The following is a 103,437-nucleotide window of genomic DNA, read 5'->3' on the forward strand; positions in this document are numbered from 1 at the left end:
CGATCAGAACTGGAATGATGTACTTACAGAAATGATTCCCAAATTTCTATTGGTTGATAATGATGAAAATTTTCACTTAACATTAGCAGAACTCGTAGCTAAAACGGATGATTCACACGCTTACCTTTCTTCAAAGGAGATTCAGTTTCATCTGTATGGCCAACGAAAAGTTCCTGTAGAATATATTTATGCTGAAGGAAAACTAGTGATTACAAAAGTTAATGACACACGGCCCGGACATCAAAGCCCGCTGCTTACCGGAGATGTCATTTATGATATTGAAGGAAAAACCATTCCGCAGATGATCAACAGTTTGGGAAAGTATGTACCTGCCTCCAACTCATGGGGTAAGGTCAGTAAAATAAAAGACAAGCTGCTTTTCACTAACAATGATTCTGTTTCTTTAAAGATTGAAAGAGAAGGACAAAATATAGAAATAAAAACCAGAACATATCTTAGTAAGAATATTATTCGTGAAAAGAAACCTGTTGTAAAAAAGTGGAAATTGATGGATGATGAAAAGACAACCGGATATGTTAATATGGGAATGATAGAAAAAGATGATCTTGATGAGATGTACAGCAGTTTAAAATCCACAAAATCCATTATCTTTGATCTCAGGAATTATCCAAAACAAACGATTGTACCCTTAAGCTTTCTTCTTCTTCCCAACCCGGTAATCTATTATCAGTTTACTTTTCCTGATACCAGCTATCCCGGCAAATTCTACAGCAGAAAAAATGTCACCGGCAGGAAAAATCCTGAATACTATAAAGGAAATGTCATCGTTTTAGTAGATGAGAATACACAAAGCCAGGCAGAAACCACGACAATGATGTTCAAACAGCATCCGAAAGCTAAAATTATCGGGAGTAATACTTCAGGAGCCAACGGAGATGTCATTATGTTTAAAATTGCTGATCTCGATACACGGTTTACAGGCCTTGGTGCTTATTATCCTGATGGCAGGGAAACCCAAAGAATAGGAATTATTCCCGATATTCTGGTAAAACCAAGTATTGAAGGGATAAAAAAGGGAAAAGACGAAGTGCTGGAAAAGGCTTTGGAGTATATAAAAACTACTGATTAAATGAAGTGAAAATGTGAATTATTCTACACCATTTTCATTTAACTTATATTTAACTTTTAATCTTTCGAATTTGTGAGATTTTAAAAGGATTTGGTCAACATTTTGATACAATAACCATGTAAAAAATAAATTATGTCAGAAAAGATATTATGGATCGATGATGAAATAGATTTACTTAAACCTCATATCGTATTTTTAGAAAAGAAAGGTTATCAGGTAACGCCTGTTAACAATGTAAATGAGGCTTTGGAACTTATGGATTCAGAGAAATTTGCTTTAACGCTAATTGATGAAAATATGCCGGGTATTTCCGGTCTGGAGGCAATTCCTATGATTAAGGAAAAAGATAATGCCTTAAAAATCGTCATGGTAACCAAAAGCGAAGAAGAACACATTATGGAAGAAGCGATCGGTTCCCAGATTGCCGATTATATATTAAAGCCTGTAAATCCCAATCAGATATTACTGTCCTTAAAGAAAAACCTTCAGCAGGATAATCTTGTGGAACAAAAAACAATTTTACAATACCAGCAGGAATTCAGAAACCTTTCCATGGAACTTTCTTATTTGAGAACGTATCAGGAATGGGCTGAGTATTATAAAAAGATTCTTAGCTGGGAAATCAAATTTGATAAGGTAGCAGACAATGAATTTGCCGATCTTCTGCAGTCTCAGAAGGAAGAAGCCAATATTCAGTTTGCCAAATTCATTGAGAAAAATTATGAAAACTGGCTTACAGATTCAGACAAACCGATGATGAGCCACACGCTTTTCAAGGAAAAAGTGAAGCCTGAAGTGGAAAAAGAGAAAGTTCTTTTACTGATGGTGGATAATCTTCGGTATGATCAGTGGAAAGTAATCGAACCTTTATTTACAAAATACTACAATAAAATATCGGAAGATTATTATTATAGTATTCTTCCGACAGCAACACAATATGCAAGGAATTCTTTCTTTGCAGGATTAATGCCGTCTGAGATAGAAAAACGCTTCCCTGATAAATGGTTTAATGATAACGAAGAAGGAAATAAAAATGAGTTTGAGCGTGACTTCCTGGAAGATCAGATGAAGAGAATCGGTCTTGGTTCAAAGTCTATGAAGTATCTTAAAGTACTGAACGCTGATTTTGAAAGAAAGATCTATGACGATTTCAACCAGCATAAAAATAATGACCTGCTGGTTATTGTGTACAACTTTATTGATATCCTGTCGCATGCAAAAACAGACAATCATATTGTAGACCAGCTGATTCGTGATGATAAGACTTTCCGTTCCCTTACCTTCAACTGGTTTGAAAACTCTTCTTTATTGAAGATCATTAAGGCAGCTGCAGAAAACGGATATAAACTGGTGATCACAACAGATCACGGTACTGTATATGTTAAAAAGCCAAGTAAAGTGGTAGGAGACAGAGAAACTTCTACGAATATCAGATATAAAACAGGCAAAAGCTTAACGTATGATGACAGTGATGTATGGGCTATTACCAATCCGGAAAAGCTTTTCCTGCCCAAAGGAAATTTAAGTTCGAAATATATTTTTGCTAAAAACAATATATTCCTGGCGTATCCTAAAAATTACAATCATTTTGTTAATTACTATAAAGAAACTTACCAGCATGGTGGAATTTCACTTGAAGAGTGTATTATTCCTATCAGTATTTTAGAACCCAAGTAGTTTTTTTCATAGTTTATTTAATTTTGGGTTTAAAGGCGGAAAAAATCTTGCGATTTTTTCCGCCTCTTTTTTAAGGCACTTATTTTGCATATCAACAGACAACCTTAAATATCTATTTATGAAAAAACACATTTTTATTGCAGCAGCATTCTCAGCATTATTTTTAACCTCATGTAATAAAGAAAAGACAACAACAGATTCCACTCCCGCTTCTGTAGACAGTATTGCATCCAAGCCATCTGATTCAGCAGCTGTTTCAGGTACTCAGGATGAAATTGTAAAAAGTACTTCGAAAGACAAGAACGGGAAAACCCTGGATATGACTTTCAACAATACCAAAAATACGGCTACTATAGTATTCAACAATGAAACCATTGAGCTTCAGGGACAAAAACCTGCATCAGGAATATGGTACAAGAATGACCATTATGAACTGAGAGGAAAAGGCGAGGAAATAGAACTGACACAAGACGGTAAAACAGTTTTTAAAAATTAAAATCACTTACTCAATATATAAAAGTCGGATTTGAAATTCAGAACCGGCTTTTTTTATTTCCCTACATTTGAAAAAAATTTATTTTGTTTATGAGATTAATCACCTACAATGTCAATGGAATCAGGGCGGCTTTTACGAAAGATTTTCTGGGCTGGCTGAAGACTGCCGATCCGGATATCATCTGTATTCAGGAGAGTAAGGCCGGAAACGATCAGATAGACATCGAAAGCCTTGAAAAATTGGGATATCACAGTTATTGGCACTCAGCGGTAAGAAAAGGCTACAGCGGGGTCGGAATTGCCTCAAAAATAAAACCCAACCATGTAGAGTATGGTTGTGGTATCGAAAGCTATGATAATGAAGGAAGAATCATCCGTGCAGATTTTGACGGATTTTCCGCGATTTCGGTATATGTTCCTTCTGCATCTAATATTGAGAGGTTAGATTTTAAAATGCAGTTCTGCCATGACTTTCTTGGGTATATTAAAAATTTAAAAAAAGAAATTCCTAATCTTATTATCTCCGGAGACTTTAATATCTGCCACGAGGCTATCGATATTCACAATCCTGTCGGTTTAAAGAATGTTTCAGGGTTTCTTCCTATGGAAAGGGAATGGATGACCAATTTTATCAATGAATGCGAACTTATTGACAGTTTCAGGTTCTTTAACAATGAACCTGACAATTATACCTGGTGGAGCTACCGGCAAAACTCAAGGGAAAGAAATAAAGGCTGGAGGTTAGATTATAACTTCACTTCGTATAGCTTAAAGGATAAGCTCAGCAGAGCTGTCATTTTAAAGGAAGCAGTACATTCTGACCATTGTCCTGCTTTATTGGAATTGGATGTATAATCAATGCTATATTTATCCATACAAAAAGCCAGCTGATCAGCTGGCTTTTTTTTAATTTAAATCATAAAATTAATCGACAATTTCATATTCGACAGGAATAGTACCATGACTGATATCTCCAATCTCATCGAACGCAGCTTTAGACATATCTAAAGATCTTGATGAATGGTAAGGCCCCCTGTCATTAATTCTCACTATTACCTCTTTACCATTTCTAAGGTTGGTTACCTTAACGTTTGTTCCAAATGGAAGCGTTCTGTTTGCTGCAGTAAACTTTGAATTATCAAAAATTTCTCCGCTGGCGGTTTTTCTACCGTTAAATCTATCGTGGTAGTACGATGCATAACTTGTTTTTTTCGCATCTAAGGCATTATTTGTAAAAGAATAAATACCCAGGGTTGAAATCATCATTATGATTACGAGAATGAATCTTTTCATCATTTTGAACTTTTATTGGTTTTGACGGAGCAAAAGTATCAGGAATCTTTAGAAAACCCTATTCAACATGTTAAAAACTGTTAACAAAAGATTAATCAAATGTTAAACACCGCTGTAACCTCCTATGAACAGGGGTTTTAGAGCGGAGTGTTAAAAATTGTTAAAAAAACACGTAAAAAGTTAACATAATTAACTAATTTGTGCATAATTTAAAATTCAAGATTTAAAAATAAACTGAAAATCAACATGTTAAAAAAACAACAATGTTAAGAACTGATTAGAAAAACCAATCATAAAAAATAAATATCTTAAAATCAGATTTCAAAAAAAAGTCTGATAGAAGACCCTCAACCCTATAAAGATCTATTCCTGAACTAATTTTTAACACCTTTTTATTTTGTTAAAACTGATAGACTAACCAATTATTCAACAAATATTTAATTTCAGTCGTTCAAAAGGATGAATTAGAATGATTCATTATCCCAAAACATAAATGAACGCAAGTCTCTTAAAAGTAAAAAACCAATGATTGCTCATTGGTTTCTTATAATTGAATTAAGAATCAATTTATTTAATATACTCTACAATGTAATCATAGTTTCCTGCAGGATATACTACAGACATACTAGGAGATCCTGTAATAAGATTTCCCGTTGCAATATCATAAGAATATACATTGTTATCATAAACGCTACCTGTTCCTGCCTTATAAATAGTCACTTTATATACAGAAGCTGTAGAGCTTGCCGGAATAATTATAGGTCCTGGTGTGTAAGATGTAGGCGCAGTAGAAGATCCACTAGCAGTAAATGTCCCTTTTTTAGCAAAAACTTGCTTACTTTCCACTGATCTAGTTGTAACAGTTTCTGTTTGCAAAATATTTTCTTTACCACCAGCACCTGTGACAGGTCTCCAAGTCCCAGTCGTAGGACTTGCAGTTTTATTGTCATAATACCAAAATCCTGCAAAAAGAGGTTCTGAAAGTGTACCAGTAGCAGGTGAACCAGTAGTTGCAGTATTATATACGATCATACCATCAAACCTGTTAGGGTTATTTCCGGCATTATATAATGTACCTTGATTAGCCAAAGCTAGTTGAGTAATGTCTGCTCTTGGGAATATAAGCCCTTTACCTAAGCTTGCATTATTAACAGAAGCAGTTAAGGAAGCATCTAAGAACGCTGAAGAAGCGGGAATACTTCCATCAGCAAATGTTTGATTTCCTTTAATTTGTGCTGAAGCAGTACCTCCAATTGAAGAAATAATCAAAGCTACAGCGAAATATTTAAAATTTTTCATCAGTAAAATAATTTAATAAGTTATTGTAATTGATTATTGACCTCCTAAAGAATACCAGTTAGTACCATCTGTAATAAACTCAGAACCACTCTGCTGCATAGAAGAATAAGTAACAGTTTTATAATTAGCATTTAAGTTGGTTAAATTATGACTTAGGATATCTGTAGATATTAGGGTCAACTTTTTACCAATCATACTTGCATCAGGAGTTGGCAATAAGATACTCCCGTTAATACCACCTGCAAATAAAACCACATTACCTACATCTGATGGGAGAATAGCCATGCTAGCTGATCCTGCAACGGTTCTGTACGTTGGAGTTGCTCCACTTGAAAATGTTGTCCAAGTAGGAGCTACACCCGCACCATTAGATGTCAATACTTGCCCTGCAGTACCTGCACTACCTGCAGTAGTACCATCACCCCCTACATTTAACTCTTTAGTTACTTGTAAGTCACCGTTTACATGGAGCTTTTTTTGGGGAGTTTCCGTACCAATTCCAAAATCACCATCCTTGGTAAGGATAGCTTTTCTTGTATTATTGGTTACAAAGGCTAGATCATGTGAAGTAGTAGTACCCCACATAGCTTTTCCTGCTCCAATAAAGGATTTCAGACTAATTGTTCCGTCAGTATGATGAATCCCAAAGGCATCACTTGGGGTGAGTACTTTTAAAAGAGCTTCAATTGATGTACCTGTAAATGTCAGAATATTTGCTCCCTGAGTTACCGTTCTGTTTCCTGTAAGGCTGCCATCTGAATTATAAATATTAAGATTAGGAGCTGAAGCACCACCTACAGCAACCCAAACAGAATTTGGCGCATCATAATAATAAAAACCAGTTGCTGTTACATTTATAGTTTTACCTGCTGCAGTACCATCTAAAGTACTAACAAATGTAAGAGCTCCATTTTGAGCCGTTGTGTAAGCTGCATTTTTAGCTGCTAACTCAGTCCTTGTCAAACGGGGAATCAATAAGGCGTCAGGTCTAGAAGGATCAGTAGTATTTGCTACTACATCTAGAGTCGCGGCAGGTGTGGTTGTGTTAATCCCCACTCGCCCCTGTTGAGCCTTAGAAAAGGCCGAAAGGCCAACAAGCATAATTGCTGTTAATAAAATTTTTTTCATAAGTTTTTAAAGATTTTTAATTACATTTTTTTCATCAATATTTCCAAAAAGAGAAGGTACATCTCAACTTGTGAACATTACAATAAAACCAAAGTAATACAATAATAATTTCAATTGACTTTTAGCTTATTTAATGATAACTTGCTGAAATCACATGATTTAAAAATATTGCTTCTTGCGCAAATTTAAGCATAATTTTCGATTTTAAATACATTATAAAAGAAAATTAAAAATTCTTAATTACACAAAAAATACTAACTATTTGATTATCAGAAAAATAAAAACATATTACCGAGAAAATTCTATGTTAATTTTCATTAATAATTTGATTTCGGAAATACTATTTTCACTTGATTAGTAAGCCTTTAGCTAAACTAATTCTCCGTATAGGTCAAATTCTTCGGCAGAAGTAATTTTCACGTCTGCAAATTCACCAATTGAAATATAAATATCTTCAGCTGAAACCAAAACCGTATTATCTACATCTGGTGAATCGTACTCAGTTCTTCCGATGAAATAATTTCCTTCTTTACGGTCAAAAATACATCTGAATACTTTACCTATTTTTTCCTGATTCTTTTCCCATGAAATCTGAGACTGCAGTTCCATTATTTCCTCTACTCTTGCCTCTTTTACTTCCTGTGGAATATTATCTTCCAAAACATGGGCAGTAGTGTTTTCTTCGTGAGAATAGGTAAAGCATCCTAATCTGTCAAACTTCTGCTCTCTTACCCAGTCTTTAAGCTCCTGAAATATCTCTTCTGTTTCTCCAGGATATCCAACGATAAGCGTTGTTCTGATCGCCATATCAGGAACTTTTTCTCTGAATTTTCCTAAAAGGGCATCTGTTTTCTCATGGGTAGTTCCTCTCTTCATAGATTTCAGTAAGTCTGAATTGATATGCTGAAGAGGAATATCTATATAATTACAGATTTTTGGTTCTTCGCGGATAATATCAAGAACATCTTCAGGGAAACCGCTTGGGAAAGCATAGTGAAGACGAATCCATTCCACTCCTTCTACTTTCACCAATTCTTTTAAAAGATCACCCAGTGCTCTTTTTTTATAAAGATCCAAGCCATAGTACGTAAGGTCCTGGGCAATAAGAATCAATTCTTTCGTTCCTTTTTTAGCCAGTTTCTGAGCTTCTAACACCAGTTTTTCGATTGGCGTTGAAACGTGACCTCCTCTCATCAATGGGATCGCACAGAAAGAACATGGTCTGTCACAGCCTTCAGAAATTTTAAGGTACGCGTAATGTTTTGGAGTTGTTGTTAATCTTTCTCCTACCAGTTCATGTTTATAATCTGCTCCCAGATGCTTCAAAAGTACCGGAAGATCTCTTGTTCCGAAATATTGATCTACATCCGGGATTTCTTTGATCAGATCCGGTTTATATCTTTCAGACAGACATCCTGTAACGAATACTTTTTCCACCTCGCCTCTGTTTTTAGCGTCAACATAATCCAGGATGGTATTGATAGACTCTTCTTTCGCATTGTCAATAAATCCGCAGGTATTGATGACCACAATGTCCCCACGGTCTTCATGAACCACTTCTTTTCCATTGGCTTTCAGCTGGCTCATTAATACTTCAGAATCATATACATTCTTGGAACATCCAAGAGTGACTACATTGATTTTCTTCTTCCCTACAGATTTTGTACGCATCGTTTTGATTTTGAGTCTGCAAAGATACAAAATATTGGAGAGTTAGGATTAAAAAATAAAAACCACTTTATAAAAGTGGTTTTCAGGAATATGCTTTAAAAGTTTTTTTCTTTAAATCCAGGAGCGTTCTGATCTTTTTCGGAAAGTATGGCATCTTTTTCATCAACCTTCCAATCAATATTAAGATCAGGATCATTGAATTTTACACTGCCTTCTGACTCTTTATTGTAAAAATTATCACATTTATACGAAAATACAGCATGGGTACTTAATACAGAAAAACCATGTCCGAAACCTCTCGGCACATACAACTGTAATTTGTTTTCAGCAGTAAGTTCTATTCCGAACCATTTTCCGAATGTAGGAGAATCTTCCCTAAGATCTACAGCCACATCCCAAACGCTTCCTTCAAGACAGGAAACCAGTTTTGCCTGGGCATGTTCTCCTTTCTGAAGATGCAGGCCTCTTAATACTCCGTAGGAAGATCTGGAAATATTATCCTGCACAAAGTGCCCGTTCATTCCGGTAAGTTCTTCGAATTTTTTTTCATTAAACTTTTCAAAGAAGTAGCCTCTTTCATCTTCAAATATGGTAGGCTCTATGATGTAGCAGTCTTTAAGCGGGGTTTCTTTAATTTTCATAATAGTTAAAAACTCTATTTCAATGTGGTTATTAATGTTTTAAATAAGATCTTTATATCGTTTTTGAAAGACATCTTTTCAAAATAGTCCAGATTCATTTTTACTTTGTTCGGAAATAACACTTCATCATTGTAAGCTAAAGGATCTTCCTGGTTTTTCAGAAGGTATTCTTCGTCTCTGTATTTAATACTTGCTTCACAGGTAAGCCCGGGTTTCAGTTCCAGAACTTTCCTGTCTTCTCCGACAAGTTTATCGTAATATCCTTCAATATCAGGCCTGGGACCTACAAAACTCATATCACCTTTTACAATATTAAACAATTGCGGAAATTCATCGAGCTTAAATTTTCTGAGAGTCTGCCCTATTTTTGAGCATGTTCTCTTCTGTTCATGAATTGTTTTAATTTTAAAAATGGTAAAAGGTTTTCCATACTGCCCTATCCGGGTCTGAAAAAAGATTCCGTTGGAAGATGTATCCAGACTTGCAATCACAAATAAAATAATCAGTACAGGCATAAGAAAAAGGATCAATATTGCCGCTAAGGCAAAATCAAAAACTTTTTTCCAATATTTATACTGATTCATTAAATTCAAATAATATTAAAGTCCAAAGTAAGAATGAACAACCTTTGCTATTCTTTCTTTGTCATCCTCTGACAGATTAGAGCCTGAAGGAAGGCATAATCCGTTATCAAAAAGTTTTTCAGAAACATTCCCGCCATAATAAGGAGAAGTTTCAAAAACCGGCTGTAAATGCATAGGTTTCCAAAGCGGTCTTGATTCTATATTGTCTTCTAAAAATGCAAGTCTTAAACCTTCTCTGTTTTTTCCTGTCATTTCCGGATCAACAATCACTGCGGATAACCAGTGGTTGGAATAAAAATCATCATTCGACTCTGAGAATACAGTTACCCCTTCAATATTGCGGAAAAGGTCAACATAGAAATTGTGCATTGCTCTACGGGCAGCAACCCTGTCCTTAAGCACTTCCATCTGTCCTCTTCCTATTCCTGCTACAATATTGCTCATTCTGTAGTTGAAACCGATGTGTGAGTGCTGATAGTGGGGAGCATTATCTCTGGCCTGTGTAGAAAGGAAAACGGTTTTATCTTTATCTTCCTGAGTATGACAAACCAAAGCTCCACCTCCTGAAGTGGTAATAATTTTATTTCCGTTAAAACTTAAAATTCCAAAACGGCCGAATGTTCCGCATGCCTGTCCTTTATAAGTTGAGCCCAGGGCTTCAGCAGCATCTTCTATCAAAGGGATCTGGAATTCCTGAGCAACGGCAGTAATTTCGTCCATTTTTGCCGGCATACCATACAGATGTACGACAATGATTGCTTTAGGTTTTGTTCCTTTTTGGATTCTGTCTTCGATGGCTTCTCTCAGCGCTTTAGGGCACATATTCCATGTAACCGGTTCACTATCAACAAAAACAGGAATTGCTCCACAATACGCAATTGGATTGGCTGAAGCAGAGAAAGTCATGGATTGACAGATCACCTCATCGCCATGTACAATTCCGCATTCGATAAGAGCAAGGTGTAATGCTGCAGTACCTGCAGACAGCGCAGCCACTTTTACGCTTCCACCTAAAAACTGCTCCAGATCACCTTCAAATCCGTTAACATTAGGTCCCAACGGAGCTACCCAGTTTTCTTCAAATGCTTCGTTGATGTATTTTTGTTCATTCCCTCCCATATGCGGTGAGGACAGCCAGATTTTAGTATTCATATTTTTGATTAGTAACTTGTTTATATAATATTTTTCTTGATAATTCTCCCCGGATTTCCCACAATAACTGAGTAATCGGGAACATCGGTAATGATGACTGCACCGGCACCAATTACACACCATTTTCCTATTTTGATTCCCTGGATTACAGAAGCTCCTATTCCAATCTGAGAGCCTTCACCTACTTCCACTCCTCCGGCAAGTGCTGAGTTGGGAGAAATATGAACAAAATCTTCAATCACACAATCATGATCTACAGATGCATTGGTATTGATGATACAATGTTTTCCAATGGCCGTATCTGCATTAATTACCACGCCTCCCATGATTACTGTTCCTTCTTCTATTTTCACAGAACCTGAAATGATTGTTTTGGGATGTATTAAAGTGCCAATTTTATGATTAATCTGTTCTGCGATTTTCTTACGGATCAGATTGTTGCCAATTGAAATAATCAGTTTTTCTTTATCATCCGGTAAATTATTCAAAACCGGAGATCCATAGCATTCCTTTTTAGTGACATCCTGATCTATAAATGCCTTAATTTTTATGTCATTAGCAGCAGCAATATCTGCAATTACCTTTCCATGTCCGCTTGCTCCAAATAAATACATAGCTATTAATTAATTTCCTTGAAATGGTTCTATGGTAACGTGTCCATCGGCTGAAATACCTTCTTTTATAAAAACTTTCTTTATAGTAAGAAATATTATTTTCAGATCCAGGATAAAGGATACATGATCCACATACCAGACATCTAAATTAAACTTTTCTTCCCAGGAAATAGCATTTCTACCGTTAATCTGTGCCCAGCCGGTAATTCCCGGTCTTACTTCATGTCTTCTTGCCTGATGATCATTATAAAGCGGCAGATATTGTACCAGTAACGGTCTTGGCCCTATTAATGCCATATCTCCTTTCAAAACATTAATCAGTTGAGGAATTTCATCTATAGATGTTTTACGGACAAATGAACCCACTGCGGTTAATCTTTCTGCATCTGATAAAAGATTTCCATTGGAATCCTTTTTATCATTCATTGTTTTAAACTTTATAATTTTAAATACCTTTCCGTTCTTCCCAGGTCTTAACTGAAAGAAAAATGGTTTTCCACCATTGGATAGGAACAATCCTACCATCACAATAAGAAAAATCGGAAGCAATAAGGTAATTCCCATCAGAGAAAATACAAAGTCGAAAATCCTCTTTAAATAATTTTTATACATTCTTAAAAGTTAGATACATTCGTCATAATACATCATGAGATTCTACTCAGTTTCTTCTGTTTTTGCTGTATTACTAATCCCAATAATTATTGAACTAAAGTACAAAAATTCCGGTATATTAAAAAGATTACAAGATGTCTGTACGAGTGTAAAATATTGCAAAAATAAAGCAAAAATCAGTTTATAGTATATATTACTTTTTTTTATGTTCAAGAATATAGAAGCATTTTGGAATACCTTTAAAAATTTTAGAAAATAAATAATTAACCCCAGGATGCCGGTAGCCATTAAAAGCTCTAAAAAGATATTATGCGGATGAACTCCATCCTTAAATAATATTCTTCCTCCTAAAAAAGGGTTTGAATTAAAAATTTCAATGGCTCCTCTATATAATAGGCCTCTGCTTGATGTATCTCCCTGGGCAATCCATTTATACATTCTATTGAAGCTTGCTATTTGTTCATCTCCATATTGTTCGTGGAGAAAAATCAGTGCTATAAATGACAAGGCCAATATAACTGCATATAACACATATTTTTTGTTTTCCTTCAAAAGAATAAGGTAAAAAGAACATACAAAAACCGCAATTAACGGGCTTCTTGCCATAGATTGAATCACATTAAAGATTCCTAATAAAAGGCAGAAGAATAAAAAATAAGAATTATAGTCTTTTTTACAAAATAAAAGTAAAAATAACGATATAATAAATAATGAGGCTCCAATATGGCCATACATTATGTAATATGTACTAAAAATATGATCTAAGTTTATATAGCCATATATGTAATTGAAAACAAGAAGACCGCATAAAACTGAGATACAGAGTTTTGTAATACTTTTGAAATTTACTTTGTTGTAATTAATACATAATAATGCAATACTTGGTACAAGTATTATAAATAAAATCCTGAAAATATCTTCATTTTTTGATTGTAGTACTTCCTGATCAAAAGAATAATTATTGAACGAATAGATAAGTTTGATAATGTAAAAAATCCAAAATCCAATAAGGCTTACCAGTGAAATATTTTTAAAACTAATATTTTTTCTTTCTCTATAGATGATAAATACAGAAAAGACAATAATAAAAATACGATACGGTATAGAAAAGTCCCTGGGATTCATTTCTAATGGTTTTGCAAAAGAAATGGCAACAGTATTTCCTACCATAACAGATAACAGGAATAGTTTATCAATGAAACTATTATTAACAGTAATTTTCAAAATAAAGCCTATTTTTTATTTCAGCCAGTGCAAAGCTACTTCTTTTGCTTTACGGAATGAAATAAAATAGCATCCATGTATTTTTTCCCCAGTACCGGATACGTTCTGTTTTCAAAAATCCATTGTCTCCCTTTATTGCCTATGGTCATTCTTTCCTCGGAACTCATATTGGCATAATATAGAATCGCGCTTTTAATATCTTCCGCAGATGTACTGTTGATAAATCTACCGCAATCCGCCTCATTAATCATGGAAGGATATCCTGTATAAGAAGCTATTATAGGTTTCGCAGCCAACATATATTCAACCACTTTATTCATAGATTGTCCATAATCCCAAACTTTCGAATCTTTAGTAGACAAATAAAGAATATCACAAGCTTCGAGGAAAAATTTAACTTCAGTTTGCTGGATTCTTTGTAAAAATGTAACATTGGAACAATCTTTTAACTGTTCTTCGTAAGATTCTCTGAGATCACCGCTCCCAACAAGTACAAAATGAATATGACGATCTTCCTTCATGGCTTTTATTGTTTCAATAAAAGGCTCCAATGCATTGGTAACTCCCATACTCCCAGCATAGCCAATAATTACTTTATCTGATGGTATTACCTCCAAAAACGGGTTCTTTTCTTTTAAAAAGTCTTCAGAATAGTTATCAGGATCAAATCCTAATGGGGAGCAATGAAAAGGTCTTTTATATCCCAATAATTGTTCTACATGTAAATCCAGCCTCGGCATTGTTCCTGCAACCAAATCAGCTTTCTTATATCCAAATTTTTCTATAAATCCTATCAGTAAAACAAGAGGATGCCATTTTGAGAACCCAGCTTCCTCCGTCATTGTTAAAGGCCAGATATCACGGATTTCAAAAACCAAAAAGCTCCCAAACTTCTTTTTCAGATAATAACCATAAATAATGGTAAAAATAGAAAGTGAAGAAACAATAACCACATCAGGCCTTGCCATCCCGGAAAGTTTCATTGAGAAAAGCTTTCTTTCAAAATCAAACCAGGACAATATTCTGTCTATAGATGCGGTTTTGATATATTTTTTAGTTTTAATCCATCTTATAGCCACTCCATCCTGCTCTTCATCGTTATATATTTTATCAGTTTCAGGACAATGGGTGAAATGGTTAGAATCTGAAGTTATCATGAGGGTATTATTTCCCTGTCTTTTAAACTCTCTTGCCAAATAAAACAAACGTGAGGGAACTTTTGCGTATTGTGGCGGTGAGGCATATTTGGAAATCAGCCAGATATTTTTATTCATTTTCATCACTGAAGTGTTGGTTTTTTAATAGGATCTATCAGAAAATCAAGCATAATTGCTTCATTCAAAATATTGCTGTTATTAAGATTCCTGATTGTAAGAGCATCTTCAAGTCTACTCATATTAGAAACAAAATCTTTTACTTTATTTTTATTTTCTAAAATATTTGTTTGTATTCTTTCTCCCACACCATCATTTACCCAATTCTGGGTAACGTCAAAGCCTCTTTTTAAACGGTTTTTAAGAATATAGCCTGGTACGTCTTTTTTCATCATTTCACGTAGTATCCACTTTCCATATCCATGTTTAATCTTAAGCAAATCCGGCAATGCCAGAGCAAACTCTACCAATCTATAGTCCATAAAAGGTAGTCTGCTTTCAATAGAAAAATACATTGAGTTTCTATCTTCATATCTTAAAAGAGAAGGAATACTATATTTTTGAATATCTGATATCTGTCTGTTTGATAAAGATGTATTTTCAAAGAGATTTAAAGAAATTTCCGGTAAGCAATCCAGGAATGATGTATCTTTTCCTGTTGTTTTCAGATATCTGTTTTTCTCATTCCAATATGTTTTTATTTGTTTGGTTTCAAATATCAGCATAAGAGCTAATGAGTGAAAATATTGCAAACCCGGCAGAATTTCCTTTTTTTCTATTGCCTTTTTCAGTGCCACTACGAAGAATTTTCTGTATCCTGCGAATATTTCATCACCTCCCTGGCCACCTAATAAAACTTTAATGTTTCTTTCTTTTACCTGCTTGTATACTTCATGCTGTGCTATAATACTTAATCCAAGGAAAGGGGATTCCTGTGCCTCCATGGTCTGATCATAGATATTTCCCATCTCTTGTGCGGTATAAGAATGGTGAATATATTCAACATTAATATTTTTGTCTTTTGCAAATTTATTAATAATTGGCCCCTCTGATTTGGGATGGTCCGGAGCACCATAACTGAAAGCCATCAGATGATCTATTCCTTTCGATGTAATTGCCGCTATAGAAGACGAATCTACTCCACCACTTAAAGAGATTGCCAGAGGAACATCACTTCTCAGACGTATTTTTGTTGAATTTTCCAACAGGGCTTTCCCTTGGGAAATTAATTCATCCGAGCTTAATGACTCCAATTCCTTTCTTTTTTTGGCAACCTGTTCTTCCAGAGAATACCATGTTTTGGTTTCTATTTTCAGTTTTTCATCCAGCGTACATTTCATCAATGATCCTGGCAAAAGATATTTTACATTTTTGAAAGGAGTTCTGTCTTCATATCCTTCGAAAAAACCGAATCTTATCCCACTGGAACAATATTCCAGATCTATTTCCGGATTTATTTGTTTTGCTACAGAGGCTATGGAAGAGGAGAACAATAGCTGATCATTAAAAAAAGTATATATTAATGGTTTAACGCCAAATCTGTCTCTTACCAGATAGAACTCACCTTTAATCTTATCAAATATACCAAAAACAAACATTCCGTTCAGTTTATTCAGACAAGCTTCGCCCCAGCATTCCCAGGATCTCAAAAGCACCTCAGTATCTCCTGTGGTTCTGAATGTAAAACCATTAGTTATCAATTCTTCACGGATTTCCTGATAATTATATATTTCACCATTAAAAGTGATAGTATACCTTTCATCATCAGAAATCATAGGCTGGTTGGATGCTCCTGAAAGATCTATAATGGCAAGTCTTGAGTGGGCTAAAGTTACTGACCAATTCTCATATTCTGTTTTTTCAACTCCATAGTAATCTGGTCCTCTTCTTCGTATATAATTATGCAAATCACTTCCTTCTTCAAAATTGAGGTTTTGTGATCTTTTAAACTCTATTGCTCCTGTTATTCCGCACATGTTAGTTTGATAAAAGTTTTTGATAAAACGTTAATAATTTTTCAGACTGGCTTTCCCATGAAAAATTTTCATAAACTAGCTTTTGTCCCACTTCACCCATTTGTTTAGCCCTTTCTTTGTTAAGAATAAAATAATCGATAGCATCGGCTATTTCCTGAGGCTTTTGAGGGTTTACAAAAATACAACAATCACTCCCTTTCAATAAACTTCTCCAGTAAGGAAAATCTGAGGCAATAAACGGAATTCCTGCAACCATATATTCAAACATCTTTATCGGCAAACTCACTAGAAATGTTGGAATGGGATGCAAAGTAACTACACCTACTAACGAACGGTTATAAATATCATCTACTTCTTCAGAATTTACATATCCAAAATCATTAACCAGATGATAGTCTTTATGTTCCTTTATCTCTTTTTCCAGAGCAGGAGAAGAGTACATTCCTGCCAGATTCAGTTTGGCTTTTGATTTGGTGAGCTCTAATGAATTCATCAAATCTTTGATTCCTCTCGTATCATCAATAGATCCAACATAACAAACTTCATTCTTTTTTTCATCCCAGGAAATACTCTCCTGTTTCTTACCAGATAAGATAGGATAGTTATTGATATTTTCAGTTTGTCTGGCAAATTTTTTAAAATAACTTTCAATATGAGGTGTTGCACCAATCACTCCGTCTATTTTTTTACAGATATAACGTTCAAAATTCTCATATAATAGAGAAATTATATTCGAAAAAGGGGATTTTAAATAGGGCGAAACTAAAATAGTGTTTACAGTATCTTCATGAGAATCAAAGATTACTTTTTTATTGAGCTTTTTTAGTTTTTTTGCTATTAAAAGCAACTCAGGGTCATGAAGATGAAATACATCTGCGTTGAGTTCGTTAGCTTTATTAAAAATTTTGGTTGTAGTTTTCGTAATTCTTTTTAATCTGCCATCAGGTGCACCTACATCTATAATTTCCACATTGTCTATCACCTCATTACCTTTACCATCAGCAACTACCAATGATACCTTGATATCATCGGATGCCAGACTTTTGCACATCTTATGAAATATTCTGGAATCATTCCGTGGATGAACACTTGTCAGATGACATATGTGAAATTCGTATTTTTTATTCATTTACTGATCTTTGGACTTGAAATTATTGTTCAGTATACAACTTCGGAATTTTATTCACAATTTTAATTACTCTTTCAAAATCGAGTCCTAAAGTATCCAGATACCATCTGATATTCTGATAACGCGGAGCATTTTCTATTTCAATAAGTTCTAAGGCCTTCTCCCTTGTTATTTGTCCTTCTCTAATTTGATTACTTCTGAATGTATCATGTTCTGTAAACCCAGCAACAGTATAATATACATAATTATAAAAAGCGGCTGTACCATCACCAATTCTCCAGGTCGTAGTAGTATCGATCGCTTTTTCCCAATTATAGTCGTTTAAAAGAGTATTATCAACCTGCTCTTCATCCCATCTCCAATAATCAAAGATATGATAGTAATCCTGCTTTTCTGTGAAACTGCGATAATATTCTCCAGACAAAGTATCCCAAAGTGAACTATTGAAATACCCAGGACTCTGCATCATTGCTCTGAATCTTTTAGAATGATATCTCAGCTGTTTCATAGCACCATGACTGTATACTCTTTTTTCTTCAAAATCAGGTTCAATATCTAAAAATCCTGTTTTAAAGTGAGTTACTTCCAATGGATTTACACCCCAAAGATTAAGGTTGATCCCTGTTTGCTTTTTGATATCTTCCACATGTCTGAAGAAATGTTTATCTCCTGCAGTAAGCATTGCCATCATTCCTAAATGGGGCGATTTCAGCCATGCTTCAAGGTTCATTCTGATATTCTTTCTTTTCAATGAAATATCTGCGGCAACAATAATGTTTTCCACTCCAAGATCAGCACACATACGACTGATATTTCTTCTACCGAGATCTGTAACCATTCCCCAATCATAGGTATAGGTAACAGGTTTCATTTCAAGCTCTTTTACAATAAGGTGCAGTCCATAGCAACTATCTCTACCTCCTGAAAAAGGAACAATACAATCTAATTCTTTTCCTTTCCTTCTGTAAGGTTCAACCAGTTTAAATAATTCTTCTTTCGGTTTTGGGTTATTTCTTGGTTTATAACTTTTACAATAATTACATACCCCTGCTTCATCAAATTTTATGAAAGGCATCGTCTCCGGAAGAACACATCTGGTACATCTTTTGATGCTCAGTTTTTTATATTCAAGTAGATTTTCTTCAATAGTATTAAATTTAAACTCAGGAATTAAATCTTCCACTCGGCTCTTTTCATCCTTAACTGACAGGTTTTCTTTTGAGACTGGAATATCTAGAATCAAAGGTTCTTCTTTGATCTGTGTAATATTTTCACATCCTATGATTCTAAGCCCATAGCTTTCTGATGCAAAATAAGTTTTGTCCTCATTATATCCTATATACAAACTGCCATTATTAGAGAACAGAAGAAGTTTTCCTTTTTCCGGCAGAGCAAGAGCACAGGCAATAACTCCTTGGCATAAAGAAAGAATCTCTTTAGGTAGATCTTCTATTTTATTTTCTTTATTGGTAAGAAATTCTTCTGCAATAGCTACAATAGCTTCAGAGTCAATTTTTAATTGTCTGCTAACGGATAATTTGCTCCAGACTTCATCTTCGTTTACTATAATCCCATTATGTATTGCACATATATTTCCTCTAATTACTGGCTGATTATCCCCCAGTCCATTAGTAATCAACCTACTATGTCCTAAAACAATATTGTTATTATATGGTTTTACCTTATTCAGTAATTTTTCAATGCTATAATCAGCTCTGTTTACCTTATATTGGTTATCTTGATAATAAATCAAACCACTGGAATCTACTCCTCTTTGTTCGGAATGTTTTACCAGAGTTTGAAACTTTTGTTTATTAATGCTGGTGTTCGATACGACACCAAAAATTCCACACATTTGTTTTATTTTTTAAATCATTTTATTTTTTATTAATCAGCTTTTTCTACAAATTCTAACTAATATATTTTTTGCATATTTAAATAATATTTTTGATATCTGTAAGTCTAATTACAAAATAATATCATTTCAAAAAAATTATTTTATTCACTTGGAATATATTCCGGAGGAGCTTCACCTGTTCTTTTAAAATATTCGTTCTTATTATATTGTATTCTATACTCATACGGCAAATCTATTTTAAAGAGATGGATAAAATAGCTTGAATAAGGAATATAAACATAAGTTGAATAGATATTTTTAACATTTGCTAATATCATATATAATACGAAAAACAGCTTTATTAGAATATTTTTTGCAAACAGATCATCTAAACTTACGGCTAATGCGAGATATAAAAAGGCCGCAAAATATATAGGAACTCTAAAGAAAGTTGGAATTAATCCCACTGTAGCTACTAAAAAGAAATAGAGTATACTCATGTTAAAAACGGTTACTCCAAATGAAGATGATGAGATAATTTTTTTTCTATTAAAAAGGATAAATAAAAAAAGGAAATGGGTAAAAAACCAACCAATGCTAAAATAACTATTATTTTGTTCCTCGATAAACCTTCTATAATAAGAACCTATAAGAAAATTAAGCCATGCAGGAAATGTCTCAATTATATTGATTATGTTTTTTGGAGTCCAAGCTATTGTAAGAATGAGGTATATAAAAAATATTTTAAGATTTGATAGTTTTTGTATTCTGAAAAAATAAGCAATAATAACAATTATACTACTAATGTGAAACATAGAAGCTAATAGCACTAGAATTATAAAATAAGCAAACTTTCTTCTAATTAAAAAATCTAATGCCAAAACAACAATTCCTAAGGCTATCATATACCTTAACGGGTTGTCTACAAATATAAAAAGAGCATTAGTGCATAGAAAAACAGAAAAAGAAAGTAAAAAACGATCCTGACTATATTTCTTTAAAAACCTGACTATTATAAAAAAAACTAAAATTTTCATGATGATCAGGAAAAAGAAAAAAGAAAATCCTAAGAATTTAAATAAAAGAATTAAAAGATAGAAAGCAGGTTCTTTATCTATTTTGCTAAAAGCCTCAATATTAAAGTCGTTATAGATTATTTCATAACTTACCCAGTCACTACCTGTCATATAGCCACCACAAAAAATAATAACAGAGAAATAGATACAAAATTTCTCTATAATGTTTTTTATTTTATCATCTATTTTAAAACGTTTCCTATTGAAGCTGTAAAAAAAGCCAAACAAAATAGGAAATAGGTAATACATCATTTTTATAAAATTTATATAATTCAGGAATCATTTCTTTATGCTCATAATTATTCTTCATAATTTCAGCATTTTTTTTGAAATTAGAGTAATTACTGAAAAACATCTTTAAGTCATTAATACCTGAAAAACATACGCCATTTTTAAATTTTCTTACAAATGTACTTAACGTAAAATTATCTTCATTAACAATAATTGGCACACCGTTATTCGCTGCTGAATAAAGACGGTTAGGGGCGCAATACTTATTATTGAAATTAAAGGAATCATAAAATAAAACCGCTCCATCTACATAATTATAAAAATCACTTAATTCATTATAATCAATGTATCCAAAATTTTTGACTTTACCTTTTTGTTCCTCTTCTAGTTCTGATACAAACTTTTCATAATCATTTTGTGAAACACCAATAAAACATAATTTCCAATCAGAAGGAAGCGTTTCTATAACATCAAATAATTTTTTTGCTCCTCTTTCCTTACTAATTACACCTTGATGTAATAAAATCTTTTTATTATCGTTTTTTACTAAATTCAATTCGTTTAGCAAATCATTGTTAATTTTTCTAGAAAACTGATTTTTGAATTCATAATTATCAACTATAATATGCTTTTTTATTCCATTCTTATTCAATTTGAAAAGAGCTTTTCTTCTATACTCATTTGTAATGATCAGTAATTCACTCCATCGGATTATAGATTTTTCAATAAAATAAAAAAATGGAGAAATATTTTTATTTTTGTAATGATAAAATTCCTTGTCATCATAAACAACTTTAACCTTTCTAACAAAAAGCTTGTAAAACAATGGAGCTATCAAGGTAACTTCATGATGCAATTGAATTGATTGGGGTCTGTAATATAACAGCTTAAAAAAAGAACTGATACTATATTCTACCAATCTTAAAGCCCTAAATATTTTAAATTGATTAAATTTTTCAAAAAATGATTTAAAAAATATGATTCTTGTATTAGTTGGTAATTTGATTGTTTCACTTACATTTACGTCATAATTATATACAACAATTTCATCCTTATTATATGCAGATGACAATGTGTTTATTAATGAAAAAACCCTCCCATCAAAATTTAGATTAGTATTCAAAAAAACCAAATGTATTCTTTTTTTCTTTTTCATAATAAATTAAGATTTTTGACGAAGGTGATATCTAAAAAACAGAAGCTGAATAACAGAATGAATAGCATAAGAAAATAAATAAGCTTTTGCAAATCCCATTGCTCCTTCACTGGATAAGTTATAATAATAAGCAAAACCTAATAACGCAAATGCCCAAATAAAATTCATAAAAAACCCTGACCACATTAAGCCTTTGCCTACTATTGCCTGGCCAAAAACACTGTTTATAGAGCTTAGAATAGCTGAAATTGACAAAATAATCAACACATTACTCCCTCCTATAAAACCTTTTCCATAAAAATTCATAAGAAATTCAGAGAGAAAGAATACTAATAAAGCTACAGTCATTGTTACTACTGCAACTATTGAAACATTCATTTTCAGAATTTTATGAAATGTAGAACTTTTATTATTTTTAGAAAACATAGGTATTGCTATCTGAGAAAAAACTCCTGGCAAAAATAAAATTGCTGTTCTATACTGATTGGCTGCATCAAAAATTGCAAGTTCTTTATATCCATTTATTTGATGAACTATTAACATATTACAAACCCATAAGACAGGGGTAATCATTATACCCGATAAAAATGCAGGTAGAGTAAATTTATATAGAATTGGAAGCTGATCAAGACAGTTAAAATAATCAACCTTAATTCCAAATTCTTTTATTTTCTTTTTAACTTCGAAGTGCCCAACCAGAAAATTGAATAAATAAAATACTGCCAGTCCAATTAATGCAGCATATAAATTTGGATATACTTTAAATAATATCAGCTGTAAAGGGAAGAAGAGAATCGCAGAAATAATACTGACTTTAGCTACTGATTTATAAGCTTCAAATCCAATTAAACTCCCATTATATAGACCATTCAAAGCACAGAGAAAAATTATTAAACTACTAAGCCTTATTTCTCCAGCCAAATGTGGGGCATTTAAATATTCTGCAGCGATATATGGGGCAAAAAGACATATAAGTGCAACAACCAGTATTGCTGATAAGTAAGTAAAAACTATAGCAAGTGCTATAATTTTTCCTGCTTTTACTTTATCATTATTTTTATATTGTGATATAAATTTAGTTGTTGTAAGTCCTATCCCTAATCCTGCAAATAATGTAAATGTACTGATGGTTGATTTAAGCATAGCAAATTCTCCATATTGCTTAAGTCCTAAATATCTTGCCGTTATAAACATTGAACACAGCATTATTCCCTGACTAACCACAGACGCTAGCGTCGCCCAAAAAATACCTTGTCCAATCTGCCTAGGAATATTAGAAAGTAAAAAGGTTTTTAAATTATTAAAAAATTTTATCATGTGTAACTGGTTCTACTTAATGTCCTATAATATTAAAAATTAATTATTAACATTTTCCAAACATGGTATTTTTTTGGCAAAAGACATAATAACATTTAAATGAGGAATGAAAGCTTCTAAAATCAAATATTAACAATATCAGATAACAACGCCTAAATTATCAATATTATTTAGTTGCATATATTCTCTCAATAATATCCACCACTTTCAATCCTTCCAAAGCATTAGTAGTAATGGTATTTCTTCCTTTCAAGACATCTACAACATTTTCAATGATATAATGATGATTGGCTGCAGATCCTTTATAAGCGCCATAATCATTTCCAGGATTTGTTGGTGCTAATTCCGGCATTATATAATCTTTTATATTACAAACCTCTACTTTGTCCATATATTGTCCGCCAATCTTCACAGATCCATTCTCTGCGATAATAGTCATAGAACTTTCAAGGTTCTGATTCCATACTGAAGTAGAATAATTTAATGATCCCATTCCACCATCTACAAAATCAAAGCTAACAAATCCTGAATCTTCAAAATCCGTAAGACCTGCATGATTAAAATCTGCAAATTTTGCCTGAATATTGGTAATATCACCGAAAAGCCAGTACATAATATCGATAAAGTGAGAAAATTGAGTAAATAATGTTCCCCCATCCAGATCTTTCTTTCCGTGCCATGAGTCTGGCTTATAATATCTGTCATCCCGGTTCCAGTAGCAATTAAGCTGAACCATATAAATATTCCCAAGCTTTCCGCTTTCTACCATTTCTTTAACCCATGCGGAAGGGGGTGAATATCTGTTTTGCATTACAGCAAAAACTTGTTTATGCTTATGCAAAGCCTGAAAAATAAGTTTTTCGGCATGCTGCTTTTTCAGAGCCATAGGTTTTTCTACCACCACGTGTTTTCCTGCGTCTATCACTTTATAAGACTGCTCAAAATGGAATCCGTTTGGAGAAGCAATGTTGATGACATCCACCTCAATTCCTGAAGCCAAAAATTCATCCAGAGATGCAAAAAAAGGAACTTCATAATTTTCAATTCCCAGTACGGATTTATCTTTGATATCAATTAATCCTACCAGTTCACATTCCTCATTTCTAGTGATCATTTCAGCATGTCTTTTTCCGATATGCCCGCAGCCAACGACTGCAAATTTTATTTTTTCACTCATTTGTATGTTTCTAAATTTTTGAAACTTTATTATTTTCTAATTTGTATTTTTCTCCACTTTCTTCACAAACGGCAATATTTTCTGCATCAAATTGAAGTCTTTGCCCGAATTCACTCATCCAACCCATTTGTCTGGCAGGGTTTCCCACTACCAATGCATAATCCGGAACTTCTTTTGTAACCACAGCTCCGGCACCGATAAAAGCGTACTGCCCTATATTGTGACCGCACACTATAGTTGCATTAGCTCCGATAGAAGCCCCTTTTCCAACATGAGTCTTCAGATATTCATTTTTTCTGTTTACTGCACTTCTGGGATTTATCACATTGGTAAAAACCATTGAAGGACCTAAGAAAACGTCATCATCACATGTTACTCCTTCATAGATGGAAACATTGTTCTGAACTTTTACATTCTTTCCCAAAACGACTTTGGGTGAAATGACAACGTTCTGGCCAATATTACATTTTTCGCCCAAAATGCAACCAGTCATAAGGTGTGAAAAATGCCAAATTTTGGTTCCGTTTCCTATTTGACACCCTTCGTCGATAATGGCTGTTTCGTGTGCAAAAAAATCCGACATATCTGCTTTATATTAATTAAAATAATTCTTAATTTCTGTAATAATAATATCCAGTACTTCCTGATCAAATTCTGTATGTACAGGAAGAGAGATTACTTCTTTGCAAAGTTTCTCTGTAACCGGAAGACTAAAACCTTCTTTCACATATTGAAGAAAAGCTTCCTGTTTGTAAAGAGGCAAAGGATAATATATCATACTTGGAATATTCTTTTCTGCCAGATATTTTTGTAATCCATCTCTTTTTCCATTTTTCACTCTAAGGGTATACTGATGAAATACATGGGTAGAATTCGCAGCTCTTTTAGGAGTTTGAATTTCTGATATACCAGCAAGATTGGCATCATAATAATCCGCCATTCTGTTTCTGGAAGCTGAATACTCATCCAAATGTTTAAGCTTAACTTTCAATACTGCAGCCTGAATGGTATCCAATCTTGAATTACAGCCTAAAACTTTATGATAATATTTCTTTTCTTGACCATGATTGGCAATCATTCTGATTTTGAAAGCCAGTTCATCATCATTCGTCATCAATGCACCTCCATCGCCATAACATCCAAGATTTTTTGATGGGAAAAATGAAGTACATCCGATATGTCCGATAGTTCCCGTTTTTTTTACGGTTCCATCTGAAAACGTATAATCAGAACCTATTGCCTGAGCATTATCTTCTATAACAAAAAGGTTGTGTTTTTCTGCAAATTTAAGAATTTGTTCCATATCAGCACTTTGGCCATATAAATGAACGGGAACAATCGCTTTGGTATTAGGGGTAAGATATTTTTCAAGATCTTCCAGCTGTATATCAAAAGTATCTTCATTTACATCTACCATTACAGGTTTTAATCCTAAAAGACCAATAACTTCTGCAGTCGCTACGTAAGTGAAAGCAGGGCAGATTATTTCATCATCTGGCTTCAGATTAAGGGCCATCATGGCAATCTGAAGAGCATCTGTTCCGTTAGCACATGGAATCACATGTTTTACTCCCAGATATTTTTCAAAATCCTGTTGAAATTCTTTTACAGCAGGACCATTAATAAATGCGGTACTATCAATACATTCCTGAATACTAAAATCTACCTCTTCTTTTATTTTCAGGTATTGACCTTTAAGGTCAACCATTTGAATTTTCATATTTTTAGTTTTTTGAGTGCACGCATATGTGCATTTTTTTTAATTCATGATCAGCTCACTTATTTTATTTCCTATAGAAAGGCAGGAAGTGGCTGCCGGAGAGGGCGCATTTCGGACGTGAATAATGTTTCCGTTTTTCACAATGTCAAAATCATCAATCAATCCTCCGTTTCTGTCACAAGCCTGGGCTCTTACTCCAGAACCTCCAGCAATAAGATCATTTTCCTGTATTTCCGGTAGAAGTTTCTGAAGTGCTTTTGTAAATGCAGATTTGGAAAGTGAACGGTGCATTTCTCCTATTCCCGTTTTACCATATTTTGCTACAATTTTTCTAAATCCCGGCCATAGCATGGTTTGCATGGTTTCATTGAAATTGAAATCGAAAAAATGGTATCCTTCTTTTTTGAAGGCCAGAACAGCATTAGGGCCGGCTTCAATATTACCGTCAATCATTCTGGTAAAGTGAACACCGAGAAACGGAAAACTGGGGTCAGGTACCGGATAAATAAGATGTTTTACCAGGTATTTTTTTTCATCCTTGATCTTATAATATTCTCCTCTGAAAGGAATAATGACCACATCGTTTTTTTCGTTGGTCATTTTGGTTATCTTATCAGAATATAATCCTGCACAGGAAATAAGTTTTTTGGTCTTAAACTCGGAAATATTAGTGCTGACAATAATTTCAGATCCTTTATCAATAATGTTTTTTACTTCATTATTAAATCTTACTTCACCTCCTGCTTGTTCAAAAAGTTCTTTTATTTTTTTTGCGATTCCAGGATAGTCGATAATTCCGGTTTGTGGAACTTTAATTGCTTTTACGCCTTCACAGTGGGGTTCAATTTCGCGAAATTCTTCTCTGGAAAGATATTTTAAATCCTGAAGTCCGTTTTCAACTCCTCTTTTATATATATTATCTAAAAGGGGTAATTCTTCCTGTGAAGTAGCTACAATTATTTTTCCGCAAAGATCATATCGTATGCCGTATTTCTCAGCAAAGTTAATAACGGAATTATACCCTTCGATACAGTTTTTAGCTTTAAGGCTTCCCGGTTTATAATAAATCCCGCTATGGATTACGCCACTGTTATGTCCCGATTGGTGCAATGCCACATCATTTTCTTTCTCCAAAATGAGAATCTTAGAATCAGGATTTTTCAGCTTAGTCTGGTAAGCTGTAGCCAATCCTACCAGACCTGCCCCAATGATTATGATATCATAGCTCATGATCTTTTATAATCTTGCATCAACCAGATTTCTGTCTAAACATGCTTTGGTATCAAAAACCACAGCATTTTCTTTTTTAAGCAGATCCAGATCCATTTCCAGGAATTCATTATGAGATACTGCAATCACTAAAGAATCATACTTTTTACCTTCCTGAAGAGCATCCAGAATATCAATTCCATATTCATGTTTCACTTCTTCCTTGCTTGCCCACGGATCATAAATATCAACATTTACTCCGTAATCAGCAAGCTCTCTGTAGATATCTACGACTTTAGTATTTCTGACGTCCGGACAATTTTCTTTAAATGTAACTCCTAAGATCAAAGCATTAGAGTTTTTGATCACTCCACCTTTTGCAATAAGAAGCTTCACTACTTTAGCAGCCACAAACTTTGCAATAGAATCGTTTACTCGTCTTCCGGATAAGATCACATCCGGATGATATCCCAGCTGTTCTGCTTTGTGTGCAAGGTAATAAGGATCTACAGAGATACAGTGTCCTCCCACCAATCCTGGTTTATATTTAAGGAAATTATATTTTGTTCCTGCAGCTTCCAATACATCATTCGTATCGATACCTACTCTATCAAAGATTAATGCTAGTTCATTAACAAAAGAAATATTAACATCTCTCTGTGCATTTTCGATAGCTTTTGAGGCTTCTGCAACTTTAATGCTAGGTGCTTTGTGAGTTCCGGCTGTAATGATTTTCTTATATAGATTATCTACTTCTTCGGCAATCTTTTCTGTAGAACCTGAAGTTACTTTTTTAACACTGGTAAGCGTATTTACTTTATCTCCGGGATTAATTCTTTCCGGAGAATAACCTACAAAAAAGTCTTCGTTAAACTTAAGTCCTGAATATTTTTCAAGAACCGGCACACATTCTTCTTCTGTACACCCGGGAAAAACTGTAGATTCATAAATAACAATATCGCCTTTTTTGATAATTTCTCCTAACATCTTTGAGGCCGAAATCAGTGGATTAAGATCGGGAGCGTTGTATTTATCAATAGGGGTAGGAACTGTTACAATGAAAACATTAGCTTCAGCAATATCAGATAACTGGCTTGTTGCTTTATAACCTAAAGAACCATTAGATTCTCTATACTTTTTCAGTCCGGTATTTAATTTATCAACATCAGCTTCAAGCGTTATATCTTTTCCGTTATTAAGTTGATCAACACGCTGTGTATTGATATCAAACCCAAAAACAGGATAATGATCTGCAAATTCAAGAGATAGGGGAAGACCTACATAACCCTGGCCTATAACCGCTATTTTATATGTTGTTGCCATTAACTAAATTTATTTTTTATTTTTTGAAACCAAGATTGTTCTGTATGCTGGTTATAGCCATAACCGTATTTGTTACTGTATCCTAAATTTTCTCTGCTTACATCATTAAGAACAAATCCTACATTTCTGATTTTTTTCTGATCAATATTACTGTTGGCAAATTCCAATAATGCCTTTTCTGTATATTTAGATCTGGACACGTAAATGGTTACATCAGAAAGCTCAGCAATAAGGAAAGTATCTGTTACAAGGAGCAATGGTGCTGTATCCAGAATAATGTATTCATATTTCTCTTTCAATTCCCTTAGAAGGATCTCATAACGGCCGTTAGATAACAATTCTGTTGGGTTCGGAGGAATCATTCCTGAATAAATTACATCCAGGTAAGGATTAAAAGATGATACATGAATAATATCTTCCAGTTTAGTCTCGTCATTGTATAGATATTCCGTAAGCCCGGCAAGTCCTTTTCTGGCAGGATTATATCTCTGAAGCTGCGGGTTTCTGATATCAGATCCTATGATAATTGCTTTTTTCTTGGGATTCGCCAATGTCAAAGCTAAGTTTACAGATGTAAATGTTTTCCCTTCTCCTTTTACCGTTGAAGTAACAAATACTACTTTTCCTTTTTTCTCTTTTGAGAGCATGAAATTCATATTGGTAATAAGAATTCTGAACGCTTCCGCCATAGGAGTAATATCATTCATTTTAACAATCTCAGAATCTCCTTTTTCAAGACTTGGTAGTTCTGCAATAATAGGTGCATGTACTAACTTCTCTAAATCATGTTTAGTAACCACCTTATTATTAAACAACTGTGTAAAATAAATAAAAGCAAAAGGAATTAATAATCCAAAAAAGAAAGAAGCACCTAAAATCATCTCTCTCTTAGGCGAAACAGGTACACCAGAGGAATAAGCTGAATCTACAATTTTTGCTTTAGGAGCACTAATTGATTGGGCAATAGCAGTTTCTTCTCTTTTCTGAAGCAATAACAAATACAGATTTTCTTTAATTTGTTGTTGTCTTTCGATACTTCTGAACATTTTCTCAATGGAAGGCAACTTTGATATCTTTCCGGAAACTACATTTTGTTCTCCTAAATATTCACTTCTTGCTAGCTCAAGTCCTGTTTTGTTTTTCTGGAGGCTCTGCATAATAGAACTACGCATAGCGTTAATTTGTTTCGTAATATCTACAACCGCGGGGTTTTCTGATGTAGCGGATTCTAAGAACCTGTTTCTTTGCAGTACTAATTGATTATAAGAGGAAATTCCATTTGTAGCCTCTACATTACTCAACCCAACATTAGCCGGAAGAACCTGATATTGGCCTTGATTTGAAACATAATTAATCAATGAGTTTGTCAGCTCCAATTGGGCATCTATTTCCAATTGCTTAGCTCTTGCAGCAGCAGAGCTTTCTAGACCTATCTTAGCTTCAGTTTCTATATCAATAATATTATTCTTTGATTTAAAACTTTCTTTTTGATCTTCAACTTGTCCAAGCTCTCCAGATAATTTTTTGATTCGGTCTTCGATAAAATCTAGTGTCTTTTTTGACTCTGAATTCTTATCAGACATTGCATCATTATTATAGGCTACAACTAAATTATTTAGAATGTCTTCTGCTTTTAATATTTGTGGATAATTAATTCCTAATCTGAGTACAGTTGCTTCTTTATTAACTAAATCTACACTTAATCCTCCTTGTAAACTATTTACTTTGGCATCTACTGTAGAAATCTGCAGCTCTAAATTTTTCATATCAACTGCAAGATTACCAGGAGCAAATTCTTTATTCTTTGTAATGATTATATTAGCAAAGGGTAAACTTATAGTTTTCCCATATGTTGTAACAATTTCTTTTGAAAGGCTTTTTGAAGTAAGTGTAAGTTTATCTTTATCTATTGTAAGTTTTACCGGACTTGCAGGTTTATCACTGTGTTTTTCTTCAATAACCTTAACGTCTATAGGACTCGTTTGTTTATATAATTCTACTTTAGTAACCCTCCCTTTACCAATAACATTTACCTGCAAATTTTGGTTGATAACAACCTCACGCATCATTTTTTTAGACTTCAGAATTTCTATTTCATTGGCAATACTATTTGTTTTCAGACCTCCTAAACCCGATAAATCTGGTAATACTCCCAAATCACTTCCCATGATGGGTGAAGAATTTCGAGCATCTTTGATCAAAACTGTAGTTTGAACATTATATATCGGTACCATAAACTTAAGCGATATATAACCTATTACCAAAGCAATAAATGCACTTATAATAAACCAAGGCCATTTTCTCAAATATGGCTTTACAATTTCACTAATATTAATGCTACTTGAGTTGTTTTCTACTTCTGAAAATTCTGAAGATTGCTGGTTATCCATCAATTTTTTATTTCTTATTAAATAAACTTACTACTACGGCAACTGCTGTAACCGCAATAGAAATAGCGGTCAGATAAAGGCCAGTATTGGGGTTTTGTTTTGCTAAAACATCTTTGGTATTGTTTGAAGAAACAATAATAGCATCCCCTTGCTTCAGGTTATAATAAGGAGAATTAATGAGATTGGCATCCCGAATATTAATACGGCCATGAGAAACAACGCCATTTTCTGTTCTGATCACCAATATGTCCTCTCTTTTCCCATATTGCGTCAGGTCACCAGCCATACCTAATGCATTTAAAATAGTTGCCTGCCCGCTTGCTATAGTATAGTCTCCCTGTCTGCTGACTTCTCCAAGTACTGTAACTTTAAAATTCGAGAGCCTGATATTAATTGTTGGGTTAATAACATATCTCGTCATTTTTTCTCTAAGTTCGTCTTTAAAAGCTGTCAGACTTTTATCCGATGTATTCAGTTTACCTAATATAGGAAAATCAATATCTCCATTTGCATCTACAATATAAGTTGGTCCTGACAGTATTGTCGCTCCTTGATTAGGAGTATTTCCGCCGGCCATAGCATTTGTCTGGATAAGTTCTGAGGAAGAATAATTCTGATTAAAAGGTTTTACAACATCCATATCTTTTGCTGTGATCAGAATAACCAACTGATCCCCAACCTGGATTGTGTTTGCTGAATTTTTAGCAGATGCGTTAATTGCAACCTGTTCTATATTCTGCATATAATTTAAATCATTCTTAGCATTGGGGTTCACTTTGCAGGAAATCACCAAAGAGGACACCAATACTAATGCTAATATTTTTCCTTTCATTATCTTGTTAAATTGTGCAAATATACATTTATATTTTTTTCCTATTTATCCAAAGCCTCATAAATTGAATTATTGCTTCGGAATTCCGGCACTATTGTTTTAAGAATCCTTACAACCTCCACTTTATCCCTTCGCAGGGAAGCCTTGGTAATTTCTTTAGTAAGCTTGTCTATATCTTCAAATCCCATTGAAGGATCTTTAGAAATCATAATTTTGTCGTTATGAGTAGGAAGTGTTTTTGCATCGTCACTCAGGAGTTCTTCATAAAGCTTTTCTCCCGGTCTCAATCCTGTATAGATGATCTTAATATCTACATTAGGTTCAAATCCTGATAACTTTATCATTCTTTTCGCAAGATCAATAATTTTTACAGGCTCACCCATATCAAAGACAAAGATCTCACCTCCTTCTCCCATTGTTCCGGCCTGAAGTACCAGTTCACATGCCTCAGGAATCGTCATGAAATATCTTACAATTTCCGGATGGGTAATCGTTACAGGTCCTCCAGCTTCAATCTGCTTTTTAAAATGAGGAATTACAGAACCGTTGGATCCTAATACATTTCCAAATCTTGTTGTAATAAATTTGGTAACATTTCCTTCCACATTCTGAAGCGATTGTACAAAAAGTTCAGCAGCACGTTTTGAAGCTCCCATTACGTTGGTTGGATTTACAGCTTTATCCGTAGACACCATTACGAACCTGTTTACTTTATACTTGCTGGATAGTTTTGCAACAATCTTAGAACCTAATATATTAACAAAGATCGCTTCATGAGGGTTTTCCTCTACTAAAGGCACATGTTTATAAGCAGCCGCATGATATACCATTGAGAAATTATAGGTCTGGAAAAGAGATTCCATCCTGTGATGATTGGAAACATCTCCTAAGACAAATTTGAAAGCGATATGAGGGAACTTTTCTCTCATTTCAAGTTCAATTTCATAAAGTGGTGTTTCTGCCTGATCTAAAACGACAATCAATGAAGGATTGAAAAGAGCAACCTGTCTTACGATCTCACTTCCTATGGATCCTGCTCCACCGGTTACTAATACTGTTCTATCAAAATGTCTGCTTTTAACTTTTTCGTTCTGAATTTTAATAGGTTTTCTATTTAACAAATCTTCAATCTGAAGATTTCTAATAGATCCACCCAGATCACTGTCTCTCAGTTTTTGTACTGATGGTGCTTTAAAGACATTAAGATCTTTCTCTAAAAATAGATTCACCCATGAATTCATCTCATCTCTGGCCATCATTTCTTTAACAATAAGAACGCCGTCAATAATAAGATCTTCTTTGGTATTTTCTTCTATTTTTTCTTTTTCATAAATTGGCTTTCCTAGCAGAGATGCTCTTTTGGAGTCTGTTCTTTGTGTCAAAAAACCTACTACCTGATAAGGCAAACTCGGATTATCAAGAATAGCGCGTGCAATTGCAATAGATTGTTCGTCAATTCCCAATACCAGAATTCTTTTTTTCAGTGCGCTTCTTCTGTACTCTCTTACAATATGGAAAAACTCTTTCACATAAAGTCTGAAAAGAAATAATCCCATAAATGAAATTACAAAATAAAGCATCAGATAAGGAGTAAGGATAAACTTACTTCCTGTGATCCAGAAATAGCAGATGTTTATTGTTCCGATAGCCAGCATTGTGCAAAAACAGGATATCAGAAGCTTAAATAAGTCTATAAATGTGGAGTGACGTATAATCCCGGCATAAGTCTTGAAGACATACATAAAAGCAGCATTCACAAGGATAATAAAAGCGAAAATCAGGCTTTTATCATCATGATATATAAATTCCTGCTTGGTAATCTTTGCGATAATGTAAGTGGAAAGAAATAAAGATATTACAAGAATAATAATGTCTATTACAAGAATTATCCATCTAGGAAGATATCTTACGTCTGAGAGATTGACAACATTATCCCCTCCAAATATTGTTTTTCTAAGAGAATTGTACATTGTCTGTATTGGTGTTCATATTTAATTAAGTATAATATCTGATTATCCAAATCAAAGATAATTCTGATACAATCATGCAAAAATAAATAAATTTATTTCAATATGTTGAATCAAAAATAAATTTGATGTTATATTAATAAAATCTAACAATTTCATTTCGATACAGCTAAATCCAGAGACAAAAATCATACCATATAAACTCTTTATGAAGATGATATTTACCTGTATAAATTCCTGATATCAGCTGTTTTTCTTTAAAATAATTATTAAATGTTTATATATCAATATTTTTCAATGAACTGATTGTTTTTTTTATATAAGTCATACTTCAAGTTTTTTTTTAATTTATTAATATTTAGCCAAAAATATCGATTATTTTCTCATATTCAAAACCTTTACTCATCAAATGTTTTATAGTTTTGGTTTTTTTTTGATATTCTTTCAAGCCAGTTTGTTTGGTATAATAATTATCATAAATTTTTCTGATTATTTTTTCATAATCAGCATCATCAATTTCATCAAAACAGGAATTTATCAACTTCTCAGAAATCTGTTTTTGTTTCAGATTGATTTTAATTTTGGTTTTCCCCCAATGTTTGATGTAAAATTTCCCCCGGATATAGCTTCGGGTAAACCTTTCTTCGTTGAGATAATTTTCTTTCAGAAGAAATAAAATAATTTCTTCTTTCGCTTCATCAATAAGCAAAAACTCCCTCATCTTCTGTTCCACTTCGGCATGACAGCGATCCTGGTAAACACAGTAATTAACCAGTTTCTGCTTAATTTCATCGAAGGTATACGATTTCTTTTCCATTTGAATAAAAAAAGAATGAGCAATCCGCTCATTCTTTATATGATATTGGAATGTCTGTTAGTAATTGAACAGAGCTTTACCTTCCATTAATTCGTTCACTTTCTTTCTTACAGATCCAAGAACCTCTTCATTTTTGATATTGTCGACCACTTCAGAAATCAATCCTGCAATAGTATCCATATCGTTTTCTTTCAATCCTCTTGTTGTAATCGCTGCAGTTCCCAATCTGATACCAGATGTTGTAAATGGTGACTTATCATCAAAAGGAACCATATTTTTGTTACATGTAATATCAGCAAGTACCAATGCTTTTTCGGTTTCTTTACCGTTTACCCCTTTATTTCTAAGGTCTACCAGCATCAGGTGATTATCTGTACCACCACTTACGATATCAAAACCTCTGTCGATCATTGCTTTTGATAATGCCTGAGCATTAGCTTTAACCTGTTTTGCATAATTTTCGAACTGCACATCCAAAGCTTCCCCGAAAGCTACAGCCTTACCAGCAATCACATGCTCAAGAGGCCCTCCCTGAATACCTGGGAATACGGCTCCGTCCAGCACCTGGCTCATCATTTTGATTTCTCCTTTTGGAGTTTTGTGACCGTATGTATTTTCAAAGTCTTTTCCCATCATGATCATACCTCCTCTTGGCCCTCTCAGCGTTTTGTGAGTAGTGGTAGTTACAACATGGCAGTGTTCGAATGGTGAGTTTAATAATCCTTTTGCTACTAAACCAGCCGGGTGAGCGATGTCTGCCCAAAGGGTAGCCCCAACTTCGTCTGCTACTTCTCTGAATTTAGCATAATCTAAATCTCTGGAATACGCTGAGAAACCTGCGATAAGCATTTTTGGTTTTTCTCTCAACGCTACTTCTCTCATTTGGTCATAATCAATAAGACCTGTTTCCTGCTGAACTCCGTAAGAAACTACATTATATTGAATTCCTGAGAAGTTCACTGCAGAACCGTGAGTAAGGTGCCCTCCCATTGAAAGATCCATCCCCATGATTTTATCACCTGGTTTCAAAACGGCAAGATAAATGGCTGCATTCGCCTGAGAACCGGAATGTGGCTGAACATTCACGTAGTCAACTCCGAAAAGTTCTTTAGCTCTGTTGATCGCTAAAGTTTCAACCTCATCTACTACTTCACATCCTCCGTAATATCTTTTTCCGGGATATCCTTCAGCATATTTATTTGTCAGTACACTTCCCATTGCTTTCATTACATTTTCAGAAACAAAATTTTCTGATGCAATAAGCTCTAAACCATGGGTTTGTCTTTGTCTTTCCTTTTCAATCAGGTCGAAAATAATATCCATTTTACTTTTAGTTTTTGAAATTTTCACCCCAAATGTACGGAATTTTCATCGAGATTTCCCTATTGAAAAAATGATTTTTAAACACTAAAAAAAGAAAAGACCTATGAATAAATCCTATATTATGATTGTTCTAATTGCAGTAAAAAGCCTTTAAAATTCTTCATCTGACAGTTCCTTATTCACTATGGCTCCTGCAAAATTACCCTGTGCAACTGCATTGGCTACGGAGCGCATCATGGTTACATTATCTCCACAGGCATAAACTCCGGGAATGCTTGTTTTCTGCATCATATCTACTTTAATAAATCCCTGTTCTGTTATTTCACAGCCCAGATCATCAACATTGATATTTTGCTCAAAAGGAATTTTCGCATACAAAGCCTGTAAAGGAATTTCCTTTCCATTTTTGAAAATAATTCTTTGAATGAAGCCGTTCGTATGTTCTATACCTGCAATTTCATCTTCGTTAAGAATGATTTTATTCTGATTTAGTTTTTCAAGCTGTTCCTCGGTAAAAACTGCTTTTCCATTCGTAAACAGCGTGAGATTTTTAGTCAGATTAAAAATCAGTTTCGAAAATTCGTAGCCCATATCTCCGTTGGAAAGAATTCCCGTAACCTCGTTTTTCACTTCATAACCATGACAATATGGGCAATGTATAACAGAAATCCCCCAGCATTCTGCAAACCCGGGAATATCCGGCATTGTATCTTTTACGCCTGAAGCAAGGATCAGTTTTTTAGCCTTAAATTTTTCACCGGAGGAAATTTCAACCTCAAAACCTCCTATCGTTTTTTGTGTTTTCGCTACAGTTCCGTTATAAAAATGAACTGTATTGTATTTTTCGACATCTTTTCTGGCTAGCTGTGCAATTTCTGATGGTGTTTTCCCATCGTGAGTGACAAAGTTATGAGAATGCGGAGTTTGTCTGTTGCAAGGTTTTCCGTTATCAATAATCAGGACATTTCTTAAAGATCTTCCCAAAGCCATTGCTGCAGATAATCCTGAATAACTTCCTCCTGTTATGATGACATCAAAGTTTTTGTTTTCCATAGTTTAGTTGATAATTGATAATTGATAATTGATAATTGATAATGCAAAGGTAACCTAAAATCAGTTAACGCAATAAAGTTGCAATAATATTTATCTATTAGCTTTATCCTGTCTGCAAATCGTCATTTACAACTTTATTAAAAATTATTTCCACTCATTTTTAACTTCGATAATTTCGTCCTGAATCCTCTTGTTGATATCTACTTTCGCTCCCTGCAAACTGAAAATTGCAGTTCCTCTTTCTCTCGCGTAAGGATTGGTAATGGAATCTTTTAATGTTGCAATTTCAAAAAAGGAACCGGATTCTTTAAGTTCTTTTCCTGCTTCAGATGCCTCTTTAACCCTGATCACATTTTTATATTTTTTGCTTACATCTATCCAATTGATATAATCTGCATTAAATGACACCGCCACGACTCCCGCTTTTGAGTAATAATTAATAGCTCCGGTCTGTCCGTAATTATCACATAGTACCATGGTATTTCCGGTTTTTGACAATCTGGAATACTCTTTATCTATTTTTTGAGCCAGCTCTTTCCAACCCTGCATATCAGCAAAATCCTGTGGCAGCGGATGATCTTTTCCATCTTCCCAACGAAGAAGTCCTAATTTTTTATACTGGCTTTGGTGGGATACGATATATTCAGGACTTTTATTTGGAAAAGCCACATTATACAAAGGCAGGAATAAAAGTATTGGAATAAGGATGCTAACCGGCTTCAAAAATCTTTTCCAGCCCTTTTCAAATACATTTCCGAGAAAAACAGCACCAAAAGCAATATACACAGGATAGAGTCCGATTGCGTAGTAATCTTTTGCCTTAAAAAACAAAAACAGAGTGATCGTGATGACATAGCTCCAAAAGAAAAACCTGTATTTTTCAAAAGGTTTGTATAACAGCAATGCTCCCCAGCCAGCAATAATCACAAAAATAACTCCGGCAAAAAATAAAATCTGGGATTTCATAAAATCCATTCTGTCTACATGTACAAGCTGCCGTTCAGAAAGTTCTTTCATATGATAAACAACCGGGAACTGGTTCTGATACTGCCACAGAAGATTCGGAAAAATAATAATTAAAGCCAAAAGAGCTGCCCAATATACATGAGGCTGCATAAAAACCTTCCTTTGCTCCGTCAGTAATAAGGCAGGAATAAGCCCTAATAATGAAAAGGCAATATTGTATTTATTTAATAATCCGATTCCGACAATGACGGCTCCTGTGTAAAGCCATTTTACTTTTTGGGAATTGAAATATTTGATCAGGCTGTAATAAAGGAAAAGCCAGAGAAAGATCTCCAGAGATGTCGGCTGGAACAGCATATTGACCCGAAGAAGTACTGAAAATAATATTCCTGTAGAAGCCAGTATTTTAGCAAACAGGCTTCCCTTGAGTTCTTCCACAACTTTCCATGTAAGGACAATCGTCAAAGCTCCAAACAGAGCTGGAAAAAATTTAACCCAAAATATGGAATTCCCCAACATTTTAATGATCCAGGCTATCCAGGAATTGGCAGGCGGAACTGAAAGATATCCCCAGGCAAGATGATTCGCCTGATCAAGATGCAGGTATTCATCCCGGTGAAGTTCATAATCAGGGCTTATCAGAGAGTATTGAAGGGCAAACTTTGCAACGATAAAAAGAAACAGAATCCAATAGTCTTTTTTCATGGGATATAGTTTGGAATTTTAAAGATAAGACAGTTTCAACCTCTTTTCCGTTACAATATTATTTCAAATCTGTTATCAATAATTTCAGTTTTTATCTTCTGAATATTGTCAGACCAATACTTTATTTCGTCATTCTTCTCAGGACATTTTTCTATAGGAAGCTTTTGGCAGACCGCTAAATATTCCTGATATGTTTTCAATATATTATTCAGATACGTTTCATAGTCTTTAGGATTTTCAGGAATATACCCTATTCCATCACAGCCACATGAGTGAAAGCATTTCCCTGTTTTAAAAAGACTTTCTATAATCTTCCATTCTTTGAGAGCTTTTTTTTTAGGGGCTTTAAAACCTTTCCCCATATCAGCCATCATACTGCTGCATTCAGGACATTTTATAGTCCGGTTTTCAATCTCAGAAACAATTTTTTCCAGCTCTTGCGTTCCTGCCTTTGTAAAAGTATATCCTACATTACGGACTGACTTCCCTGGTTCATGGTATACTTTTTCTTTTTCGATCCTTTTTATAATATCATAAGCATCCGGCTGTTTAAATGATTTCCGGCATTTAAAACAGACATAATGTGATTTATAAGTTTTCTGGGCGTAGCCACACATTTTTTCATGGATTTATATATTCAAATATAGGAATTTACACCTGCAAAAGATTTTGACGTAAAAAAGAATCCCCGAGAAAAAAATTCCTCAGGGATTCACAGTTTAAAAGTGTATAGTGTAGTTTATTATTTTTTATTCGCTTTTTCTTTAAGCTCTTCTTTGTCTTTATCAGATGGATTCCACACTTTAATTTCGGTGTCTTTTGTAATATTGGATCCCGGAAGAATCTGAACGTTGATCCCATCACTTGCTCCCAGTTTTACATATACTTTTTTGAATTTCCCGTCTTTTTGTTTCACTTCCACGAAAGGAACATCTTTTCCTTGTTTCTTTTCATACTGAATTAAAGACTCATCCAATAATAATGCATTTTTCTGAGAACTTAAAACAATTTCACCGTTGGCAGAAAAACCAGCTCTAATATACTCATTATTAGGATTAGTTACATTACCTTCTACCGGAAATTTAATAGTTCCTGCATTATCCTTGCCTTTTGGAGCAATCATAGTTAGTTTTCCGGGGAATGTTTTATTCTGAAGAGCACCGATCACGATGTTCATATCCATACCTTCACTTAGCTTTCCGGCCTGGGCTTCATCAATTTCACCTTTAAAGATCAGAACATTCAGATCTGCCACTGAACAGATGGTAGTTCCGGCGTTAAAGTTGTTGGCTTCAATCACCTGACTTCCTGCTTTTACAGGAACTTCAAGTACAGTACCTGATGCTTTGGAACGGATTTCTGTAGTGGCCAAACCTTGTCCTTTAAGTTCAGGAGTTGCCCCTGTTTTAGCGATCTGCAATCTTTTTTGAGCGGTATTCAACTGCTGCTGGGCATTTTTCAAAGTCTGCTGCTGAGAATACAACTGCTGCTGAGCGTTCAGATACTCCTGTTTAGAAGCTACTCCCTGCTTGTAAAGCTTATCCTGCATATCAAACTGCTTCTGCATGTTTCCTACATTCATCTGGGCATTACTGATCTGGATCTGTGCATTCTGAACTTCCTGCTGAGCGGCATTTACTTCAGAGATACTCGGAACAATTTTTACGGTAGCAATTAACTGCCCTACTTCTACCTTATCTCCTTCTTTTACTAAAATTTTATCTATAATCCCTGCAATGTTGGGCTTGATTTCAATTTCTTCTTTGGGAACAATTTTTCCTGTTGCCATTACTTTATCATCCATATTCTGAACGGTAGGCTTACGGGTAAGGAAAGCTTCTCCTTCTTTAGAGTTTGATTTGATAAGATAGCCAAGCCCTGAGAACAATGCCACTGCAAATAAAAGCCCTAATACTATATAAATGGCTTTTTTCCAGGTGAATTTCTTTTTCATATGTATAGTTTATTTTTTATTCAATAGATTGAAAGATTTAAAAAGGCTGATTCTCCATATTCTCTTATTTAAATCTTAAAATTGTTTTATTTTCAAATTAATTACTCTGTTCTTAATGCTTCAATAGGCCTGATCTTTACGGCTCTCTGTGCTGGAATCATCCCGATTATTAATCCCAGAATCACCATAACAGCCATTGCAGCAAATACGTTTCCGTAGTTCACTGTCGGATTATAGAAAGGAAATGAATCCTGACCCTGGGTAACCGCATTGAGAATCATTAATACAAAGATTCCAAACATGAAACCTATTAATCCCGAAGAGAGTGTAATGACAACACTTTCCAGGAGAATCTGATTTCTTACTTCCGCAGGCTTCGCTCCTAACGCTCTTCTGATCCCGATTTCTTTAGTTCTTTCTTTTACTGTAATCAAAAGGATATTTGAAATCGCAATGACTCCCGCAAGGATAGTCAGTGTACCTACAATGATTGTTAACAGCTGCATTCCTGTAAGGAAACCTGTGAGCTTTTTAAATTCTTTTCCAAGGTTGAAACTTCCGAAAGCATTGGTATCTTCAGGGGAAACTTTATTTTTGCTTTTTAAAACCTGTTTTACATCTTCTTCTACGGAATTGACATTGGCATTCGGCTTACTGACAATGGCAAACATGTCTATCTGATCTCCTGCATTATACATTTTCGTATAAGTGGAAAGTGGAATGAAAGCCGTTTGGTCATTTTCAAATCCTCCTCCTTTTTTTACCCGGAAAACGCCGATAACATTGAAGAACAGCCCTTTAATATTGATTGATTTTCCTATTGGATTCTCTTTTTTCTTGGAATCAAAGAAGTTTTTGTAAATCTCTTCTCCAATAACAACTACATTTTTATTCCCGGAAACATCGGCATCATTGATATAACGTCCGAAGATCAGTTTCTTTTCTGAAATTTTATTTCCCACAGAATAATCTCCGGTAAGCGAATAGGTTCCGTTCTTACCGTTTCTGGACATTGCTTCTCCGGGAGTTCCTGTAAAGCTTCCTCTCGCATTTTGCGGCGAGATATAATCTATGGCTGTTACTTTTCTTTTCAACATTTCCATATCGTTTAAGTTCAGATGAACTTCTCTTCCTTTAGGAAATCCTTCATAGGGAATTGATGTTTTTTGTGCCCACAGGAAGATTGAATTGGTGGCAAAACCGGAAAATAATTTATCAAAACCATTCTCCATTCCTTTTGCTGCTCCAAGAAGGCTTACATACAAAAACATTCCCCATCCTACACCGATCATGGTAAGAAATGTCCGGAGTTTATTATTCCTCAATGAATAATAAATTTCCTGCCAAGTATCTTTTTTAAATATGATATTCACCTTGTTGAATTATGAGTTATACATTATGAGTTATGAATTCCATCAATCTGCATTTTTGCCTTTTGTTTATATTATTCCGTCCTCAGCGCTTCAATAGGTTTGATTCTGGAAGCTCTGTATGCGGGTACAAATCCTGCGATCAGTCCTGAGAAAATCAGTGCAATGAAGGCCATAATAATGGATCCCCAGCCTACACTTGGGTTTTTAATAAAAAACTCTTCAAGGCTGTTCCCGATAAGGTTTAAAGTCAAAACACCTATTGCGACTCCAACAAGTCCGGACACCACTGTAATCACAACACTTTCCTGAACAATCAGCCCTACAATTCCGCTTGGCTTTGCGCCAATAGCTTTTCGTACTCCGATTTCTTTGGTTCTTTCTTTTACGATATACACCATAATGTTACTGATCCCAATGATTCCGGCAAGCAGTGTTCCCAGCCCGATAAACCCTACAATTGCTGTAAGTACCGCCATAAACATGAATGTGTCGTTCATATTTTTAGCATTATTCCAGACACGGACACCGTTTTCATCATCAGGAGAAACATTTTTCCTTGATTTCAGCTTATCTTTAAGTTCATCTCCGTATTTAATGGCTTCCTGAGGAGTCAGTTTATCACTGTATGAGATATAGGCAATATTCACCGTATCGGAACCTTTTTTCATCTGCTGCAAAGTGGTAATCGGCACCGTGATATGTCTTTCATCCCAGTCTCCACCATCATCTGAAAATACGCCCACCACTTTAAACATAGTTCCATTGATATCCAGTTCTTTTCCTACAGGACTTCCGTTCTTGATCAAATCCCGCTGTACCATTCTTCCAATGACTGCCACATTTTGCTTTCCTTCCAGATCTCTTGGAGAAATATATCTGCCGTCTATCATTTTCCGGTTCTCAATCACCTGCTCTCCGGGTTCTGCTCCATGGATCTGATAGATTCCGCTTTCTTTACCATATTTCACCATTAAACTGGCATTGTATCTCGGGCTGGAAGCTCCTACATTTTTTTTCTCAGCGTTAATAAGAAAATCATAGTCACCATTATTCAGTGTAACGGTTCGGTCTGACTGCAGTCCTTTATAGGCCAATGTCGTTTTTCCGGTAGTAATGGTGATCAGGTTTTTGGCATCACCTGAGAATCCTTCAGAAAAAGCATTCTGAAGACCTGTTCCAATTCCAAAAAGTACGATGAAAATAAACAGTCCCAAAGCTACTGTAAACCCTGAAAGCACCGTCCGAAGTACATTACTCCGGATAGAACTGAATATTTCCTGCCAACGATCTAGGTCAAACATAGTTTTTATTTTTTTACTTTGTAAAAAAGTCAATTAGCTGCGCTTTCAATTTTCTTCGAAGTCAATTAACTTTATTGTCAATTTATTCTTCGCAAAACTTTAATTACGAACCTGACTGATTTTCACATTTCTAATCTTTTTTCAACATTTTACTTAACAAGATAAATGCTGTTTTTATTAAATTTCCAATTTTTGTTAATTCCTCTATTTTAATATAGTTACATTCTATAACGATATCAAAACAAGAATCCAACTCAATAACCGAACCTCTGGCAATTTCAAAATACCTTTTCCTTTCCAGTTCAGATTTTCTTGAACATCCTTCGGTAATATTTAATACCACTGAAGTAGAAGCTCTTCGTATCTGGTCGATTATGTTAAACTTTTCATGATCAGGAATCTTGGATAAAATTTTATAACATTCTATTCTTAATTCTCTGGCTGACTGATAAACATCAAGTTTATAATGGTTCAGATTTAAAAACATTTTTATTTTTTTTCATATTCATTTGTGTGTGTTATTAATTATTTTTCCTCTTCATTATCAATTCACTTGCGAAGCAAAATTGACCATTCACGATTCACTTATAATACAATCTGCTTAATAAACTCATCACTCTCAATAATCCCATCTTTCAGTACTACATTTCTTTTGGTCTGTGCAGCTACATCAGGTTCGTGGGTTACAACGATGATTGTTTTTCCTTCATTATTGATATCCTGTAGAAGTTTCATAATATCATGAGTGGTTTTAGAGTCTAATGCTCCGGTTGGCTCATCTGCCAGTACTACTTTAGGATCTGTAATCAATGCTCTTGCAATGGCTACTCTCTGCTTCTGCCCTCCGGAAAGTTCACTTGGAAGGTGGTTGGCCCACTGTGCCAATCCTACTTTCTCCAGATATTCCATAGCTTTCTGATTTCGCTCTTTTCTTGGTACATTCTGATAGTACAAAGGCAGGGCAACATTTTCCAAAGCTGTTTTATAATTGATAAGGTTAAAAGACTGGAAAATAAATCCCAGGAATCTGCTTCTGTATTCGGCAGCCTTTACCTCGGATAAATGTTCAATAGGAACTCCATCCAACTCATAGGTTCCGGAATCTTTTTCATCCAGAATTCCAATAATATTAAGAAGCGTAGATTTTCCGGAACCGGAACTTCCCATAATGGAAACAAACTCCCCTTCAGAAATATTCAGATTAATTCCTTTGAGAACATGAAGCTTGCTTTTCCCTGTATCGTATGACTTATTTAAATCCTGAATTACTAACATTAAGTGATGTATGTTTTATACCCAATAAGTAGATGATATTTTCAAATTGTTACAAGAATAAAAATTTATTCAAATATTTTTTTGTTTAACACATTAATCCTTTATTAATAATACTTTACAAAACATTGTTTAACTGTAACTCCCTATTTGTATCTATTTATCCTCAAGATTGCTGTCCAGCCTATTATCCGAGCCAGTTTCATGTAAATGTGGAAAACTTTTCAGGCTAAAAGTCAGCCTATTAGTATTTACCTCTTTCAAAATCAGTTCTTTTTTTCGAACTTTGCTATTAGTTCTTTACAAGAAATATGAATTTGGGAAGTGAATAACTTTAATTCACAACCTCCAGATAAACAAAAAGTTAAGTATTTCCTGAACGTTATCCACAAGGATCTAAATTATTTAATTATAAAGATATTTAATATGGGAATTTTTGATAAAAGAGTAAGTTATAAGCCATTTGAATACCCGGAGGTTCTTCAATTTGTAGAAGCCATCAACAAATCGTTCTGGGTGCATTCGGAAGTGGACTTTACTGCAGATGTTCAGGATTTTCATTCGCAGTTGGAACCACATGAGAAGCATGCTGTGAAAAATGCGCTGTTAGCCATTGCACAGATCGAGGTGTCTGTAAAGACATTCTGGGGAAATTTATACAACCACCTACCAAAACCGGAGTTCAATGGATTAGGATCTACTTTTGCAGAATGCGAATTCCGCCATTCTGAAGCATATTCCCGTTTATTAGAGGTATTAGGATATAATGATGAGTTCCTTAATGTTATCGAAATTCCTGCTGTAAAAGGAAGAATAGAGTTTCTGGGAAATGCTTTAAAACATGCTAACTCTGCAACACCTAAAGAGTATGTTTCTGCTTTATTATTATTCAGTATTTTAGTGGAAAACGTTTCTCTTTTCTCGCAGTTTGCCATCATCCTTTCTTTCACAAGATTCAAAGGGTTTATGAAAAATGTTTCCAATATCATTGCATGGACTTCCGTAGATGAGCAGATTCACGCTAACGCAGGAATTTATCTGATCAACAAAATCCGTGAGGAACAGCCTGACTTGTTAACAGACAGCGATATCGAAGACATTTACACTTTGGTAGATGAGTCTATCGCAAGAGAAGGAGATATCCTTAGCTGGATCTTTGAACTGGGAGAAATCGACAACGTTTCTAAAGAAGACCTGTTAAACTTCATGAAATACCGTGTGGATGACAGCTTGAAGAAAATCAACATGAAAACAAAATACAACATTACTCCTGAACAATACAGACCAATGGTATGGTTCGAGGAAGAAGTTTTCGCCAATTCATTAGATGATTTCTTTGCTAAAAGACCTGTTGACTATACAAAACACGATAAGAGTATTACAGCAAACGACTTGTTCTAATATTGGGGCGCGAGCGAAGCGAGCGTCAAAGCGGTCAGTATCAGGATTACCCTTTTCTGATTAATAAGTGAAATTGTTGTTCATCAGTAAAGCACAAATACAAAAGAAATGATTAATGTAATAGTAACCTATACGGTAAACCCGGAATTTGTTCCAAACAATAAAACCAATATCCAAAAATTTCTGGAAGACTTCAAAAATTTAGATCCTTCCACTTTTGAATATAAGGTATTTGTAAAGGAAGATGGTGTTACTTTTGTACATTATTCAAACTACATCAATGAAGAAGTTCAGCATGAGGTTTTGAATGTTCCGTCTTTTAAAGAATTTCAGAGATTAAGAGATGAAAGCGGGCTGAACGGTTCCCACAAAGTAGAAATTTTACAATCAATAATATAAAAAAACAAAATTCCGGAGTGATTCTCTCATTCCGGAATTCGAAAATATAACATCTATGGAAGAGCAAAATTCAAATATATGGTGGCTCAATGAAGAGTCTGAGCAAATGCTGAACAGAGGATATCTGTTGAAAGGTGAAACGGTAGACGGCGCTATCGACAGAATTACCACTGCCGCTGCAAAAAGGTTATATAAACCTGAACTTCAGCCGGCTTTCAAAGAGATGATCACAAAGGGATGGATCAGCTTCTCTTCTCCTGTATGGGCTAATATGGGAACGGAAAGAGGTCTTCCTATCTCATGTTTTAACGTTCATATTCCGGACAGCATTGAAGGAATTACCCACAAAATGGGTGAAGTTATCATGCAGACTAAAATCGGAGGTGGAACTTCAGGATATTTTGGAGAATTGAGAAACAGAGGAACCGCTGTAACGGATAACGGAAAATCTTCAGGAGCAGTTTCATTCATGAAGCTTTTCGATACGGCTATGGATGTGGTTTCTCAGGGAGGAGTAAGAAGAGGTGCTTTTGCTGCTTACTTAGATATTGACCACGGAGATATTGAAGAATTTTTATCCATTAAAGATATCGGCAGCCCGATTCAGAACCTGTTTACCGGAGTATGTGTACCGGATTACTGGATGCAGGATATGATCGATGGTGATATGGAAAAACGTAAAGTTTGGGCAAGAGTATTGGAAAGCCGCCAGCAAAAAGGTCTTCCGTATATTTTCTTTACAGACAACGTGAACAGAAATAAACCTCAGGTTTATAAAGACCTGGGAATGACGGTGAATGCAAGTAACCTTTGTTCTGAAATCATGCTTCCATCAACAATGGAAGAATCTTTCATCTGCTGTCTGTCTTCCATGAACCTGGAATTGTATGATGAGTGGAAAGATACAGACGCTGTAAAACTGGCAGTATACTTCCTTGACGCTGTATTATCAGAGTTCATTGACAAAACTGAAGGAAACTATTACCTACAGGGAGCAAGAAACTTCGCGATGCGTCACAGAGCTCTTGGTTTAGGAGTTTTAGGATACCACTCTTATTTACAGAAAAATATGATTCCGTTTGAAAGCTTTGAAGCGACTCAGTTCAATGCCAGAGCATTCAGACATATCAAAGAGCAGGCTGAGCAGGCTTCAAGAGAACTTGCCAACATCTATGGAGAACCTGAAGTACTGAAAGGTTACGGATTAAGAAATACCACAACAATGGCTATTGCTCCAACCACTTCAAGTTCTGCCATCTTAGGACAAACTTCTCCGGGAATCGAGCCTTTCTCTTCCAACTATTATAAAGCAGGTCTTGCGAAAGGAAACTTTATGCGTAAGAATAAATACCTTGCACAACTATTGAAAGAAAAAGGACTGGATAACGAAGAAACATGGAGAACAATCATGCTGAACCACGGATCGGTACAGCACCTGAACGAGCTTACTCCTGAAGAAAAGGCAGTATTCAAAACGTTCAAAGAAATTTCTCCAATGGAGATTATTTCTCAGGCAGCACAGAGACAGCAATATATTGATCAGGCACAGTCTCTGAATCTTCAGATTCCTTCTACAATGCCTGTAAAAGATGTCAACTACCTTTATATTGAAGCCTGGAAAAAAGGAGTTAAAACACTTTACTACCAAAGAAGTTCATCTGTTTCAAAAGAAATGATGGTTAACTTCGTATCATGTTCAAGCTGCGAGGCATAGGACCAAGTAATAAACACGCTATATTTACAAAAGCATACCGAAAGGTGTGCTTTTGTCGTTTTCAATGCTGATTCTGTCTAATTACTTTCCAGAGAAATCATAGAATGCTCTGAGATTTTTGGTTTATATTTGTGTTCATTGTTTAATCCCAAAACTACAGATATGAAATTCGGACAAGTAGAAGACCCATCAAAAATAGATTTCACGTTACCTAAGGACCATCCTAAAACCAAAGAAATACTAGCTCTCAATAAAAAGGGACTGGAAAATATTTCTATCGGATGTGCGAAATGGAATAAAACAGATCTCAAAGGATTCTATCCTAAAGGAACCAAGGATGAACTCACCTATTATGCCACTCAGTTTAATTCTATTGAATTGAATGCTACTTTCTACGGAATGCCAACTCCGGATCAGGTAAAGACCTGGAAAGAAAAAACACCGGAAAATTTTAAATTCTTCCCTAAAATCACCAATACAGTTTCCCATTTCAGAAGGCTGATTGATGTAACGGATCCTGTGACTCATTTTGCTTCCGCTGTTATTAATTTTGATGAAAAACTGGGAATGGCTTTCCTTCAGCTTCATGATAATTTTAAACCTAAGGATTATGACAGACTTGAAAAGTTTGTAAAGGAATGGCCAAAAGAAGTTCCGTTAGCCATAGAACTCCGGAATACGGAATGGTTTACTGATGAAGAAATACTTAATACAACATGTGAACTCTTTGAAGCTCACAATATTACCAATATCATTGTAGATACTGCAGGAAGAAGAGATATGCTTCACATGCGTCTTACCACACCCAACGCATTTATCCGTTATGTGGGAGCCAATGCAGAAAGTGACTACGAAAGACTGGATGACTGGCTGAAGCACCTTACCAAATGGAAGAAAGAAGGTCTTCAGAACCTTTACTTCTTTGTACACCAGAATATTGAAAAAGCATCTCCTCTATTATCTGCTTATTTTATCAAAAAAGTGAATGAGGAATGGAAAACGGATATTCATATTCCGCAAATGGCAGCAGAAAGCACCGGAACCCTGTTTTAAGTCAATGTGGAAATAGACTGTAGCTTATTCCTTTACATAACAAAAAAATTCATATATTAGAGTATAATGTATTTCACTCAACATTATACTTTAAAACATAAATCATGGAAAAGGAAATTTGTACAATAAGCATTGCTACCAACTGGCTTGGTGATGACTATATTTTTTATGAAAACCATACGATAAAAAGAGTATATGATAATCACAGTCTGAATTTCAACAAGATTGAATGGCTTGAACCCAAAGAAATCAGTAAACAAAATAAGGATAGATTGATTAAAGCCTGTCCTGAAGAGTTTAAAGAGTGGATTATGCAAATTCTGGATTATCCTTAATAGAAACAAAAGAGGTAATGAGTATTTGAAACTCATTACCTCTTTTATTTATTTTTTCTAAGAAGCAATACGAGATTGAGAAACAGGAGCAGGAAGTCTAATGTAATCCAGATACCAAGCTTTGTATTCTCATAATTATAAGCATCCACCTGTTTTTTGGCAGCATCGGAAAGCTTCATACTTTGATTGATGTAGTTCTGCACTTCTACAATCTGGTCGATATTTTTATTGGGTACAGAATGTTGAGAAAAGTACACAAGGTTTTTCTTTCCAAGATAGCCTGCAATCCAATATTCATCAGACTTATCCATTTTGAGGTACTCTATTCTGTAGTACTCCGGGCGTATTTTTCCGATATGTTTAGGTTCAAGGGTAGTGTTCTGATCTGTTTTATTTACTTTGATTAAATAAAAGTCTAATGCCTGCGGAAGCTTATTAATCACCTGCAGCCCCACAGAATTATCCACAAATGCCACAGCACTTTTCTTGATAAACCAATACGTAAAAACAGAAATTGAAAAAACCACCGTTACAATACGAAACAGCTTTGCCCATCTGGCCACGCTTCCTGATTTAACCTTAAAGAGAACCAAGGAAAGAACAGAAGCTAAAAATATTATGAAAATAATGAGTGTCATATTTTACAAATATACTTCTTATCTCTATTTTATCTATATTTGCGCCCATATTTTAACTTTAGATAACCATGAAAAAAACACTTTCTGGCCTTATTTTCTTTAGCATAGCTTCATTTTATGCACAAGTGAAGTTTGAAAAAGGGTATATTATAGACCAAAATAACACAAAAAAAGAAGTTCTGATCAAAAATAAAGGGTGGGTAAGCAATCCTGACAGTTTTGTTTTTAAAACAGATGAAAACTCTGCTGAAGATAAAGGCACAACCAGTACAATTAAGGAATTCGGGATATATAATGATGCTAAATATGTTACTTATAATGGTGAGATTGACTACTCATCAGACGATATTTCCAGTTTTTCCTATACCAAAGAGCCAAAGCTTGTAAAGAGTTCCGTATTCCTGAAAGAACTCGTTACCGGAAATAAAAAACTATATATTTATAAAGGCCACATCACAAGATATTTCTATTCTGAATCGGATGCGATCATCCATCCATTAATTTATAAAAAATATTTTTTTAATGGAAATAGTTCCCAGGTTGCTACCAATGATCAATATCTTGATCAGTTAAAAACTATTTTTTCTGATAACAGTGATGTCCAGACATTAGTAAACAGAACACAATATACAGCGTCTAGTTTAACAAAAATATTTAAGGCTTATAATAGTAAAAATTCTGATAGTTCAACAACTAATCAAATCAATGATCAGAATTTTACAGAAAATAAAAAGCAGGCGAAATTCAATCTTGCTATCAGACCGGGAATTAATTTTTATGCACCGTTAAAATTAGAAGATTCTTACAGCAACCCTGGCTTTTCTTCAACATCAAATTTCAGAGTAGGGCTAGAAGCTGAATTGGTTTTACCGTTCAACAAAAATAAGTGGTCTATCATTCTTGAGCCAACGTACTCACAATATACTAATAAAAAAACAACTATCCGAACAGAGGACAATCTCTATAATATTACCATGGATAGTTATTCTTCTATTAATATTCCGGTAGGGATAAGGTATTCTATGTTTTTGAATGATAAATCAAAAATATTTGTTAATGCTGCCATCAACATATTCAACATAAAAACAAGTTCCCCATCTTCTATAGATGTAGATTATGACGGAAAAGTATTTGATAATATAGCCCTAGCTTCTAATCAAAGTTTCAGAGGTTCTTCACTTGGCGCTGGATTTACTTACAATAATAAATTCAGTATAGAAGCAAGATTTAATAACCGTACCAACATTCTGTATAAGGATCTTCCTCATGCAGATCTTAAATCTGTTTCCTTAATTCTGGGATATAACATTTTCTAATCTACATTCCATTCTTTATAAAACTGGTCGAGGAAATTCAGCATATAATTATGTCTTTCTTCGGCCATTTTTTTTCCTTTTTCAGTATTCATCATATCTTTCAGAAGCAGTAATTTTTCATAGAAATGATTAATAGTTGTCCCGTTAGATTTTTTATATTCTTCTTTTGACATTCCCAGTTTGGGTTTCATATCCGGATGATACATCAGGTTATTTTTAAAACCTCCAAAATTGAATGTCCTGGCAATTCCAATAGCGCCTATGGCATCAATACGGTCTGCATCCTGTACAATCTGAAGTTCAATGGGTGGGTTTACAGGCGCCTGATCTCTGTTTTTGAACGAAATATTTTCGATCACAAATAAAACCTTCTGAATGGTTTCTTCAGGTACATTCTGCCCTTCGAGAAATGCTCTCGATATTTTCGGAGCAATAGTTTCATCTCCGTTATGAAATTTAGGATCAGCAATATCATGAAGAAGGGCAGACAACTCTACAACCTCTTTGTCACAGTCTTCTGTTTCTGCTATCTGAGCAGCCAGCTTCCAGACCCTTTCAATATGAAACCAGTCATGTCCGGCTTCTGCTCCTTCTAATTTTTCTTTTACAAATGCTACAGTGTTATCAATCGTACTTTTCATTTATCTGTCAGTTCATTTAAAATAATATCCCAGAGTTTGCTGTTGTAACTTCTAAAAAAATTAATATGTCCGATTTCTTTTTTATCAGATTCTGAAGCAGCCACCAGTCTGTACGTAGGTTTAAGATTTGAATAGGTATTATTTAATAAACTTAATACTCCTTTTTCCGTTAACCATACATCATCTTCAGCTCGGATTACAAATACTTTCTGGGTTAAATTTTTAGAAAAATCATCAATTTTTTCCAACAGCTTGTTGGTTGATTTCTTGTTTAAAATTAAGGTTCTCCAGTCATATGCACAATTTTTTGGAAGACTTTCTCCCAATCCAAACCAATGCGCCGGGAAATATCCTAACAGTGAAGTAGTTAAAGGCTGCGCAATTCCAAAGCCTAAATACGCTTCAACTTTTGTTCTACCTTTAAGGTTTCCTACAAAGGCATTTTGAGTTCCTACAAAAACAAATTCTTCAAAGATATTGGAATCCTCATTCATTCCCAGGATTAATGCACCTACGGAGTGCCCTAAGCAGTACTTTTTGTATTCTTTATATTCTGACTTGATATATTGAGTTACCGTTTTATAATCTTTTGACCCCCAAAGTCTCATTGAGCCATGGAATCCTCTCATATTTTTCGGTTTGGAAAGTCCAATTCCCCTATAGTCGTAGGTAATGACTGTAAATCCCTGTTCACAAAAGTAGCTGGCAAAAGAAAAATAGATCTGCTGCTTTACCCCTGTCGCCGAATTGATCAGTAATAATTTTCCATGGTCTCTTTCCGGTTTAAACAAATGGGCAGTTAGTGTGACATGGTCTTCTGTGGTTAATATTAGTTTTTCCATAGTATAAAAAGAAAAAATCCACTATAAAAGTGGACATTTTACTTATATTTTTATGTTAAGTTTCAGACTTTTGATATGTCGTAAATAGCTTTAGGAAAAGAAATCTGAGATTCTTGGCAATCCTGTCTGAGAGCCTTTACCTCCGGAAACCCTTGATGAAACTTCATTCCCGAATTTCACACAATCTTCGATAGAATTCCCATGGCATAATGCAATGGCAAATCCTGATGTAAATGCATCCCCCATTCCCATTTTATATACTTTTTCGTCTTTATCGTTTCTGTAATATTTCATTTCTGTACCATCAAAGTAAATGGTTGAATTGGTGTCATCCCTTACAAATACCTTATTGAAATATTTTTTAAGAACTTCTTCTCTTTTTTCTTCCCCAAAAATAACGTACAGCTCATTACTCTTAGCCACAATAAAGTCAACCATTTCTAAAATTTCTTCACTGACTCTCATGGCAGGTGAGGCATACAATCCTACCTTTTTCCCATATTTTTTAGCTTTTTTAACGGTATGCTCTACAACATCCATAGAGACTTCAAGCTGTACCAGCACAAGATCGGTGGTGTTGAAATATTTCTCTGCTTCATCTATATGCGATTTGCTGAGATATTTATTGGCTGCAGGTACTACAACAATTGCCGCATTCCCGTGAGAAGTCGTTACATAGGCAGTTCCCGTAGCTTCTTTATCTGTTTCATGAACAAATCCTACATTTACATTTTCGCTTACCAGATTCCTCATGATCTGCTGTCCAAGAGGATCCATCCCAACGCATCCGATAAAGTATACACTTGCTCCCAACCTGGCTGTACCTACTGATTGATTAGCACCTTTGCCTCCAAAATAACTATCTGATTTGACAGCTAAGACGGTTTCGTTAGGCAAAGGAAGTTTTTCGGTTTCAAGAACCAAATCTATCGATGAGCTGCCCACAACAATAATACGAGGTTGTTCTGATGAGAAATTCATTGTGTTTTGTATTAGCTTTAAAATTTATAACTGACAAAATTGTGTCTCAAAAATAACTAATTTAAAATTAACTTATCTCAATAAATTCAGTAATTATTTTCACGGGTTGTTGATCTTTATCATAAGCGATATAGCTGGCATAAAATCCTTCTCCATATCCGGTTTCAAAAGCAAAGATGGTTCCGGGATGTTCTTTTGCCGGTTTAAGAAAGGCATATTGATCTATTGCTCCGTTTTCATCAAAGAAATAATCATGGAAAAACTCTTCATAGATTCCCATAAAATCTCCTCCTTTATTCTGATACAATCTCTGTTCCAGTTCGTTAAGACTGTTTTGGGTATCGACATCCATCAGGCATCCCATCCCGCTTTCCACAGGATATCCAAACACCTCTCCTTCTTCAAGATCTTTTATTTTCTGTCCTGCTGTGGTTGCCAGTTTCCAATCTTTAACTTCAGAATTGCTGAATATAATTTCGGCATAAGCCACACAGTTACTTTCTCGTTCTTTGTGTAGTATTACAGAGAAATCACCTTTCGGAAATTCTGTGGTAAAAGGAAGCATATCATTAGTGATTAAAGGATCACAGGCCACCAGCTTTCCGCTGGAAAGATAGATCTTTCCTACTTCAAAACTTTCCAGCAACGGACTTTCTACAAAGTCTTTCGAGAATAGTTTTTTTATGTTTTCTATGTGTGTCATTGTATTTATTCTTTTAAACCATCAGGCTGGATACAATTTTCATCTGTATCCAGCCTGAGATTTCTGACAAATTTATTGTCTATACTTTATAAACTTTTCAGTTTTTCTTCAAGGATCGCAATCTTATCCTGAGCATCTTTTTGCTTTTGACGCTCTACTTCTACGATTTCCGGTTTTGCATTCGCAACAAATTTTTCATTGGAAAGCTTCTTCTCTACTGAAACCAGGAATCCCTTCAAATATTTCAGTTCTTCCTCAGTTTTAGCTTTTTCCTCTCCTAAATCTAAGTTTTCACTTAAAGGAATAGAAACTTCAGTTGCTCCTACCAGGAATGTAAAGCTCGGTTTATCTGTTTTCTGTCCGAAGTGGATTTCAGAAACATTAGCCAGTTTTCTTACTACAGCTTCATTGGCAAATTCAGATGCATTGGTATAAACCTCAACTGCTTCTCTTAGTGATATTCCTTTTGTCTGGCGGTAGTTTCTAACTCCTGAAATCAATTCAGCTGTGATTTCAAAGTTTTTAATTACTTCTTCATTAAAGCTTTCTGCATTCTTCTGTTGAGCAATAACCAGCGCATCATCAATACTTCTTTCTGAAATCAACTGCCAGATCTCTTCAGACTGGAATGGCATGAAAGGATGAAGGAGCTTCATCAATTCTTCAAAGAAATAGATCGTTTTATGATATACTTCTTTAGAAATTCCTTCGCCATAGTTAGGTTTAATCGCTTCAAGATACCAACCGCAAAAATCATCCCAAATTAATTTATAAATCAAATGCAATGCATCAGAAATTCTGAATTTCTCGAATTGATCATTAATTTCAGCAATTGTTTTATTAAGCTTGTTTTCAAACCACTCAATAGCCTGATTATCGGTTTCAATAGCTGGCTTCTCTTCATGATTCCACATATTGATTAGACGGAATGCATTCCAGATCTTCGTCATGAAGTTTCTTCCCTGAAGCATTAAATCTTCATCAAAAAGAAGGTCATTACCCGCGGCAGAACTCAATAGAATTCCTACACGTACTCCATCTGCTCCATATTTATCCATTAATTCAAGAGGGTCCGGAGAGTTTCCTAAAGATTTTGACATCTTTCTTCTCTGCTTATCTCTTACAATTCCTGTAAAATAAACATTCTTGAACGGAACTTCTTTTCTGTACTCCAATCCGGCCATAATCATTCTGGCAACCCAGAAGAAAATAATATCCGGACCTGTAACCAGATCAGAAGTAGGATAATAATAGTTGATATCTTTATTTTCAGGATCAAGTAATCCGTCAAACACAGACATTGGCCATAACCATGATGAGAACCATGTGTCTAATGCATCATCGTCTTGTCTAAGGTTTTCTGCGGTCAGACCCGAATTTCCTGTTTTTTGTTTGGCCAGTTCTAAAGCTTCTTCTTTAGTTTCTGCTACTACAAAATCATTTTCTCCTTCTCCATAGTAATAAGCAGGAATCTGCTGTCCCCACCACAGCTGACGGGAAATATTCCAGTCACGGATGTTTTCCATCCAGTGTTTGTAGGTATTTTTAAACTTCTCTGGATAGAACTTAACCTCGTCATCCATTACTACATCCAAAGCGGGTTTAGCAATTTCAGACATTTTTAGGAACCATTGTACAGAAACTTTAGGTTCAATAACAGCACCTGTTCTCTCAGATGTTCCAACTTTATTTACATAATCTTCTGCTTTCAGCAAAAGATCTTTCTCTTCAAGTTCTTTAGCGATCTGCTTTCTTACGTCAAATCTGTTTTTCCCTGCGTAATGTAAACCATGCTCATTAAGATTTCCATCATCATCCAGCGCATCAATCATTTTTAATTGATGTTTCTGTCCGATTTCGTAGTCATTGATATCATGTGCAGGAGTAATTTTCAAAGCTCCTGTTCCGAATTCAATATCAACATATTCATCCTCAATAATCGGGATTACTCTGTCAACGATCGGTACGATTACATTTTTACCTTTCAGGTGTGCATATCTTTCATCATTCGGATTGATACATACTGCTGTATCCCCAAAAATAGTTTCAGGACGCGTAGTAGCAACTGAAAGGAACTCTTCTGAACCTTCAATCTTATATTTAAGGAAATATAATTTTCCGTTCTGTTCTTTAAAGATAACTTCTTCGTCAGAAATATTGGTTTTCGCTTCCGGATCCCAGTTCACCATTCTATATCCTCTATAGATGAGTCCTTTATTATATAGGTCTACGAAACTTTTGATAACCTGCTGCGAAAGTTTATCTTCCATAGTGAACCGGGTTCTGTCCCAGTCACATGAACATCCCAGTTTTTTCAACTGCTCAAGGATAGTTCCTCCGTATTTGTGAGTCCAGTCCCATGCGTGGGTTAAAAACTCTTCACGGGTAATATCTGACTTATTGATTCCTTCAGACTTCAATTTAGCAACAACTTTAGCTTCAGTAGCAATTGAAGCATGGTCTGTTCCCGGAATCCAACAAGCATTAAACCCGCGCATTCTTGCACGACGGACCAGAACATCTTGAAGGGTATTGTTCAACATATGCCCCATGTGCAGTATCCCCGTCACGTTTGGCGGAGGAATGACCACGGTATAGGGTGGTTTGTCGTTAGGTTCTGAGTGGAAATATTTGTTTTCCAGCCAGTAATTGTACCATTTCTGTTCTGTTTCCTGTGGATTGTACTTTTCTGAAATCTGCATAAATTCTATTTCTTTGGCTTGCAATTTGCAAAAATAGTCTAAAGAAAAAAATTTTTAAGCATGAATTAAAATAATTTTTAACTTTGTTTCACAAAATTTATCTAACAAACGTATTAACATTCAAGAATATGAAAAAATTAATTGCAGGAATTGCACTATTCGGGACATTTGCTCTGGCATCTGCACAAACCATTACATTTGATAAAACGACTTTCGATTACGGTACTATTAAGCCTAATGCTGACGGTACAAGATTCTTTACAGTAACGAATTCAGGGGATAAGCCTTTGATTCTTTCAAATGTAAAACCTTCTTGCGGATGTACAACTCCTGAATTCAGCCAGGACCCTATCATGCCTGGAAAGTCTGCGAAGATCAAGGTTGGATACAATACAGCGATCCCTGGCCCTTTCAACAAAATGATTGAGGTTTTCTCTAATGACCCTGCAAACAACAGAAGTGTAATCTACATCAAAGGTAACGTAGACGCAAATGCTCCTGAACCAAAAGTACTGACTCCTGCTGAGCAGAAAGAGGCTGCCAAAGCTGAGAAAAAAGCTGCAAAACTTGCAAAAAAGACTGCTGCGAAGTAATCTCTACTCAAAAAAATAAAAGAACCGTCTCCATTGGGGCGGTTTTTTTATTACATTTATGTTTGATTAGGTGGAAGATGATAGGTCATAGGTGGCAGTAAATGTATGGACGCTGATCATATATATGATTCAGATTTTAGCTCCTTCGGTCTTTTTTAAATGGCTGGGCTAAAGCCCACCCCTATTGAATTGTAATAACATCTTTACTTTTATCTTTTTACTTTTATCTTTTTACTTTTATCTTTAAATAAAAAAAATATGGACACCGATTTCTCAGATAACTTTAAGGTAAACGGAAAATTTTCGATAAAAAAAGCATCAACATCTTATAATGGAAAGCTCACTAAAGAAGAAGGAGAGCAAATGCTGATTCAGGAGAAAGAAAAACTTCGTGAGCTGCAGGAAAAATTATATGCTGATGGAAGCCAGTCCTTGCTGGTGGTATTACAGGCTATGGATGCAGCAGGGAAAGACAGTATGATTGAGCATGTTTTCGGAGGAGTGAATCCTCAGGGATGTAATGTAACCAGCTTTAAAACACCAAGCTCCAAAGAATATTCTCACGATTTTTTATGGAGGCATTATCTGGCACTGCCACAGAAAGGAATGATCGGGATTTTCAACCGTTCTCATTATGAAAGCGTTCTGGTATGCAAAGTACATCCTGAATATAATCTGAGTGAAAAGACATGGTCTTCCGTAAAAGATTTTGACAGCAAATTCTGGGAAAACAGGTATGAGAGCATCCGCAATTTTGAAAAGCACCTTTCACAGAATGGAACAACCGTTGTCAAGATTTTTTTACATGTTTCTAAGGATGAACAGAAACAAAGACTTCTGGATAGAATCGATGAGCAGGAAAAAAACTGGAAATTCTCAGCCGGAGATCTTCCTGAAAGAGCGTTGTTTGGCCAATATATGGAAGCTTATGAGGAAGCCATCAATGAAACATCAAAAGATTATGCTCCATGGTATGTAATCCCGGCAGACAGTAAATGGTTTGCAAGAGTAGCAGCTATTCAGATTATTATTGATACCCTGGAGAAAATGAATCTCAAATATCCTACTCTTTCCGATAAGGACAGACAGGAATTACAGGAATCCAAAAGACAATTGGAAAGTGAATAAAATAGGGTTGGATGATGGAAGCGTGAAGACGGAGATTTAAAATCATTACGTTTTGAGAAACTTCATTCTTCAAGCCTATGACTTCCAGCTTAAAAAAAACCACGAGAAAATCTGTAAGCCGGATTCTGTACTTCCGAAGAAGTGCCTGTTATTTATCTACGTATTACATTGCTGCAATACTTGAGCTGATTACCCCTCGGCTTTCAGGACGAGCCGCCCCTATTTTCATTGCTGAAAAGAACCGATATACTTATCATTGCACCGCAAAGAGTTTACCTGGTTTCACTACAGCCGAACTGTACCTGCTTTCTGTTGCACTTGTCCTACCCTCACGGGTGACGGATGTTATCCGCTTTGCTGCTCTATGGTGTCCGGACTTTCCTACCTCCCGTAAAACGGGAAATCAACAAGCCGATTTTCTCGCGGAGGCAAAGGTACACAAATTTTGTGGTAAAAAGGCAAAACGGTAAAATGGCTAAATGGTCTTAGTGCTGAGTAAACGATATAGATATATCAATACTATTCTTGCGTTTTTTTACCTTTTTACTATTTTACATGATAATTTTCCCCTAATTACCAGTTTATTATTATCTTCGTGCCATTATATATCTATGGATTCCAGAGAAAAAGAATTTGCGCAGCTTATCAAAGATAATCAGGGACTGATTATTAAAGTATCGCGTTTGTATACCAATTCTCTGGAAGATGAAGAGGATCTTTTCCAGGAAATCGTGTTACAGCTCTGGAGAAGTTATGATTCTTTCAAAGGAAACTCTAAAATTTCCACATGGATGTACCGTGTAGCGCTCAATACAGCCATTACCCTCTTTAGAAAAAAAAGCAAAAGTCTTCCTACCAATGAGCTTGATATCAACCACAGAGATTTTGTGGAAGATGATGACGAAAAACAGCAGCAGGTATCACTTTTGTATACGGTAATCAAGACTCTTCCTAATGTAGAAAGAGCCATTGTCATGATGTATCTTGACGATCTGCCTTACAAGGACATTGCAGAAAACCTCGGAATCACTGAAGTTAATGCACGTGTAAAAATGAACAGATTAAAGAAAACCCTTAAAGAACAGATGGAAAAATATGCCTGAATTTGATTTAGATAGCTTTAAGAAAACATGGCAGGAACAACCTGTCCAGCCTAAATATGACAACAAGGAGATTCTTCAGATGTTGAATAGAAAATCACGTAATTATGTGAAGTATATTTTCTGGATCAGCGTTATTGAATTCCTGTTCTTTTCTGTATTTGGGTTGTTCTACTTTTTTCAGGAAGAAGAGTCGGAAAGTTTTCGTAAAATGCTGACAAGATTGGGTGCGCAGGAAGCTCCTGAAGTAGAAAGCAACTTCGGCCATGCCTATCTGGCTATAAAAATCTTAAGCTTGTTGATTACAGCTTATTTCGTCTTGAAATTCTATCAGAATTACCGGAAAATAAAGATCGAGGAAAATCTGAAAGGGCTTATCACACGAATCATCAAATTCAAAAGAACGGTGAATGCCTTTATTCTGATCAGCATTGTATTGCTGCTGCTATTCACTTTTGTGCTGATCGCTTTTATATTATATATATTAGATTCCCAGAATATACAGCCTACCAGCTCCAGTCTCACCATCATTATTGTTGGAATTACTGTCAGCACACTACTGGCAGTATCTATGATCTGGGTTTATTACAGACTGGTATATGGTACTATTATTAAAAAGCTTGATAAAAATCTTAAGCAGCTTAAAGAGATAGATTCTCAGGAAAATTAATATACATAGGCATAGTTCGGGATATAATCAGTAATTTTATTCCACCAAATCTTAAACTATGCCCTTATCTTATGTGTATGGAACTTCTGACGTTTCATTATTAGGACAGACCATCGGAGCCAATCTTAAAAGTACTGTCGAAAAATACCCTCACCAGGAAGCACTTGTCTGCGTTCATCAGAATTACAGAGCGACTTATCAGGAATTTTACAATCAGACCACAGCTGTTGCAAAAGCTTTATTGTTTTTAGGAGCAAAAGCAGGTGACAGAATCGGGATCTGGTCTTCCAACCGTTATGAGTGGGTACTTTTACAGTATGCCACTGCCAGGATAGGAACTATTTTAGTGAATATCAATCCGGCTTACAGAACTCATGAACTGACCTATGTACTCAATCAGTCCGAAGTTCGTTTTATTTTTTCTTCTTTAAGCTTTAAAACCAGCAATTATAAAGAAATGGTTGAATATGCAAAAGAAGTTTGTCCAACCCTGGAGCATGAAATATTCTTTGATGAAAACTGGGAATATTTTGTGAATAACGGCCAGGAAATTTCAGACGAAGTACTTCACAGTTTTGAAGAACATGTACAGTTTGACGATCCTGTTAATATCCAATATACTTCCGGAACAACCGGTTTCCCGAAAGGGGTCACACTTTCTCATCATAATATTCTCAATAACGGTTATTTTATCGGGATCAGATTAAAATATACTGAGAAAGACCGCGTCTGCATTCCGGTACCCTTTTACCACTGCTTTGGGATGGTTATCGGAAATATGTGCTGCACAGCTCACGGAGCCTGTATGGTAATTCCGAATGACAGCTTTGATCCGGAGATTACTTTAAAAGCTGTTTCAGACGAAAAATGCACTTCTTTGTATGGCGTGCCAACCATGTTTATTGCGGAACTGGCAGTAAAAGATTTTGACAGCTATGATTTTTCAAGTTTAAGGACCGGTGTTATGGCTGGTTCCGTATGCCCTCCGGAGATTATGAAAAAAGTGGAAAGCCTGATGAATATTAAAGAAATGAGCATCTGCTATGGGATGACGGAAACTTCACCAGTATCTACTCAGACTTTAATAGGAACACCGCTGGAAAAACAGGTCAGCACTGTAGGAACCGTTCAGGATCACCTTGAGATCAAAATCATTGATGAAAACGGAAGGACTTTAAAACGTGGAGAGCATGGTGAACTTTGCACCAGAGGATATTCTGTCATGCTGAAATACTGGAATGATCCTGAAAATACAAAGAAAGTACTGGATGATGCCCGCTGGATGCATACCGGAGATATGGCTGTAATGGACCAAGACGGTTATATTACCATTTCAGGAAGAATAAAAGACCTCATCATCCGTGGCGGAGAAAATATTTCGCCTAAAGAAATTGAAGACTTTTTATATACGTATACCAACATTCTGGATGTTCAGATCATTGGAGTTCCGAGTGAGAAATTCGGGGAAGAAGTAATGGCCTGGATAAAGGTGAGAAAAGGATTTACCATCACGGCAGAAGAACTTCAGGAATACTGCAAAGGAAGGATAGCCCACTATAAAGTTCCGAAATACTGGAAATTTGTAGATGAATTCCCAATGACCATTTCCGGAAAAATAAGAAAGGTGGAAATGAGGGAAATTTCAATGAGGGAGCTGGGCCTGGAACATGTAAAACAGGGCTAAAATTAAAAAACAAAAAGCATTTCAGTCTGAAATGCTTTTTTATATTTTAAAGTTCTTTTCTTAATCTTGCGACAGGAATATTGAGCTGTTCACGATATTTTGCAATCGTTCTTCTGGCAATATTATAGCCCTGCTCTTTCAGGATCACCACCAACGCATCATCTGTTAGCGGCTTTCTTTTATTTTCTTTACTGATCACTTCCTGAAGATGGGTTTTGATCTCTTTGGTAGAAACTTCTTCTCCATCGTCATTGGTTAAACTGTCTGAGAACAGATCTTTAAGGTATACAATCCCGTTAGGCGTATCAGCATATTTGCTTTTTACCACCCTTGAAATGGTAGAGATATCAAAACCTGTAATATCAGCAACATCTTTTAAGATCATCGGTTTCAGAGACTTTTCGTCACCTGTAATGAAATAGTCCTTCTGGAACTTTACAATCGCTGTAATCGTTTGTAATAAGGTATTCTGGCGTTGATTAATTGCATCAATATACCATTTTGCAGCATCCAGTTTTTGCTTGATAAATAAAGCAGCCTGCTTGTGTTCCGATGAGTTTTTATCATGGGAATAGGTTGTCAGGATATCTTTATATTCTTCAGACACTCTTAAAGTAGGCGCATTTTTGCTGTTCAGCATAGGAATTACCTGCCCATCTTTCACCTGAATCACAAAGTCCGGAATAATTTCCTGATTGATCGTAATCGTCTGGGTATCAAAGTTTCCTCCAACTTTCGGAGATAATTTTGAGATTTCATCCAGCGCATCTTTCAGATCATCTTCTTCAATATCATATTTCTGAATGATCTTGTTATAGTGCTTATTGGTTAAGGCGTCAAACTGATGTCTTAAGATATTGGCAGCCAAAGAAACAGCTTTATCAGAGCTTACTTTCTTTTCGATCTGCAGTAAAAGACACTCCTGAAGACCTCTTGCTCCCACTCCCGGCGGATCCAGCTTCTGAACATAATTTTCAAGGATATCTTCCACTCTTTCTTTAGTGGTATATATTCCCTGTGAGAAGGCAAGATCGTCAACAATTGATTTGATCTCTCTTCTCAGGTATCCGTCTGTATCTAAATTTCCGATAAGGTATTCTGCAATCTTAAGATCTTCCTCACCGATATTCACCAGGTGAATCTGTTCTGTAAGATAATCATATAAGGACTGTCCTTCCGTTAAAAGACTCTCATTATCAAATTCTTCATCATCCGGAGAATAGTTACTGGATGCGGTTTTATAGCTGGGTTCATCGTCATAGATATATTCGTTGACGTCGAAATCTGTCTCAATGCTGTCTGTACCCTCATCCTGATAAGCGTCTTCAAGGGAAGAATAGTCATCTTCCTTAGAATCTTCTTTTGCAATTTCCAAAGCTGGGTTTTCTTCCAACTCTCTCTCCAACTCCTCTTCAAATTCAAGAGTATGAAGCTGAATAAGCTTCATCAACTGAATCTGCTGAGGGGCCAGCTTCTGTCCTAATTTGAGTTGTAAGTGTTGTTTAAGCATATTCTTATTTGGCGTTTTAACATAACATATTCTACGAATTTAATAAATTTATTTGACAAAAAACACATTTAGCATGATTTTTGCATTACTTGTCCTAATATAATAAACTATTAAAGAATAAAAAAAGCCTTAACTTGTGATTAAGGCTTTTTTTATTGTTCTAGAATTCAGCACTTTTCGGTGTTCTAGGGAAAGGAATTACGTCTCTGATATTCGTCATTCCTGTTACGAAAAGAACCAGTCTTTCCAATCCTAAACCGAAGCCTGCATGCGGTACAGAACCGAATTTTCTGGTATCAAGATACCACCAAAGTTCATGCTCATCTACGTGCATATCTGCCATTTTCTGTTTTAAGACATCTAATCTTGCCTCTCTCTCAGATCCTCCGATGATTTCACCAATACCAGGGAAAAGAACATCCATAGCAGCAACGGTTTTGTTGTCATCGTTCAGTTTCATATAGAAAGCTTTGATTTCTTTCGGATAGTCAAATAATACTACCGGGCTTTCAAAGTGTTTTTCAACAAGGTATCTTTCATGCTCAGACTGAAGGTCTGTTCCCCATTTTTCAACAGGGTAAACAAATTTTCCTTTTTTATTTTCTTTAGAGTTCAATAAAATTTCGATCGCCTCCGTATAGCTTACACGCTTGAAACGCTTCGCTACCACATTCTGAAGTTTTTCGATAAGACCTTCTTTTGCTCTTTCTTTTTCCGGTTTTGTCTTTTGTTCTTCCGCAAAACGGTTATCCAGGAACTCAAGATCATCTTTGCAGTTATCCAATACATACTGGATCACATATTTTAAGAAATCTTCCGCAAGGTCGATGTTATCTTCAAGGTTGTTGAATGCTACTTCCGGCTCAATCATCCAGAACTCGGCAAGGTGTCTTGTCGTGTTGGAATTTTCAGCACGGAAAGTAGGTCCGAATGTATAAATTCTTCCCAATCCCATAGCTGCAGTTTCTCCTTCAAGCTGTCCTGAAACGGTAAGGTTTGTTTTTTTACCGAAGAAATCCTGTGCAAAATCAATTTCACCTTCTTCAGTTTTCGGCATGTTGTTCAGATCAAAGTTGGTTACCCCAAACATTTCACCTGCACCTTCTGCATCTGCTCCTGTAATGACTGGTGTGTTGATATAGAAAAACTGATTCTGGTTGAAGAATGAGTGAACAGCAAAACTTACTGCGTGACGCACTCTGAACACCGCTCCGAAAAGGTTTGTTCTGAATCTTAAGTGAGCCTGCTCACGAAGTTTCTCAAGACTGTGTTTCTTAGGCTGAAGAATTGTACTCTGAAGTTCTTCTGTAAAGTTATCTCCTAAAATAATGATCTTTTTAGCAATAATTTCCACAGATTGTCCTGCTCCCTGGCTTTCCACCACTTCTCCTACCACTTTCAGGGAAGAAGCCGTACTGATATTCTTGATGATTGCTTCATCAAAATTTTCGAAATCAACAACTATCTGCAAATTATTAATCGTAGAACCATCATTAAGCGCAATAAAGCGATTAGCACGGAAGGATCTTACCCATCCGTAAACAGTAATGTCATGATGTAATACTTTCTTGTAATCCTTTAGGATTTCTTTGATCGTTTGCTTTTTCATTTGTTGATGATAAATTTTTTATATAAAAATTAATGTCTGCAAAGTTACAAAAAAACAGCGCAACTTGATGATTGCGCTGTCTTTAAAAATCATTTAACTGGTATTTAAACTCTCAGTTCAGGAAATTCACCTTCTCTTCTTCGAACTCTTCTTCATTTTCAGGTACATTTCCACTCAATATTATCCTGAACTTCAATAAAATCCGGAATACCCGGAATGAACACTTCACTATCACTTTTAAAAAGAATAAAATATGATTTTATTCTGAGTTTTCATGGAATTAGTTATTGAAATGGTTATTAGTTTTTAGGTGATACGTTCGTGGTCATTACCGGGGCTTACATCCATTTTTAGACTATACTATACTTTTAAACTGTGGCGGATTCACCGGATTTATACTGTTTAATGATTTTTAAATGATCACTACACTTTATATTCTCAATTTCTAAACAAGTACTTCATTATTTACATTTAATTTTCTGGTTATTATTTCTGTTTTTATCCTCATTTGTTATTCATTTTTCTGATAGAATTCCAGACCTGAATTTTAAATAATCAGGAGTTTGAAACTGATATCTTGTATTGTGCACATACAAAATAAATGGTTGTGTTTTTACCTGAAGCAAAGATGCAGGAAGTGGAAGAATGATACAAGTGAATGGTTTATAGATTCATAAATTTATATACCTAAAAACATGAATTTATAAACAATAAATAATTAAAAGCCAGTTGATTAAATTAATATGAAGACATATTTTCAATTTCTTTCAGATAGATAGAAAGTGGTGTTCCGGTTCTTTTTTTAAAGGCTAAAGTGAAAGCCTGTTCATTATTATACCCTAATTCTTCGGCGATAAAAGGAATTTTATAAGACCTGAACTTTTTGTCATTGGCCAGTCTGCTGATGGCATAATCAATACGAAGATCATTGAGATAGGTTGCAAAATTTTTCCCTTTGTAAGTATTGATAATTTCTGACAGATATTTTGAGTTTGTTTTTATTTTTTTGGCCAGACTTCCCAACGTGATTCCTTTATTCAAAAACTGATCATTGTTTTCAAATATTTCAAGTTCATGTAAAATATTCCTGGCAATATCTTCAGAAATAGTTCTTGATGCTTTATCTTCTGTATTTTCTGTGAGAAGAGGTTCTGATAAAATTTCCTTTTTAATTTCCCCGTCACTTTTTTTCCCTACCCTGTTTTCATTAACGGATTGAATAAGATCCTGAGCGATCTTTTTATAGTTCTTTTCAGATTTTTTATATTTAAAATAAACGTTTATAAACAGCAAATGGGAAATCAACAAAAGACTCAGCACGATATAAAAGAGGCTTTTTCTTTTTGTAATTTCATTGGTAATATCTTCTTTCTCCTGCTGCAACTCCGGAGTATCATATCTTCTGGGAAGCTCTCTGGAAATATACCTGAACTGAGTATACAGCACCTGATCCACTTTTAAAAAACGGTCCACATAATACAGCTGTTTTTCTTTATCATTATTTTCTTTATAATAATCAATCAGGTAAGTGTAAACATCTCTCAGCTCGGGATAAATATAATTCGTTTTAAGAACCAAAGAATCGATCCTGTGGAAAAATCCTGCTGCTTTTTCTTTTTCCTGAAGCCCGGCATAGGATTTCCCCAGATATAAAAGAGTGTAATTCTGGTCTCTCTTATCATTAGTATTTGTAAAGAAATATTTTTCGCACTCCAATAAGGCATTAATTGCTTTCTTATAATTTTTCAAATGCAGATGATAAGATCCCAGCAGCCCAAGGTTCTGATGATAGCGGTAAGCATCTTTGTTTTTTTGGGAATCCAGCATACCTTCCTGTATCAGCGCATAGGCAGAATCCATTTTATTGATCTCTATATAGGCGTCTGCCAGATTCAATTTAAGGGATTTCTTTTCATCTTCATTCATATAATCGGTATCATAAGCATAGTGCCTCAGTACTTTTGCTGTTTCCTGATGTTTTCCGATATAATTATTCAGGTAGGCAATATTGATATGTGCCATGGCAATCTGCCTTTTATTTCCCTTTTCTTTTGCATATTTTAATCCCAGGATATAATTGTTTAATGCAGCCTGGAGATTATCAGTCTTGAAATACAGGTTTCCTCTTAATAAATAGGTTCTTGCGGGATAGGTATTTTCTTTGGAATTCCTGGTGATCTGTTGTAAGCTGTCAAGATATTTTAATGCATTGGGTAAATCTTCGTCAAAATGAAGCATAACATATCCTTCAGCAATATGATTAACCGCTTTTTCAGATTTTGCCTTTTTAAGATAACTTTGTGCAATAATTTTACTGTTTCCCTCTCCCACACGGTTACTATAGAATTCTTTTTCCAATTCCTCATAAGTCCGTTGTCTCAGGTTATTTTTTTCTATACTTTGGGCTTTTGCATGAGAAAACACCATTCCCATAATCAAACACAGTAGTAAATATTTTATTTTCATCAGTCATCCTGGCTATATTACAAAAATATTATTTTTCTTCAGTAGATACACCACAGCTTTTGCTTTTTTCGTGTATTTATCCATATTTTCATTAGAAGTAATGGAAATTAATCAACAAAAAGAGAGAACAGCCTTAAAAAACTGTACTCTCTTCAAAAATTATTTCCATTCTACTTTACCTTCCATATAATATACCCTTCCGTTGTTTTCATAGAGAAGATCATATCCTTGAGAGGTCAGATAAAAATGACATACCTTCATTTCATTGTTTCTATCTCTGAATTGAATTACTGCAGGACACATTTTCGCCCTATCCATTTTCTTTACAATAAGATTAAAATTCTTCTGAATATTTTTCCTGCTATACAAGGACAGCATTCTGTCGTCAATAAAGCGGACATATTTCAAAGATGACAGAGGATAGGTAATTAATTTAAAGGGCTGTCCTGCGAGCTTCGCAGCATTCTCATTGAAAAAATTTGTGATCGAAATACTGTCCAAGGTAATACTTTTCACCACACTTGATTCATACCTTTGCCCATCCTCAAATTCCATACTGTAGATGGCTTCCATTTTAATGGCAAAACCTTTCCCTGACTTTCTTAAATCTGTCAGATCTGTAAATTCTTTTCCTTTTTTAATGACAATCAAAACATTCCCTTCTCCAAAATCACAGTCGTAATATTTTTTATAATCGAAAGATTCTTCAATATGAGTTTTCAAGGTATCATTCACTGTATTTTGTGAAAAAATACGTATTGACAGCATCAGTAAAAATAAGATCAGCATATAATTTTTCATGGCTTGATGATGTAATGGTTAAAACTTATTTTGGCGACTCTCCTGCAACGCCTCCTTTGTTTTCTGTTTCTTAAAATTCCAGTTGATAAGAGGAAGCTTCCTTCTTCCGTTCTCATTCCATCCACCAATCTGGATGCCCCGGAAATCCTTACACTGATTATACAAACCGATCTGGATTCCTCTGCATTTCTGCCCGATATTGGCCAATGGCGCTACAGAAACACCTTTCATCTCGTGATGCACATTAAAAAAGGGAGAAACAGACATTCCATTGGTCACCGCATACGTATTGATATTACTCGATACATTAATTTCCAGTCCGTTTGTGACGGTAGGTTCCATATTGATAAGCGACAACTGCAGACCGTTAATAGTATTCATTTTTTTGCGGGGAACAATTACATAATCATGATTTCCCGGTGGCTGTAAATTGAAAAGCATCAATGGCGGCAAGAAAATGCCCACAAAATTGAATCCCATGCCTAAGCCATTTACCTTTTTAGGCTTAAAATGATCTTCTTCATCATAATATTTAAATAAAATTCCGTTGACATTTTTTACAGTCTTTGAGGGTGAAGCGGCAATCAGTCTTGGTTTCAAAGAATCTACTTTCAGGTTGTCTGAGGCATACATCAGAGTATTGACTAAAAGAACTGCTATTAATAAGATCCGTGTTTTCATAACTCGTTATTTTAAAATTACAGTTCAAAATTATCGGCAGAAGATCCAGTTCCGAATGTGAAAAAAAATTAAAAAATATACCCGGTTTGTGAAAATCGCAAAATGCGGGTTGAAAGCCGGCAGAAGGAGCCTGCAGGTTATTTTCAGTGATCAATAGTAATAGTGATTATAAATCTGATTACTTTTAAATTGTTATTAATTTTTTGGACATGCAATTCTTCCCTTCTCCCAGCTTCCAGCCTTCTAAAAACAAAAAATCAAAAACTCTTTCCACAAAAAATACTACATTTGTGAAAATCACAAAACTATGCACCAGGAGGCTTTATTAAAGGAAATCCGAAGAAAAATTGGTGAGAAATCTTTGAATGATGAGATCGCCAACATTCTTAATATCAGTTATGATGCCGCTCACAGAAGAACTTCTATGAAAGCCAAGTTCAGTTTTGAGGAAGCATTGGAGCTCGCCAAATACTATCAGATCTCATTGGATCAGTTTCTGGGAACGGAAAATCAATTGGTTGTCAAAAGAACACAGCCTGTAAAAACAACGGAAGATCTTTTAAACTATTTTGAAAACTCTCTGAAGATTTTGAATGTTTTTCAGAACATTAACAATTCCAAAGTATTTTATTCTGCAAAAGATATCCCGTTTTTTTATACCATTTCAGATTCAATGTTATCCCGTTTCAAGTTTTATGTATGGATGAATTTACTGAATCAGGATAAGTTCTTAAGCCCTTTCCATAAGTTTACTATGGAATACCATTCTATAAAAAACGAGATGCTGAAAGATCTTTATGATAAACAAAATGTAACGGAAATATGGAATGACACTACCATTATGAGTGTATTGAGACAAATTTCGTTCTATTATGAAATGGGATTATTAAAGAAAAATGAAGTGGATCTTATTCTTGAAGACCTAAGAACATTACTGGAAGAACTGGAGACTAAAACGCTGGAAAAAAATAATTTTCAGATCTATGTCAATGATTTAGTAATTTTAAACAACAGTATTTTATTCAAAAATGAAGAACAGTGTTCCTTTTTTGTGCCTTTCAGCATGTTTGGGTATATGATGACCAATGATAAAATGACGTGCGAAGATTCTCTGAGCTATTTTGAACATCAGATCAAAAACTCAAGATCACTGAACGAATCCGGAAACAGAGAGAGGAAAATATTTTTTAATAAGATGTATGAACAGATCGACAGATTAAAACAAAATTTATCATGAACAGTCTTCGTAGCGGCGAATATTTCGGGGAAACCAATCAAATGGTCAATTTGGAAGGATTGACCATCACCGATACGGAGTATACTCATCCTTACGTAGACTGGCATTATCATGAAAATGCTTATTTCACTTTTCTTCTACAGGGCAACATGACAGAAGGAAACAGGAAAGAAACCTACGGCTGTTCTGCAGGAACATTATTGTATCATCATTGGGAAGATCCACACTATAATAGTAAACCTGATATTTTCACAAGAGGCTTTCATATTGAGCTTTCGCAAAGCTGGTTTGATCGGTTTGATATTCAGAAAAATAAAGTGGAAGGAAGTTTTAATATCAAAAACCCTGCTTTAAAATTATTGGCCTATCAGATATTCAGGGAAAGCAAAACCAATGATATTTCTTTTGATCTAAATATTAATCAGTTATTACTGCATCTTTTCAGCCAATTAACTCATCAGAAGGAAAATACAGAAAGAAAACCTTTGTGGGTAGGCCGGATCAATGAAATTCTGCATGAAAGCTTTACAGAAAATCTCAGTCTTACGGAACTTTCCAAAACACTGAACATCCATCCTGTTCATCTCAGCAGGGATTTCAATAAACATTTCCATTGCAATCTGGGGGAATATCTCAGAAAATTAAAGATTAATAAATCAATGGAACTTCTCAATTCACCTTCTTCTTTAACGGATATTGCTCTGGAATGTGGTTTTTCAGATCAGAGTCACTTTATCCGATGTTTTAAAGAAAATATCGGAATTACTCCTTTGAAATACAGGAATCTGTTGAAAAATCATTGAAACTTGATTGTTGAGATTCTTCATTACATTGCATTTCATTGAGACTGACACGCGTTAAATAACATCATTCACGATTTGGATACATCATTCCCCGATTTGGATACATTTCCCTTTTCGTAAGTTTTCATCTTTGTACCATCATTTAAACAAAAAAATATTTAAAAATGGAAACAAAAAAAGTATGGTTCGTGACAGGAGCTTCAAAAGGCTTAGGGTTCGAGCTGGTGAAAAAATTACTTTCAGAAGGATTTCAGGTTGCTGCAACAAGCCGTACCGTTGAATCCCTGATCTCCACCATTGGAGAAAGTTCAGAAAACTTCCTTCCGCTCAGCGTAAACATCACAGACAATAATGATATCAAATCTGCTATTGAAAAAACAGTAAACCATTTCGGACAAATTGATGTAGTGGTCAACAATGCAGGCTACGGCCAGATCGGAACGCTTGAAGAACTTACTGATGAGGAAGCAAGAGAAAATTATGCTGTAAATGTTTTCGGAACTTTAAATGTGATCCGAAACGCCATGCCTTATCTGCGTAAACAAAGGTCAGGAAACATTTTCAATATTTCTTCTGTCGGAGGATATTCTGCTAATTTTCCAGGCTGGGGAATCTACTGTTCTACAAAATTTGCGGTTGCCGGATTTACGGAAGCTTTGGCTGAAGAAGTAAAAGATTTCGGAGTTCATGCTACCGTGGTTTACCCGGGATATTTCCGTACCGATTTTCTAACTAAGGATTCTGTGAAAACGCCTGCCAATCCTATCCAGGCTTATGAAGCAGCGAGAAATTCGGAACAGGTTCACCTTAATGAAATCAATGGAAATCAGCCTAACGATCCTGAAAAAGCAGCGGATGTTCTGATTCAGATCAGTAAAGAGAAAAATCCTCCGGTACATTTATTATTGGGTGTAGGAACGATGGAATTTCTGAATAACAAAATTGATATTTTAAAGAAAGATGCTGAGAAATGGGAAAGCCTGACTGTTTCTACTGCAATTTAATAAAATAATCATGTCTTTCGACTCCGCTCAGGATGACATTTCTAATACTGAATGTTTTAATTTATATTCCTGAATTCAATATAAAATTTTAATGAGGTCAGTCTTAGCGGAGCCGAAGACTTTTTGAATCAATGTGTTATCATTTTGAAAAAACAACTAAATTAGCTATTATGAAACAACCTGTTCGTTTTAATTCTATATCCGATTTTCATGCTTTCTGCGGACTTCCGAATCCTGAGCATCCGCTGATCAGCCTGATCGATTACAGCAAGGTCCGGTATGTTGTGGAAAATGAAGAATTGAGATGGATTCAGAATTTTTATTCCATTGGTTTGAAAAAAAATGTTACTCCAAAGTTCAATTACGGGCAGCAACAATATGACTTTAACTCCGGAGTGCTCTGTTTCGTTTCCCCGCAACAGTATTTAAGCCTGGAAATCAATCCGGATATAGAAGCAGAACCTACAGGATATTTATTGCTTATCCATCCTGATTTTCTGTGGAATACTTCATTAACCCGGAAAATAAAGTCTTACGATTTCTTTAGTTATAAGGTGAAAGAAGCACTTTTCCTTTCTGATAAGGAAGAGAAAATTCTTGTTGATCTATTTAAAAATATCGAACGGGAATATATGGCCAATATTGATAAATTCACACAGGATCTGATTATTGCCCAGATTGAATTGTTACTGATTTATTCAGACCGCTTTTATGAAAGGCAGTTTTTCACCAGAAAAAAATCAAGCCACGAATTGTTATATAAATTTGAAGACATTCTTTCTCAATATTTTGAAAACGGAAACCTCCTTGAAAACGGAATTCCCACAGTGAAATGTATTGCCGGGCAGATGAATATTTCACCTAATTATCTTGGAACGCTTTTACGTCTTCACACCCGGCAAAATACACAGCAGCATATTCAGAATAAATTAATTGATGCAGCAAAAGAACGTTTAAGCACCACCAGTTTGTCTGTCAGTGAAATTGCTTATGAGCTGGGCTTTGAGCATCCGCAGTCTTTCAGCAAACTTTTTAAGCAAAAAACAAATCAGTCACCAGGAGAATTCAGAAAGCTTTTCAATTAGCACTGCTTTGTAATGATCATTATAAAAAAGCAATGTTAATTTCATTCTATTTCACTCTAAAGAAGTTTATTATTTTTGATTAAATACTTCTTTGATATGAAATCATTTCTACTATTGATCTTTATTTTTATATTTTGTCTACATCACGGGCAAAACAACAATATTGTCAATCCTGAAAAAATTGAAAATCCGGTTCAGAAAAAAAATAATGGAAGGATTCTTTTTCTTTCACAAAATACGCCGCTGGAAAACCTGAAAGATTCAGATATTCTCACTTCTGCGGTATTTCAGGAAAACGGAGATCTTGGTATTCATGCTTTTTTTGATAACTCGCTGATCAATTATCTTCATCAGCTTGAACCCGGCTTGACTGTGGATGAATTGTTGAAAAAAGGAAATTATCAATTCTCATTTTATGTAGACGGAAAACTTATTTATCAGGAAAATCTCAATACAGGAGCGGGAACTTCCGACCATAAAAAATTCAAAACCAGCTTACGAATTCCTCTTCTCAGCAGTAAAAATGAAGATTCATGGGGAAGATATTTATGGATGCGTTTTTATATGGCTCACGACGGAATTGATGCACTTTCAGCAGGCAATCATGTTCTAAAAATTGAAATCCGCCCTTATTACCTTACCACTTCCACGATCATAACGGGATCAGTCATTGCAGAAGGACAAATCAATCTCACTGTTCCTGCTCAAAACACTACAGAGCAGCAAATCGCCATTCAACCTATTCAGTCCAATAGCGGTTGGAATATTTCACAGGAAAGAATCAATACGGAAAGCATCAGAACTCTGAATAAGAAAATTGCAGAAAACAGGTTCAAAAATATCACCGGAATAGCTGTTATAAAGGAAGGAAAATTACTTATTGAAGAATATTTTAACGGATCCGGAAGAGATTCATTACAGGATACGCGCTCTGTTGGGAAATCTTTTTCTTCTGCTTTAACGGGAATTGCAATCCAGGATGGATATTTAAAAAGTGAAAATCAAACTCTGAAAGAATTTTATGATCTTAAACTTTTTAAAAATTATTCTTCTCAAAAAGAAAACATTACTATAAAAAGCTTACTGACAATGAGTTCGGGATTTGACGGAAACGATGAAGATTCTGATTCTCCGGGAAATGAAGAAAATATGTACCCGACAGAAAACTGGGTAAAGTTTACGCTGGATCTGCCTTTGACAGGGAATAAAATCGGTAAAAACTGGAGTTACTTTACGGCAGGTGTTGTATTATCCGGAGATATTTTGGATAAAACAGTTCCAAAAGGTTTAAAAAATTATGCAGATAAAACATTATTCCAGCCACTCGGAATCACCCGCTATAAATGGCAGTTTACACCACAGCAGAAGCCTTCTTTGGCGGGAGGACTCCGTATGAGACTACTGGATCTTGCAAAATTCGGACAGTTGTATAAAAATAATGGCAACTGGAATGGAAAAACGATATTGAGTAAGGAGTGGATTAAAAAATCCTTCACCAATTATTTTCCTGATCATCCTGATTTCGAAGGATATGGCTATCTGTTCTGGCGAAAGATTTACAAGGTGGGAAACAAAAGTTATGAAGCTTTCCAATCCAGTGGAAATGGAGGAAATAAGATTATTATTTTCACTCAGATACCAGTTGTCATAGTAATTACAGCGCAAGCCTACAACAAGCCCTATGCACACCAGCAATCTGAAAAAATAGTACAGGATTATCTTTTACCCGCCTTAAAAATGAGTAATGAATAATCAGTAATGAGTAATGTAGAAAAGTGAGAAAGAATAGCTTATTGCTTATTGCTTATTGCTTATTGCTTATTGCTTATTGCTTATTGCTTATTGCTTATTGCTTATTGCTTATTGCTTATTGCTTATTGCTTATTGCTTATTGCAAAGCTATTCGTCTTTTTTTGAAGGAACTAGAAAAACATCAATAAGACCTTCAGGAAGTTCCATTTTGATGATTCTTTCTTCTCTGTCTACCTCAAGAATCCAGTCTTTGATCATTGGAATAACCACTTCTTTTCCATCCAGATTGGTAATGAAATACACCTGTGCTGTCTGATCGTTCACAGATCTGATCACGCCACAGTTGTTATCATTCTGATCAAGAATTTCAAATCCGATGATTTCGTGGTAATAGAATTGTTTTCCTGAAAGTTTAGGCAGTGAAGCAAGCGGAAGGTAAACACTTTTACCCAGCACCTGATCTACCATAGCTTCAGAAGAGTTTTTGAATGCAAGATTCAGAGCATCCAGTTTGCTCCATGATGATTTTTCAATAAAAAATGGAACCAATAATCCGTTGATTTCAACGAATATTGATTCCAATTTATTGTAAAGCTCGGGTTGATCGGTATCCAATTTAAGGATAACGTTACCCGCAAGTCCGTGTCTGCGTGTGATTTTTCCTAAAAAATAGCAATCTTCTTTACGCATAACAGGTTTTGTTCTTAAGCTTCAGTGTTTTCTTCAGTTTCAGCAGCAGGAGCTTCTCCTTCTGTAGCTTCGGCAACAACTTCTTCAGCAGGTGCATTAGCAGCTTCTTCAGCAGCTTTAGCATCAGCTTCAGCTTGTGCAGCAGCAGCAACTCTAGCTTCGTTTACTTTTACTTCAGCTTCTAAAGCAGCTTTCTTAGCATCAGCTTTAGCAGTAGCTAAACCTTCTACTTTACCTTGTACTTTAGCATCTTTAGCTTCTACCCAAGCATTGAATCTTTTTTCAGCTTCAGCTTCGTCAAAAGCACCTTTAGCTACACCACCTTGTAAGTGTTTTTTGTAAAGAGCACCTTTGTAAGATAAAATAGCTCTAGCAGTATCAGTAGGCTGAGCACCGTTGTTTAACCACTTTACAGCAGAATCAACGTTCAATTCGATAGTTGCCGGGTTAGTAATTGGGTTGTAAGTACCTAGTTTTTCGATGAATCTACCATCTCTTCTAGCTCTGGAATCTGCAACCACGATGTGGAAAAAAGGTTTTCCTTTTTTACCGTGTCTTTGTAATCTGATTTTTACTGACATAATGTTTGAATTTTACGGGAACTCGTCCCAGTTAAATATTTAAGAGTGCAAAGATAGTAAAAAAGTTTGAAGTAAAGAGCTCTGAGTAAAAAGTTTTATAAAATTCATTATTTTTTAACTAATCAGTGCAAAAGAGAATACTGTTGAAATAATCACAGAAATTAAAACTGCCATAAAAACAACAAAATTATCTCTTGTTTTTCCTGTAATCCCATAGATCACCAAATAGTTGATGATATACGCAGGCACCAGTAGAAAAAATGAAAACTGCCCGGTAGATGTAAGCACAGCCTTAAAAAAAAGACTCCCGGTTACAGAAGCTATGATAAGCCCTAAAAGACTTTTAAAAATGATTTTCTCATCTATCTTATCATTTTCTTTGACTTTTGAAAACTGATCAAATTTATTCAGAATAAAAATCTTTAAATCGCTGCTGCCAATTATTTCTGAAGATATATTTTCAAGGATAACATCCATCTTTTCTCCCTTCTGTACCCTTTTGTGTATTTCAAAAGAAATTCTTCCTTTTTCTTTAACTACTATTTTTCTGTATTCTGCTGCTTTTACAAATTCATCATAATTGAATTTCTGACTGATGGCCTCACGCAACTCATCATTGACTTTTCCAGTATGATCTGTCATATGAACATAAGCGGCATGCAGATCTTCCTCATTATAATTTCTGTAAATATTCTTCATTTCAGACTTCACCCATATAGAAAAGCCCCAGACATTTCTGGTTTTCTTCAATAGTAAGAGATTCTTTCAGTTCGTCTACAATCTTGGGAGAACTCCAGTAACACCCGATATTATTTGCAGTGCAGGTAAGGTACATATTCTGAACTGCCATTGAAGTAGCTGCTATTTCTTCCCATTCCGGAACCATACCGCTGAAGTTGACAACAATGGAAACCACTACATCAGCTTTATTGATTTTGAAACCAATATCATTGTATTTTTTTTCCAGGAAAAGCTGTTCGGGGGTACTGGTTTTATAGATAGCCTGCATTTCTGCTGCCAGCTTAGTTTTTTCATCCCCTTTGAAGATTTTAAAACGCCATGGCTTGGTACGTTTGTGGTTCGGAGCCAATGTTGCTGCATGTAAAATTTCCTCCAAAACTTCCTGAGGAATTTCCGCATCAGTATAATCTTTCGGGAAAATACTTCTTCTCTCCTCTATAATTTCTTTTAAAATGGTTGCTTTACTCATACCTGCAAATTTACAACATGAAATTCAATCTTCATTTTAAAATGTTAAGGATGTACAGCCATTTTACGGTTTTTATACGCCTGATAATTGCTTACGATAAATGTTGCGGCAATGATTAAAGTAATCAGAATACTCAGCCATTTTTCATAGACTTGCCCTTTTGCCGGGTTCAGCATAAATAACACAATAAAACTTATGGAATATACTACCCCGGCAATGATCCATCTGTTGTCAGGATCCGGATATTCCTTCACCGTACTTGCTTTATTGTAATTAAAAACAGGAAGCAGTTTATGTTGATCCCAAATGACCAATATCAGTACGGCAACCATCATTAAGGAGGTGATTATCCAGGTTCCCGAAAAGGAAAGACTGAGGGTAATAACCCAGATATTACTCAATATAGCCAGAAACATCAATGCTCCCAGTGTTGCAAAGCGCTGTGTCATCAGTAAAATTCCGGCTGCCACCTGTGCCAGTCCTAAAAAATTCCAATACAATCCGGATTGATATAAAGCTTCAAAAAAATATCCTATCGGGTTATCAGTTGAAATTCTGGTAAACCTCTCTCCCATAAGCTTTATTAGACCTGATGGGAAAAAAGCAGAGCCTACGAGATAACGAAGGTGAATAATGATCCACTGATTAATTCTGCCTTTTCTTAATTGTTCAAATTTCATAGTATAGTATTTTGCATAACAAGGTACTAAATAAAAATAAAACTTCAAATATAAATCTGAAGTTAATCCTTATCCTGATGAATAACTGTATGCTTGAAAAGAGATATCGCTGAATCTTATTTACAGTACCTCTACAATCTTCTGATGGATTTTATTCAGGGTAAACTCGTCTCCGGGTTTCATTCCCATCATTTTTTTTGCCATAGGACTTTCAGGAGAAATGGCATAAAACCGGTCTCCTTCAAAAAAGAACTCTCCTAATGACACTGAAATATAAAACCTGGCCTTGTTGGTAATGACCAGTGAGCCGAGCTGCACTCTTACAGTAGCTGTATTGAGAACTTTTGCCATATTCCTCCTAAGATCATTCAATGCTCCGAGCTGCCGCTGCATCTGATAAATTTCCTCCTGCATCTCTTCTCTCATGCTGTCATATTTTGGTGTCTTTTTAATATCGCGGCTCGCTTCCAGGGTAAATTCTATAAAGTTTTTCAATTTTTCAATTTTCTCTGCGATGGTGGTCTTCACAAAGTCTCTGATATCACTTTTTTCAAATACAATCTTCTCCATATAATCTATTCTTTATATAAAGATAATATTTTTAGAATAATATTTCAATGACTTAACACAAAATAACGCTTCCTCAATCAACATGATGGGTAAAAAGAATTTAATAAAAAAGCCCTGTACATTGTACAAGGCTTCCTATTATTTTTCAGCAAGTTTCTTCAAATCTCCCAGTCCCTGGCTAAACATTTTGTCCATATTACTGTCCATCATAGGCTTCATGATTTTCATCATGGTATTCAGCTCATTATCTATCATCCAGGTCACTTTTGTACCGCTGCCCTCAGGAGTCAGTATGATATTACTTTTAGCAGTTCCCTCAAAAGGTTGTATGAAATGAAGCTGGGTTCCCAGTTTTTCATTCGGGATAATTTCTGTGATAGACTGTTCTCCTTCACTGCCGTCACCTTTCCAGTGATAAGAGTTGCCAGGCTGGTTACCCGCACCTGAATAAGTGACAGAAAAATTTTTGATTTCTTTAGAAAAAGGATCCCAGGTATTGTATGCTTGTAAAGAGCTGGTATGCTGCCATACTTTTTCCTTTGGAGCATTAATGACAATTGATTTTTCATAGTGATAATCTTTACTGAAAGCCAGCATGGCAATGACAGCATAGATAAGAATCAGTACGATGATAATACCGATAATTTTTAAGAGTGTTTTCATAGTCTGTATATTTAAGGTTACTTATTTAATGATGACTTTTTAAATCTGTTCTCAAAATTAAATATTCCCAGATCACTCCTTCTTTCCATATGACAAGATTAATTAAAGATAAGGTATTTTTGTCATACCACACCAGTAAGGCATTATTTTTGAGCGTTTCAGCTGTGATTCCCGATGAATCATTAAATTTACCTTATCTAAAAAAGATCAAAAAAATGAATATTTTAACAGAAAAATTTAACACTCCATATCATTCGGCTCCGTTCAACAGTATTAAAAATGAAGATTATCTGTCTGCATTTAAAGATTTAATTCAAAAATCTGAAGCGGAAATTGATGCTATTGTCAACAATCCTGATGCTCCCACATTCGAAAATGTTATTGAAGCTTTGGCCTATTCGGGAGAACAGCTGGATGTGGTTTCTAATATTTTTTTCAACTTAAATTCGGCAGAGACCAGCGATGAGATCCAGCAGATTGCCCAGGAGGTTTCTCCGATCTTAACGGAATATTCTTCAAAAATTTCTCAAAACGAGGCTCTTTTCAACAAAATCAAGAAAGTATATGATGAAAAGGGAAAATATAATCTTAACGAGGAACAGGAAATGCTTTTGAATGAGACCTACAAAGGTTTTGTAAGAAGCGGAGCTTTACTGAATGAGGAAGACAAAGAAAAATTAAAGAAAATCAGCATGGATCTTTCTGTAAAATCTTTACAGTTCGGACAAAATGTTCTGGCTTCTACCAATGCTTATTTTAAACATATCACCAATAAGGAAAATCTAGCAGGAATTCCTGAAGCCATCATGGATCAATATGCCGAAGAAGCCAAAGAAAGAAACCTTGACGGTTGGGTGGTCACGTTACAGTATCCAAGTTATATCCCGTTCATGACGTATGCTGAAAACCGTGAACTGAGAAAGGAACTGGCTTTGGCCAATGGTAAAAAATCTTTCGACGGTGGTGAATTTGACAATCAGAATTTGATTAAAGAACTTCTGAATTTAAAACAACAAAAAGCTGAACTTTTAGGATATAAAAACTACGCTGATTTCGTTCTTGAAGAAAGAATGGCCAAGTCTCCGGTGAAAGTTTTCGATTTTTTAAATGAACTTCTTACCAAAGCAAAACCTTATGCTGATAAAGAAATTGAAGAATTAAAATCTTTAGCAAAAGCCGACGGAATTGAAGAAATGCAAGGTTATGACCACGCATTTTATGCTGAAAAACTTCGTAAGGCGAAATTTGATCTTAATGATGAAGAATTAAAACCTTATTTTCCATTACATCAGGTTCAGGATGCTGTATTCGGGCTGGCTGGAGAACTTTTCGGACTGACATTTGAGGAAAGAAACGACATTCCGAAATATCATGAAGATGTAAAGGTATATGAAGTAAAAGAGAACGGAAATTACAAATCATTATTATATGTTGATTATTTTCCGAGAAAAGGGAAAAGAGCCGGCGCATGGATGACCAGCTACAAAAACCAGTATAAGCGAAACGGCGAAAATTCCCGTCCACATATTTCAATTGTCTGCAACTTCAGCAAACCGACAAAAGATACCCCTAGCTTATTGACCTTCCAGGAAGTGACGACTCTTTTCCATGAGTTCGGGCATGCTCTTCACGGAATGATGGCGGATACTCAATACCCTACTCTTTCCGGGACTTCTGTGAAATGGGACTTTGTGGAACTTCCATCACAGTTTCTGGAAAACTTCTGCTATGAGCCTGAGTTCCTGAAAACTTTTGCAAAACACTATAAAACAGGAGAAGTTCTTCCTGACGAAAAAATTGAAAAAATTGAGCAGTCCAAAAATTTCATGGAAGGTTACCAGACTTTAAGACAGCTAGGTTTCGGACTTCTGGACATGAATTATCACACTAAAGTGGCAGAACTGGAACATGAAAGTGTAAAAGAGTTTGAAGATAAATATACCAAAGCAACCACTCTTTATCCTTCGAATTCTGAAACAGCGATGAGCCCAAGCTTTTCTCACATTTTCCAGGGAGGATATTCGGCAGGATATTATTCTTACAAATGGGCGGAAGTTCTGGATGCTGATGCTTTCCAGTATTTCAAAGAAAACGGAATTTTCAATCCTGAGATTGCAGCCAAATATAAAGTATTGCTTTCTTCGGGCGGAACAAAAGATCCAATGGAGCTTTACAAAAGTTTCAGAGGCAGTGAGCCTAAAGTGGAAAGCCTGTTGAAAAGAGCATTTGGATAGGATATACCTTGAAAATTATGACAGAAGAAATCAACAAGTTAGAAGCTGTTTTTAATCAATCTTTAAAAACAGTTTTTGAACGTATAACTCCTGAAAAGATTGATGAAATTCTTGACAACAGAGATTCTGCAGAGTTTTCTGATGAATGGATGAAAGCCTATCAGGCAATTGAAGAAAAATCTTTAGATGAGGAAACAGAAGACAAAATAAGTGATATCCGGAAGGAAATTTTTATTTCCACCTTCAGAACCACCGGCTCTTCAGATCTTCCCGCTTATATTTCCGATGATTTTGGTTTGATCTGCTCTTACCATATTCATCAGATTGAAAATAGCTGGGTAACCAATTTGCTTTTCACTTATCTTCATCATCAGATTCCAGATGGTGAACTGCTGAAAACAGAGAAAACAATGAAAGAATTGATCCCATAGATCAGAAAACACAATAAAAGAACAGCGTTTGCTGTTCTTTTTGTTTTAAATTAGCCGCTCGAAAACCTCAAAATAATTCCTGATCCATGACCATTCAAGAACAAATCCAGGACTATATCAACAGTCAGCCGGAACTGAAACGCAATGATATGCAGGAACTCCACAACATTATTGTGGAACTCATACCGGAATGCCAGCTGTGGTTTCTGGATGGTAAAAACAATGAAAATAAAACAGTTTCCAATCCTAATATCGGATATGGATTTTATACATTACAATATGCTGACGGAAAGACCAGAGATTTTTACCAGATTGGGATGAGTGCCAATACTGCAGGAATTTCCGTTTATATTATGAATATCAGTAACAAAACTTACCTGTCAAAAACGTACGGAGAAAAGATAGGTAAAGCTGGTGTAACGGGATATTGTATTAAATTTAAAGCTTTAAAGGATATTAATATTGAAATACTGAAAGCTGCCATACTGGATGGACTCAAAGAATAACTTTTTTAATTCTGTAAAAAATAACCTATTTTTTCCAGGAAAGCTAAATTTGTACAGGAAGCGATCCATTTTGTAATTTTAAATAATGAGCACGATAAAACAAAGATTAGAAAACGTAAAAAAACTTCAGGCCAAAAGATGGGAAAACGAAGATCACTGGGATACTTTAAACGATCTGCTGATCAGGGAACTGGATGAAATCTTACTGGCTGAGCCTGACAACACTCCGGCTTTAATTAATATGGGTGCTGTTTATTCCGATATGGGAGAAAATGAAAAAGCACTGGAATATTTAAATACAGCATTAAATTTAGGTTCTGAAGACAAAAATCTGTTTGTCAATCTTTCCATTGTGCTTGTTTATATGGGAAAACATCAGGAAGAGTATCTTGAATATCTTGAAAAAGCTGAGGATAAAACTGAAGATCCTCTTACTTTTAAAGCATATTTTGATCCGCAATCCCTTTAAAAATCATTTTAATTACAATCATGTTACTGGCTATATTATTACCCTTTTTATCTTTTATCGTCCGGGGAAAAGTTTTCACCGGAATCATCTGTCTGATTTTACAAATTACCCTTATCGGATGGCTTCCTGCAGCAATATGGGCAGTCCTTTCTTTAAACAATGAAAGAGCTGACAAAAGAAATGACAGATTGATCAAAGCGATGCGGGAAAATAAAAAATAAAAACTGCTCAAACCCATTACAAACAACTGGTCTAAAACCAATTAACAGATATCAACTATTATTTCTTAGTTTTTGATTTATAATTTTTATCAAAAAAAATTGCGAAACCGAAAAGTTGCACATATATTTGCAACCATATGGCTTCATTTAAAAATCATCGTTTATGAGAAGAGATATTTTTCAGGCTATAGCAGATCCCACACGCCGGGCTATTATTGCACTGATCGCAGTACAGGCGATGACACCCAATGCCATCGCAGAACATTTTGATACCACCAGACAGGCCGTTTCAAAACATCTGAAAATTCTAACGGAATGTGAATTGGTAACCCAGAATCACCAGGGAAGAGAAATTTATTACTTTTTAGAAATTGATAAAATGAAAGAAATAGATCATTGGCTGGAACAGTTCAGAAAGATTTGGGAAAGCCGTTTCGAGCAGCTTGATACCTTACTGGCAACATTGAAAAGCCAGCAGAAATAAAATTCAGCAATGTAAAACCTCATATTTTCATCATTTTAATCCCAAAAAACTATAAAAAATATTATTATGAAACATCATCTTCAGTTCGATTTTCTGGCAGACAAGGAAAAGAACACCCTTACGATCAGACGTGAATTTATGGCAAACCGACAAATGGTTTGGGACTGTTACACAAAAAGTGAACTTCTTGACCGTTGGTTTGCTCCAAAACCGCTGACCGCTAAAACAAAGTCAATGGAATTCCGTGAAGGCGGGCACTGGCATTATGCAATGGTAGAGCCTAATGGAACAGAATACTGGGGCTGGGTGAGCTACCACACGATAAACCCAATAGATTCTTATACATCAGGTGATGCTTTTTGCAATGAAAAAGGAGAAATCAACACCCATCTTCCCCAGGCAGAATGGACAGTAACTTTCACTGATAAAAATGAAAATACCCTTGTAGAAACAATTGTACACTATCAGTCCTTAGCTGATCTGGAAACCATTATCGAAATGGGAATGGAACAGGGAATGATGGCAACTCTTGAAAAACTTGACGAATTATTATTAACATTAAAACCATAAAAATGAGCCACAAAATCACAGTTTCTGCAGCCATCAATGCAGATGCACAAAAAGTATGGAATTATTACACCCAACCAGAGCATATCACCCAATGGAACTTTGCTGATCCTTCCTGGCAATGTCCTTCCGCTTCAAATGATATGAAAGTCGGAGGAAAATATGCAGCAAGAATGGAAGCAAAAGACGGAAGTTTCGGTTTCGACTTTGAAGCTGTTTATAATGAAATAAAAGAAGGCGAAAACTTTACCTATACCATGCCGGACGGAAGACAGGTACATGTTGACTTTAAAGAAAACAATGGCCAAACCCATGTAGATGTAGCTTTTGATCCTGAAAGCCAGAATCCTGAAGAAATGCAGAAAGGAGGCTGGCAGGCAATTCTTGATAACTTCAAAAAGTATACGGAATCGAATTAAAAATTTTTAATCGGGAGTTGATATAAAGCTGGATGTTCTACATTCAGCTTTTATTTTTCAGGGATCGGAAACCTCTCATCTCTGATATTGTCGTAAATTTATATTTCAAAATCTGGAATATCTGAGATTAATATCAGAAAGAACAGTAGTCTTTGATCCTTGTCAAAGTTTAAAAACCTTTACAAAGATAGATAATGAAGAACCCAATTTTTTGAAGCTATGAAAGAAAATAAATACGACAACCCTTCATTTTTTGATCAATACGAGAAAATGCTCCGTTCTCAGATAGGATTAGAGGGAGCAGGAGAATGGCACACCTTAAAAAATATGCTGCCTGATTTTCAGGGAAAAAATGTTCTTGACCTTGGCTGTGGTTTCGGATGGCATTGCCGCTATGCGATAGAACACGGAGCAAAATCTGTAACCGGAATTGATCTTTCAGAAAAAATGCTGGCAAAAGCTATGGAAATCAATAATCTTGAAGGAATTCAATATGAAAGAAAAGCCCTTGAAGATGTTGACTATCCTGCAGAACAATTTGACATCATATTGAGCTCTCTCACCTTGCATTATATAGAATCATTCGATAGTAGCGTTCAAAATATTCATAAGTGGCTTGTTTCCGGCGGATCATTTATATTTTCGGTAGAGCATCCTGTTTTCACGGCAGAAGGCGGTCAGGATTGGGTATATGATAAAAATGGTGAAAAAACCTGCTGGCCGGTAGACCGTTATTTTGTGGAAGGAAAAAGGAACACTACTTTTCTGGGAGAACATGTCATCAAATATCACCGTACTTTAACTTCTTATTTAAATACATTATTAAAAGCAGGTTTTAAAATCAAAGAAATTATTGAACCTCAACCAGGCGAAGAGATGTTGAAAGAAATTCCGGAAATGAAAGAAGAACTCCGCAGGCCTATGATGTTACTGATCTCTGTATTGAAATAATTTTTAGATAATCAATTTTAAAATTTTACAAATAGAACACATCAAACTATATTGTATAACATAGTAATCAAAATAAATTATATCTTTGTATAACAAAATACATAGATATGATTATTAAAAAACTGATAACCCCTCTTGTTGTGCTTTCATTTTTAAGCAATACAACTCATGCTCAAAGACTATCAAAAGGATATGAAAAGAAGATTGACAGCATTATCCAGACTGAATTCGGGAATAAAAATGAGCCTGGTGGTGTTTTTCTCATTAGTCAGAACGGAAAAAATCTGTACCGGAAAGCATTTGGGAAAGCCAATCTTGAACTGAGCATTGATATGACACCGGATAATGTATTCCAAATTGGGTCAATGACTAAACAATTCACAGCAATAGCAATTCTGATGCTTGAGCAGCAGGGAAAACTTAATGTTGATGATCCTGTTTCCCAATACATCAAAGATTATCCCAACGGAGATAAGATCACTATTCATCAACTTCTAACCCATACTTCAGGAATTAAAGATTTTACAAAAATGAAGTCTATTTCTTCCATTGCTCAGAAAGAAATGAAACCTGAAGAAATGGTGAATTTTTTCAAAAATGAACCTGTAGATTTTGCTCCCGGAGAGAAGTTTGATTACAACAATTCCGGCTATATCGTTTTGGGATATATCATCGAGCTTGTTTCAAGAACTTCTTATGAAGATTTTATTAAGAAAAATATTTTTGAAAAAGCGGGAATGACTCATTCTTATTATGCTTCCGACAGAAAAGTTATTCCCAAAAGAGCTTACGGATATCACAAAAAAGAACAGGAATTTGTAAATAAAACCGTCATCAGTTTCACTGTTCCGTTTTCTTCCGGATCACTGATGTCTTCAGCAGATGATATGCTGAAATGGCAGCAGGCTTTAAGCCAAAATCTATTACTGAATTCAAAAGAAACCCAAAAGGCTTTTCAGAAATACAAACTGAATAATGGTGAAGAATTTACTTATGGCTATGGGTGGCATTTGAAAGCCATCAATGGAATTTCTGACCGCGAACACGGAGGAAGTATCTTCGGATTTAAAAGTATGGCAGTTTATGTTCCTGCTGAAGATGTTTATGTCATTGGGCTCAGCAACTGCGACTGCCACTCTCCTACTGAAGTGACTAAAAATATCGCAAAAGCAACTTTACATGAAATGAAAACCTCATCAAAATAACCTTAAAAACAAGTCGGTTTTATCTCCTAGTCTTCACTTCAGGAAGAACATGATCCGGAACTTTAAGAATACAGATCATTACCAAAATCAGACAGAGAATATTAATCAGCAAAGCAACAGAGAAAGCATTGTGATAATGTTGTGCATCAGGTTTTTCTCCAAGAAAATAATAGAAAACACTTCCTACAGCAACAATTCCGATAATGGCAGCAATCTGCTGAAAGGTATTATAAACACCTGAGGCATTGCCAATCAGCTTTTCAGACATTCCGGACAGGGCTATATTGGCCAGGGAAGGAATAACTGATCCTATTCCCATTCCATGTAAAAATAACAGCAGACAAAAAACAGGAAAATTCGTCTGCCTATTGAATAAAAACAATTGAAGGATTAGGATAACCATAATACAGCTAAGTCCTGCTATCAGGGATTTCTTTCCATACTTCAAAATCAGTTTTACAGAAACGAACGATGCCAGGATAAAACCTAACCCTTGAAAAACAATAATCTCCCCTGCATCCAACGGGCTGATCTTTAGTCCGTTCTGAAAGAAAAGGGACAAAATATAAAAATAGGAATCCAGCATAATAAAAAAGAAAGAAACCGCTATGATTCCGAGATTAAAATTTTTAAATCTGAATAATTCAAAATCAATGAGATAAGAACGATTATTGTGAATTCTTTTCTTCTGATTTTTTATAAAAGTGAATAAAATCCCGCCAGAAATAATCATTAAAGAAACATTTTTGAAATGCAGCCCTTCATGCTCAGATGTGGTTAAAGCATAAGTAGCACAGAACAATCCTGCAGAAAGAATCAGAACACCCGCCACATCAAAGGACTGTTTCACAGGAATTTTAGATTCTTCCAATAATTTCAAGGTAAGAAAAACTGCCGGCAGGCCAATTGGAATATTGATCAGAAAAATGAGTCTCCAGGGTTCATCCATCATGCTCAGAGACGAAAAATAACCACCCAGAAACTGTCCCAAAACAGTTCCTATCCCAATGGTTATCCCGTACCCGCCCATCGCTTTGGTCCGTTCGTGATGATCAGGAAACAGAATCTGTATCATAGAAAGTACCTGGGGCGCCATCATTGCTGCACTGATTCCCTGTACAAATCTTGAAATAATCAACTGACCTGCTCCTGCAGAAAATCCGCACACCACCGAGCTTATCATAAAAGCCAATAACCCGATCATATAGATCTTTTTTCTCCCGTACAGATCACCCAATCGCCCTCCTGTAATGAGTAAAGAAGCAAAACCGATAAGATAAGCTGCAATCATCAGCTGCATTTCTCCGTTGGAAGCCTGAAGATCACGCTGTATGGAAGGTATGGATACATTAATGATAAAAATATCCATAATTGTCAGCAACTGACCAAATAGCACTACCAATAATTTCAAATACTTACGCTTCATTTTTATATAGATATATCTATTTTCAATAATTTAAAAAATTAAGGTAATAAGCCCTGTATCATTTTTTTCACCTGATCAAATGAATCGTTCTGTCTGTTGATTGTGGAAGTAACAACCGCTCCTTCTATTAAAAGGAAAATATTTTCTGTTACTACATCCGGATCTGTCAGTTTTGTTTCTGCTGTGTATTCGTTAACGATTGCTTTAATCAGCTCTTTTTGTTTTTCTTTATGTTGTTTTGCAAAAGCAGAAACGGCAGGATTTCCCTCTCCGGTTTCAGAAACAATTTTAATGAAATGACAGCCTGCAAACTTTGAAGTCTGCTGGAGTTTCTTCCGGTAATCAATAAGTGCAAGAATCTTTTCTTTCGGGTCTGAAATTTTGGATGTACTGTTTTCAAATCCTTCAAACCATTCATGCTCTTCTTTAACAAGATAAGCCTGGAGAAGATCATTTTTAGAGGAAAAATGATTGTATAAAGACCCAATGGCAATATCAGCTTCCGCAATAATCTGGTTGATTCCTGTAGAATTATACCCTTGTTTGTAAAACAGATCTGAAGCAACCCTGATAATCCTTTCACGTACTTTTTCCTTTTTCATCTTGAAAATTTTTACAAATGTAGATAAAAAATAGATAAGTCTATCTATTTTTAAAATTGAGATAAAAATTATTTTAGAAGATCAATACAATCTGTTCAAAATGGAGGTTCTGTTTTTTACCCCAAAAGAATTGATGAAAATATGAATTTGCTGCAGCAGAGTTCGAAGACCCGGAAGGAAACAGAATTGCAATGCAAAAAACAGCACAATAGCATACCATTCATTGCATATTATTTTTTTTAATACAGTTGATGCATATTTTGTATATTTAAACAACCATTTGAAATCTAATTTGGTAAATAACTATGGCGGAAGAACTATATTTCATCAAGACCAATCCCACTATTGCCAAAATTAATTTGTACAATAAGCTCAGCCGTGAAGAAGAACATATTCTGAAATTTCTTCAGCCTGAAGCGAAAAACAGCCTTGAAACCATTAAAGAAAAAGTAAAAAGTTCTGTTGAAGAGCTTACTCAGGAAGAGCTTCTGCTTATTTTTCAATGGTTTCACAAAGTATATTCTTCAGATCACGAAGAGACCAAAACACAGCTTTTCATCAATGGTATTGATCTTTTTTATGAAATTCCAACAACCGTTCATGCCGAAAATTTCCTTCAGATCCTTTCCGATTATGAAAAACTGCTGAAACAGGACATGAATTATATTGTGGATGCTAAAAATTTCAATCAATTTCTGATCTACGGAATATTTCTGACAGAGATGATCAACAGAAAACAAAATTCTGATAATATCCTTTGTGAATATCTGAAACCGGATAACCAGTCTTTGTACCTTATGGCAGAAGACCAATGTGGCTTGAAAGATTTTGATCCTGCCATCATCCCGGATCTTCAGCATTACTTTACCGATCTTTATGATCTGACCAGATTTTACAAGGGATCTATCATCAAGCTTGAGCAGGAATAGAAAATTATGCGGTTTATGTAACATCCTGCATTCAATAATTGCCTTTTATAGTATTGAACCAGGATAAAAACTATAACATAGCCGGCAGTTTCCTTTTACGATGAGGAACTGCTTGCTTTTTTATGAAACTTTCTGACATCAGATTAAAGAACAGCAAAAGCTTTATGAACAACTTTACATCAGATACTCAAATCATCATCAGAAAAGGAGTCAGTGATGATCTTCCGGAAATGCTGCAGCTTTTTACGGCAACCATAGATGAAGTATGTAAAAAAGACTATGATACTCAACAGCTTGAAGCCTGGAAATCCGGCTCTCAGAATGAGGAGAGATGGCTGAAAGTAATCCGTGATCAATATGTTTTGATCGCGGTCATAAAAAATAAGATTGCTGGTTTTTGTACGCTTGATCACGGAAATTATATTGATCTGCTTTTTGTACACAAAGATCATCAGCATCAAGGTATCGCAACCATGCTTTATCGTCAGATTGAAAAAGAAGCTTTGCTGAATCATGAAACGAAGGTTACTGCAGATGTAAGCAAAACAGCCAGGCCATTTTTTGAAAAAGCAGGCTTTCAGGTTGTTCAGGAAAAAACGGTCTATGTAAAAGGAGTAGCTTTGACCAATTTTAAAATGATCAAAAACCTTATCGCTTAATTTCAGGCTTATGGAATTACATTCTGAATACAAAGAGTATAGAATTTCAGTTTCTCAGGAATTTGAAAATGTATTTACTCATTTTTATTTTGCGGAAAATACCTCTGAAAATCCGGTTACCAAAACACTGCGGCCTACTTATCAGACTATTTTACTATTCTGCTTCGGAGAAAGTGCTACAATGTCTAGCCGTGAAAAAACCATCATACAGATAGATAAATGTATGGTGTTCGGGCCGGTGAGGCAAGCTTTTGAATATACACTTCCCGCAGAATGCTCTATTTTGGTTGCCAATTTTAAGGATGATGCTTTCTTCAGATTTTTTGGAAAAATATCTATTGAACAATCGGTAAAACATCCGGATGAACTGCTGGAAGAAAATTGTTTTACAGACCTTTGGCATCAGCTTAAAAGCTTAGATTCAGTCACAAAACAGGTAGATTACATTCTTGAATTCTGTAAACCTTATCTGCAGGATCGGGACATTACAGGACAGCTTTTGAGCAGTTTTGAGAATGATCTGTTAAATCCCGTTAAAGTAATTGCAGAACAGACTCAGCAGACAGAAAGAAACATCCAGCGAAAGCAGAAAGAGCAGTTTGGCTATTCTTTAAAAGAACTTAACCGTTACAATCGATTTTTAAAAGCTATACAAATCATTGAAAAGGAAACTGAAAGGCAAAACCCTGTCAAGTGGTTTACGATCATTGATGAATGTGGCTATTATGACCAGAGCCAGCTCATCCATGATTTCAGGCATTTTATCAACATTTCTCCGGCTCAATATTTAAAATTCCAGCAGGAAATCTGTAATCCCAGGTCCGGATAGACCGTTTCGTTTTCTTACAATTTTTGAAAAGTACGTCGTACTACTTTTGTCTTATTAATCTTAACAATCAAAACAATGAGACATTTAATCATTTACGCGCACCCTAATGAAAACAGTTTAAATCATCATCTTTTAAACACAGTTGTTGAAACCCTTCAGCTCCGTAACGAGGAAGTTGTTGTGAGAGATCTTTATACCATAGGCTTTGATCCTGTACTTTCTCTGGATGATATGCAGGGACAGCGTATGGGAAAAGTTTCGGATGATGTAAAAACCGAACAGGAATACATTTCGTGGGCAGAACAGATTACTTTTATCTATCCTATCTGGTGGACCGGACTTCCTGCGATAATGAAAGGATACATAGACCGTGTTTTCAGCTATGGATTTGCCTACCGTTATGATCAGGGGATACAGAAAGGACTCCTGAAAGGTAAAAAGACGGTAATTATAAATACCCATGGAAAATCTCATGAAGAATATGAAAAAACAGGAATGGATAAAGCATTGACACTAACTTCTGATAATGGCATTTTTATCTATTCAGGGCTGGAAATCATCAGACATTTATTTTTTGATAAAGCAGATAAAGCTTCTCCCGAAGATCTGGAAATCTGGAAAGATCAGATTAAAAATCTATACGCTGAATATGTACTCAACTATTAATTTTTTTCTTTAAAAAACTTATTGAAAAATGAATTATTTACCCTTTATCAGAAGCTTTCTGCAAGGCAACTAAGAAAATAATAAAATACAGTTTTTACATCTTTGTCCTGTATTTTATTTTTAAGGAATTTATGGCATGAAATTAGCTTCAAAAACCGCAAGTAAAATTGTTTTGAACCATTATTTTAAGCCATTAAGATTGATGGATGGTTAAGTTTTTCTTTTAAAACAAATCTTGTTATAACCCTGCAATGCGTCTTAATGGTTTAAATATTGGATCCTCAGGAATTCCCTGTATATTTGCATCACAATGAAACATCTGAACAGTATATTACGTCTTCCATTCTTCAGTGAATATTACACTCCGGGCTATCGTTCGGGAAGACTTTCTATATCTGTAATCCAATAAAAATAATCTAACGTATATATAGAGCCCGGACAGTACCTGTCCGGGCTTTTCTTCATTTTAAAACTATTCAACATGATTCATCCATTACAAGAAAATGTGGCTATCATCCTACCGGAAAACGGTCTGGAAGAAAAACTGGCTGTGGCCTCTAAAGAAAACAGAAAACTTTCCATCAAACTGGGATTTGATCCCACCGCTCCGGATCTCCATCTGGGACATGCGGTAGTATTGAAAAAGCTGAAACAGTTTCAGGATCTGGGGCATCAGATCATTATTGTTGTAGGAAGCTTTACGGCAAGGATTGGCGATCCTACAGGAAAAAATAAAGCAAGAAAACCTTTAAGTGCTGAAGATGTTCAGCATAATGCCCAGACTTACATCAATCAGCTTTCAAAGGTTATTGATGTAGAGAAGACGAAGATTGTTTTCAATTCCGACTGGCTGGATGCTCTTGATTTTTCTGAGGTCATTCAACTGCTTTCAAAAGTGACCGTGGCTCAATTGATGCACCGAAATGATTTTAATAAAAGGTTTACAGAAAATACACCTATTGCCATGCATGAATTGGTTTACCCGATTCTTCAGGGTTTTGATTCTGTAAAAATAGCATGTGATATTGAAATGGGTGGTACAGATCAGCTCTTCAACTGCACGATGGGAAGACAGCTTCAGGAGGTGCATCAAATGCCCGCTCAGATTGTCATGTGTACGCCCTTACTGAGAGGTCTTGACGGAAAAGAAAAAATGAGTAAATCCCTGAACAATATTATTGGATTGACGGATGAGCCTAATGAAATGTTTGGAAAAACCATGTCTATTCCTGATACTTTGATTGAAGAGTTTATCAACCTGACTACCGATTTTTCGATGGAAGAAAAAACAGCGATTTTTTCCCGGTTAAACGAAGGCGAAAACCCAATGAATATTAAAAAAATCATTGCTAAAAATATCGTCAGCCAGTACCATGATTCTACTTCAGCTGAAGATGCAGAAAAGTTCTTTATCAACCAGTTTCAGAATAAAAATTTTGAAGAGAAAGTGTATGAACCTGTAGCTATTGGTTCATTGAAAAGCATCAAAAATAAAATTTCTATTGTTGAACTTTGTCACCAGCTTAAAAATGACCTTAGCAAATCTGCCATCAGGAGATTGATTGAGAGTGGAGGAATTCAGATCAATACCATTAAAATAACAGACGCAAATGAAGAGATGGAGTTGATCCCTCAAACTAAAATTAAAATCGGGAGAAGGGGCTTTTTTGAGCTGGTGTAAGGCTGGAAGATGGAAGATGGGAGATGGAAGTTTCTGGCAGACGTGAAAAATCTGAAGTTTTTTGACTGGAATATTTTTTAAAAAACAGAAGTTACAATAAAAAATGCAGAACTTCTCTACAGCACAATAGTAACTTCCAGCTTCCCTTCCTCCAGCTTCCAACCTTTACAACCTTTAACCTATGCAAGAAGAAATAGGACTGAAAATTGCATTCAAGTAAGAGCTTAATTTCTTATTTTTGAATATGAATCTTAACCTGCGCTATCAACAAGCTGATGATACTGATATTGATTTTCTTCTCGATCTCAGAATGAAAACCATGAATCCTCATTATGAAAATTCCGGGCTTTCTACCGACAGGGAAACAACTTTGCAAAGAGTTCTGTATCAGTTTGAAAAAGCCAATATCATTTTTTTAGATGACCAACCCATCGGGCTGTTAAAAGTAGACAGAACATTTACCAATATTGAGGTTCTGCAGCTTCAGATTGATCCCAGTCAACAGGGCAAAGGGCTTGGAAAAAAGATCTTGTCAGATATTTTAGAAGAAGCTTCTTTAGCAGGGAAAACGGTTTCATTAAGTGTTTTAAAAACAAATAAAGCACAGCATCTTTATCAAAGTCTTGGGTTCAGAATTGTGGGGGAAGACCAGTATTCTTATTTTATGGAAACGGAAAGACAATAGATGCTTTTTTTAAGTTTTGACTAAAGCCGTTGAATGTTCCCCTTTGATTTAAACACAAATCTCACAAATAAATGAGCACAAATAGCCACGATCATCTGTGAGATTCTTAATTACATTTCATTCCATTCAGAATGACACTCCGCAAACAAGCCTTGATTACCCGTTAGTCTTTACTGGTTTGCCATGGTTACGTAAATCAATCTTCCGCCTTCTTCTGAGGAAAGCAGTATTTTTTTACCATCGGTAAGTTCAACCATAGAGCCTGGTGGAATTTCTTTCTGTTCTGTGACATCCTTCATTCCTGATAAGCTTTGGTTGACCAATACCCATCTTCCCTGGTGGAACGTAAAATATCCTACCGGCATTTTATCCTGCATCGTCAGATTTTCATTGCGTATCACTTTCCTGGAAACATGCCATTTGAAAAGATATTGATTATGATAAACCATGAGCCTGTGATTTTCCGGTTTCCAGACCTCATCATCAAATTTAAAATATAAGTCTAAAACGGGTAATGTTCCCTGATGTGGTATTCCGCAAAACGGGCATTTGGGATTACTCGTATTATCAAAGACGTACCATTTTTCTGTACAATCCGGATTAAGACATGGTTGGATCAGATCTACTGTTTTCAGTAAAGCAGTTTCCCACTCATTGGCTGTGGGACGCCTGATGGGATCATGTAATCCGTCTACGAATGTTTTCCTGAACAGTTCTGAAATATATGGCCCTGTAACGGTATATGGAATCTTTTGAGGATCTCCCCAGAATGCATCCCATTTTCTGAGATGATCGGACTTCACATGATTGGAATTATTTTGCGGATGTTCTACAAACATTGCTTTTTCTCCCATGGACAGAATTTCATCTTTTTCAGAATCCAGATCCCAGATTTTACCTCCACGCAGCGGATGCCTTCTCAGCAGATACATATAAATGAGAACCGCAAGAGCATGCAGGTCTGTTTTTTGATTGGGTAAATGCCTGTCCGGATCCTGAAGTTTCAGATGTTGGGTTTTCAAAACTTCAGGCGCAATAAAATCAGAAGTTCCTATCACTTCCGGTGGAAAGAGTTTGGGTACCACAAGGCCGTCAATATCGATGATACAGGCAGATTTTGTAACAGGATCCACCAGAATATTATTGTAAGATAAATCGGAATGTGCAAGCCCCATCTGATGCAGCTTTTTTACTCCCCGGCTGATATTGACTGCAATCTGAAAATAGCTCAGCCAATCTCCCAATTCTGACCGATCCAGTCTCAACGGATACTGCTGATTCCGGAACATGGGAGCGGTAAACCACTTCCCCACTTTATCCTGTCCCTGGATATTATCCGAACCAATATAACCTTTGGCAAAATAAAATTTATGGTGATAAACAGGAACTACAATTCCTGTGAGTTTATTTCTTTCAACAATATCATAAGGCCATCTGAATATTTCGTTCAGGAAGTATTCTGAAGCATTTCCACTCTGTATACTTTGCAGATAAGTGGAAACAATTCTCATGATCCTTTCTTTTTGTCCTTCATCCAGCGGATTCCGGTAAAAAGCAACTACATATTCTTTATCAGGCGAAAAATAAACATCTTTTACCCCGCCCCGGATAGGGTTTTCATCTACATATTCATAGGATTTGGCTGTGTCCAGAACAGAAACAACCTTAATGGTCTTTTTCATTCGTATTAATAGATTATTGCCAATGTACGGTCATCGTGGTTTCCTCTGCTCCAGAAATCGCTCCAGATTAAAAGTTCTTCATCAATCTTTTCATCATTGATAAAATCTGCTTTCGCCCTGTCATCATTATTCCCTGCAAGGTCTTCAAAAAGTGCTTTCCAGCTTGTTGTATCTTCCAGTTTATTTTCGGTGGTAAATTTAGGATCATAAATACCATCTGTCATCAGCACCAGATAAGAAAAATCTTCTACACAGGTAATCCGGAAACGGGAAGCTATTGTATCATTAAAAATTTCTTTCATGGTGATGAAACGTGTCCCTCCACCAAACTCTCCCACATCCATCCGGTTTAAAAGCTTAACTTCAGAAAAGTCTGTATTAATAAGATTGATCGGGCAGTCTCCCACTCCAAAGCTCAGAATGACATATCCGAAACTGAACTTTTTAAGTAAAGTAAAAATAAGAGTAGCGTGCAGATCATTTACTGAAAAATCATTTTCCACTGCTGTTTTTTCCAGTGTGTGATAAACATGTAAAACACCTTCTGATAAGATATTGATGATATCCTGCTTGGCTTTCAATTGTTCTTCATCAGAAAACTGATTGATATATAAAACATTGATGTTATTTTCAATCTGATTTAAAGTCTCCTGTGAGTTAAAAAACCGGTTGATTGTTTCCGTTGCCAGTCTGGAACCTTCTCTTGCAGCTTTTGCTGAGCCCGCTCCATCTGAAACAGCAATAATATTCCAGCCATCGGGAAGCCTATTTACAGCAAAATCGTCTTCACGAAATTTGCCTTCATGCGCATGGGAACGTCCTCTTTTCGAAGCGACAACAATTTTTTTGTCTGAAAAAGAACCTTTGAATGAGTCTTCTTCCGGTTTATAAAAAGCAGCATTTGTATCACTTGGAATATTTTTCCACAGGTCTTTTGGATCTGCATTGACGAAGAGCTGTATTTTCTTAGTCTCCATCTGATGCTGATCATGAATATGATAAAACTGAATATCCAGATGGTACATATTATTGGTAACCGGGATTCCTGAGATTCTATTGTTTTCAAAAGTAAGCCCTGTTTCTTCAATGTTTCCGATATTCTGAATCTTTATGTTCGGGAAATCTTCCATATCGAAAGTGAATTCATAGAACTGCTTTGCACTGGCATTTTTCAATACCCAATGAGCATCTTTGAACTCTTCTTTTTCTTTAAAAACAACAGCCTGTTGCATCGTCTTTGGTTTGGATTCTGCGGCAGACTTCCTGAAAAATTTCCCCATCATTAGCCCAGCGTTCTGTTAATATCAAATCCTCCTCCGGAAAATCCGTAATAATCCGAAGTTCCGCACCAAGGACATTTGCTGTATCCTTCCCCTCTCATACAGTGAATTCCTCCACACGAGCAGGTAGCTAATGCAATAGGATTGGCACAATGAGGACATGAAGTACCTCCATCCAGTTCTTCGATATTGATTTTAAGATGCGTTTTCTGATTGGAAGAAAGTCTGTAGTAGGCTTTTTCATCAATTTTATACGCTCCGTCCAATCTGTAATATCTTGTAGCCATTCCCGGTATGCTTGATTCTGCGAATGCTTTTTTAAACTTCATCAGATAAAGCTTTTCCGTTTCCTGGCATTTTCCGTTCAATACTACAAAATTATTATCCGGGAATCTCTGTTCCATTTCAGGATCTACTTTCTCCAGAATGAGAGAATCAATTTTAGACAAATTAATTCCTTCTTTTTTGGCTTCTGTAACACTCTGGCTGGTTGTTTTAATAGAATCCGTTACCCACTTGAAAAACTCTTTGTAAGAATTTTCATCGGAATTATTGAAGAGTAAAACGTTATCCGCCAGAGAACCTAGAAGTTTATAATTCGTATTTTCACCTATAGATACGGCAATGGTATTAGATTTTCCGTTGTATTTGTTATTCCATCTTTCAATGGCTTTGGTGGCATCATCAGTGGGCACTCCGTCTGTAAACAGGAAGACGATAGGTTTCCAGTCGCCTTTTCTTTCATACGTTGTTTTCACAATATCCTTGTCAATACAATCCATTAGTTTAATTAAACCCTGGGAAAGTGATGTTCCACTTCCGACCGGAATTTTAGGCGGATAAAAACTGATAATATCCTGCATCGGCGTAATGACTTCAGCTTCTCCCGCAAAACCAATCACGGAAATGTAAACGGTTTCAAGTGAATAAGGATCTTTTTTTAATTCCCTGATAATATTAGCGATCCCTTCCTGCACCTGCTCAATAGGTTCTCCTACCATAGATTCGGAGACGTCTACTAAAAAATAAATAGGCAGTCTTCTCATGCTGTAAAGACAATTTTTTAAATAATAATAGTAAGCTCCGATGGTGGCGGAGGTAATGTGATGTTTTCTCCTGTATTCTGCGATTGTCCTCCCTGTGTAATGGAAGAGCTCACCCATTTGAAAAAGGAAGAAAGGGTAATGGCATCTGTAGTATCAAGCTTTACCACATGATCTGTGAGTTCCTTCAGAAATTTTTCATCAGCTTTCGGGCCTGCTGCACATCCTACGATAGCACCAAATTCCAGTCCTCTGATCACCGGGATCATCTGCCTGTATTTCTGAATATCCGAAGGTTTTCCATCTGTAAATATAAAAAGCAGCGGCTGCCAGTCTCCCTTTGTATCGGCAGATTCTTTTACAATTTCCTTCTGCATCAATTCTGAAACCATTTCCAGGGCTGCTCCTGTATGCGTCGGGCCACTGTCCGGACAGGTAATTTCCATGGGATAAAAGCTCGCCAGATCTGTTAAGGGTATCATATTTTTAACATCTCTATCGAAGGTAATAACACTCAAATGCAGGCTGTCCATTGCCTGCGGATCTGCACGAAGCATACTGATAAGGCCGTTGAAACCATTATTCAGTGCCTGAATAGGCTCTCCGTTCATAGAACCTGAAGTATCTAATAAAAAATAAGCTAATAATCTCCTGCTCATTATAGACAAGTATTAATTCTGAAGCCGTCGGCGGAAGTCTCCGACTTCCGCCGACGGCTTTTATTATGGTTTAATAAAATTCGAAAATCTAGTTGGAATACGCGTATTGCTGTCTCAGAATATCGATAAAATTATCTGTATTGTGTGGTTCTCCCACAGCACGGAATTTCCAGTCTCCGTTGTGGCGGTATGCTTCTGCAAAAACCATTGCACATTTACCATTCATACTTGAATCACCGGAAAGGCTGTATTTTGTAATTTCTTTTCCTGAAGCATCTACGGCACGGATAAATGCATTTTCAATCATTCCGAAGTGCTGGTTATTGGTTCTTCCCTGATAAATAGTAACAAGGAATACTATTTTCTGATAACTCTGATCCAGCTGATCCAATCTTACAATGATCTGTTCATCATCTCCATCTCCTGCACCGGTTCTGTTGTCTCCGGTAAGCCATACATTTCCGCTTGGATGCTGCATGGAGTTGAAGAAAACCACATCTCCCTGGTAAAGCCCCATCTGTCTTCCGTCATTGGTCTGTACCGTTCTTCCCAAATTGGCTACTTTTCCGTTGCCATCTAAAAGAAATGCTACTGCATCAAGGTCGTATTCTGCTTCTTTACTGAATAGTTTTCCAAAAAAACCGCTGCTTTGTTTTCTTACATCCCATCCTAAACCGATGGTTACTTTTGAAAGATCATACACGCTTTCTCCGCGGTCATTCTTTCTTAAATCTATCGTTTGTCCTTTCTGTAAATTAATTGCCATAGTTATAGTTTTTGTGTATTTGACGATTTATTTGATGATTTGCCCTTTGTAGTATTTTTCAAGGAAGAAGCCAAGATCTGCTCTGTATCCTATTCCTGAAGCTTCAAATTTCCAGCTTCCGTTTCTTTTGTACAGTCTTCCGAATTCTACACCGGTTTCAATAGAGAAATCCTCATCCAGTTCGTATTTTGCAATTTCCTGGTTAGAATGGTTATCTACTACTCTGATATAGGAATTTCTTACCTGTCCGAAATTCTGTCTTCTTCTTTCAAAGTCTTCTATGGTTACCACAAAAAGGATCTCTTCTACTCTTGAATCTACTTTATCAAGGTCTATAATGATCGCTTCATCATCGTCACCATCACTGTTTTTACCACTCGGATCATCTCCTGTATGGATAAGGGCTCCATCCGGAGAATTTAAGTTATTGTAAAAAACGAAGTATTCTTCGCTTACTAATTTTCTGTCAGAATCAATCATGATTGCAGAAGCATCCAGGTCAAAATCGTAGCCGGTTCCTTCATTCGGATCCCAGCCTAATCCAATCGTCATTTTCGTCAATCCTATCTCGATCTTTTGTCCTTTCTGTAGATTAATTGCCATAGTGTTTTATATTATGATTATTTTTTGCATTAAGATAGAAGTGATTTATGAACTGACCAAATTTATTGATGAAAAAATGCTATAGACCGCTTAATTAAAACGATTTAAGTTAAAAAACAGCCATAAAAAAAGGTCCAATTAAAAAATTGAACCTTGTATTGTATAAAAATGTATTGAATTAATTTTCAAATTCTTTATCTGAAACAGCATTGTTTCTTGCTTTGGCCAGCATGGGAATGGAGATTAATCCCATCACCAGCATAATCACAATCTGCAGCGGTAAAGAAATAAAGGAATAGGTAAGCCCCATTTCACCTCCAAAATCTGCACTTTTCCCTACTGAAATAAAAAGAGCCATAAAACCATACTTCATGGCAAGGTTATACGCTCCGATTCCTCCACTGGCAGGGATAATCATTCCTAATGTTCCTACTACAATAATGAAGAAACCGTCTGCAAAAGTAAATGCTGAAGTTTCAGGAAGGGCAAAACATACCAGATATGCAGCCAAGTAATAGCAAATCCAGATTCCTAATGTATACAGGATGAATTTTCCTTTTTCTTTTAATTTAAAGATGGAAGTTATCCCCTGAAAAATCCCGTCAATAAAGCTAACCACTTTTCCTAAAAACGGAATCCCTGAAAGTTTCTTTTTAAATACAAAGAACAAAACTGTTCCTGCAATCAGAATAGAAAGAACCAGTATGATCTTGTTGGGATTCATTGTTATTCCTGAATTTTTATAGAATGACAGAATGGCTTCATATTTAAACAATAATGTCAGTCCTAAGAAACCAAGCATACAGATCAGATCTACTACTCTTTCCAGAATAATAGTTCCGAAAGATTTATCTACGGGTACTTTTTCCACGCCATATAAAGCGGTTGCCCTTGCCACTTCGCCACTTCTGGGAATCGTAAGATTCATCAGGTAACCAAATGAGATAGACCAAAGCGCATTGGAATTTGAAATTCTGTGTCCCATCGGCTCCAGCATCAGATTCCAGCGGATCGCTCTGAACCAGTACGCCAGAAGACCAAATACGGAGGCAAACAATACCCAGATATAATTAGCTTTTGCCAATGACTTTTGAATGACTTTAAAATCCAGACCTCTTAAGGCAAGCCATAAAAAAAAGCCTGCAAAAGCAAGCGATATTACTATTGTAAGTATTGATTTTACCGGACTTTTTGATGTTTTCTCCATGTACTACGTAAGAAGATTTGTTTTTTCATCCGGGAAAACGATCTTTGGCTGGAAGTCTTTTGCTTCTTCCGGAGTCATCTGAGCATAGGCAATGATGATAATGATATCATCTTTCTGTACTTTTCTTGCTGCAGGACCATTCAGACACACTTCCCCTGATTTTCTTTTCCCTTTGATCACGTAGGTATCAAAACGTTCTCCGTTGTTCACATTCACGATATAGACTCTTTCTCCCACTACCAGACCGGCAGCTTCTATAAGATCTTCATCGATCGTTATACTCCCTATATAATTAAGGTCAGAGGCAGTTACTCTCACCCTATGAATCTTAGACTTGAAAACTTCTATTAACATGTTGCAAATTTATTAATAAAAATTAATAAAACAGGCGTTTATTATCATTTTAAAACTCCCACAAACACAGGGGTTTAATTTAACAAAACACAAGAAATATAAAAATTACTTATAAATTTAATAATCATATGGTCAAAAAAATTAATTCTTCATACACAATTTAGGATTTAATAAATACGAAAAATAATATTAACTTTTTGCTAAAGTCAATACACATAAGCATTTGGCATGATTTTAGTAACCTGTAACGTAGATTTTCTGTGAAAAGTGGAATTATCATATTTTAACTGATTTCAGTGAAATGCAAAAAAATTGCACAAGTTTTAATAAAAAAATTGCACAATTAGAAAATAGTACTATATTTGCTATAATTACGAACTAACTTTAATATTAAAAATTATGAACAAGTCTGAATTAATCGACGCAATCGCAAAAGATGCAGGTATCACTAAAGTTGCAGCTAAAGCTGCTCTAGAGTCTTTCATTGGTAACGTTACAACTACATTAAAGAAAAAAGACGGAAAAGTTTCTTTAGTAGGTTTCGGTACTTTCTCAGTAGCTGAGAGAGCGGCTAGACAAGGTATTAACCCTGCAACTAAAAAACCGATCAAAATTGCTGCTAAAAAAGTTGCTAAATTCAAAGCTGGAGCTGATTTATCAAATGCAGTTTCAGGTGCTAAGAAAAAATAATCATTCAGATTACAAAAATTCAGGGCTGTTTCTTAGAAACAGCCTTTTTTATGTTCAATGATGATAGAAAATTAACCATTAAGAAGTTTTAAGGGTTTAGAAATATTAAGTTTTGGCTCCTATGTTTGCAAAAGAATAAATTTACATACAAAGCAAAAGGGGTGAGAGAACAGTTTTGGCTAAATAACTCAGGAAGTATATTGTGCTTT

Annotated in this window: 100 protein-coding genes and 1 other RNA gene (1 of these 101 cut by a window edge); 37 read left to right on the plus strand and 64 right to left on the minus strand. The window is 35.4% G+C overall.

What is annotated here, in order from left to right; translation table 11 throughout:
* From DEU40_RS11765 to DEU40_RS11780, 4 genes are all read left to right on the plus strand, one after another.
* Positions 1–1,090, plus strand: partial view of a S41 family peptidase gene (locus tag DEU40_RS11765; protein WP_110010006.1) — the 3' portion only. Its footprint begins 551 nt before the window's first position; 1,090 of the gene's 1,641 nt are visible here — the last part of the coding sequence; its start codon lies off the left edge, out of view; its stop codon occupies positions 1,088–1,090.
* Positions 1,091–1,222: 132 nt separating this feature from the next.
* Positions 1,223–2,767, plus strand: coding sequence for a bifunctional response regulator/alkaline phosphatase family protein (locus DEU40_RS11770; RefSeq protein WP_110010007.1), 1,545 nt, complete (start codon positions 1,223–1,225; stop codon positions 2,765–2,767).
* A gap of 118 nt (positions 2,768–2,885) precedes the next feature.
* Entirely contained in the window at positions 2,886–3,263 is a 378-nt protein-coding gene (locus DEU40_RS11775; RefSeq protein ID WP_110010008.1) for an MliC family protein, read from the plus strand.
* A gap of 89 nt (positions 3,264–3,352) precedes the next feature.
* Positions 3,353–4,117 carry an exodeoxyribonuclease III gene (locus DEU40_RS11780; RefSeq protein WP_110010009.1) on the plus strand — a complete coding sequence of 255 codons (765 nt, stop codon included), beginning with the start codon at positions 3,353–3,355 and terminating at the stop codon, positions 4,115–4,117.
* A 69-nt stretch (positions 4,118–4,186) separates the two neighbouring features.
* Here DEU40_RS11780 and DEU40_RS11785 read toward each other — a convergent pair whose 3' ends face one another.
* From DEU40_RS11785 to DEU40_RS11955, 35 genes are all read right to left on the minus strand, one after another.
* Positions 4,187–4,558: a septal ring lytic transglycosylase RlpA family protein gene (locus DEU40_RS11785; protein WP_110010010.1), complete on the minus strand. Its 372-nt coding sequence runs from the start codon at positions 4,556–4,558 to the stop codon at positions 4,187–4,189.
* A 564-nt stretch (positions 4,559–5,122) separates the two neighbouring features.
* The gene (locus tag DEU40_RS11790) at positions 5,123–5,854 is read right to left on the minus strand and encodes a hypothetical protein (protein WP_110010011.1); all 732 of its coding nucleotides are present in this window, start codon (positions 5,852–5,854) and stop codon (positions 5,123–5,125) included.
* Positions 5,855–5,887: 33 nt separating this feature from the next.
* A complete protein-coding gene (locus tag DEU40_RS11795; protein ID WP_110010012.1) occupies positions 5,888–6,982 on the minus strand; it encodes a hypothetical protein in 1,095 nt (364 codons plus the stop codon).
* Between the two features lie 369 nt (positions 6,983–7,351).
* Positions 7,352–8,653 (minus strand): 30S ribosomal protein S12 methylthiotransferase RimO, encoded by a 1,302-nt coding sequence (gene rimO / locus DEU40_RS11800; protein WP_110010013.1) that lies wholly within the window; start codon positions 8,651–8,653, stop codon positions 7,352–7,354.
* 95 nt (positions 8,654–8,748) lie between these two features.
* Positions 8,749–9,294 carry a dTDP-4-dehydrorhamnose 3,5-epimerase gene (gene rfbC, locus DEU40_RS11805; protein WP_110010014.1) on the minus strand — a complete coding sequence of 182 codons (546 nt, stop codon included), beginning with the start codon at positions 9,292–9,294 and terminating at the stop codon, positions 8,749–8,751.
* 14 nt (positions 9,295–9,308) lie between these two features.
* Complete coding sequence (locus tag DEU40_RS11810) at positions 9,309–9,878, minus strand: sugar transferase (protein ID WP_110010015.1); 570 nt, start codon at positions 9,876–9,878, stop codon at positions 9,309–9,311.
* Positions 9,879–9,893: 15 nt separating this feature from the next.
* Positions 9,894–11,030: a DegT/DnrJ/EryC1/StrS family aminotransferase gene (locus DEU40_RS11815; protein ID WP_110010016.1), complete on the minus strand. Its 1,137-nt coding sequence runs from the start codon at positions 11,028–11,030 to the stop codon at positions 9,894–9,896.
* Between the two features lie 20 nt (positions 11,031–11,050).
* Entirely contained in the window at positions 11,051–11,644 is a 594-nt protein-coding gene (locus DEU40_RS11820) for an acetyltransferase (RefSeq protein WP_110010017.1), read from the minus strand.
* 9 nt (positions 11,645–11,653) lie between these two features.
* On the minus strand, positions 11,654–12,256 hold the full coding sequence (locus DEU40_RS11825) for a sugar transferase (protein ID WP_110010018.1): 603 nt from the start codon (positions 12,254–12,256) through the stop codon (positions 11,654–11,656).
* Positions 12,257–12,298: 42 nt separating this feature from the next.
* Positions 12,299–13,480, minus strand: a complete 1,182-nt coding sequence (locus DEU40_RS11830; RefSeq protein ID WP_110010019.1) for an O-antigen ligase family protein — start codon at positions 13,478–13,480, stop codon at positions 12,299–12,301.
* A gap of 35 nt (positions 13,481–13,515) precedes the next feature.
* The gene (locus tag DEU40_RS11835) at positions 13,516–14,760 is read right to left on the minus strand and encodes a glycosyltransferase family 4 protein (RefSeq protein WP_110010020.1); all 1,245 of its coding nucleotides are present in this window, start codon (positions 14,758–14,760) and stop codon (positions 13,516–13,518) included.
* Positions 14,760–16,610, minus strand: a complete 1,851-nt coding sequence (asnB, locus tag DEU40_RS11840; protein WP_110010021.1) for an asparagine synthase (glutamine-hydrolyzing) — start codon at positions 16,608–16,610, stop codon at positions 14,760–14,762. The genes DEU40_RS11835 and asnB overlap by 1 nt, the downstream gene beginning before the upstream one ends.
* 1 nt (position 16,611) lies before the next feature.
* On the minus strand, positions 16,612–17,661 hold the full coding sequence (locus DEU40_RS11845) for a glycosyltransferase (protein WP_171006292.1): 1,050 nt from the start codon (positions 17,659–17,661) through the stop codon (positions 16,612–16,614).
* A 100-nt stretch (positions 17,662–17,761) separates the two neighbouring features.
* Entirely contained in the window at positions 17,762–19,594 is a 1,833-nt protein-coding gene (locus DEU40_RS11850; protein ID WP_110010023.1) for a glucosamine 6-phosphate synthetase, read from the minus strand.
* A 143-nt stretch (positions 19,595–19,737) separates the two neighbouring features.
* Positions 19,738–20,904: an EpsG family protein gene (locus DEU40_RS11855; protein ID WP_110010024.1), complete on the minus strand. Its 1,167-nt coding sequence runs from the start codon at positions 20,902–20,904 to the stop codon at positions 19,738–19,740.
* Positions 20,852–22,039, minus strand: a complete 1,188-nt coding sequence (locus DEU40_RS11860) for a glycosyltransferase (protein ID WP_110010025.1) — start codon at positions 22,037–22,039, stop codon at positions 20,852–20,854. Before DEU40_RS11860 ends, DEU40_RS11855 begins: the two co-directional genes overlap by 53 nt.
* A gap of 6 nt (positions 22,040–22,045) precedes the next feature.
* Entirely contained in the window at positions 22,046–23,356 is a 1,311-nt protein-coding gene (locus DEU40_RS11865; RefSeq protein WP_110010026.1) for an oligosaccharide flippase family protein, read from the minus strand.
* 166 nt (positions 23,357–23,522) lie between these two features.
* Positions 23,523–24,533, minus strand: a complete 1,011-nt coding sequence (locus DEU40_RS11870; RefSeq protein WP_110010027.1) for a Gfo/Idh/MocA family protein — start codon at positions 24,531–24,533, stop codon at positions 23,523–23,525.
* Positions 24,534–24,543: 10 nt separating this feature from the next.
* Positions 24,544–25,116 (minus strand): acyltransferase, encoded by a 573-nt coding sequence (locus tag DEU40_RS11875; RefSeq protein WP_110010028.1) that lies wholly within the window; start codon positions 25,114–25,116, stop codon positions 24,544–24,546.
* Positions 25,117–25,128: 12 nt separating this feature from the next.
* Positions 25,129–26,253 carry a DegT/DnrJ/EryC1/StrS family aminotransferase gene (locus tag DEU40_RS11880; RefSeq protein WP_110010029.1) on the minus strand — a complete coding sequence of 375 codons (1,125 nt, stop codon included), beginning with the start codon at positions 26,251–26,253 and terminating at the stop codon, positions 25,129–25,131.
* 39 nt (positions 26,254–26,292) lie between these two features.
* Entirely contained in the window at positions 26,293–27,483 is a 1,191-nt protein-coding gene (gene lhgO, locus DEU40_RS11885; protein ID WP_110010030.1) for an L-2-hydroxyglutarate oxidase, read from the minus strand.
* Positions 27,484–27,489: 6 nt separating this feature from the next.
* Positions 27,490–28,785, minus strand: coding sequence for a nucleotide sugar dehydrogenase (locus DEU40_RS11890; protein WP_110010031.1), 1,296 nt, complete (start codon positions 28,783–28,785; stop codon positions 27,490–27,492).
* Positions 28,785–31,175, minus strand: a complete 2,391-nt coding sequence (locus tag DEU40_RS11895; RefSeq protein ID WP_110010032.1) for a GumC family protein — start codon at positions 31,173–31,175, stop codon at positions 28,785–28,787. The genes DEU40_RS11890 and DEU40_RS11895 overlap by 1 nt, the downstream gene beginning before the upstream one ends.
* Positions 31,176–31,182: 7 nt before the next feature.
* Positions 31,183–32,007: a polysaccharide biosynthesis/export family protein gene (locus tag DEU40_RS11900; protein ID WP_110010033.1), complete on the minus strand. Its 825-nt coding sequence runs from the start codon at positions 32,005–32,007 to the stop codon at positions 31,183–31,185.
* 41 nt (positions 32,008–32,048) lie between these two features.
* Positions 32,049–33,977: a polysaccharide biosynthesis protein gene (locus DEU40_RS11905; RefSeq protein WP_110010034.1), complete on the minus strand. Its 1,929-nt coding sequence runs from the start codon at positions 33,975–33,977 to the stop codon at positions 32,049–32,051.
* 355 nt (positions 33,978–34,332) lie between these two features.
* The gene (locus tag DEU40_RS11910) at positions 34,333–34,791 is read right to left on the minus strand and encodes a regulatory protein RecX (protein WP_110010035.1); all 459 of its coding nucleotides are present in this window, start codon (positions 34,789–34,791) and stop codon (positions 34,333–34,335) included.
* 57 nt (positions 34,792–34,848) lie between these two features.
* Entirely contained in the window at positions 34,849–36,114 is a 1,266-nt protein-coding gene (glyA, locus tag DEU40_RS11915; protein ID WP_110010036.1) for a serine hydroxymethyltransferase, read from the minus strand.
* Positions 36,115–36,264: 150 nt separating this feature from the next.
* Positions 36,265–37,167 (minus strand): NAD(P)/FAD-dependent oxidoreductase, encoded by a 903-nt coding sequence (locus DEU40_RS11920; protein ID WP_110010037.1) that lies wholly within the window; start codon positions 37,165–37,167, stop codon positions 36,265–36,267.
* 144 nt (positions 37,168–37,311) lie between these two features.
* Positions 37,312–38,838: a glycosyltransferase family 39 protein gene (locus tag DEU40_RS11925; protein ID WP_110010038.1), complete on the minus strand. Its 1,527-nt coding sequence runs from the start codon at positions 38,836–38,838 to the stop codon at positions 37,312–37,314.
* Between the two features lie 50 nt (positions 38,839–38,888).
* Positions 38,889–39,455, minus strand: coding sequence for a hypothetical protein (locus DEU40_RS11930; protein WP_110010039.1), 567 nt, complete (start codon positions 39,453–39,455; stop codon positions 38,889–38,891).
* Between the two features lie 125 nt (positions 39,456–39,580).
* Positions 39,581–40,792 (minus strand): efflux RND transporter periplasmic adaptor subunit, encoded by a 1,212-nt coding sequence (locus DEU40_RS11935; RefSeq protein WP_171006293.1) that lies wholly within the window; start codon positions 40,790–40,792, stop codon positions 39,581–39,583.
* Positions 40,793–40,893: 101 nt separating this feature from the next.
* The gene (locus DEU40_RS11940) at positions 40,894–42,165 is read right to left on the minus strand and encodes an ABC transporter permease (protein ID WP_110010041.1); all 1,272 of its coding nucleotides are present in this window, start codon (positions 42,163–42,165) and stop codon (positions 40,894–40,896) included.
* A gap of 71 nt (positions 42,166–42,236) precedes the next feature.
* Positions 42,237–43,466 carry an ABC transporter permease gene (locus DEU40_RS11945; protein WP_110010042.1) on the minus strand — a complete coding sequence of 410 codons (1,230 nt, stop codon included), beginning with the start codon at positions 43,464–43,466 and terminating at the stop codon, positions 42,237–42,239.
* A 130-nt stretch (positions 43,467–43,596) separates the two neighbouring features.
* Positions 43,597–43,953 carry a four helix bundle protein gene (locus DEU40_RS11950; RefSeq protein ID WP_062673974.1) on the minus strand — a complete coding sequence of 119 codons (357 nt, stop codon included), beginning with the start codon at positions 43,951–43,953 and terminating at the stop codon, positions 43,597–43,599.
* 98 nt (positions 43,954–44,051) lie between these two features.
* Complete coding sequence (locus DEU40_RS11955; protein WP_034699055.1) at positions 44,052–44,741, minus strand: ABC transporter ATP-binding protein; 690 nt, start codon at positions 44,739–44,741, stop codon at positions 44,052–44,054.
* Between the two features lie 423 nt (positions 44,742–45,164).
* On the opposite strand from DEU40_RS11955, the gene DEU40_RS11960 reads away from it, so the two are divergent.
* The 5 genes from DEU40_RS11960 (at position 45,165) to DEU40_RS11980 (ending at position 49,640) form a co-directional block, all read left to right on the plus strand.
* The gene (locus tag DEU40_RS11960; RefSeq protein WP_062674779.1) at positions 45,165–46,139 is read left to right on the plus strand and encodes a ribonucleotide-diphosphate reductase subunit beta; all 975 of its coding nucleotides are present in this window, start codon (positions 45,165–45,167) and stop codon (positions 46,137–46,139) included.
* A gap of 108 nt (positions 46,140–46,247) precedes the next feature.
* Entirely contained in the window at positions 46,248–46,538 is a 291-nt protein-coding gene (locus tag DEU40_RS11965) for a hypothetical protein (RefSeq protein WP_110010043.1), read from the plus strand.
* A gap of 55 nt (positions 46,539–46,593) precedes the next feature.
* Positions 46,594–48,252: a ribonucleoside-diphosphate reductase subunit alpha gene (locus DEU40_RS11970; RefSeq protein ID WP_062673967.1), complete on the plus strand. Its 1,659-nt coding sequence runs from the start codon at positions 46,594–46,596 to the stop codon at positions 48,250–48,252.
* A gap of 162 nt (positions 48,253–48,414) precedes the next feature.
* Positions 48,415–49,305, plus strand: coding sequence for a DUF72 domain-containing protein (locus DEU40_RS11975; RefSeq protein ID WP_110010044.1), 891 nt, complete (start codon positions 48,415–48,417; stop codon positions 49,303–49,305).
* A 104-nt stretch (positions 49,306–49,409) separates the two neighbouring features.
* Positions 49,410–49,640, plus strand: a complete 231-nt coding sequence (locus tag DEU40_RS11980) for a hypothetical protein (protein ID WP_110010045.1) — start codon at positions 49,410–49,412, stop codon at positions 49,638–49,640.
* A gap of 44 nt (positions 49,641–49,684) precedes the next feature.
* Here the strand turns inward: DEU40_RS11980 and DEU40_RS11985 are convergent, their stop codons facing one another.
* Positions 49,685–50,278 (minus strand): hypothetical protein, encoded by a 594-nt coding sequence (locus tag DEU40_RS11985; protein ID WP_110010046.1) that lies wholly within the window; start codon positions 50,276–50,278, stop codon positions 49,685–49,687.
* Between the two features lie 68 nt (positions 50,279–50,346).
* Here DEU40_RS11985 and DEU40_RS11990 point away from each other — a divergent pair, with 68 nt between their 5' ends.
* The gene (locus tag DEU40_RS11990) at positions 50,347–51,594 is read left to right on the plus strand and encodes an outer membrane beta-barrel protein (protein ID WP_110010047.1); all 1,248 of its coding nucleotides are present in this window, start codon (positions 50,347–50,349) and stop codon (positions 51,592–51,594) included.
* Here DEU40_RS11990 and DEU40_RS11995 read toward each other — a convergent pair.
* From DEU40_RS11995 to DEU40_RS12015, 5 genes are all read right to left on the minus strand, one after another.
* Positions 51,591–52,235, minus strand: coding sequence for an HD domain-containing protein (locus tag DEU40_RS11995; protein WP_110010048.1), 645 nt, complete (start codon positions 52,233–52,235; stop codon positions 51,591–51,593). The two genes, DEU40_RS11990 and DEU40_RS11995, sit on opposite strands and share 4 nt — an antisense overlap.
* On the minus strand, positions 52,232–53,077 hold the full coding sequence (locus DEU40_RS12000; protein ID WP_110010049.1) for a serine aminopeptidase domain-containing protein: 846 nt from the start codon (positions 53,075–53,077) through the stop codon (positions 52,232–52,234). The genes DEU40_RS11995 and DEU40_RS12000 overlap by 4 nt, the downstream gene beginning before the upstream one ends.
* Positions 53,078–53,167: 90 nt before the next feature.
* Positions 53,168–54,058, minus strand: coding sequence for a PfkB family carbohydrate kinase (locus tag DEU40_RS12005; RefSeq protein WP_110010050.1), 891 nt, complete (start codon positions 54,056–54,058; stop codon positions 53,168–53,170).
* A gap of 67 nt (positions 54,059–54,125) precedes the next feature.
* Positions 54,126–54,761, minus strand: a complete 636-nt coding sequence (locus DEU40_RS12010) for a DUF4241 domain-containing protein (protein WP_110010051.1) — start codon at positions 54,759–54,761, stop codon at positions 54,126–54,128.
* 86 nt (positions 54,762–54,847) lie between these two features.
* Entirely contained in the window at positions 54,848–57,463 is a 2,616-nt protein-coding gene (locus DEU40_RS12015; RefSeq protein ID WP_110010052.1) for a valine--tRNA ligase, read from the minus strand.
* 128 nt (positions 57,464–57,591) lie between these two features.
* Between DEU40_RS12015 and DEU40_RS12020 the strand changes: the two genes are divergently transcribed.
* Together DEU40_RS12020 and DEU40_RS12025 are read left to right on the plus strand one after the other, a co-directional pair.
* Positions 57,592–58,056 (plus strand): DUF1573 domain-containing protein, encoded by a 465-nt coding sequence (locus tag DEU40_RS12020; RefSeq protein WP_110010053.1) that lies wholly within the window; start codon positions 57,592–57,594, stop codon positions 58,054–58,056.
* 258 nt (positions 58,057–58,314) lie between these two features.
* The gene (locus DEU40_RS12025) at positions 58,315–59,184 is read left to right on the plus strand and encodes a polyphosphate kinase 2 family protein (RefSeq protein ID WP_110010054.1); all 870 of its coding nucleotides are present in this window, start codon (positions 58,315–58,317) and stop codon (positions 59,182–59,184) included.
* Positions 59,185–59,282: 98 nt separating this feature from the next.
* On the opposite strand, the gene rnpB is transcribed toward DEU40_RS12025, so the two are convergent.
* Positions 59,283–59,607: RNase P RNA component class A (gene rnpB / locus DEU40_RS12030), an RNA gene on the minus strand.
* Positions 59,608–59,795: 188 nt separating this feature from the next.
* Here rnpB and DEU40_RS12035 point away from each other — a divergent pair.
* From DEU40_RS12035 to DEU40_RS12045, 3 genes are read left to right on the plus strand one after another with little or no spacing between them, the layout of a single operon-like run.
* A complete protein-coding gene (locus DEU40_RS12035; protein ID WP_002976998.1) occupies positions 59,796–60,287 on the plus strand; it encodes an RNA polymerase sigma factor in 492 nt (163 codons plus the stop codon).
* A complete protein-coding gene (locus DEU40_RS12040) occupies positions 60,280–60,954 on the plus strand; it encodes a beta-carotene 15,15'-monooxygenase (RefSeq protein ID WP_110010055.1) in 675 nt (224 codons plus the stop codon). Before DEU40_RS12035 ends, DEU40_RS12040 begins: the two co-directional genes overlap by 8 nt.
* Positions 60,955–61,012: 58 nt before the next feature.
* On the plus strand, positions 61,013–62,638 hold the full coding sequence (locus tag DEU40_RS12045) for an AMP-binding protein (RefSeq protein WP_110010056.1): 1,626 nt from the start codon (positions 61,013–61,015) through the stop codon (positions 62,636–62,638).
* 46 nt (positions 62,639–62,684) lie between these two features.
* Here the strand turns inward: DEU40_RS12045 and rpoN are convergent, their stop codons facing one another.
* The 5 genes from rpoN to DEU40_RS12070 form a co-directional block, all read right to left on the minus strand.
* Entirely contained in the window at positions 62,685–64,148 is a 1,464-nt protein-coding gene (gene rpoN / locus DEU40_RS12050) for an RNA polymerase factor sigma-54 (protein WP_110010057.1), read from the minus strand.
* A 160-nt stretch (positions 64,149–64,308) separates the two neighbouring features.
* Positions 64,309–65,757, minus strand: a complete 1,449-nt coding sequence (asnS, locus tag DEU40_RS12055; protein ID WP_110010058.1) for an asparagine--tRNA ligase — start codon at positions 65,755–65,757, stop codon at positions 64,309–64,311.
* 738 nt (positions 65,758–66,495) lie between these two features.
* Positions 66,496–68,223: a helix-turn-helix domain-containing protein gene (locus DEU40_RS12060; RefSeq protein ID WP_110010059.1), complete on the minus strand. Its 1,728-nt coding sequence runs from the start codon at positions 68,221–68,223 to the stop codon at positions 66,496–66,498.
* Between the two features lie 159 nt (positions 68,224–68,382).
* Positions 68,383–69,024 carry a hypothetical protein gene (locus DEU40_RS12065; RefSeq protein ID WP_110010060.1) on the minus strand — a complete coding sequence of 214 codons (642 nt, stop codon included), beginning with the start codon at positions 69,022–69,024 and terminating at the stop codon, positions 68,383–68,385.
* An 18-nt stretch (positions 69,025–69,042) separates the two neighbouring features.
* Positions 69,043–69,705, minus strand: coding sequence for a hypothetical protein (locus tag DEU40_RS12070; protein ID WP_110010061.1), 663 nt, complete (start codon positions 69,703–69,705; stop codon positions 69,043–69,045).
* A gap of 307 nt (positions 69,706–70,012) precedes the next feature.
* Between DEU40_RS12070 and DEU40_RS12075 the strand changes: the two genes are divergently transcribed.
* From DEU40_RS12075 to DEU40_RS12095, 5 genes are all read left to right on the plus strand, one after another.
* On the plus strand, positions 70,013–70,942 hold the full coding sequence (locus DEU40_RS12075) for a helix-turn-helix domain-containing protein (RefSeq protein WP_110010062.1): 930 nt from the start codon (positions 70,013–70,015) through the stop codon (positions 70,940–70,942).
* Complete coding sequence (locus DEU40_RS12080) at positions 70,939–71,745, plus strand: helix-turn-helix domain-containing protein (protein WP_110010063.1); 807 nt, start codon at positions 70,939–70,941, stop codon at positions 71,743–71,745. Before DEU40_RS12075 ends, DEU40_RS12080 begins: the two co-directional genes overlap by 4 nt.
* Before the next feature lie 164 nt (positions 71,746–71,909).
* Positions 71,910–72,749, plus strand: a complete 840-nt coding sequence (locus DEU40_RS12085; RefSeq protein ID WP_110010064.1) for an SDR family NAD(P)-dependent oxidoreductase — start codon at positions 71,910–71,912, stop codon at positions 72,747–72,749.
* A 170-nt stretch (positions 72,750–72,919) separates the two neighbouring features.
* Positions 72,920–73,834: a helix-turn-helix domain-containing protein gene (locus DEU40_RS12090; protein ID WP_110010098.1), complete on the plus strand. Its 915-nt coding sequence runs from the start codon at positions 72,920–72,922 to the stop codon at positions 73,832–73,834.
* Between the two features lie 96 nt (positions 73,835–73,930).
* On the plus strand, positions 73,931–75,586 hold the full coding sequence (locus DEU40_RS12095) for a serine hydrolase domain-containing protein (protein WP_110010065.1): 1,656 nt from the start codon (positions 73,931–73,933) through the stop codon (positions 75,584–75,586).
* A gap of 147 nt (positions 75,587–75,733) precedes the next feature.
* Here DEU40_RS12095 and rimM read toward each other — a convergent pair whose 3' ends face one another.
* The 7 genes from rimM to DEU40_RS12130 all read right to left on the minus strand — a co-directional run bounded on the left by rimM (position 75,734) and on the right by DEU40_RS12130 (position 79,980).
* Positions 75,734–76,276, minus strand: coding sequence for a ribosome maturation factor RimM (gene rimM / locus DEU40_RS12100; protein ID WP_110010066.1), 543 nt, complete (start codon positions 76,274–76,276; stop codon positions 75,734–75,736).
* Positions 76,277–76,290: 14 nt separating this feature from the next.
* Positions 76,291–76,857, minus strand: a complete 567-nt coding sequence (locus DEU40_RS12105) for a 30S ribosomal protein S16 (protein ID WP_062673921.1) — start codon at positions 76,855–76,857, stop codon at positions 76,291–76,293.
* Positions 76,858–76,971: 114 nt separating this feature from the next.
* Positions 76,972–77,607 carry a hypothetical protein gene (locus DEU40_RS12110; protein WP_181397964.1) on the minus strand — a complete coding sequence of 212 codons (636 nt, stop codon included), beginning with the start codon at positions 77,605–77,607 and terminating at the stop codon, positions 76,972–76,974.
* Complete coding sequence (locus DEU40_RS12115; RefSeq protein ID WP_110010068.1) at positions 77,558–78,067, minus strand: nitroreductase; 510 nt, start codon at positions 78,065–78,067, stop codon at positions 77,558–77,560. Before DEU40_RS12115 ends, DEU40_RS12110 begins: the two co-directional genes overlap by 50 nt.
* Before the next feature lie 44 nt (positions 78,068–78,111).
* Positions 78,112–78,747 carry a DoxX family membrane protein gene (locus DEU40_RS12120; protein WP_110010069.1) on the minus strand — a complete coding sequence of 212 codons (636 nt, stop codon included), beginning with the start codon at positions 78,745–78,747 and terminating at the stop codon, positions 78,112–78,114.
* Positions 78,748–78,867: 120 nt separating this feature from the next.
* Positions 78,868–79,317 carry a hypothetical protein gene (locus tag DEU40_RS12125; RefSeq protein WP_110010070.1) on the minus strand — a complete coding sequence of 150 codons (450 nt, stop codon included), beginning with the start codon at positions 79,315–79,317 and terminating at the stop codon, positions 78,868–78,870.
* Positions 79,318–79,455: 138 nt separating this feature from the next.
* A complete protein-coding gene (locus DEU40_RS12130) occupies positions 79,456–79,980 on the minus strand; it encodes an SRPBCC family protein (RefSeq protein WP_110010071.1) in 525 nt (174 codons plus the stop codon).
* Positions 79,981–80,195: 215 nt separating this feature from the next.
* Here DEU40_RS12130 and DEU40_RS12135 point away from each other — a divergent pair, with 215 nt between their 5' ends.
* From DEU40_RS12135 to DEU40_RS12180, 10 genes are all read left to right on the plus strand, one after another.
* Positions 80,196–82,214 carry a M3 family metallopeptidase gene (locus DEU40_RS12135; RefSeq protein ID WP_110010099.1) on the plus strand — a complete coding sequence of 673 codons (2,019 nt, stop codon included), beginning with the start codon at positions 80,196–80,198 and terminating at the stop codon, positions 82,212–82,214.
* A gap of 17 nt (positions 82,215–82,231) precedes the next feature.
* Positions 82,232–82,645, plus strand: coding sequence for a hypothetical protein (locus DEU40_RS12140; RefSeq protein WP_110010072.1), 414 nt, complete (start codon positions 82,232–82,234; stop codon positions 82,643–82,645).
* Positions 82,646–82,731: 86 nt separating this feature from the next.
* Positions 82,732–83,151 (plus strand): DUF1801 domain-containing protein, encoded by a 420-nt coding sequence (locus DEU40_RS12145; protein WP_110010073.1) that lies wholly within the window; start codon positions 82,732–82,734, stop codon positions 83,149–83,151.
* A gap of 85 nt (positions 83,152–83,236) precedes the next feature.
* Complete coding sequence (locus tag DEU40_RS12150; protein ID WP_110010074.1) at positions 83,237–83,620, plus strand: tetratricopeptide repeat protein; 384 nt, start codon at positions 83,237–83,239, stop codon at positions 83,618–83,620.
* A gap of 20 nt (positions 83,621–83,640) precedes the next feature.
* The gene (locus tag DEU40_RS12155; RefSeq protein ID WP_228406505.1) at positions 83,641–83,841 is read left to right on the plus strand and encodes a YqaE/Pmp3 family membrane protein; all 201 of its coding nucleotides are present in this window, start codon (positions 83,641–83,643) and stop codon (positions 83,839–83,841) included.
* Between the two features lie 163 nt (positions 83,842–84,004).
* Entirely contained in the window at positions 84,005–84,325 is a 321-nt protein-coding gene (locus DEU40_RS12160; protein ID WP_047378845.1) for an ArsR/SmtB family transcription factor, read from the plus strand.
* Between the two features lie 66 nt (positions 84,326–84,391).
* Entirely contained in the window at positions 84,392–84,895 is a 504-nt protein-coding gene (locus DEU40_RS12165; RefSeq protein ID WP_110010076.1) for an SRPBCC domain-containing protein, read from the plus strand.
* Between the two features lie 2 nt (positions 84,896–84,897).
* Positions 84,898–85,311, plus strand: coding sequence for an SRPBCC family protein (locus DEU40_RS12170; protein ID WP_110010077.1), 414 nt, complete (start codon positions 84,898–84,900; stop codon positions 85,309–85,311).
* A 219-nt stretch (positions 85,312–85,530) separates the two neighbouring features.
* A complete protein-coding gene (locus DEU40_RS12175; protein ID WP_110010078.1) occupies positions 85,531–86,262 on the plus strand; it encodes a class I SAM-dependent methyltransferase in 732 nt (243 codons plus the stop codon).
* 107 nt (positions 86,263–86,369) lie between these two features.
* Positions 86,370–87,467, plus strand: a complete 1,098-nt coding sequence (locus DEU40_RS12180) for a serine hydrolase domain-containing protein (RefSeq protein WP_110010079.1) — start codon at positions 86,370–86,372, stop codon at positions 87,465–87,467.
* Positions 87,468–87,486: 19 nt separating this feature from the next.
* Here the strand turns inward: DEU40_RS12180 and DEU40_RS12185 are convergent, their stop codons facing one another.
* Both DEU40_RS12185 and DEU40_RS12190 read right to left on the minus strand, forming a co-directional pair.
* Positions 87,487–88,893, minus strand: coding sequence for an MFS transporter (locus tag DEU40_RS12185; protein ID WP_110010080.1), 1,407 nt, complete (start codon positions 88,891–88,893; stop codon positions 87,487–87,489).
* Between the two features lie 38 nt (positions 88,894–88,931).
* Positions 88,932–89,495, minus strand: a complete 564-nt coding sequence (locus tag DEU40_RS12190; protein ID WP_110010081.1) for a TetR/AcrR family transcriptional regulator — start codon at positions 89,493–89,495, stop codon at positions 88,932–88,934.
* Positions 89,496–89,800: 305 nt separating this feature from the next.
* Here DEU40_RS12190 and DEU40_RS12200 point away from each other — a divergent pair, with 305 nt between their 5' ends.
* The 6 genes from DEU40_RS12200 to DEU40_RS12225 all read left to right on the plus strand — a co-directional run bounded on the left by DEU40_RS12200 (position 89,801) and on the right by DEU40_RS12225 (position 94,944).
* Positions 89,801–90,424 carry a hypothetical protein gene (locus DEU40_RS12200; RefSeq protein WP_110010083.1) on the plus strand — a complete coding sequence of 208 codons (624 nt, stop codon included), beginning with the start codon at positions 89,801–89,803 and terminating at the stop codon, positions 90,422–90,424.
* Positions 90,425–90,546: 122 nt separating this feature from the next.
* Positions 90,547–91,083 (plus strand): GNAT family N-acetyltransferase, encoded by a 537-nt coding sequence (locus DEU40_RS12205; RefSeq protein WP_228406506.1) that lies wholly within the window; start codon positions 90,547–90,549, stop codon positions 91,081–91,083.
* Positions 91,084–91,093: 10 nt separating this feature from the next.
* Positions 91,094–91,912: a helix-turn-helix domain-containing protein gene (locus DEU40_RS12210; protein ID WP_110010084.1), complete on the plus strand. Its 819-nt coding sequence runs from the start codon at positions 91,094–91,096 to the stop codon at positions 91,910–91,912.
* Positions 91,913–91,987: 75 nt separating this feature from the next.
* Positions 91,988–92,578 carry an NAD(P)H-dependent oxidoreductase gene (locus DEU40_RS12215; RefSeq protein ID WP_110010085.1) on the plus strand — a complete coding sequence of 197 codons (591 nt, stop codon included), beginning with the start codon at positions 91,988–91,990 and terminating at the stop codon, positions 92,576–92,578.
* Positions 92,579–93,059: 481 nt separating this feature from the next.
* The gene (tyrS, locus tag DEU40_RS12220; RefSeq protein WP_110010086.1) at positions 93,060–94,259 is read left to right on the plus strand and encodes a tyrosine--tRNA ligase; all 1,200 of its coding nucleotides are present in this window, start codon (positions 93,060–93,062) and stop codon (positions 94,257–94,259) included.
* A gap of 244 nt (positions 94,260–94,503) precedes the next feature.
* A complete protein-coding gene (locus DEU40_RS12225) occupies positions 94,504–94,944 on the plus strand; it encodes a GNAT family N-acetyltransferase (protein WP_110010087.1) in 441 nt (146 codons plus the stop codon).
* A 170-nt stretch (positions 94,945–95,114) separates the two neighbouring features.
* On the opposite strand, the gene DEU40_RS12230 is transcribed toward DEU40_RS12225, so the two are convergent.
* The 8 genes from DEU40_RS12230 to panD all read right to left on the minus strand — a co-directional run bounded on the left by DEU40_RS12230 (position 95,115) and on the right by panD (position 102,538).
* Complete coding sequence (locus DEU40_RS12230) at positions 95,115–96,626, minus strand: helix-hairpin-helix domain-containing protein (protein WP_110010088.1); 1,512 nt, start codon at positions 96,624–96,626, stop codon at positions 95,115–95,117.
* 5 nt (positions 96,627–96,631) lie between these two features.
* Positions 96,632–97,909 carry a PP2C family serine/threonine-protein phosphatase gene (locus tag DEU40_RS12235; protein ID WP_110010089.1) on the minus strand — a complete coding sequence of 426 codons (1,278 nt, stop codon included), beginning with the start codon at positions 97,907–97,909 and terminating at the stop codon, positions 96,632–96,634.
* On the minus strand, positions 97,909–98,952 hold the full coding sequence (locus DEU40_RS12240) for a TerY-C metal binding domain-containing protein (protein WP_110010090.1): 1,044 nt from the start codon (positions 98,950–98,952) through the stop codon (positions 97,909–97,911). Before DEU40_RS12240 ends, DEU40_RS12235 begins: the two co-directional genes overlap by 1 nt.
* A 17-nt stretch (positions 98,953–98,969) precedes the next feature.
* The gene (locus DEU40_RS12245; protein WP_110010091.1) at positions 98,970–99,608 is read right to left on the minus strand and encodes a vWA domain-containing protein; all 639 of its coding nucleotides are present in this window, start codon (positions 99,606–99,608) and stop codon (positions 98,970–98,972) included.
* A gap of 88 nt (positions 99,609–99,696) precedes the next feature.
* A complete protein-coding gene (locus DEU40_RS12250; protein WP_110010092.1) occupies positions 99,697–100,374 on the minus strand; it encodes a TerD family protein in 678 nt (225 codons plus the stop codon).
* A gap of 27 nt (positions 100,375–100,401) precedes the next feature.
* The gene (locus DEU40_RS12255; protein ID WP_047420681.1) at positions 100,402–100,977 is read right to left on the minus strand and encodes a TerD family protein; all 576 of its coding nucleotides are present in this window, start codon (positions 100,975–100,977) and stop codon (positions 100,402–100,404) included.
* 178 nt (positions 100,978–101,155) lie between these two features.
* Complete coding sequence (locus DEU40_RS12260) at positions 101,156–102,184, minus strand: lysylphosphatidylglycerol synthase transmembrane domain-containing protein (protein WP_110010093.1); 1,029 nt, start codon at positions 102,182–102,184, stop codon at positions 101,156–101,158.
* A gap of 3 nt (positions 102,185–102,187) precedes the next feature.
* Positions 102,188–102,538 (minus strand): aspartate 1-decarboxylase, encoded by a 351-nt coding sequence (gene panD / locus DEU40_RS12265; RefSeq protein WP_002976902.1) that lies wholly within the window; start codon positions 102,536–102,538, stop codon positions 102,188–102,190.
* A 399-nt stretch (positions 102,539–102,937) separates the two neighbouring features.
* Between panD and DEU40_RS12270 the strand changes: the two genes are divergently transcribed.
* A complete protein-coding gene (locus DEU40_RS12270; protein WP_002976900.1) occupies positions 102,938–103,228 on the plus strand; it encodes an HU family DNA-binding protein in 291 nt (96 codons plus the stop codon).
* Positions 103,229–103,437: the final 209 nt, after the last annotated feature.

This window comes from Chryseobacterium sp. AG844, from assembly GCF_003182335.1.
GTDB classification, from domain to species: domain Bacteria; phylum Bacteroidota; class Bacteroidia; order Flavobacteriales; family Weeksellaceae; genus Chryseobacterium; species Chryseobacterium cupriresistens.

Bases quoted from the DNA above. Each gene is read 5' to 3' on its own strand.
- DEU40_RS11770 (WP_110010007.1), top strand. From the start codon at position 1,223: ATGTCAGAAAAGATATTATGGATCGATGATGAAATAGATTTACTTAAA.
- DEU40_RS11775 (WP_110010008.1), top strand. From the start codon at position 2,886: ATGAAAAAACACATTTTTATTGCAGCAGCATTCTCAGCATTATTTTTA.
- DEU40_RS11780 (WP_110010009.1), top strand. From the start codon at position 3,353: ATGAGATTAATCACCTACAATGTCAATGGAATCAGGGCGGCTTTTACG.
- DEU40_RS11785 (WP_110010010.1), bottom strand. From the start codon at position 4,558: ATGATGAAAAGATTCATTCTCGTAATCATAATGATGATTTCAACCCTG.
- DEU40_RS11790 (WP_110010011.1), bottom strand. From the start codon at position 5,854: ATGAAAAATTTTAAATATTTCGCTGTAGCTTTGATTATTTCTTCAATT.
- DEU40_RS11795 (WP_110010012.1), bottom strand. From the start codon at position 6,982: ATGAAAAAAATTTTATTAACAGCAATTATGCTTGTTGGCCTTTCGGCC.
- rimO (WP_110010013.1), bottom strand. From the start codon at position 8,653: ATGCGTACAAAATCTGTAGGGAAGAAGAAAATCAATGTAGTCACTCTT.
- rfbC (WP_110010014.1), bottom strand. From the start codon at position 9,294: ATGAAAATTAAAGAAACCCCGCTTAAAGACTGCTACATCATAGAGCCT.
- DEU40_RS11810 (WP_110010015.1), bottom strand. From the start codon at position 9,878: ATGAATCAGTATAAATATTGGAAAAAAGTTTTTGATTTTGCCTTAGCG.
- DEU40_RS11815 (WP_110010016.1), bottom strand. From the start codon at position 11,030: ATGAATACTAAAATCTGGCTGTCCTCACCGCATATGGGAGGGAATGAA.
- DEU40_RS11820 (WP_110010017.1), bottom strand. From the start codon at position 11,644: ATGTATTTATTTGGAGCAAGCGGACATGGAAAGGTAATTGCAGATATT.
- DEU40_RS11825 (WP_110010018.1), bottom strand. From the start codon at position 12,256: ATGTATAAAAATTATTTAAAGAGGATTTTCGACTTTGTATTTTCTCTG.
- DEU40_RS11835 (WP_110010020.1), bottom strand. From the start codon at position 14,760: ATGAAAATGAATAAAAATATCTGGCTGATTTCCAAATATGCCTCACCG.
- asnB (WP_110010021.1), bottom strand. From the start codon at position 16,610: ATGTGCGGAATAACAGGAGCAATAGAGTTTAAAAGATCACAAAACCTC.
- DEU40_RS11845 (WP_171006292.1), bottom strand. From the start codon at position 17,661: ATGTGCAAAAGTCTGGCATCCGATGATATCAAGGTATCATTGGTAGTT.
- DEU40_RS11850 (WP_110010023.1), bottom strand. From the start codon at position 19,594: ATGTGTGGAATTTTTGGTGTCGTATCGAACACCAGCATTAATAAACAA.
- DEU40_RS11855 (WP_110010024.1), bottom strand. From the start codon at position 20,904: ATGATGTATTACCTATTTCCTATTTTGTTTGGCTTTTTTTACAGCTTC.
- DEU40_RS11860 (WP_110010025.1), bottom strand. From the start codon at position 22,039: ATGAAAAAGAAAAAAAGAATACATTTGGTTTTTTTGAATACTAATCTA.
- DEU40_RS11865 (WP_110010026.1), bottom strand. From the start codon at position 23,356: ATGATAAAATTTTTTAATAATTTAAAAACCTTTTTACTTTCTAATATT.
- DEU40_RS11870 (WP_110010027.1), bottom strand. From the start codon at position 24,533: ATGAGTGAAAAAATAAAATTTGCAGTCGTTGGCTGCGGGCATATCGGA.
- DEU40_RS11875 (WP_110010028.1), bottom strand. From the start codon at position 25,116: ATGTCGGATTTTTTTGCACACGAAACAGCCATTATCGACGAAGGGTGT.
- DEU40_RS11880 (WP_110010029.1), bottom strand. From the start codon at position 26,253: ATGAAAATTCAAATGGTTGACCTTAAAGGTCAATACCTGAAAATAAAA.
- lhgO (WP_110010030.1), bottom strand. From the start codon at position 27,483: ATGAGCTATGATATCATAATCATTGGGGCAGGTCTGGTAGGATTGGCT.
- DEU40_RS11890 (WP_110010031.1), bottom strand. From the start codon at position 28,785: ATGGCAACAACATATAAAATAGCGGTTATAGGCCAGGGTTATGTAGGT.
- DEU40_RS11895 (WP_110010032.1), bottom strand. From the start codon at position 31,175: ATGGATAACCAGCAATCTTCAGAATTTTCAGAAGTAGAAAACAACTCA.
- DEU40_RS11900 (WP_110010033.1), bottom strand. From the start codon at position 32,007: ATGAAAGGAAAAATATTAGCATTAGTATTGGTGTCCTCTTTGGTGATT.
- DEU40_RS11905 (WP_110010034.1), bottom strand. From the start codon at position 33,977: ATGTACAATTCTCTTAGAAAAACAATATTTGGAGGGGATAATGTTGTC.
- DEU40_RS11910 (WP_110010035.1), bottom strand. From the start codon at position 34,791: ATGGAAAAGAAATCGTATACCTTCGATGAAATTAAGCAGAAACTGGTT.
- glyA (WP_110010036.1), bottom strand. From the start codon at position 36,114: ATGGATATTATTTTCGACCTGATTGAAAAGGAAAGACAAAGACAAACC.
- DEU40_RS11920 (WP_110010037.1), bottom strand. From the start codon at position 37,167: ATGGAAAACAAAAACTTTGATGTCATCATAACAGGAGGAAGTTATTCA.
- DEU40_RS11925 (WP_110010038.1), bottom strand. From the start codon at position 38,838: ATGAAAAAAGACTATTGGATTCTGTTTCTTTTTATCGTTGCAAAGTTT.
- DEU40_RS11930 (WP_110010039.1), bottom strand. From the start codon at position 39,455: ATGTGTGGCTACGCCCAGAAAACTTATAAATCACATTATGTCTGTTTT.
- DEU40_RS11935 (WP_171006293.1), bottom strand. From the start codon at position 40,792: ATGAAAAAGAAATTCACCTGGAAAAAAGCCATTTATATAGTATTAGGG.
- DEU40_RS11945 (WP_110010042.1), bottom strand. From the start codon at position 43,466: ATGTTTGACCTAGATCGTTGGCAGGAAATATTCAGTTCTATCCGGAGT.
- DEU40_RS11950 (WP_062673974.1), bottom strand. From the start codon at position 43,953: ATGTTTTTAAATCTGAACCATTATAAACTTGATGTTTATCAGTCAGCC.
- DEU40_RS11955 (WP_034699055.1), bottom strand. From the start codon at position 44,741: ATGTTAGTAATTCAGGATTTAAATAAGTCATACGATACAGGGAAAAGC.
- DEU40_RS11960 (WP_062674779.1), top strand. From the start codon at position 45,165: ATGGGAATTTTTGATAAAAGAGTAAGTTATAAGCCATTTGAATACCCG.
- DEU40_RS11965 (WP_110010043.1), top strand. From the start codon at position 46,248: ATGATTAATGTAATAGTAACCTATACGGTAAACCCGGAATTTGTTCCA.
- DEU40_RS11970 (WP_062673967.1), top strand. From the start codon at position 46,594: ATGGAAGAGCAAAATTCAAATATATGGTGGCTCAATGAAGAGTCTGAG.
- DEU40_RS11975 (WP_110010044.1), top strand. From the start codon at position 48,415: ATGAAATTCGGACAAGTAGAAGACCCATCAAAAATAGATTTCACGTTA.
- DEU40_RS11980 (WP_110010045.1), top strand. From the start codon at position 49,410: ATGGAAAAGGAAATTTGTACAATAAGCATTGCTACCAACTGGCTTGGT.
- DEU40_RS11985 (WP_110010046.1), bottom strand. From the start codon at position 50,278: ATGACACTCATTATTTTCATAATATTTTTAGCTTCTGTTCTTTCCTTG.
- DEU40_RS11990 (WP_110010047.1), top strand. From the start codon at position 50,347: ATGAAAAAAACACTTTCTGGCCTTATTTTCTTTAGCATAGCTTCATTT.
- DEU40_RS11995 (WP_110010048.1), bottom strand. From the start codon at position 52,235: ATGAAAAGTACGATTGATAACACTGTAGCATTTGTAAAAGAAAAATTA.
- DEU40_RS12000 (WP_110010049.1), bottom strand. From the start codon at position 53,077: ATGGAAAAACTAATATTAACCACAGAAGACCATGTCACACTAACTGCC.
- DEU40_RS12005 (WP_110010050.1), bottom strand. From the start codon at position 54,058: ATGAATTTCTCATCAGAACAACCTCGTATTATTGTTGTGGGCAGCTCA.
- DEU40_RS12010 (WP_110010051.1), bottom strand. From the start codon at position 54,761: ATGACACACATAGAAAACATAAAAAAACTATTCTCGAAAGACTTTGTA.
- DEU40_RS12015 (WP_110010052.1), bottom strand. From the start codon at position 57,463: ATGCAGATTTCAGAAAAGTACAATCCACAGGAAACAGAACAGAAATGG.
- DEU40_RS12020 (WP_110010053.1), top strand. From the start codon at position 57,592: ATGAAAAAATTAATTGCAGGAATTGCACTATTCGGGACATTTGCTCTG.
- DEU40_RS12025 (WP_110010054.1), top strand. From the start codon at position 58,315: ATGGACACCGATTTCTCAGATAACTTTAAGGTAAACGGAAAATTTTCG.
- DEU40_RS12035 (WP_002976998.1), top strand. From the start codon at position 59,796: ATGGATTCCAGAGAAAAAGAATTTGCGCAGCTTATCAAAGATAATCAG.
- DEU40_RS12040 (WP_110010055.1), top strand. From the start codon at position 60,280: ATGCCTGAATTTGATTTAGATAGCTTTAAGAAAACATGGCAGGAACAA.
- DEU40_RS12045 (WP_110010056.1), top strand. From the start codon at position 61,013: ATGCCCTTATCTTATGTGTATGGAACTTCTGACGTTTCATTATTAGGA.
- rpoN (WP_110010057.1), bottom strand. From the start codon at position 64,148: ATGCTTAAACAACACTTACAACTCAAATTAGGACAGAAGCTGGCCCCT.
- asnS (WP_110010058.1), bottom strand. From the start codon at position 65,757: ATGAAAAAGCAAACGATCAAAGAAATCCTAAAGGATTACAAGAAAGTA.
- DEU40_RS12060 (WP_110010059.1), bottom strand. From the start codon at position 68,223: ATGAAAATAAAATATTTACTACTGTGTTTGATTATGGGAATGGTGTTT.
- DEU40_RS12065 (WP_110010060.1), bottom strand. From the start codon at position 69,024: ATGAAAAATTATATGCTGATCTTATTTTTACTGATGCTGTCAATACGT.
- DEU40_RS12070 (WP_110010061.1), bottom strand. From the start codon at position 69,705: ATGAAAACACGGATCTTATTAATAGCAGTTCTTTTAGTCAATACTCTG.
- DEU40_RS12075 (WP_110010062.1), top strand. From the start codon at position 70,013: ATGCACCAGGAGGCTTTATTAAAGGAAATCCGAAGAAAAATTGGTGAG.
- DEU40_RS12080 (WP_110010063.1), top strand. From the start codon at position 70,939: ATGAACAGTCTTCGTAGCGGCGAATATTTCGGGGAAACCAATCAAATG.
- DEU40_RS12085 (WP_110010064.1), top strand. From the start codon at position 71,910: ATGGAAACAAAAAAAGTATGGTTCGTGACAGGAGCTTCAAAAGGCTTA.
- DEU40_RS12090 (WP_110010098.1), top strand. From the start codon at position 72,920: ATGAAACAACCTGTTCGTTTTAATTCTATATCCGATTTTCATGCTTTC.
- DEU40_RS12095 (WP_110010065.1), top strand. From the start codon at position 73,931: ATGAAATCATTTCTACTATTGATCTTTATTTTTATATTTTGTCTACAT.
- rimM (WP_110010066.1), bottom strand. From the start codon at position 76,276: ATGCGTAAAGAAGATTGCTATTTTTTAGGAAAAATCACACGCAGACAC.
- DEU40_RS12105 (WP_062673921.1), bottom strand. From the start codon at position 76,857: ATGTCAGTAAAAATCAGATTACAAAGACACGGTAAAAAAGGAAAACCT.
- DEU40_RS12115 (WP_110010068.1), bottom strand. From the start codon at position 78,067: ATGAGTAAAGCAACCATTTTAAAAGAAATTATAGAGGAGAGAAGAAGT.
- DEU40_RS12120 (WP_110010069.1), bottom strand. From the start codon at position 78,747: ATGAAATTTGAACAATTAAGAAAAGGCAGAATTAATCAGTGGATCATT.
- DEU40_RS12125 (WP_110010070.1), bottom strand. From the start codon at position 79,317: ATGGAGAAGATTGTATTTGAAAAAAGTGATATCAGAGACTTTGTGAAG.
- DEU40_RS12130 (WP_110010071.1), bottom strand. From the start codon at position 79,980: ATGAAAACACTCTTAAAAATTATCGGTATTATCATCGTACTGATTCTT.
- DEU40_RS12135 (WP_110010099.1), top strand. From the start codon at position 80,196: ATGAATATTTTAACAGAAAAATTTAACACTCCATATCATTCGGCTCCG.
- DEU40_RS12140 (WP_110010072.1), top strand. From the start codon at position 82,232: ATGACAGAAGAAATCAACAAGTTAGAAGCTGTTTTTAATCAATCTTTA.
- DEU40_RS12145 (WP_110010073.1), top strand. From the start codon at position 82,732: ATGACCATTCAAGAACAAATCCAGGACTATATCAACAGTCAGCCGGAA.
- DEU40_RS12150 (WP_110010074.1), top strand. From the start codon at position 83,237: ATGAGCACGATAAAACAAAGATTAGAAAACGTAAAAAAACTTCAGGCC.
- DEU40_RS12155 (WP_228406505.1), top strand. From the start codon at position 83,641: ATGTTACTGGCTATATTATTACCCTTTTTATCTTTTATCGTCCGGGGA.
- DEU40_RS12160 (WP_047378845.1), top strand. From the start codon at position 84,005: ATGAGAAGAGATATTTTTCAGGCTATAGCAGATCCCACACGCCGGGCT.
- DEU40_RS12165 (WP_110010076.1), top strand. From the start codon at position 84,392: ATGAAACATCATCTTCAGTTCGATTTTCTGGCAGACAAGGAAAAGAAC.
- DEU40_RS12170 (WP_110010077.1), top strand. From the start codon at position 84,898: ATGAGCCACAAAATCACAGTTTCTGCAGCCATCAATGCAGATGCACAA.
- DEU40_RS12175 (WP_110010078.1), top strand. From the start codon at position 85,531: ATGAAAGAAAATAAATACGACAACCCTTCATTTTTTGATCAATACGAG.
- DEU40_RS12180 (WP_110010079.1), top strand. From the start codon at position 86,370: ATGATTATTAAAAAACTGATAACCCCTCTTGTTGTGCTTTCATTTTTA.
- DEU40_RS12185 (WP_110010080.1), bottom strand. From the start codon at position 88,893: ATGAAGCGTAAGTATTTGAAATTATTGGTAGTGCTATTTGGTCAGTTG.
- DEU40_RS12190 (WP_110010081.1), bottom strand. From the start codon at position 89,495: ATGAAAAAGGAAAAAGTACGTGAAAGGATTATCAGGGTTGCTTCAGAT.
- DEU40_RS12200 (WP_110010083.1), top strand. From the start codon at position 89,801: ATGGCGGAAGAACTATATTTCATCAAGACCAATCCCACTATTGCCAAA.
- DEU40_RS12205 (WP_228406506.1), top strand. From the start codon at position 90,547: ATGAAACTTTCTGACATCAGATTAAAGAACAGCAAAAGCTTTATGAAC.
- DEU40_RS12210 (WP_110010084.1), top strand. From the start codon at position 91,094: ATGGAATTACATTCTGAATACAAAGAGTATAGAATTTCAGTTTCTCAG.
- DEU40_RS12215 (WP_110010085.1), top strand. From the start codon at position 91,988: ATGAGACATTTAATCATTTACGCGCACCCTAATGAAAACAGTTTAAAT.
- tyrS (WP_110010086.1), top strand. From the start codon at position 93,060: ATGATTCATCCATTACAAGAAAATGTGGCTATCATCCTACCGGAAAAC.
- DEU40_RS12225 (WP_110010087.1), top strand. From the start codon at position 94,504: ATGAATCTTAACCTGCGCTATCAACAAGCTGATGATACTGATATTGAT.
- DEU40_RS12230 (WP_110010088.1), bottom strand. From the start codon at position 96,626: ATGAAAAAGACCATTAAGGTTGTTTCTGTTCTGGACACAGCCAAATCC.
- DEU40_RS12235 (WP_110010089.1), bottom strand. From the start codon at position 97,909: ATGATGGGGAAATTTTTCAGGAAGTCTGCCGCAGAATCCAAACCAAAG.
- DEU40_RS12240 (WP_110010090.1), bottom strand. From the start codon at position 98,952: ATGAGAAGACTGCCTATTTATTTTTTAGTAGACGTCTCCGAATCTATG.
- DEU40_RS12245 (WP_110010091.1), bottom strand. From the start codon at position 99,608: ATGAGCAGGAGATTATTAGCTTATTTTTTATTAGATACTTCAGGTTCT.
- DEU40_RS12250 (WP_110010092.1), bottom strand. From the start codon at position 100,374: ATGGCAATTAATTTACAGAAAGGACAAACGATAGATTTAAGAAAGAAT.
- DEU40_RS12255 (WP_047420681.1), bottom strand. From the start codon at position 100,977: ATGGCAATTAATCTACAGAAAGGACAAAAGATCGAGATAGGATTGACG.
- DEU40_RS12260 (WP_110010093.1), bottom strand. From the start codon at position 102,184: ATGGAGAAAACATCAAAAAGTCCGGTAAAATCAATACTTACAATAGTA.
- panD (WP_002976902.1), bottom strand. From the start codon at position 102,538: ATGTTAATAGAAGTTTTCAAGTCTAAGATTCATAGGGTGAGAGTAACT.
- DEU40_RS12270 (WP_002976900.1), top strand. From the start codon at position 102,938: ATGAACAAGTCTGAATTAATCGACGCAATCGCAAAAGATGCAGGTATC.